The organism is Pseudomonas sp. GD03875 (assembly GCF_029840585.1).
Classification (GTDB): Bacteria; Pseudomonadota; Gammaproteobacteria; order Pseudomonadales; family Pseudomonadaceae; genus Aquipseudomonas; species Aquipseudomonas paralcaligenes.
The window spans coordinates 57,071-167,980 of the sequence record NZ_JAOCCV010000003.1 but is presented as its reverse complement, the minus strand read 5'-3'; the positions used below and the strand labels follow the sequence as shown (position 1 = coordinate 167,980).

The window sequence follows — 110,910 nt, the reverse complement described above, 5'->3', positions numbered from 1 at the left end:
CTGGGCAATGCCCGTAACGAGATGGACGCGGTGCTGTTCCGCACCGCCATGAGCCCCGGCATCCGCGAGCAGGGCGACGCCTTCCCGATGATCGCCACCAGCGAGGGCAAGATGATCGTCGGCCAGTTCGGCTCCTTCATCACCGGCTTCCTCGACAGCTACCAGGGCGAGATCGAGGAGGGCGACATCTTCCTCACCAACGACCCCTACCTGTGCAACGGCGCGGTCAGCCACCTGCCGGACTGGCTGGTGCTGATGCCGATCTTCAAGGACGGCCGGGTGATCAACTACGCGGCCATGTTCGGCCACATGTCCGACGTCGGCGGCAAGGTGCCGGGCAGCCTGCCGACCAACGCCACCTCGATCTGGGAGGAGGGCATCCGCATCCCGCCGGTCAAGCTGTACCGCCGTGGCGAGATGAACGCCGACATGCTCGACGTGATCCTGCACAACGTGCGCATGCCGCGCTGGAACCGCTCCGACCTCAACGCCATCGTCGCCGCCTGCCGCACCGCCGGGCGCCGCTGCGTGGAGCTGGCCGAGCGCTTCGGCGACGACGCCTTCTACAGCGCCCAGCAGGAAATGCTCGAACGCACCCACCGGGCCATGAAGGAAGTCATCGCCCGGGTGGTGCCGGAGCAGCGCCAGGTGTTCGAGGACTACATCTGCGACGACGGCGCCGGGCTCGGCCCCTACACCCTGCGCTGCGCCCTGTGGCGCGAGGGCGAAAAGGCCATCTTCGACTTCGAGGGCACCGACCCGCAGGCGCCGTCCTCGGTCAACTTCTACGTCAACGAGGAGATGTTCAAGATATTCTTCGGCGCCCTGACCATCAGCCTGTTCGACCCGGCCATCCTGCTCAACGACGGCTTCTACGACCTGGTCGAGGTGCGCATCCCGCAGGGCTCGATCCTCAAGCCGAACTTCCCCGCCGCGCTGTCGTGCCGTACCCACCTGCTCGGGCGCATCTTCGACATGATGGGCGGGCTGCTCGGCCAGGGCACGCCGCAGGCGATGAACGCCGCCGGCTTCTCCGACTCGCCGCACTTCATGTATTCGGGCTACGACGACAAGGGCGAGTGGTTCCAGCTGTTCCAGATCGGCTTCGGTGGCATCCCCGGTCGCCCGGTGGGCGACGGCCCGGACGGCCACTCCCTGTGGCCGGGCTTCACCAACGTGCCCAACGAATTCGTCGAGGCCTACTTCCCGCTGCGCATCGAGACCTACGAGACCCTGGCGGACTCCGGCGGCGCCGGCCTGCACCGGGGCGGCAACGGCCTGCGGGTGGCCTACCGGCTGCTGGCCGACGGCGAGATATCGATCCACGACGACCGCTGGCTGACCTACCCCTGGGGCGTCAACGGCGGCGCTCCGGGCGCGCGCAGCCGCAAGGAACTGGTGCGCGCCGACGGGAGCCGGCAGATGCTGCCGGCCAAGTGCGACAACGTGCGGGTCAAGGCCGGCGACCTGGTGCTGTTCGACACCTGGGGCGGCGGCGGCTGGGGCGACCCGCTGGCGCGCGACCCGGCGCTGGTGCTGCGCGACCTGCGCAAGGGTCTGGTGACGGTGGCGGGCGCGCTGCGCTACGGCGTGGTGATCGCCGCGGGCGCGGTGGATGAACGGGCCACGATCGAACTGCGCGCCAGCCTGGCCGACGAGCGCGGGGAGCTGCAGCTGTTCGACCGCGGCGGCACGCTGGACGAGCTGAAGGCGCGCTGCCTGGCGGAAACCGGCCTGCCGGCGCCGGCCACCCCTTCCTGGACCTGAGGTGCGCCATGGCCCTGGACTCACGCAGCCTGACCCCGGCGCGGCGCTATGCGCTGCTGCTGGTGGACCTCTCGGTCGGCTTCACCGACCCCACCGCCAGCCCGCTGGCGAGCCCCTGCGACGGCGTGGTGGAGGCCAACCGCCGCCTGCTGGAAGCGTTCCGCCGGCGTGGCTGGCCGGTGTTCTTCACCACCGTGGCCTACGACGATCCGGCCCAGGCGCGGGTGTTCCGCGCCAAGCTGCCGGTGCTCGACCTGCTGGCGGCGGGCTCGCCGCTGGTGCAGATCGACCCGCGCCTGGCGCCGCTGGCCGACGAGCCGGTACTGGTCAAGCACTGGGCCAGCGCCTTCTTCGCCACCGACCTGGCCGAGCGCATCCGCCAGGCCGGCGCCGACGGGGTGATGGTCACCGGCCTGACCACCAGCGGCTGCGTGCGGGCCTCGGCCGTGGACGCCCTGCAGCACGACTTCCGCGTGCTGCTGCCGGAGCAGGCCTGCGGTGACCGCGACGCCGAGGCGCACCGCGCCAGCCTGCGCGACCTGGACCTCAAGTACGCCGACGTGCGCCCGCTGGAGGAGTGTCTTGCGCTGCTGGGCTAGTGCGCTGCTGCTGGGCCTGGCGGGTTGCACCGGCGTGCCCGGCGGTGGCTCGGGGCCGGGCGCGGCGCCGTCGCAGCCCGCGGCCTGCGACGCCTACGTCGAGGCCTGGGTCGGCCACTTCCGCGCCAACGTGGCGCGCCTCGACGGCCAGGCCCGCGAGGCGCCGCTGGCCGCGCTGGAGCGGGCGCGGTTGGCGCTGGCGGAGCAGGGCATCGCCGAGGACAGCTGCCGACGGCCGTTCTGCATCATCCAGCCGCGCGCCGGCGGGCGCCTGGACAGCTACTGCGGCTACCGGGTGGCCGGCGGCGCCGACGGGGAACTCTATCGCTGGGTGCCGTGGACGCCCGCCCGCCGCTGAGGCGCGCGCCACGACAGCCGACAACCAATCGCCGAGGTGATCATGGGAGCACAGACGCTCTACGACAAACTCTGGGACCGGCACCGGGTCGAGGAGATGCCCGACGGCTCCACCCTGCTGTACATCGACCGCCACCTGCTGCACGAGGTGACCTCGCCGCAGGCCTTCTCCAACCTGCGCTTGGCCGGCCGCCAGCCCTGGCGGCGCGACACCAGCCTGGCGACGCCGGACCACAACGTGCCGACCCTGGGCCGCGAGCAGGGCATCGGCGGGGTCGCCGACCCCATCGCCCGCCAGCAGATCGCCACCCTGGAGAAGAACAGCCGCGAATTCGAGATACCGCTGTTCGCCCTGGACGACATGCGCCAGGGCATCGTCCACGTGGTCGGCCCGGAGCAGGGCCTGACCCTGCCGGGGCTGACCCTGGTCTGCGGCGACTCGCACACCGCCACCCACGGCGCCTTCGCCGCGCTGGCCCACGGCATCGGTAGCAGCGAGGTCGAGCACGTGCTGGCGACCCAGACCCTGCGCAGCCACAAGCTGAAGAACTTCCGCATCCGCGTCGACGGGCGGCTGGCGCCGGGCATCACCGCCAAGGACCTGGCCCTGTTCGTGATCGGCCGCATCGGCACCGCCGGCGGCAGCGGCCACGCCCTGGAATTCTGCGGCCCGGCGGTCGAGGCGCTGAGCATGGAAGGGCGCATGACCCTGTGCAACATGAGCATCGAGGCCGGCGCCCGGGTCGGCCTGGTGGCCTACGACCAGACCACCGAGGCCTACGTGCTCGGCCGGCCGATGGCGCCGACCGGCGAGGCCTGGCAGGCGGCGGTGCAGTACTGGCGCGCCAGCCTGCATTCCGACGCCGACGCCCGCTTCGAGCGGACCCTGGAACTGGACGCCGGCGAGGTCGGCCCGCAGGTCACCTGGGGCACCTCGCCGGAAATGGTGCTGCCCATCGAGGGCCGGGTGCCGACCCCGGACCAGGCCCGCGACGCCCTGCAGCGCCTGGACTGGGAGCGCGCCCGCGCCTACATGGGCCTGGAGCCCGGGCAGGCGCTGGCCGGCCTGGCGCTGGACCGCATCTTCATCGGCTCCTGCACCAACGCGCGGATCGAGGACCTGCGCGCCGCCGCCGAAGTGCTGCGCGGCCGCCAGGTGCACGACCGCATCCGCCAGGCGCTGGTGGTGCCGGGCTCCGGGCTGGTGCGGCTGCAGGCCGAGCGCGAGGGCCTGGACCGCATCTTCAAGGCCGCCGGCTTCGAGTGGCGAGCGCCGGGCTGCTCCATGTGCCTGGGCATGAACGCCGACCGGCTGAGCCCGGGCGAGCGCTGCGCGGCCACCTCCAACCGCAATTTCGAAGGCCGCCAGGGCAAGGGCGGGCGCACCCACCTGATGTCCCCGGCGATGGCCGCCGCCGCCGCGGTGGCCGGTGAACTGGTCGACTTCAGGAGCCTGTGAGCATGCAACCCTTGATCGAGCACGAGGGGATCGTCATTCCCCTCAACCGGGCCAACATCGACACCGACATGCTGTTGCCCAAGCAGTACCTCAAGAGCCTGGAGTCCCACGGTTTCGGCGGCTTCCTGTTCGACGACGAACGCTACCTGGACCCCGGCGAGATAGACACGCCGCCGGCCTCGCGGCGGGAGAACCCGGCCTTCATCCTCAACCGCGAGCCCTACCGCCACGGCAGCCTGGTGCTGGCCCAGGCCAACTTCGGCTGCGGCTCCAGCCGCGAGCACGCGGTGTGGGCGCTGCGCGACTTCGGCGTGAGGGTGGTCATCGCCCCCAGTTTCGGGGATATTTTCCGCAGCAACTGCTTCAACAACGGAATGCTGCCGCTGATCCTGCCGCAGGAAGACGTCGACCGGCTGTTCGCCATGAGCGAGGCCCGCGGCGAACTGCGGGCCAGGGTCGACGTGGCGCGTCGAACACTCGAAGCCGGTGACCGGCGCTGGGTGTTCGAACTGGAGGAGGGACGCCGCCAGAGGCTGCTCAAGGGGCTGGACGACATCGGGGAAACGCTGCGCCACGCCGAGCGCATTCGCGCCTACGAGGCCGAGAGACTGCGGCTGGAGCCCTGGGTGTTCCGCTCCTGAGAACCTGTTTACGATCTCCTGGCTGTCGGCCATACGGCGTTAAAAGTGGCCTCAAAATGCTCATTTACACGCGTAAACTGCGCTTTTTCGGCCACTTTTGCCTTGTCTGGCTCTAATCCAGAAGATCGTAAACAGGTTCTGAGCGCGAACTTGACAAGAACAATAAAGAGGTCAGGCCGTGGAATTCGCCAATGCGGAACTCAACCGGGTCAGGGTCTGCCTGATCGGCAACTCGAAGCTGAGCCAGCTGGTGCACAGTCTCATTCCCGAGTTCGAGGCGCACGCCAGCATCACCATCATCGACAACATCTTCAACGACGCGGTGCGCGCGGCGCGCGACCTGATCGAGCGGCAGGCGGTGGACGTGTGCATCAGCGCCGGCGCCAACGCCTTCTACCTGCAGGACACCCTGCCGATCCCGGTGCTGGCGCTGAAGGTGGAGCAGACCGACCTGATCCAGGCGGTGCTGACCGCGCGGCGCATCTCGTCGAAGATCCTGCTGCTGACCTACGAGCGCCAGGAGACCAACGTCGAGCTGCTCAGCCTTTTCGAGGGCATCGAGCTGTCGCACCGCACCTACAGCACCGCCGAGCACGCCAAGGAAATCTTCCACAACCTGCGCAACCAGGGTTTCGGCGTGGTGATCGGCTCCAGCTACGCCTGCGACCTGGCCGAGCACTGGGGTCTGGAGTCGGTGCTGCTGTATTCCCGCGAGTCGTGCCGCAACCTGATCCGCAAGGCCATCCGCCACGCCGGCGAGCACAAGCGCGAGCGCCAGCAGCGCGCCCTGGGCCAGTTCCTCCTGGAACAGTCGGCCAACCCCCAGGTGCTGACCAACCGCGACGGCGGCATCGTCGCCTGGAACGCCGGCGCCAGCCTGCTGATCCCCTCCATCGGCCGGCGCCGCCGGCTCGACGGCCTGCTCGACGCCAAGGTGCTGGAGTCCGACAACCTCAGCGCCGAGGGCCTGCTGGTCGGCGAGCGCCTGTGCAGCCTGAGCAAGCAGCCGTTCGAGGTCGACGGCGAGCGGGTCGGCTACCTCTACCACTTCGTGCCCAGCCCGGTGGCGCTCGACCAGGGCGACGAGCGCCGGCTGGTGTTCCAGTCCAGCCGCATGGCCGAGGTGCAGAACCAGTTGCTGGTCTACGGCGCCACCCCGGGCACCGTGCTGCTGCGCGGCGAGACTGGCACCGGCAAGGAGCTGGCGGCGCGCCAGGTGCACCAGGCCAGCGCCAACGCCGACGGCCCGTTCGTCGCCATCAACTGCGCGGCGATTCCCGCCGAGCTGTTCGAGTCCGAGCTGTTCGGCTACGCCGAGGGCGCCTTCACCAGCGCCAAGAGCGGCGGCCGCAGCGGCCTGCTGGAGAGCGCCAACAACGGCACCTTCTTCATGGACGAGATCAACTCGCTGCCCCTGCCGCAGCAGGCCAAGCTGCTGCGCGTGCTGCAGGAGCGCGAAGTCACCCCGGTCGGCTCGAAGCGCTCCATCTCGCTGAACATCAAGTTCGTCGCGGCGTGCAACGTCGACCTGATGGAAGAGGTGCGCGCGGGGCGCTTCCGCGAGGACCTGTACTACCGCCTGAGCACCTTCGCCGTGCACATCCCGCCGCTGCGCGAGCGCCCCGAGGACATTCCCGTGCTGGCCAGCTACCTGATGCGCCGCGAGTCCCAGCGCTACGGCATCGAGGTCGACCCGGAGATGCTGACCAAGGGCGTGGCCCCGCTGTTCCGCGGCTACCACTGGCCGGGCAACGTGCGCCAGCTGGAGAACCTGATCGAACGCCTGATCGTCTCGCGCAAGCTCTACGGCAGTGTCGAGGCGCTGCTGGAGGCGCTGCCGCGGGTGATGCCGGAACTCTTCGCGCCGCTCGGCGAGAGCGAGGAGGGCGGCCACCTGCACCAGATCGAGCAGGAAGAGATCGTCAAGGCGATGCAGCTGTTCGGTGGCAACAAGAGCAGCGCCGCCGAGTACCTGGGCATCAGCCAGACCACCCTGTGGCGGCGGCTCAAGCGCCTCAAGGGCGTCTAGCGCGTCTTCCGAATCACCTCCGCCACCGGCGGACCCGTCACGAGAGAGCCCCGTATGCCCGAGTACAACGCCCCCCTGCGCGACCTGCGCTTCGTCCTCCACGAGGTGTTCGACGCCCCGGCCCTCTGGGCGCGCCTGCCGGCCCTGGCCGCCACGGTGGACGCCGACACCGCCGACGCCATCCTCGAAGAGGCGGCCAAGGTCACCGGCGGCCTGATCGCCCCGCTCAACCGCAGCGGCGACGAGGAGGGCGTGCAGTGGCGCGACGGCGTCGTCAGCACCCCGGCGGGCTTCCGCGAGGCCTACGCCACCTACATCCAGGGCGGCTGGGTCGGCCTCTCCGGCAACCCGCAGTACGGCGGCATGGGCATGCCCAAGATGCTCGCCGTGGCCTTCGAGGAAATGCTCTACGCCGCCGGCTCCAGCTTCGCCCTGTATTCCGCGCTGAGTGCCGGCGCCTGCCTGACCATCGACGCCCACGCCAGCGAAGCACTGAAGACCACCTACCTGCCACCCATGTACGAGGGCCGCTGGGCCGGCTCCATGTGCCTGACCGAGGCCCACGCCGGCACCGACCTGGGCCTCATCCGCACCCGCGCCGAGCCGCAGGCCGACGGCAGCTACCGGATCACCGGCAGCAAGATCTTCATCACCGGCGGCGAGCAGGACCTGACCGAGAACATCGTCCACCTGGTGCTGGCCAAGCTGCCGGACGCCCCGGCCGGGCCGAAGGGCATCTCCCTGTTCCTGGTGCCGAAGGTGCTGGTCGCGGCCGACGGCTCGCTGGGCGCGCGCAACGCGGTGGGCTGCGGCTCCATCGAGCACAAGATGGGGATCAAGGCCTCGGCCACCTGCGTGATGAACTTCGATGGCGCCGAGGGCTACCTGATCGGCGAGGAGAACAGGGGCCTGGCGGCGATGTTCACCATGATGAACTACGAGCGCCTGTCCATCGGCATCCAGGGCATCGGCTGCGCCGAGGCCTCCTACCAGAATGCCGTGGCCTACGCCCGCGAGCGCATCCAGAGCCGCGCGCCGAGCGGCTCGCAGGCCAAGGACAAGGCGGCCGACCCGATCATCGTCCACCCGGACGTGCGGCGCATGCTGCTGACCATCAAGGCCCTGACCGAGGGCGGCCGCGCCTTCGCCTGCCACGTCGGCCGGCAGCTCGACCTGGCCAAGTTCGGCGACGACGCCGACGAGCGCGCCCTGGCCCAGGCCCAGGTGGCGTTGCTCACCCCGGTGGCCAAGGCGTTCTTCACCGACAACGGCCTGGAAGCCTGCGTCCACGGCCAGCAGGTGTTCGGCGGCCACGGCTACATCCGCGAGTGGGGCCAGGAGCAACTGGTGCGTGACGTGCGCATCGCGCAGATCTACGAAGGCACCAACGGCATCCAGGCCCTCGACCTGCTAGGGCGCAAGGTGGTCGCCGACGGTGGCGCCGCGCTGCGCGCCTTCTGCGCCGAGATGGACGCCTGGGCCGCCCGTGGCGGGCTGTACGCCGCCGAGCTGGAGGACGCCGTGCGGCGCCTGCGCGAGGTCAGCCTGTGGCTGCTGGAGCGGGCCAAGGGCGACCCCAACGAGGTCGGCGCGGCCTCGGTGGAGTACCTGCACCTGCTCGGCTACACCGCCTACGCCTGGCTGTGGGCGCGCATGGCCGACAGCGCCGCTGCACGGCGCAACGAGGACGAGACCTTCTACGGCGCCAAGCTGGCCAGCGCGGAGTTCTTCTTCCGCCGCCTGCTGCCGCGCACCCTGGGCCTGGAGGCTTGCATCCGCGCCGGTAGCGCGCCGCTGTTCGGGCACCTCGCCGAGCAGTTCTGAGGGCTCAGGGCGGGTCCTGCCGCAGGGCATCCGCCCAGCGGCCGGCGAAGCGGTACAGCGGGATGAACGCCACCAGCAGCTCGCGGCCGAGCGGCGTCAGCGCGTAGCCCTCGGCCTGCCGCTCGACGATGCCGCCGTCGCGCAGTTCGTTGATCCGGGCCTGCAGCACGGTGGGCGAGAGGTTGCCCGCCGCGCTGCGCAGCGCCCGGGAGTTCAGCGCGCCGTCGCGCAGCTCCCAGAGGATGCGCAGCGCCCACTTGCGCCCCAGCAGTTCGAGCAGCGCCATGATCGGGCGGCGCCCGTCCATCATCGGCGGGGCTTGCCGTTCGTCATCATTCATATCGATTCGCCTTGAGTTGCTACGGATTCAGTAGCAATCATTCATCCGCTACACAATCAATAGCGGAGGATACAGCATGTCCCGGATCACCCCCTTGCAGGAACCCTACCCGGCCGAAATCCGTGCCGCCTTCGACAGGATCATGGGCGCCGGCGTGCCGCCCCTGGTGCTGTTTTCCACCCTCGCCAGCAGCGAGCGCGCCTGGCGCAAGTTCGGTGCCGGCTCGTTGCTGGAGGGCGGCCCGCTGACGTTGCGCCAGCGCGAGCTGGTCGTCGACCGGGTCTGCGCCCGCAGCGGCTGCGAGTACGAATGGGGCGTGCACGTGCGGGTGTTCGCCCAGGCCGCCGGGCTCAGCCGCGACGAGGTGGCCGCCACCCTGGAGCAGCCGCTGCGCGCGGAGCGCTGGAGCGCCGAGGAGGCCGCGCTGCTGGCGGCGGTCGATGCGCTGCACGAGCGGGCGACCCTGAGCGAGGCGGAATTCGCCGACCTGCGCACACACTTCGACGAGGCCCAGGTGCTGGAAGTCCTGATGCTCGCCGGCTTCTACCGCACGGTCGCCTACCTCGCCAACGGCCTCGACCTGCCGCTGGAGGCCAGCGCCGCCCGCTTCAGCGACTATCGGGGCTGAGCTACCGGGCTTCCTGGGGCGTGCGCCCGCTCCACTCCTTGAAGGCGCGGGTGAAGGCGCTGTGCTCCGAGTAGCCCAGCAGCATGGCGATGTCGACGATCTGCAGGCGCGGGTCGCGCAGGTACGACTGGGCGAGTTCGTGGCGGACCAGGTTCAGTTCGCCGCGGAAGCTGGTGCCGGCCTCCTGCAGGCGGCGTTGCAGGGTGCGCGGCGAACAGCCCAGCTGCGCGCCGATGCGCTCGATGCCGGGCTCGCCCTCGCGCAGGGCGCGGGCGATGGCCTTGCGCAGCTGTTCCACCAGCGCGTGCTGCTGCGGCAGCTGGGCCAGCAGGCGGTCCGCGTGCTGTTCCAGCAAGGCGATCAGCGTCGGGTCGGGGCTCTTCATGGGCAGTTCGAGCAGTTGCGACGAGAAGCGCATCACCGCCTCGGGCCGGCCGAAGCGCACCGGGCAGCCGAAGAACGCCTCGTAGGGCGTGCTGTCGGCGGGGCCGACATGGTTGAAGTCGATCAGCAGCGGGTTGGCCGTGCCACGCACCAGGTCGCGGCAGAACTGCACCATCGCCACGGTGCCGGTCTCGCTCACCAGCGGGCCGGGCTGGTACTGGCTGACGTCCCAGGCCAGCTCGAACCAGCCCTCGCCGTCGCGGCGGGTCATGGGAACCACGTCGAACACCAGGCGCTGGTAGCGCTCGAAGCGTTGCAGCACGGCCGCCAGGCTCTCGCAGACCAGCAGCACCGAGCCGAACACGCCGTAGTGCCGGGCGCTGATGGTGCGGCCGAGGTGCAGGCCCAGCAGCGGGTCGTCGAGTGCCTGCGCCGCCGTCACCAGCAGGTGTTCCCAGTGCTCCACATCCATGCCGCCGATACCGCCTGGCGCGGGTTCGGGCCAGGGCTCGCCGAGCACCGACTCCGGCTCGTGGCCGAGCGCTTCCAGGTATTCGTAGAGCAGTTGCACGTAGGTCTCGGGCACCACGCGCCGGTGCAGTGGCTGGCTCATCGCGGCCTCGCTTGTTGTTTGGCGCAAAGTGTCAAGCGGAGCGTCGGGTAGCGTCAAGCCGTCGTGCCGGCGCTTGCCGAGAATGGCGCCACTTCAGCCACCCGACGGACGCCGCCCCATGAACGCCCTCGCCGATCTTCTGACCCCGACCACGCTCCGCTTCCCCTCCGCCGACGCGCATTGCGTGGCCGACTACTACCGCCCGCTGGGCGCCGGCCCCTTCCCGGTGGTGGTGATGGCGCACGGCCTCGGCGGCACGCGCAGGATGCGCCTGCCGGCCTTCGCCGAGCGCTTCGCCGCTGCTGGCTACGCCTGCCTGGTGTTCGACTACCGCCACTTCGGCGACAGCGGGGGCGAGCCACGCCAGCTGCTGGACGTCGGCCGCCAATTGCAGGACTGGAAGGCCGCCATCGCCCACGCTCGCGGCCTGGCCGACGTGGACCCGGCGCGGGTCGCGATCTGGGGCACCTCGTTCGGCGGCGGGCACGTGCTGGCCACCGCCGCCGAGGATGCGCGGGTGGCCGCCGTCATCTCCCAGTGCCCGTTCACCGACGGCCTGGCCTCCAGCCTCGCCACCGAACCCCTGGTGTCGCTCCGGCTCAGCGCGCTGGCCGTGGCCGACCGCATCGGCGCGCTGTTCGGCGCCAGGCCGATCCTGGTGCCGCTGGCCGGGCGCCCCGGGACGGTAGCGTTCATGACCTCGGCGGACAGCTGGGACGGCTACCACCGGCTGATGCCGCCGGGCGCGCCCAGCCGCGACGAGATCGCCGCGCGCTTCGCCCTGGACATCATCCGCTACTACCCTGGGCGCAAGACGCCGCGCATCCAGGCCCCGGTGCTGTTCTGCGTGTGCGACCCGGACAGCGTGGCGCCGGCGAAGCGGACCCTGGCCCACGCCCATCGCGCGCCGCGCCACGAGATCAAGCGCTACCCTCATGGCCACTTCGACATCTACGTGGGCGAGGCCTTCGAGCAGGTGGTGAACGACCAGCTCGACTTCCTCCAGCGCATGGTGCCGAGCATTGCAACCAAGAGAGCAGACGCATGACCTACGACCTCGAAGGCAAAGTGGTGCTGATCACCGGCGCGGCGGGTGGCATCGGTTCCGCCACCGCGCGGGAGCTGTACGTGCAGGGCGCCAGCCTGGTGCTGACCGACACCCGGCAGGAGACGGTGGACGAGCTGGCCCGGGAATTCGACGCCCGGCGCGTGCTGCCGCTGGCGCTCGACGTCACCGACGCCGAGGCGGCGAAGGCGGTGGTGCGCCAGGCGGTCGAGCGCTTCGGCCGCCTCGACGTGGCCTTCGCCAATGCCGGCATCGCCTGGGCCGGCGTGCCGGCGACCCTGCGCGTCTGCGACGAGGGGGAGTTCCGCCGCATCGTCGAGGTGGACCTGTTCGGCGTGTGGCACACCCTGCGCGCGGCACTGCCGGAGATCGTCCGCAACCGCGGCCAGGTGTTGGTCACGTCCTCGATCTACGCTTTCATGAACGGCATGGCCAACGCGCCCTACGCCGCGTCCAAGGCGGCGGTGGAGTCGCTGGCCCGGGCGCTGCGCGCCGAGCTGAGCACGACCGGGGCGAGTGCGAGCGTGCTCTACCCCGGCTGGACGGACACCGCCATCGCCAAGGTCGCCTTCGGCGGCAACCTGCTCGTGACCCGGATAAACGAGAGCGGGCTGCCGGCCTTCCTGCGCCGGCCGATTCCGCCCGCGCAGGTGGCACGCGCGGTGGTGCATGGCCTGCAAAGGCGCCGGCCGCGCATCGTCGTCCCCGCGCGCTGGGCGCCCATCTCTCTGCTGCGTGGCCTGCTGAATGTGCTGGTGGACTGGCGCCTGTCGCGCGATGAGCGCTTGCAGCGGCTGCTCCTGCAACTGGAGGACGAGGCCGCGCGCAGCCAGGCCCAGGATCGAGGCGATCCACCGGAGGTGCGCCCATGACGCGCTATGCGCTGGAAGGCCGCGTCATTGCCATCACCGGCGCCACCGGCGGCCTCGGCATCGCCGCCGCCCAGGCCCTGCGCATGCGGGGCTCGCGGCTGGTCCTGCTCGACCTCGACCGGGCGGTGCTGGACGCCCAGGCGGCCGCCCTGGGCGGGCCCGAGGTCGCCGCCGGCTGGGTGGTCGACGTGCGCTCGCTGGCGAGCCTGGAGTCCGTGCTGGACGAGGCCGCGCGCCACTTCGGCGGGATCGACGTGGTGATCGCCGGCGCCGGCATCGGCGCGCCGGAAACCCTGGAGAGCATGGACCCGGCCGGTTTCGAGCGGGTCATCGACATCAACCTCGGCGGCGTGTGGCGCACCTTCCGCGCGGCGCTACCCCACGTGAAGAAGCGCCGCGGCTACCTGCTGGCGATCTCGTCCATGGCGGCCTTCGTCCATTCGCCGCTGAACGCCCACTACACCGCCAGCAAGGCCGGGGTCTGGGCCCTGTGCAACAGCCTGCGCCTGGAGCTGAGGCATGACGGGGTGGACGTCGGCTCGCTCCACCCGACCTTCTTCCAGACCCCGATGATGGAAGCGGTGGTCGACGGCCCTTGCTCCACCCTGGTGTGGAACCGGCACCGGGGCCTCTGGCGCTTCGTCGCGCTGGACGAGGTGGTGGCGGCCCTGGTCGAGTGCATCGAGCGGCGTCGCGAGTTGGTGACGGTGCCGCGCCGCAACGGGCTGGTCGCCAAGGCGCCGGGCCTGCTGCGCCGGCTTATCGAGCTGATCGGCTTCGACGCCGGGCGGGTTGCGCAGGCGGTGAGGCTCGCCAACGGAGGCAAGGCCTCGTGACGGAGCGGGCTGCGCTTGGGCGCGGTCCGGGCGCAGGTTTGACGTGAGCTTCGACTTCAAGGCCTGTCGAGGTGTGGCATGAAGGTCGGAGAGCTGGCGAAGCTCAGTGGCCTGGCGCCCTCGCGCATCCGCTTCTACGAGGCCAGCGGGCTGCTCAAGTCGGTGACGCGCAGGGCCAACGGCTACCGGGAGTACGCCCCGGAGACGGTGTGGATCCTGGAGATCATCACCGGCGCCCAGAGCGCGGGGTTCTCGCTGGACGAGATCGCCACCTGCTGCCGCTGGGGCCGAACACCTCCTGGCGGCACGACGGGCTGCTGGAAGGGCTCAAACGCAAGGTCGGCGAGATCGAAGCGCTCCAACTGCGCCTGGCGCAGAACAAGGCGCAACTGCTCGTCGACATCGACAGCATCGAGAACAGGCCGGCGGGGCTGCAGTGCGTCGAGAGCACCCAGTGGGTGCTCAACCGCCTGCGCGAGGGGGACAGCGTGGCGCCGCCCGGTGAGCCCCGGCGTCTCCCTCCGCTCCGCGCAGGCACCGCTCCCCGGCCACCCTCACCTTCCTTCGCCAGGCCCTGCGTTCTCGTCTGCAGACCGAGCCGCTGGCGGGTTCAAATCCCGTTACCACCTTTAACCAGCCGGCTGGTGTTTACTAGCGTCTAGGCGTGCAGCCTCGCGCCAAGCAGCGAAATCAGAGAAGGAGTACGCTCGTTCGCTTCCATCAAGGATCAGCATCACTACTTTAGGATTTCCGCTTTTATCGCCACCATCAAAGCAAGCAGCATCACCATCGCCCAATTCTAAGGAAGAAAACGGGATGAGATTTCTGTCATCAGCTGTGGCTATGGAATACAAGAGACGCCCTACTGCGCTATCTGCGTCGATCAGAATCCAGGGATAAAGAGACGTAGCCTCTGCTGAGTCGATCCAACGAAGGAATTCAGATGGGTACTGAAACCCATCGGGTAGCAACGCTGGAGGATAGAGAAGGGATGCGTCCATACAAAACCTCAAATGGCTGTGGCTTGCGGCGAGAGAAAGTAGCTTCGCGAAGAGTGCCGCATAGCGCGGCAGATTAATGCGCCATCCTGCCAGGGACAATGCCAGCAAAGCCGGGCTATGCAGAACATTGCTCGCGTAACCGGACGGGTTCGGCGCGCTCGCGCGGGATGTGTGAGCGGGTGTGTACGGCCGCTTGACCTTAAAGCCGGGTTCAAACCTAGAGTCGCTGCCGGGCACGCCCGCCGCGGGCTGCCCATCGCATCCATCGAGAGGGCAGCGACATGCAGATGCGTTTCACCCAGGCCGAATTCGGGCCGCACGTGGTCGAGGTGCTGGAGGGCGGGTACTACGACCGGTTTCGGATGAACCCGGACCTCGACGAGGTGGCGCGGGACCCCGTCGCCGGTAACATCGATTTCTTCCGCAGGATTCCCAAGCAACTGATGGCGTCGCGGGTCGGGCCGACCTGGGCGCCGAACTTCTACTACCGCACCAGCAACGTCCAGCTGCTGTTCCTGGCGCCCCTGGACCGCTTGCGGGCGATCCTTCCGCTGCCGCTCGAACCCCTGCGGGCCCTGCCCGGCTACGGGCTGGTGGCGCTGACCTTTTTCTCCTACGCGCTGTGCGACAACGATCCCTACGACGAGGTCTCCGTGGCCATCGTCATCCGCCGTCCCGGCGCGCGCGGGGCCCATGCGCTGGAGCTGCTCGACTCCATGCGGCGGCGAAGCTTCTTCGGCCACGTGCTGGCGCTGCCGGTGACCAGCGAGATCGCCCGGGTGCGTGGCGTCGAGGGCTACCAGTTGCCCAAGTGGCGCACCGACATCGAGGTGAAGATCGGGACCGAGGTGAAGGCCAGCGTCGCCGCGCCCGACGGCATGCCGGACCTGAGCCTGAGCGTTGCCATGCCGACGCTGCAGGTCGTCCCGTCCCAATCGCATATGGGCTCGATCAATTCGGTCCACCTGCTGGACGGGCGCTGGCACCAGACCGCAGTGCAGATCAACACCCTCGCGTTCGCCCAGCGCCTGTTCCCGCGGGACGTCAGGCTGGCCCGCAACGGCGGCCCCCTGAGCCAGCTGCTCGACGGCCTGGGGGCGAAGCGGATTCTCCGCCTCGACGTGGTCAAGGACGCGCAGATGGTCCTCAACCTGCCCCGGCCGCTGAAGGCCTTCGATCGGTAGCGAGCCGCATCAACCGGAGATTCCACGATGATCACGAGAAACAGCCATTTCACCAGCGGGGGCGAGCGCTGCGCCGCCTCGCTCCATCTCCCCGAGCGGGGCGGCGGCCAGGGGCTGCCCGCCATCCTGATGCTGTACGGCTGGGGCGGGGCGCAGAATTCCTTCCTGGTGCCGTTCCGCAACCGTTTCGTGGAGCTGGGCTACGCGGTGATGACCTTCGACTTCCGCTCCTGGGGCGACAGCGCGGGAAGCCCGCGCCATGTGATCTCGGTGCCCGGGCGCCTGGCGGACGCCGAGGCCGCCCTGGCGCACCTGCGCGCCCAGCCGGAGATCGACCCCGGCTCGATCGTGCTCTGGGGTTCCTCGCTGGGCGGCGGCATGGCCTTCACCCTCGGCGAGCGCCACCCCGAGCTGAACGGCATCATCGCCCAGTTGCCCATGCTCGACGGCAAGACCGCCTCCAGGCGCACGCCGCTGCCGGCCCGGCTGCGCATCGCGCTCTACGCGCTGGTGGATTCGTTGCGGGGGGCGAAGCCGCTGTACCTGCCGATCGTGGCGCCGGCGGGCGGCTTCGGCACGATGACGCGCGACGACGCGGCGCGGGCCAAGGAGGAGGGCGCGCGGGCCTACGGCCCCGGCGCGCCCAACTACATCGCGGCGAGGTCGGCGCTGACCATGCTCGGCTACCGTCCCATCGAATCGCTGGCGCGGATCGCCACCCGCACGCTGGTGATCGGCGGGACGCGGGACACCATCGCGCCGTTCGACGAGCAGGCGGTGCGCGCCGCCGGCAACCCGCGCGTGGAGATCGAGACCCTCGATGCCAGCCATTTCGAGCCCTATCTGGAGCCCCACCTGAGCCGCAACCTGGCGCTCCAGGTCGCCTTCCTGGCGTCCCTGGGCAGCGGCGCGAAGGCGGCCTGAGCCCGGCCGCGCCTGCCGGCAAATCCCTGCAAGGAACGAGAGAAATGGAGCAATCCGTACTGATAGAGATCGGCCTGCCGATCGCCCTGGCCATCATCATGACCGGCATGGGCATGACCCTGGTGCCCTCGGACTTCCAGCGCGTGGTGGCCCGCCCCAAGGCGCTGATCTGGGGCGCACTGGCGGCGCTCCTGCTGCTGCCGGCGCTGAGCATCGTCCTGGCCATGGCGCTGCGCCTGCCGGCCGAGATGGCGGTCGGCCTGTTGATCATCGCCGCCTGCCCGATCGGCACCACGTCCAACCTGATCGCCTTCCTGGCGCGGGGCCGGCTGGCGCTGTCCATCGCCCTGACCGTGGTCGGCAGCCTGGCCACCATCGTCACCCTGCCGCTGTTCGCCAACTTCGCCCTGGAGCGCTTCGTCCACGCCGACGCCCGCGTCTACCTGCCGGTGCTGCGCACCGTCGCCATGCTGCTGGGTATTGTGCTGGTGCCGGTGCTGATCGGCATGCTGGTGCGGCACAAGGCCCCTGCGCTGGCCGCCCGGGCCGAGCGCGCGGTGAGCCTGTTCGGCGCGCTGGTGCTGCTGGCCCTGATCGTCGGCATCGGCATCTCGGTGGCCGACCAGTGGCTGAGGATTCTCGCCAGCGCCGGGCCGGCGGTGATCGCCCTGAGTGTGTGCGGCATCCTGCTCGGCTTCGTCGGCTCGCGCCTGCTCGGCATCGGCGCCGAGGAAACCATCACCGTGGTGGTGGGCATGAGCGTGCGCAACGCGGCCATCGGCATGCTGATCGCCATCGGCATGATGAACTCCCCGGAGATGGCCGTGCCGGCGGCGCTCTACGGCCTGCTCATGTACGCCTTCGGCTTCGCCCTGATCGGCTACGGCCGGATGACGATCCGCGCCGCCGCCTGATCGGGTGGCGCGCGATTCTGGCGCGAAATATCAAGTGCATGGTCGGGTAGGGTCAAGCCGCCCGGTCGCCGGTGGTCGAGAATGATGCCATCCCGGTGTGCAAAACCGGCCCGCGGGTGGCACGCTCGGCAAGCGGCCCCGCCACAGATCGGAGACAGCCATGAGCCTTCAGCACTACGACGTCCTCATCATCGGAGCGGGCATCTCCGGTATCGGCGCCGCCTACTACCTGCAGGACCAGCGGCCCGGCACCCGCTACGCGATCCTGGAGGCGCGGGGCGACCTGGGCGGGACCTGGGACCTGTTCCGCTATCCGGGCATCCGCTCCGACTCCGACTTCTTCACCTTCGGCTACGACTTCAAGCCCTGGACCAGCGACAACGCCCTGGCCGACGGCCCGGCGATCAAGGCGTACATCGCCGAGACCGCCCGCGAGAACGGCATCGACGCGCACATCCGTTACCACCACCGCGTGCTCCGGGTGGACTGGTCCTCCCGCGAGCGGCTGTGGAACGTGCAGGTGGAGCGCGCGGACACCGGGGAGCGCTCGCTGCTGCGCACCCGCTGGATCTTCTCCGGCACCGGCTACTACCGCTACGACGAGGGCTTCACCCCCCACTTCGAGGGGCGCGAGGACTTCGCCGGGCGCATCGTCCACCCCCAGCACTGGCCCGAGGACCTCGATTGGCGCGGGCAGAAGGTGGTGGTCATCGGCAGCGGCGCCACGGCGGTGACTCTGGTGCCGTCGATGGCGCCGGGCGCGGCGCACGTGACCATGCTGCAGCGCACGCCGACCTACATCCTGCCGATCCCCTCGCGCGACCCCATCGCCCGGCGCCTGCGCCCGCTGCTGGGCGACCGGGTCGCCCACGCCATCGCGCGCCGCTTCAACATCGCCAAGCAGAAGTGGTTCTTCACCTTCGCCCAGCGCTTCCCCAAACTGGCGAGGAAGCTGATCCGCAGCATCAACCGCAAGATGCTGCCCGAGGGCTACCCGGTCGACGTGCACTTCAACCCGCCCTACAACCCCTGGGACCAGCGCCTCTGCGCCGTGCCGGGCGGCGACCTCTACCGCGAGATTTCCGCGGGCCGCGCCTCGGTGGTCACGGACCGCATCGCGCGCTTCACCACGAGCGGCATCCAGCTGGAGTCGGGCGACCATCTGGACGCGGACCTGATCGTCACCGCCACCGGGCTCAACCTGCTGCCGTTCGGCGGCATCGAGCTGGCCATCGACGGGACGCTGATCGACGCCAGCGACACCGTCGCCTTCAAGGGCATGATGCTGAGCGGCATTCCCAACCTGGCGTTCGCCATCGGCTACACCGGTTCCTCGTGGACGCTGAAGGTCGGCCTGGTCTGCGAGCACTTCTGCCGCCTGCTGGCGCACATGGACGCCAACGGCCTGGAGGTCTGCACGCCGGTGGCCGACCCGGGCATGGAGACGCTGCCGCTGCTCAACTTCGGCGCTGGCTACGTGCAGCGCTCGCTCGGCAGCCTGCCGCGCCAGGGCGCGCGCTTCCCCTGGGCCATGTCGTGGAACTACTTCGCCGACGAGAAGATGTTCCGCCACGGCGAGGTGGCCGACCGCCACCTGCGCTTCGAGGGGCGCCCGGCGCCGCAGGCCGAGCCCGCCCCGGCGCGGGAGGTCTCCGCATGAGCGCGTTTCGCCAGCCGCCGGGCGAGGGCGACCCGCAGGACCGCTTCCTCGAAGCCGCCGACGGCCTGCGCCTGTGCTACCGGACCTACGGCAACGCCGGCGACCCGCCGGCCCTGCTGATCGCCGGGCTGGGCCTGCAACTGACCTCCTGGCCCGCCTCGTTCATCGACACCCTGGTGGACGCCGGCTACTACGTGATCGCCCCGGACAACCGCGACGCCGGGCGCTCGTCCACGGTGCGCCAGGCGCCGCCGGGCAAGCTCCGCCAGCTGCTCGGCTGGGCACCCCCCGGCAGCTACGGCCTGGAGGACATGGCCGACGACATGGCCCTACTGCTCGACCACCTGCAGGCCGACGATGCCCACCTCATCGGCATGTCCATGGGGGGCATGATCGCCCAGTGCATGGCCGCCCGTTACCCGGCCCGGGCCCGCTCCCTGACCTCGATCTTCTCGACCACCGGGGCGCGGCGGGTCGGCAGGCCGGCGTTCTCCACCCTGCTGCGGATGGCCCGGGCCGCGCCGCGCGACGAGACGGAGGCGGTGGCCGGCTTCGCCGCGATGATGCGCCACATCGGCGACCCCGGCGTGACCGGCATCGCCGCCGAATGGGAGCGCTACGCGCTGGAGGCCTGGCGGCGCAACGGCAACCGCGCCAACGCCGGCGGCATCGGGCGGCAGATCGGCGCGATCCTCAAGTCGGGCGACCGCAGCCACCAGCTGCGCCGCATCAGCGCCAGCACCCTGGTGCTGCACGGCGAGGTGGACCTGATGGTCGCGCCGAGCGGTGGCCGGGCAACGGCGGCGGCCATCCCCGGCGCCCGTCTGGTGTCGTTGCCGCGCCTGCGTCACCAGATCGACGAGGCCCGGGTGCCCGAACTCATGGGCCACATCGTGCCGCACCTGGCGCGCAGCGCGCGGCCCGCTAGCGCCGTGGTCGCCACGGCGAGGACATAGACGGAAACCACGGCGGCCGTTCCCGGCCGGCGCAATTCCCCCATAATCGACGCCTTGAACTCCCGGCGCGCGCGGCGCCGTGCAGCCAGCAAGAGCCGATCATGAGTCTTTCGTCCGATCTCGAATCACGCATCCACGGAACCCAGAAGATCAGCGCCGTCGTCGATACGCTGGCCGAGGACGGCATCGCCCCGGCCAGCGTGCTGGCCAACAGCGGCATCAGCGAGGACACGCTGCGCACGCTGTCGGCCCGCGTCTCCTTCGCCCAGATCGTGACCGTGTTCCGCAACGCCGTGCGCCTGGCGACCGATCCCGCCACCGCCGTGCGTGCCGGCGCCCGCATGCGCCTGACCGCCTACGGCATGTACGGCTACGGGCTGCTGAGCAGCCCGACGCACGCCGAGCGCATCGACTTCGCGCTCAAGTACAAGCGCGTCATGGGGCCGGTGGCGGCGCCCGTCGCCTACGTGCGCGGCGAGCGGGTGGCGATCTACACCTACGAGGTGTTCGTCACCGCCGACCCCCTCGACCCGCTCTACCGCTTCGCCCTTGAATTCGCCTACGCCGCGCACCTCACCGTGGGCCGCGACCTGTACGGCGACGGCTTCGGCTTCTCCCTGCTGGGCTTCGCCTGCCCGCCCCCCGCGCAGCCGTACGACGAGCTGCTCGGCTGCCCGGTGCGCTTCGACCAGCCCGGCAACGAACTGCACACCGCGCTGCACTGGCCGGACCTGCCCTCGGGCATGCCCGAACCCTCGACCCACGCCATGGTGTGCGAGATGTGCCAGCCGGTGCTGGCGCGCATGCCCTACCTGGACGGCCTCAGCTCCGTGGTGCGCAGCACCCTGGTCGAGCACATGCCCTGGCGCTTCCCCACCGTCGAGGCCATGGCCCGGCACCTCGACATGCACCCGCGCACGCTGCGCCGGCGGCTGGAGAGCGAGGGCACCGGCTACAAGGACATTCTGGTCAACGTGCGCCGGGGCCTGGCCATCGAGTACCTGCGCGAGACGCGCATGACCACCGAGGAGATCGCCACCCGCCTGGGCTACAGCGACGCCTCCAACTTCCGCCACGCCTTCCACCGCTGGACCGGCCAGAACCCGCAGGACTACCGCCGGCGCTGATACAGGTTCAGGCGGTGGTCCCGGCCGCCGTCCTCCGGTGCTGCGCCGCGGAGGCCATGATGATGGCCGCCAGCACGTACAGCGAGACGATGAAGAGCAGGCTGTAGCGGTTCTGCCCGGTGGACGTGAGTATCCAGGTGCTGATGGACGGGGCGACGGCCGGCCCGAGGTTGCCCAGCGAGCTGATCAGGGCGATGCCGCCGGCCGCCGTTTCCTTGGACAGGTATTCGCTGACGAAGGCGAAGAACAGCGGGGTGAGCGAGGCGATGCCGATCGAGCCGATGCAGTAGAGGACCATGGACCACACCAGGTCGTCGTTGGCGAAGGCCATGGACACGAAGCTCACGGCGATCAGCGCCACGCAGCACACGTAGTGCCAGCGCCGGTCGTTGAGCCGGTCCGAGCTGCGCCCGATCAGCACCATGCCGATGACGCCGACGATGCTCGGCAGGGCCTTGAGCAGGCCGACGTGGAACACGTCCTTGACCCCCCAGCTGGCGATCATCGACGGCGCCCAGAACAGCAGCGCATAGACCGCGCCGCTCATCAGGAAATACACGCTGGAGAGGACGTAGATCTTCGGGTCGCTCAGCAGGGTGCGCCACGCGCCGTGGCCGCCGGGCTTCGGCGGGATGCGGTCGCGCTGCAGGCGCTCGGCGAGGATGCGCTTCTCCTGCTCGGTCAGCCAGGAGGCCTTCTCCGGGCCGTCGCTCAGCAGCAGGTAGGCCAGCACGCCGATCAGCAGGCAGGGCGCGCCGTTGGCGATGAACATCCACTGCCAGCCGTGGTAGCCCATGACGCCCTGGCCGAACTTCATCAGCGCGCCGTTGAGCGGCCCGACCAGGATGCCGGCGATGGCGGTGGCGGTCATGAAGGTGGCGATCACCCGGCCGCGTCGCGCCGGCGGGTACCAGAAGGTGAAATAGAGGATCGCGCCGGGGAAGAAGCCGGCCTCGAACGCCCCCAGCAGGAAGCGCAGCACGTAGAACTGCCAGGGCGTGGTGACCCAGGCCATGGCCGTGGCGCAGGCGCCCCAGCACAGCATGATGCGCAGGATGGTCTTGCGCGCGCCGATCTTCTCCAGCATCAGGTTGCTGGGCACCTCGAACAGGAAGTAGCCGACGAAGAACAGCCCGGCGCCGAGGGCGAAGATGTGGTCGCTGAACTGCAGGTCGGTCTTCATCTGCAACTGGGCGAAGCCGACGTTGATGCGGTCGATGTAGGCGAAGCAGTAGGCGATCAGCAGCAGCGGCAGGATGCGCCAGTTGATCTTCGAGAACAGGGCCTTCTCGGCATCGCTCTCGAGGAGCGCCTCGCCCTTGCGCAGGGAAATCGCGGTCATTGGGTTCTCCTTGGATGGCGGGCGGGTATCAGTGGGCGGCGCCGAGGTAGGCGATGCCGGTCAGCGGCCCCTGGCCCTGGAAGATGATCCGGCTCGGGTAGGGCGGGTCCAGGTCGACCACCCGCAGGTGGCCGCCCAGGTCGCTGACGAAGGCGCGGCGGCCGGCGGGGTCGCGGGCCAGGCCGATGCCTTCGGTCAGGCCCGCGAGCAGAATCTGGTGGTCGACGGCCCGGCCGTCGCGGATGCGGGAGCGGTTCAGGGTGTTGCCGTGGGGCGGGGCGCCGCGGTCGGTCCAGTAGAGGGTGGCCTCGTCGCCGTCCCAGTCGAGGTCGATCGGCTCGGGCAGGCCGTCGAGCAGAACCTCGATGTCGTCGCGCGCGGCGGGATCGTCGGGCCGCACGTCCAGCGGCGCGCGCAGGATCATGCCCTCGCCGCCGTCGGGGCGGCCCTTCTGGGTCCAGTAGAGGAAGCCGCCCGCACCATCCACCGCGATGCCGACCGGGTGGCGGCGGCGGTCATGGCGGTCGGAGGCGCGGGTGCCGGTGAGTACGTGGACGGCCAGGTCCGAGCCGTCGGGGTGGCAGCTCATCACCCGCAGGCCTTCGCGGTCGCACCAGTAGAGCCGGTCGCGGCCGGGCTCGAAGGTGATCTGCTTGCCGGTGACGATCTCGCCGGGCGGCACGATCACTCGGCGCTCGCCGCCGTCGAGGCCGGCGCGCTCGATGTGGCCGTCGGCCTCCCAGAAATCCTCGCCGTCGCGCGCCACGCCCATGAAGGTGCAGAACAGGTGCTGGTTCGCCGGGTCGATCGCCACGCCGTCCGGCTTCGACGCCAGGCCGTCCACCAGGACCCGCAGGTCGCCGCCGTCGCTGGCGACGGAGAGGATGCGCGACTCACGGCCCAGGTTGAGCAGGATGATGCGGTCAGAGGGGGCGCTCACGGTCGGGCTCCTGTGCGCTGGCCGAGGAGGGCCGCGGAGCCGCCTTCTCGTTCACGGTATCTCCCGGCCGGCGCGCGCTGGCGCCGCGGAAGACCCGTTGCCTTTGTTGTTATTCGGTGGATGCCGATCTTGCGGGATCGATCCGCCGCAGCACAGGTTATTCGAGGCCAATAGCTGGTGAGTTCTGTCCCGCCCGCACCTGGCTAGACCGGCGCGGTGTCGCGCATGGAGTCCCTGGCGGCGAAGCCCGCCTGGAACGTCGCCAGCGCGGGGCAGGCGCTTCTCCAGTCCAGTTCGGCGAAGCGGAAGTCCAGGTAGCCCAGGGCGCAGGCCACGGCGATCTGCGCCACGTCCAGCGGGCCCTGCAACTGTCCGGCCTGCCGTTCCAGCTCCGCCAGGGCGCGGCGCACCTTGCCCAGCTGGCCTTCGGCCCAGTCGTCCCACTGCCGCTCGGCGGGACGCACGGCGCGCTCGTAACGCACCAGCAGCGCGGCTTCCATCAGGCCGTCGGCCAGCGCTGCCAGACGCAGGGTGCGCCAGCGCGCGGCGGGTTCGGCGGGGAACAGCCGGGAGCGGTCGTGCAGGCTGTCGAGGTATTCGCAGATCACCCGGCTGTCGTACAGTGCCTCACCGTCGTCGGTCAGCAGGACGGGCACCTTGCCGAGCGGGTTGAGCGCGTTGACCCGCTCGTTGAGGGTGATTGGCAGCACGGCGGTGTCGATCGCCTCGATGCGTGGCGCCAGGCCGGTCTCCAGGGCCAGTACCCGTACCTTGCGGGCGAAGGGGGAGGCCGCTGCGTGGATCAGTTGCATGATGAAGGTTTCCTCTGGCGGGTGGTTCGGGTTGTTCCGGGGGCGGTGCAGGCCTTAGGCTTCGCCGCAATTCGGTCGGATGGACGCACCATGGTCATAGACAGAAAGATCAATACCGCCTCCGTGCGCATGCAGTCGCTGGACCCGCTCGATCACTCCCTCGAACTGCTGCACTTCGGCTTCCGCGGGCTGACGGTGGCGGCGGACCGGTTCCTCGAGACCCAGGGGCTGTCCCGCGTGCACCACCGCATCCTCTACGTCATCGCCCGCGCCGACGAGATCAACGTCGGCGACCTGGCGGCCACTCTCGGCATCAGCAAGCAGGCGCTGCACCGCACCCTGACCCAGCTGTTCGAGCGCGAGCTGGTCTGCTACACCCGCCAGCCGGAGCGCCATCGCTTCAAGCTGCTGGCCCTCACCACGCAGGGCGAGGCGGTGGAGCGGGAGGCCTCCGAGCTGGAGCGCCGCACCCTGCGCGAGGCGTTCGCCTGCACTGACGCCCACGGGCGCGAGGCCTGGGAAGCGGTGATGCTGGCGCTGGCCGAGCGCCTCAACTGACGCGCTCACGTGATCCGCTCGCGCACCACGATGCACTTGGCCAGGGGCTGGACCAGCGCCTTGGTCGCCTCCTCGCAGCCCACCACGGTCGGGCTCACCAGCAGCGGGTCGCAATGGCCGCCGCCGACCAGCTCGAACACCTTGGGGATGTGCGGGCGCACGTTGCAGGCTCCCACCGACAGGGTGACGTCGCGCAGGTACATGCCGAACAGCGGAATCTTCGGGTCCTCGAAAATGATGCCGATGCACGAGCAGTGCCCGCCCGGGGCCAGGGCCAGCAGCCCACGGTGCAGCGCCTGCGGGTCGCGCGTGGCGGAGACCACCACGTCGTAGCCTTCGTCGAGTGCGCCGGCCTGCTCGACGTTGGCGCCGCTGCGCAGGGCCAGCTCGCGCCGGTAGTCGCTGTCGTCCAGGTAGTCGACGCTGGCCGCGCCGGCCGCGACCGCCATCTGCACGGCCAGCACGCCCAGGCTCTCGGTGCCGCCGACCACCAGCACGCGGGCCTCCTCGCGCGCGGCGATGGGGCGGCTGGCGGCCACCCAGGCGTCGGTCAGGTTGTCGCTGGCGCTGGCCACCGCCAGCGGATTGAGGCCGGGCGGCAGCGGCACCAGCATGGCGTCGGCGAACGGCACCAGGACCACCTCCGAGAACAGGCCGCCCCAGTGGCCACCGGCCGGCACGCCATAGGCGGCGTGGCGCGGCACCGCGGTGCAGGCGGTGGCCCTGCCCGCGAGACACTGGCGGCAGTTGCCGCAGGCGATCTTCCAGGGCACCGACACCAGGTCGCCGCGCCGTACGCCGGTGACCTCTTCGCCGACCTCCAGCACCTCGGCCACGCATTCGTGGCCGAGGGCGAACGGCGGCTTGAAGGGTGTGGCTCCGGCGATCAGCCGGCGGTCGAGATCGCAGGACGCGGAGGCGATCGGTCGCACCAGCGCGCTGCCGGGGCCGGCGAGCGCCGGCGCGGGTTTCTCCACCCAGGCCAGTTGCCCGGGACCACGTACGATGAGTTCCTGCATCGCGCTATCCCCTGACCGCGAAGGTGGTGGTGGCCCTGGCGTAGAGCTTGCCGGCGGCGTCCACCAGCTGGGCGTCGCAGATCGCCAGGCTGCGGGTGCGCTCCACCAGCCAGCCCTCGACCCGGTAGGTCTCGCCGGCGGTCAGCGGCCGCAGGTACTTCACGTTGAGGTCCACGGTGGAGTGGGCGGTGGTCGCCTCCAGCGTCGAGAACAGGGCCAGTGCCGCCGCGCCGTCCAGGCAGGTGGCGGCGAAGCCGCCGTGCACGGCGCCCGCGGGGTTGAGGTGGCGGCCGTCCGGGCGGGCCTCCAGGGTGATGCGCCCGGGCTCCACCGCCACGGCGGTCAGGCCCATGGTCTGGCCGATGGAAGGGGCGGGCAGGTCGCCCCGGATCAGCGCGCGCAGGGCCTGCAGCCCCGAAGTCTCGGTGTCAGTCATGCAGGCTCTCCTGCTGCGGGTCGAGGTCGGCCAGGGCCGGGTGGATCGCCACCAACTGCGCAGCGGTGTCGGGGTATTCGCGGAAGGCCGTGATCAAGCCGTCGCGCAGGGTGAACAGGTGGGCCCAGTGGTTGACGTACAGCCGGCCGGTGGACTTCACCCGGCAGCGGCCCACGCCCAGCGCCACGACCTGGCCCTGCTCGACATCCACCACCAGCGACCGCGCCTCGAAGGCGAGGAAGTCGAGGTGCTCGTCCAGCTGGCCGAGGAATTCGAGCACGCCCGCATGGCCATGATGCTCTCCGGCCCAGGGCATGAGGGTGGGCAGACCCGGCGCCTGCCAGAGGCAGCCGGCGGCGCAGAGCGGCAGGAGATCCTGCGAACGACGGGCGGCAAAGGCCGCATAGGCGGCCTCGACGATCCCGATCAGGGCTTGGCGATCTGACATATGACCTCGCAAGGTAGCGGTGGACGAAATGCGACTCCGGCTAGCCTATGCGGGGTTGGAATATCAAATCAACATTGTTGATCTGACAATGTGAAGGGCGTTTCCGTCATTCCAGGGATATGCAGGGGCAGGCCTCGTGGGCTCGGCGGCTGGATTGTCGAAGGGGCTGCATTCGATGCCTCGCACAGGATGCGGTGGTCGGTGGTGATCCTCTTCAACCGTGACCACGGCTCGACTCGGCCAGAATCTGATGGAGTCCCTGGCGGTAGGTCGTCACTTCGAACCGAGGGAAACGCCGCTTGAACTTCGCGGAGTCGAACAGGTTGTCGTGCTCGTACCGCGGCAGCAGTTCCCGCAGCTCGCGCACCTGTTTGGATACCAGGCCTGCAGCCGTCAAGGTCCATTTGCCAAGGACCTTGTAGGACGGCTCCCGGCCGAAGAGCTCGGAGGCCAGGGCCACGAACTGCCTGTAGGTCAGGCGGTCATCGTCGCAGGGGAGGTGCCAGGTTTGCCCGAACGTGTCCGGTGCATTCCCCAGATCCGCCAGCGCGCGACTCGCGTCGGGCGTCCAGATCAGCGTACGCCGGGTGTCGTCCCGAACCGGCACGCGCGGGGTTTCGCCAGCCTTGATCTTGTCGATGATCAAGGTGTTGGTGATGCTCTGCGTCTTGTCGGGACCATAGAACTCGGGTGCCCGGCCGATGACCACGGGGATATCGCCTCGGGCCATCTCCTGCAGCACCCTGGACGCCATCGCCGCGCGCACCTTGCCCTTGCGGCCGACCGGTTCGAACGGCGCATCCTCTGTCAGCACGCGGTCATCCTGCGGATACATATAGGTGTTGTCGAAATAGACGAACCTGGCATTGGCCGCGCGAGTCGCGTTGAGAGCGTTTTCCAGCATCAGCGGGAATTGGGTTTCCCATAGTTCCGTGTCCGGCGGCAGGCCGGCGGTGAAATAGACGATGCTGCTGCCCTTGACCGCATTGGCTGCCTGATCGGCGTCCAGCAGGTCTGCTGGCACGAGGGTGTCGGAGTCGTTCACCTTGCGGGGTGTGCGGCTGACGAGCCGCAGGTCCTTCGTGTAAGTGCGGCACAGCTCTCGCGCCAGTTCCACGGCGATCTGGCCGGTGGCTCCCAAGATGGTTTGCATGCTGACTCCTTGAAGTCGTACTTCACCTGTGTGCTGATCTTCAGAGTCTAGAAACCCATCAACAGACTATTTCAGTCTCCACGCCGAACGACACTCGCACCGGGCGCATCTGTGGCGACGGCGTCCCAGGGTGAGCTCGAACGATAGCGGCATAACCCTAACTATGAAGGACGCTTTAAGGTCAAGAGCGTTTCTGGACTCGCCGTCGGCTGCTTCGGTTCGTGAAAGCCGGACCGGTATGTCTCGAAGGGGCGACCGAGCCTCTGCCGCAGCGGACCAAATTGAGACCCATTCGTCGTTTACGGCAAGCCGAATTGTTGCGGCTGGTCCGTTCGGGTGAAATCCGCGCACTTGGATATGGCTCTAGCGGGATGCGACGGCCAGCTTTAGCTTGCAGGGAGGCGAGCGGATGAACAGAGTACTTAACGTCACTACGGTGTTCGGTGACGATGCGCTGCGCTTTTCGACCCTGAACGGCCACGAGGAAATCTCCCGGCTGTTCGACATGACGCTGGTCATGAAGAGCGAGCAGAAGGGCCTGGACCCCCAGGCCATCCTGGGCACCCCGGTGACGGTGGAGATCGAGCTGGCCGGCGGTGCGCGGCGCCACATCAACGGCCAGTGCGAGCAATTCGCCCTGGTCGGCAAGGAAGGCCGCCACTACCTCTACCAGGCCCGGCTCAAGCCCTGGCTGTGGTACGGCACGCGCCGCAGCGACTACCGCATCTTCCAGAACATGACCGCGCCGGACATGGTCAAGCAGGTGCTGGGCAACTACCCGTTCCCGACCCGCTTCATGCTCACCCGCAGCTACCGCGTGTGGGAATACTGCGTGCAGTACCGCGAGAGCGATACCCAGTTCGTGATGCGCATGCTGGAGAACGAGGGCATCTGGTTCTGGTTCGAGCACAGCTCCGGCGAGCACGTGATGGTCATCAGCGACGACATCGGGTTGTGCAAACCCTATCCCGGCTACGCCAGCATTCCCTACTTCGACCCGGACGTGACCTACCCGGACGAGGACCACATCGACACCTGGTCCTCCGGTGGCGCGGTCAAGCCGGGGCAGTACATGTCCCACGACTACAACTTCACCATGCCGCGCTCGGACCTGGCGGTGCGCCGCGACCAGTCGCCCGGGCATGCCCACGGCAGCTACGAGATCTTCGACTACCCCGGCGGCTACACCAACCTGGGCGAGGGCGAGGCCTACGCCCGGGTGCGGGTCGAGGAACTGCAGAGCGCGCACCTGCGCGGCCAGGCGACGGGGAGGGCACGGGGATTGGCGCCGGGCTACCTGTTCACCCTGGAGCGCCACCCCAGCGCGAGCCAGAACCGGGAATACCTGGTGGTGGCGGCGCACTACCAGTTCAGCGACAACGACTACGAGGCGGCCAGCGGATCGAGCAGCCATGTGCTGCGCATCCGGGTCGAGACGCACCCGTCGGACCAGCCGTTCCGCGCCCAGCGGCTGACGCCCCGGCCGCAGACCATGGGCCCGGACACGGCAACGGTGACGGGGCCGAAGGGCCAGGAGATCTACACCGACGAATACGGTCGGGTGAAAGTGTCGTTCCCGTGGAACCGCTACTGCAGCAAGGACGAGAACAGCTCCTGCTGGATACGCGTGTCGCACCCGTGGGCGGGGTCGAGCTTCGGCGGCATCCACCTGCCGCGGATCGGCCAGGAAGTGCTGGTCGACTACCTGAACGGCGACCCGGACCGTCCGGTGATCACCAGCCGGCTGTACAACGCCTTCCAGATGCCGCCGTGGCAACTGCCGGCCAATGCCACCCAGTCGGGCATCCTGACCCGGTCGAGCCTGGGCGGTGGCTACGAGAACGCCAACGCGCTGCGCTTCGAGGACCGCAAGGGCGAGGAACAGCTGTGGATCCATGCCGAGAAGAACCAGGACATCGAAGTCGAGAACGACGAGACGCACTGGGTGGGCAACGACCGCAGCAAGACCATCGACCGCGACGAGACCAGCCACATCAAGCGCGACCGGACGGAGACGGTGGACCGTGACGAGACGATCACGGTGCACGGCAACCGCAAGGAAGAAGTGGACGGCAACGAGACCATCGACATCCACCAGAACCGGACGGAGACGGTGGATGGCAACGAGAAGGTGACGATCCACAAGAATCGCACGAAGAAGGTGGACAAGAACGAGAGCGATCGTATCGGCAAGAACTGGTCGACGAGAGTTGGCAAGAACAAGACCGAGACCATCGGCATGACCTACCTGCAGAACGTCGGGCTGGGGCGGATGGAGAACGTCGGGCTGGGATACAGCCTGAACGTGGGCATGATGATGAACACCCTGGTCGGGATGAGCGAGAGCAGCCGGATCGGCAAGGACAAGAGCACCAGCGTCGGCAAGCAGTACAGCGTGAAAGTGGGGGGCGGCTCGTCCGGGATTGCCGGCATGGCGGCAATGCCCATGAACATCGTCGCCCCCTCATCGCCGGCAGCCGCTCAGGGCGGTTCCAGCCTCACCATGAATGGCGACAGCATCACCTTGCAGGTGGGGCCTTCCAAGGTGGTGATCACCGCCAAGGGCATCTTCGTCGATGGCCCGGAGCTTCACTTCAAGGCGGCCAAGACCTTCAATGCCGATGCGCCGGACGACATCCACCTCAACAGCGGAACGGCCAGCAGTGCGCCGGACATGGTCGAGGCGGAGAGCAGCCCGCTCGACAGCATCATGAAGCCCGGGAGCTGCTTCTGATGGTCGACAACCAGAGCGGTTTTCCGCACTTGTTGTTCGAGAAGAGAGGTTACCGCGGCAAGCCATTCGATGTGCTGGTGGTCCGTGGCACCTTCGATTTCTCCAGCAACGGCAATCCCATGCCCAGGGCGGCCAGGCAGGAACCGATCCAGTACGGCGACAGCTTGATCGGCCCGGCTGCGCACGACCCCATCCGGGCCTTGCTCAAGACCGACGGCGACCTGCTGCTGGGCAAGCCGGCAACCGACATCCACATGACCGGCCAGGCCTGTTGCGAGGAGGGGAAGACCCTGCGGGACTGGGTCATGGGCTTGCGGATCGGGCGGACCGAGAAATTCCTGCACCTGCTCGGGCCCCGGCGCTTCGAAAAAACACCGCTTGGCTGGCGGTCGAGCACCTCCGAACGCACCGACCGTGTTGCCCTCGACTACCGCCAGGCTTTCGGCGGCGTCTTCTCGGTCAAGGATGCGAATGACCGCTGGCAGCATCTCTACAAGCCGGACAATCCGGTCGGCTGTGGCTGGCTGCCCGATGATACGGACCTGGAACGCTTGGAAAAGACCGAGCGCCGAGCGATGGAGAAGCAGATCGGCCACATACGGTCCCTGCCCGCGCCTCAGATCGGGGATGCACAGAAACCCATTGCCAGCCCGTACAGCCGCCATCCGGTAGAGGGCACCGGCCCTATCGCACGCTGGTGGGAGCCCCGCCTGGCCTTGGCGGGCACCTTCGACGCCGACTGGCGGGCGCAGCAGCATCCCGCGATACCCGACGACTTCGACATGCGCTTCTACCAGAGCGCCCATCCCGACCTGATCTATCCCGGCTACCTCGAAGGCGACGAAGAACTCGCGCTTCTGGGCTGCCTGGCCGAAGGACGGACCCACATGCGCCTGCCGGCGCTCGGCATCCTGCTGGCCGTGGCCAAGCGCGAGGGGCCCACCACGCTGACCTGGCCGAGGCTGGACACCCTGGCGCTCGACCTCGATACACGCCGGGCCAGCCTGACCTGGCGCTTGCCGTTCGGACGGGACAACCCAGTCCGGCGCATCGGTATCGCGGCCATCGGCATGGATGCCTGGCGGCGCACGGTAGGGCAGGAGGCCCCACATGTCTGATTCATCCTCAACCGGTGGCTCGGGAGTCGTCGAGCTAGGACCTCTTTACATCACCGACTACGAGCTTCCTGAGGGAGAACCCACACCTTTGGCTCCGGTCGGTCCGGAAAAACACGTCGCCGAGGAAACCACGGAGTGGCTGGCCGTGTGCAGCTACCCCGACAGCTGCATGGTCGGCGACAAGGTGGTGCCGTTCGACAGCTGCGCCTTGCTCGACCAGCAAGTTCTGGCCTCACCGGATGTGAAGGCACGTGGCAACTGCGTATACCGCCAGGGCGATATGTTCAAGGGCGTGCTGGGCGATGCCGGCGCCCATGTGGTCAGCGAGACCTCCCTGGGGGACGGCCACGTGCTGATCCTCGAAGGACACAACAAGGTCAAGGTCAACAACATCCCGGTGGCCTGCCATGACGGCCCGTGCATGATCAACACCAATGCCATGGGCATGGGGGGCACGCCGGGCCGGCTACTCACCGAGATCAGCATTCCCGGCACATCGTCCGTACCGACGGGGCCGAGCAGCAGTGCGCGGCTGGAGCAGCTGAAAGGGCTGCAGGAGAAGTTGGGGCGCGGCCAGTTCGATCTCGACAAGCTGGACGAATACGTCCAGTTCGGTGAGCTGAACGACATCATCGATGGCATCCAGGGTACCGAGGGAACCTGGACGGACTACCTGGCCCAGGGTACGCGGGGCGTGCTCAAGTTCGGCACGGGCATCGGCGAAGGTGCCTACGAGCTGGTCAAGCTGGGCGGGAAACTGATACAGCGCAGTCCTCTGCAGAATTTCGTCGATGGCGCGGTCCTGGCGGAGAACATGCGCCTGGGCAATGTCACGGCAGGCAGCATCGGCAGCCAGGCGCTGGAAACGGGCAAGGCGATCATCGTGCCGCCGGAGGCCCAGGAGGCTTGGCAGAAAGGCGCCACGACCGAAGCCGCGGTGCATACCGTGCTCAATGTCGGCACATTGGTGGGCGGTCTGGCGAAGAGTGCCGGTGGTCTGTTTCGCAGAACGCCGAAGGTGGAGCCCATTCCCCCGAAGGTGCCGGAGCCGCCACCACCGGCTGCCATGCCAGAGCCTACTCCGCCGCCGCGCGTACCCGAACAGCCGTCGTCGTCCCAGGGTGTGAAGGTCAAGCAGGAAGCGCCAGCCAACAAGGCCAACGGCAAGTCCGATGGACCATGCCCTACCTGTATCCCTCTCCAGGTGGGACCGCCCGTTTACGTGCTGACAGGCGCCAAGGTGCTCAACGGCGCGAGCGATCTCGACTTCGTGCTTGAAGCACCTCTGCCTCTGGTCTGGCAGCGCTCCTACCTGTCCAGCAATGCTCATGTCGGTTGGTTGGGACAGGGATGGAGCCTGCCTATCGATTTTCGTCTGGAGGTTCAGGAAGAGCGTATCGACTTCGTCGACATGTACGGGCGCCGCACCCACTTTCCGACGCTGGCGGTGGGCGAGCACTTCTTCTCCAAATACGAACATTCCACCCTGCAACGCAACCAGCGCAACCAGTACGAAGTGGTTGAGCCGGATGGTTTGCGCCTGATCTTCGGCCTGGGTCCGCTCGATCGGGCCCGTCATGAGGTCGAGGAGGACGTACACGGAAACCTGCCGCCGCAGGCCCAGACCCTTTACCTGCTGGGGATGATCGACCCCAACCATAACCATCTGCGACTGCATTACAGCGACGATGGGCTGCCGCGACACATCGATACCAGCAGTGGCCGGCGCGTCGGCTTCATCTTCGACCGTACCCGCGTCGGGCCACGCCTGACCCATGTGGTGGAGCTGCTTGGCGAACCCGATGGAAGAGGCCACTACTCGCGCGAGCAGCAGCAGTGGCTGGTCGAGTATCGTTACAGCGCCGAAGGCGATCTGATCGAGGTCCGCGATGGTGACGGCCAGCTTGGTCGTACCTTCGCCTGGCGCAACCACATGATGGTCGAACACACGGAGCCGGGCGGCCTGGTCGCGAGATATCAGTGGGACCAGTTCGATCCCAAGGGCCGAGTATTGCGCAGCTCCACGGCACAGGGGCAGTCTTGGACCTTCGACTACGATGAAGTCGCCGGCTGTACCCGTGTCACCGACGCCAGCGGAAGAGAAGAGCGCTTCTTGTATGACAAGGACAAGAAGCTGATCGGCCTGGTCGACGCAGCGGGTGGCAAAACACATTACGAGCGTGATGCCTATGGCAACCTGATCGCGCTTATCGACCCGGCCGGCAGGGTCACCCGTCGCCAGTATGACGATCGCGGCAATCTGCTCGGCATAACCCAGCCCGACGGCGCACGCTACCAGCTGCGCTGGCATGAGCGCTGGCGCAAACCGGTGGCCGTCAGCGACCCCTTGGGGCGGACCACCCATTATCGTTACGACGAGCGCGGCAACCTGATCGCCGTTACCGAGCCCAACGGCGCGGTTACCGAATACCAGTTGGACGGGCGTGGCCTGCCTACGACCATCCTCGATGCGCGTGGCGGCCGCAAGCACCTGGAGCACGATGCGCAGGGGCGCCTGCTGGCCTACACCGACTGCTCCGGTAACCGCACCCAATACAGCTACGACGCCCAAGGCCGCCTGGCGAGCGTGACCGATGCTCTGGGCCACAACACCCAGTACGGCTACGCGCGCATTAACCGCCGCGACCGGCTGAACAGCATCCGCCACGCCGACGGTGCCATCGAACGCTTCGCCTACGACCCGCTGGGCCGCCTCATCGCCCACCATGACCCGCTGGGGCGGGTGACGCGCTATCAGCTGGATACCGAAGGCCGGCCGCTGCAGCGCATCGATGCCCTCGGCCACAGCCTCCGCTATGAATACGATGTGCATGGCCGGCTGGTCCGTCTGCACAACGAGAACAATGCGATCTACCGCTTCGCCTGGGATGCACTGGACCGACTGGTGGCCGAGCAGGGTTTCGACGGGCGACGCATCGACTATCGCTACGATGCCACCGGGCAACTGCTGGAAAGTGTCGATGGCGTGCCGGCGAGCAGTGCTCATCTCGGCAGAAGCACGGGGGCGCTGCTACGCACCCGCTACCAGCGGGACGCCATGGGCCGCCTGCTGGACAAGTTCAGCTACAAGCCGGGGACCGATGGCAAACCTCAGCTGGCTCACAGCCGCTACCACTACGATGCCGCCGGTCAACTGGTCCGTGCCCGCAATCGCCAGGCCCGGGTGGAGTTGTTCTACAACCAGGCCGGCCAACTGGCCCGCGAAGTGCTCTACAGCCGGGGCGGGCAACGCAGCGAGCTGAGCCACGCCTACGACCTGCTGGGCAACCGGGAAACCACCACGCTGCCCGATGGCCGCCAGCTCAACACCCTGACCTACGGCAGCGGTCACGTACACCAGATCAACCTCGACTTCGAGGTGATCTGCGACTTCGAGCGCGACGCCCTGCACCGCGAAACGGGCCGTACCCAGGGCGCCTTGTATACGCACTCCGAACTCGACCCGCTGGGGCGCCTGCTGCGCAGCCAGGCCAGCCTGCAGCGGCAGGCCACCAATCCCCAGGTTGGCCCAGGGCTCGATACAAGCGAGTCGAGCCAGGGCCAGCGCATCGCCCGCCGCTACCAGTACGACCTGGCCGGGCAACTGCTGGGCATTGACGACCGCCGCAACGGCTCGACCCGCTACGGCTACGACGCTCTGGGGCGCCTGCTCAGCGCCCAGGCGCCCCAGGTCAGCGAAGTGTTCGCCTTCGACCCGGCCCACAACCTGATGCAGCCCGAGGAGGCCCAGCGGCAAGAGACACGACTCAAGCAGACCACCTGGAGCGAGGAGGAGTGGTCGGCCTACGTGCAGGCCAACCTGGCCAACCCCGACTTCAACCCGCTGCTCACACCGGCAGAGGCCCAGGCTGACCCCAGCACCTGGGGCGAAAACAAACCCAACCGCCTGCGAGTGTGGGAAGAACATCGCTATGCCTACGACGCCTGGGGTAACTGCATCGAGAAGAAGTCCGGTCCGCATACCGAGCGACAGTTCCAGTGGGATGCCGAGCACCAGTTGAGCCGGGTCAGCGTTACCCGCCGACAGGAGCGCTTCACCCATACCGAGCATTGGGGCTACGACTACGATCCATTCGGACGACGCATCGCCAAATACCGACTCGATCCACACAACGAAAAGCGCAGCCGTCCCTGGCTGGACGACGAAACCACTCACTATGGATGGGACGGTAACCGTCTGTTGCTGGAGCGACAGGGCGACAAGCAGCAGCTTTACATCTATCAGCCGCGTAGTTTTGTTCCATTGGCGATGGTGCGTAGTGAGGGCGCGCAGACAAAAACTCAAGGATTGCCACCGGAATATCAAACCCTCAAAGAGCAATATCCCGAACAGTGGGATTCGACACTCGACAAGCTGCCGCGCAAGGTCGCGGCCACGATCCGGCAATTTGAGCATCCGAAAAATCTCAACAAGAGCCCGGTAGAAATCCTCTACTACCACACTGACCACCTCGGTACACCGAGGGAGTTGACGGACCGCGACGGCCACATCGTCTGGTCCGCAACCTACAAGGCGTGGGGCAACGCGGCGAAGATTGAACGATCTGGACGACTGATCACGGATGCCCGAGGGAATGTTCAGGTCCAGCGGCGGGAGGAACAGACCGAGCCCGTCGAGCAGAACCTGAGATTCCAAGGGCAGTATTACGATCAAGAAACAGAGCTGCACTGCAACCGGTTCAGGTATTACGACCCCGATTGTGGGCGATTTTTGAGCCAGGACCCGATTGGGTTGCTAGGTGGTTTAAATAACTATCAGTACGCACCCAATCCGGTAGTATGGATTGATCCGCTGGGCCTATGTAAATGCCCGGGGGATAGTACAGCAGGGGGAATAAAAATTGAGTCAGGTGCAGTGCCTGATTCAAATGAGATACGTGCAGGGCAGGGCTTGTCTGATATTGGTTATGATGTAACTCATCAGGCAACTGCATCAGCTAAAGGGGTTCAAGGGCAGCGCACTGCTGATTTATATGTTAATGGAATTGGGTCTGTTGATGTTTATACGCCACAGAACATTTCCCCTAACAGTATAGTTAGAGCTATAGAGAAGAAAGCGAATCAAGCTGGGGGAGTTCTAGTGCAGGCTGACCTTTCTAGTGTTGATATGTCCTCCGTTGCAGCTCGCATGTGGGGAAAAACTAATGCACAGAACATAAGAACCATATTCTTCCAAAAGCCTGATGGGTCGATTGTTCGCTTTGATCGACCATCTGGAGGTGGTTAATTATGCCAAAATACACCTGTGCATGCGGCTATGTTATGACCCTTTCTCAGGGGTGGTCGGATTATGAGCTAACTCTTATTCCTGAGTCAGTCATTGAGGTTGTTGGGGGAAGAATAGATAGCGAAGATAAGCTGTCGTCTGACCAGTTTTATGAAGCTGTCAATGAGGCGTCCATTACAGTCTATCGATGTCCGAAATGTAAAAGGCTACATTTGGAGGAAAGGCCTAACTTATTCACTATTTATGTTGTTGAGCAGGCGGTTTTATAGTTAGGTGAAATCTATACGGCTGATTACGAATATCCAGGGTAATGTCTAGGTTCAGCGGTGGGAGCAGCAGGCCGAGCCCGTCGAGCAGAGTCTGAGACTCCAAAGTATTACGGTCAGGAAACGGAGCTGTGCTACAACCGCTTCAGGTATTGCGATCCAGACTGTGGGCGATTCGTGAGTCAGGATCCGATTGGGTTGCTAGGTGGTTTAAATAACTATCAGTACGCGCCCAATCCGGTAGGATGGATTGATCCGCTAGGGCTATGTAGATGTCCAGGGGATGGGGCAAAAGGTGATGGTTTTGCCGGAGAACTCACTGGTATTACCCAGAGACAACTTGATAAGAAGTTCAAGCACGCTTCTAATTTTGGTGTCGTAACAACGAAGAAAACCCTGAAACGCTTGCTCAGTTTGAGTCGGCAATCAAGACCCATATGAGCTCTGCGTCTGCCGTGCAGCAAGGTACGTATGGTTTTGTAAAGGACTCGAAGGTTTTCTTTAATACGGCAACGAATAATGAGGTCGTTGTTGATGGTGCGGGGGATTTTGTTACAGGCTTCAAGCTTTCCCCAGGAACTCAGCAATATGAAAATTTTATCAAGAATGGTGTTCTACGATGAGTGTTCTTCTTTTGCGATTTGCAAAGTCATTTGCAGTGGGGCGGCTATCTGCTGTGGTGTTTTCTGAGGCATATATTGAGCTTTGGAAAATCGCGAGAGATAAAGGGCTTCTTTTTGCAGATGCGCCGGTATTGAGTGAGTGTTTGTCTAGCATATTCTGTGCGGCAGATATGTATTGTGGTGATGATGAGTTACGAGAAGAGTATGAATTCAATGATGAGCAGCTAAGGTCGGAGGTTTTTAGGGTTTTGCAAGTGGTAGAGTCTAATTAGATGGGGCAAAAGGAACTGGAGCTGGAACTGGAACTGTTGCTGAAGCGGCTATTCAAGTTCCTGGACGTGTTCAGTCACGCGTTAACTTGATAACCGGTGACAAGAGTACGGGTTGGGAGCACGTTGTAAGTCGTCACTTCAATCCAGAAGTAAATGCAAGCCAATTCACTATAGGGCAGGCTGAGCTTCGCACTTTGCTTCAAATATAAGGCATGGGGTAACACGGCGAAGATCGAGAGGCCCAGAAGGCTGATCACCGGTACTCAAGGCAACGTCCAGATCCAACGCTGGGAGGAGCAGGAAACTCCGGTCGAGCAGAATATAAGATTCCTGGGACAGTACTACGATCAGGAAACTGGGCTGCACTACAACCGGTTCAGGTATTACGATCCTGACTGCGGGCGGTTTGTGAGTCAGGATCCGATTGGGTTGCAAGGGGGGGCAATAACTATCGTTACGCGCCGAATCCGGTGGAGTGGGTTGACCCACTCGGGCTATGCACATGCCCAGTAGGTGGAGCTGTAGATCATGTAGATATTCTTTCTCCTGACTCTAAACAACATATATTGTATGGTGATAAGCCTGGAAGTGGCGGCCATATGCGGCCGGGACAGTCAGGAAAGACAGTTTTTCCCCAAGACTGGTCGGCAGATAAAGTAGTTCATGAGGTTGGCGATATTGCTGCGTCTCCTGGCACCAAATGGTACGCTCAAACGGGAACTGGTGGAATATATACAGTTAAGTGTGATCCAGCCAAATGGGTTGCTTATGAAGTTCGGGATGGAGTTCGTATCCGTGTTGTTTATCAGTCGGCTACAGGTAAGCTGATTACGGCGTTTCCCGATAATGCGCCTGCTTCACTATATAAGCCTATATGATAGAGATGCTTATATATTCTGATCGTGTTTTAAAATTTGGATTGCTCTTTCAGGGAAGGCTAGAGTCCATGCTGCTTCGGGGGGCGTTAGAGTATATTGATTGCAATGAGGAGAGTTTGGCTTTTGAGGTCCTGTGTGATCATATCTGCGAATATGATTTTCGCTATAAGTAATGATGAGTATGAAGAGGCAGTTCAATTGGCTTTGGATATGGGGTTTGATTTGCAATCAGGTCCATTCAAGCATCTAAAAAATCTGAGATCTTGAATAATCAGCTCTTCAGCGGTCAACGCAGCCAAGGGAGAGGTTTCTATGAAATATCCTTGTCCGTGTTGTGAGTATCTGACGTTTTATGAGGAACCATGTGGGAGTTTTGAAATCTGCCCAGTTTGTTGTTGGGAGGATGATAACGTGCAGAATGAAGATCCTAGCTGTAGTGGTGGCGCTAATGGCGTTAGCTTGAATGAGGGTAAAGAAAATTTTGCTAGGTACGGAGCGATTAAAAAGGAATTTTCTAATAGAGTTAGAAGGCCGTTGGCAAAAGAAATTCCATCATAAGTGAATTGTAGGGTTGTTGTCTCAGTACGGCAGTTTGAGTAGTTGAAAAGGCCCGGCAAAAGCTAGGTATAAATCTCTGTTATCACACTAACCAGTTGAGCAAATATGGTGGGGAGAATCTTCCATCTTCCAGAAATATTGGAATTTTAGATGGGGTGAGAAGTGTTATGAATGGCGCTTGGTTAGGGCCATTTTTGAAAGGGTATACTTTAGAGTATTCAGAATTTGCTAATGGTGATTTCGGTGATCTTGAAAGAATAGAGATAGAGGGGGAGTAAGCTAGGGGCAGTAGAGTTTTGATCTAAAGGCTGGATTGGTATTGATGTGTATGACTGTGTCCTTGATAACCAGATTATGAATGTGCTACTTTCTCCAGAAGAAGCAGAATCTGCCCATGACATTTGAGGATCTTGTTAGGGTTTTGACGAGAGATTAATTATGTGGGGGATTTTCAGATTATGTAGTTCAAGAGATAAAAATGCAAATCTGTTGAAAGCAGGGCGACAAGCAGCAGCTTTAAATCTATCAGTCGCATAGTTTTGTGCGGCTGGCGATGGTGCGGTGCGCTATGGTGCTGTTGAAGATGTGGTTAGAAGTTCTGAGTCTGCTGGTCCAGATCGCCTGCCGCCACGTAGGAGATGAATTTCATGGGTTGTATAGTGGAGGTTATTTCAGGTTATTTAAATTTGTCAGAGGCTTTGTTAAGGCGATTTCAGGTTTTGGCGGGTGAAACAAATCTGATGCAGGCATGGAGATGTGGACGACTTGCCAAGTCTGGAAGGCTTTTAGATGTTTATTACGAATTTCATGGGGGTGGTGCTTATATTAACGGGGAGGAGGGGGAGGTTGAAATTGATTTTTGCCCCGATGGTCAATTTGGTGGGTTTGATTCTTGGCGGCTATGGCAGTTTATAAGATCATCGAATAATCATGTCGGATTTGAGGATGAGACGGCGGTAAGGCTAGCTTTAGAAGAAAGTCTAGGGAAAGGTTTCTTGGTTAAGGTTCCCAATACGAATCTTTATAAGCTCTCTGGTGAGAGGGGGTATAGTGGGATACCTAGGTCAGCGTCATCCTCGGCAGAGGCACTTCATCATCTGGCGGGGTGAATTGATTTGCTAGGGTTATGCAAGTGTCCAGAAGGGAATATGGCAAAAACTGTCTGATGCCCTAGCTGGGTACGTCTGGCTTCCGCATCTTCATGAGCATACCCGTTGCAAGGATTTGCGCTGATCCCCGGCTGTTCGCCGGGCCTGCCCAAGAGTTACGGCGGGAAAAGGGTCAAGTCCCATTTCACGGCTCTGGCCATCCAGCTTGTGGCGAAAGGTCCAGCTCAGGTCTCCACTTTTCGATACCTGAAAATAGAGCCCGTGACCGTCATTGGTCTTTCCTTGAGGCGTCTTTAGCCTGCGACTCCACTGTCTTGCTCGTCAGCTTGCCCATAGCTTCTCCACCTGACCTGCACCGTGGAGCGGGATTTTGCTAGGCGGTCGTGGATGCTTGTGGATGGACGCCCTATTTATCTAGGTCTCGTGGACCTTTTGAGATTCCTTGGGAAATAAAAAAGGCCGACTTGTGGTCGGCCTTTCAGGGGGTGGTATTGGCTTACTTCTGGTAAGCCGCAACCGCCTTCAGAATGGCTTCGCGAGCGGCGTCGGCATTGCCCCAGCCCTCGACCTTGACCCACTTGCCCTTCTCCAGATCCTTGTAGTTCTCGAAGAAGTGCTTGATCTGCTCCAGCAGCAGCGCCGGCAGGTCGGTGTATTCCTGTACGTCTTTGTAGAGCACGCTCAGCTTGTCGTGCGGGACGGCGACCAGCTTGGCGTCGCCGCCGGCTTCGTCGGTCATGTTCAGCACGCCGACCGGGCGGCAGCGGATGACGGAGCCCGGGGCCACCGGGTAGGGGGTCACGACCAGCACGTCCAGGGGGTCGCCGTCGTCGGCCAGGGTATTCGGGATGAAGCCGTAGTTGGCCGGGTAGAACATCGGGGTGGCCATGAAGCGGTCGACGAACAGGCAGTCGGTGTCGTGATCGATTTCGTACTTGATCGGCGCGTGGTTGGCCGGGATCTCGATGGCGACGTAGATGTCGTTGGGTACGTCCTTGCCGGCCGGGACTTTGCTGTAGCTCATGGGCGACTCCCTGGGGGTGGTCCAAAAAAAGTGGGCGGATTATAGGCACATTCCGGTGGCGATACTACGCCCCCGTGTTCATCCATTGGTCGTGTCGCGGTAGTCCGGGTGGGTTTCCCGGAGCGTCTGCAGGCGGGCCAGCGGGTCCTGCCGGTAGAAGGCCGCGAGCTGGGCATACACGGCGGGGAAGGCGTCGGTCAGCAGGTCGGGGGCGGTGAAGAAGTATTCGCTGGTCACGGCGAAGAATTCGGCCGGGTTTTCCGCGGCATAGGGGTCGATGGCGGTTTCGGCGTGGGGGTTGGCGTCGAGCGCCGCGTTCATGCTGTCGTAGGCGCTCTGCATGGCCTCGGCCCAGGCCTGGATGCGCATGTCGCGGTGCAGCGGCGGCAGGCCGTTGGCGCCGCCGTTGAGCATGTCCAACTTGTGCGACAGTTCGTGGATCACCAGGTTGTAGGCCTCCCATCCACCGCCGGCCTGCACGCCGGGCCAGGCGAGGATCACCGGGCCCTGTTGCCAGGCCTCGCCGCTGCGCTCGTCGTCCCATTCGTGCTCGACGCCGCTGGCATCCCGATGGCGCTGCGGGCTGACGAAGTCGTCGGGGTACAGGATGATCTCGTGGAAGCCCTGATACCAGTCCAGGTCCGCCAGGTGCAGCAGGGGCAGTTCGGCCTGGGCGGCGAGGGCGAGGCGGTCGACTTCGTCCAGTTCGACGCCGGGCATGGCGGTCACGCGCTTGTGGTGGAGAAACAGCACGGCCCGCTGGAACAGGCGTTTTTCCTCGTCATCGCCCAGCCCGTCGAGGATCGGCAGGCGCTCCCGTACCTCCCGCCAGTGCAGGGTGGTGAACGGCGAACGGGAGAGAATGCGCTGGCGGCGCCAGGCACGGAACGACCACATGGAGTGTCTCGATGGGGCATGGCGGGCGGGGCCCGCCGTCGATCAGTCGCCCAGTTCCAGGATGTAGTTCTTGAACTTGGTGTCTTCGCGGAAGCCGATGGACTCGTAGACCTTCTGCGCCACCTCGTTGTCCACGCTGGTGGCCACGCGCATGCGCACGGCGTTGGTTTCCTTGGCCATCTGCTTGGCGGTCTGCAGCAGGCGGTCGGCGACCAGCATGCGGCGGGCGTCCTCGGCGACGAAGATGTCGTTGAGTATCCACACGCGCTTGAGCGACAGCGACGAATAGCTGGGGAAAAGCTGGCAGTAGCCGAGCAGCTTGTCCTCATCGTCGGCCAGCGCCAGGTAGATCACCGACTCCTTGCGCTTGAGGCGGGTCTCGAGGAATTTGCGTGAGGAGTCGGGAAATGGCAGCTCGCCATAGAACTCACGGTACTTGATGAACAGCGGGGTCAGCAGGTCCAGGTGTTCCAGGGTGGCTTGGACAATGCGCATGGCGGGCCTCGGCGTCTTGGGAGTGGGATGGCGATGCGGGTGTTGTGCCAGTGGGTCGGGTCGATGCTGCCGAAAGCGGATGGAAAGCGCAATCCAAGCAAGCGTTTGATTGTGTCCGAGGCCGTGGCGAACGCTTCTCGCGGCCTGCCCGGCGGCACGCCCTGTGCTACCCTGCGCCCAGTTCTGCCGGGGCTTCCCGGTTCTTTTCGAGGTCATCGATGCACATCCACATTCTCGGTATCTGCGGCACCTTCATGGGCTCCCTGGCGGTGCTGGCCAAGGAGCTGGGGCACCGGGTCACCGGTTCCGACGCCAGCGTCTACCCGCCCATGAGCACCCAGCTCGAAGCCCAGGGCATCGAGCTGATGCAGGGCTACCTGCCCGAGCACCTGCAGCCGGCCCCCGACCTGGTGGTGATCGGCAACGCCCTGTCGCGCGGCAATCCGGCGATCGAGCATGTGCTCAACCAGGGCCTGCCCTATGTCTCCGGCCCGCAGTGGCTGGCCGACCACGTGCTGCAGGGCCGCTGGGTGCTGGGCGTGGCCGGCACCCACGGCAAGACCACCACCACCAGTATGCTGGCCTGGGTGCTGGAGCACGCCGGCATGAGCCCGGGCTTTTTGATCGGCGGCGTGCCGCAGAATTTCGGCATCTCGGCGCGGCTGGGCGGCACGCCGTTCTTCGTGGTCGAGGCCGACGAGTACGACAGCGCCTTCTTCGACAAGCGCAGCAAGTTCGTCCACTACCGCCCGCGCACGGCGATCCTGAACAACCTGGAATTCGACCACGCCGACATCTTCCCGGACCTGGCCGCCATTGAGCGGCAGTTCCACCACCTGGTGCGTACCGTGCCGGGCGAGGGCCTGATCATCCACCCGCAGGCCGAAGAGGCCCTGGCCCGCGTGATCGAGATGGGCTGCTGGACCCCGGTACAGACCACCGGCGCGGGCGGCCAGTGGCAGGCGCGCCTGCTCAGCGAGGACGGCTCGCACTTCGAGGTGCTGTTCGACGGCAAGGTCGAGGGTACCGTGGCGTGGGAACTGACCGGCCAGCACAACGTGGCCAACGCCCTGGCCACCCTGGCCGCCGCCCGTCATGTCGGCGTGGTGCCGGAACTGGGCATCGTCGGCCTGTCGACCTTCAAGAGCGTCAAGCGGCGTATGGAGAAGGTCGCCGAGGTGAACGGCGTGACCGTCTACGACGACTTCGCTCACCACCCGACCGCCATCGCCACCACCCTGGACGGCCTGCGCAAGCGCGTCGGCGATGCGCCGGTGATCGCAGTGATCGAGCCGCGCTCCAACTCCATGAAGCTCGGCGCCCACCGCGACGGCCTGCCGGAGTCCGTGGCGCAGGCCGACCGGGTGTTCTGGTACGCGCCGCCGAACCTGGGCTGGGACCTGGCGGCCACCGTGGCCGGCTCCAGGGTGCCGACCCGGGTCTGCGAGTCGCTGGAGGCCATCATCGAAGGGGTGAAGGCCGTGGCCGTGCCCGGCACCCAGGTGGTGATCATGAGCAACGGCGGTTTCGGCGGCCTGCACGGCAAGCTGGCGCAAGCGTTGGCTGAATAGGAATTGACTCCCTCTCCCTTCGGGAGAGGGTTGGGGCGGCCCGCGTAGGGTGAGGGTGCAGTGGGCGGCTCGGAGTTGCCTGGAGGGCCCTCACCCCTGGCCCCTCTCCCAAGGGGAGAGGGGGAACAAACACTCCGAGGAATTTCCCATGAGCGGCCCTGAACGCGTCACCCTGGCCATGACCGGCGCCTCCGGCGCCCAGTACGGCCTGCGCCTGCTCGACTGCCTGGTGCAGGAGGACCGCGAGGTGCACTTCCTGATCTCCAAGGCGGCGCAACTGGTGATGGCCACCGAGACCGACGTGACCCTGCCCGCCAAGCCCCAGGCCATGCAGCAGTTCCTCAGCGAGTACACCGGCGCGGCGCCGGGGCAGATCCGCGTGTATGGCAAGGAGGACTGGATGGCGCCGCCGGCCTCCGGCTCCGGCGCGCCGAGCGCCATGGTGGTGGTGCCCTGCAGCACCGGTACCCTCTCGGCCATCGCCACCGGCGCCTGCAACAACCTGATCGAGCGCGCCGCCGACGTAGTGCTCAAGGAGCGCCGCCAGCTGATCCTGGTGCCTCGCGAGGCGCCGTACTCCAGCATCCACCTGGAGAACATGCTCAGGCTGTCCAACCTGGGCGTAACCATCCTGCCGGCGTCGCCCGGCTTCTATCACCAGCCGCAGACCCTGGACGACCTGATCGATTTCGTCGTGGCGCGCATCCTCAACTGCCTGGGCATTCCCCAGGACATGTTGCCGCGCTGGGGCGAGCATCACCTGATCAGCGGCGACGACTGAGCATGAAAGCTTCCTTATATGGCTGCCTGCTGGCCTGTGTGCTGCTGCCCGGCTGCGCCAGTGTGCGGACTTTGGATGCGGCCAAGCCCGGTGCGCCGATCATCTATTCCGGCACGCGCCTGGACTGGTACACGCTGCAAGGCGGCTGTTGCCCGGTGGACCGCTTCGGCGCCGAAGCGCCCCGTTTCGCCGCCCTCGACCTGCCGTTCGCCGCCTTGCTGGAGACCCTGTTGCTGCCGTTCTCCGTGGCCGCCGAGCTGGGTGTGGGCCTCGGCGTCAGCGGCGGCAACTGAATCAGGCGGCGCTCAGTCGAGCGCCTGGCAGACGTCTACCCACTCGCCGTCGACCAGTTCGGCCATCTGCCGTGGGCAGATGCGCACGGCGCTGTGCAGGGCGCCGGCGGCCGGCAGCACCTCGTCGAAGGCCTGCAGCGACAGGTCGCAGTAGACCGGCAGGTCGGTGGCCAGGCCGAAGGGGCAGACGCCGCCGACCGGGTGACTGGTCAGCGCCTCGACCGTCTGCGCATCGAGCATCTTGGCCTTGGCACCGAAGGCTTCCTTGAGTTTGCGGTTGTCCAGTCGCGCATCACCGCGGGCGACCACCAGCACGTTGCGTTCGCCGACGCGGAAGGCCAGGGTCTTGGCGATGCGCCCCGGCTCCACGCCGTGGGCCTCGGCGGCGAGGGCGACGGTGGCGGTGCTGGTCTCGAGTTCGATGATATCGATGTGGGGCGCCTTCTCGGCGAAGAAGCGGCGGACCGACTCCAGGCTCATGCGGGGTTTCCTTCCGGCAAAAGCACCATGCTTGTCGTTCGCACCGGGTCAGTCAACCCGCAGGCGGTCACTCGGCCCAGCCACGCCAGACCCAGGTCATCGGCCGTGGGCCCTGCAGGTAGCTGCTCTGCACTTCCCGGATGCGGAAGCCGCCGGCGGCGAGCAGGGCGGGGATGTCGCGGTTGAGGTGGCAGCCGCCGGCCAGCGGTTTCCACAGCGGTGTGATGCGGTCCTGCCAGAGGCGCACGCCGGCGTCCGGGGCGCGGCCGTGCTCGCTGAACAGGAACTTGCCGCCGGGCTTCAGCACCCGGCGCATTTCCTTCAGCGCGGCCAGCGGGTCGGGGATGGTGCACAGGGTGAAGGTGCAGACGATGCTGTCGAAGCTGGCCTCGGCGGCCTGAATCTGCCCCAGCTCCAGGGCGACCATCTCCAGCGGGATGCCGATGCCCTCGGCGCGCTGGAGGGCCAGGGGTTGCATCTGCGCGGCCGGGTCAACGCCGACGATGGCGCTGACCTTCTCCGCATCATAGAAGCCCAGGTTGAGGCCGGTACCGATGCCGATCTCCAGCACCCGGCCCTCAGCGAGCGGCACCACCTGGGAGCGGGTCTTCATCACCTGGCCCATACCGCAGGCGAAGTCGATCAGGCGCGGCAGTATCTTCTCGTCGTAGAACTTCATCAGCGGCCCAGCCGGCGCAGTTCGTCGGACTCCACCACCCGCACGCCCTCACCTTCCTCCAGGGCCAGGCGCCACAGCGCGCGGGCCAGCACGGCGGCCTCGATGCCGCGGTACTTGCCGGGAATCCAGCGCAGCAGCGGTGCCGCCAGGCGCTCGCCGAGGCGGAACTCGCGGCGTGGGCCGAGCAGCAGGGAGGGGCGGGCGATGGTCAGCTGCGGCCAGTCCATCGCCTTAAGCGCCGCTTCCGTCTCGCCCTTGACCCGGTTGTAGAACACCGACGAGCCCGGGTTGGCGCCCATCGCGCTGATCACCAGGAAGTGGCGCGCGCCCAGTTCGCGGGCGCGGCGGGCGAAGGCCAGTACCAGGTCGTGGTCCACCGAGCGGAAGGCCTCCTGGGAGCCGGCCTGCTTGATGGTGGTGCCCAGGCAGCAGAAGGCCGAGTCGATCGGGCCTTGGAGGCTCGGTAACAGCTCGGCTAGCGCGCCCACCGGGTTGTCCAGGTGCGGGTGCTCGGCCAGCGGAGCGCGGCTGGGCGCCAGCACGCGGCTGATCGTCGGCTCGCTGAGCAGGCGGTCGAGCAGGTGCTCGCCGGTGAGGCCGGTGGCGCCTGCAAGCAGGATGCGCTGTGGGGTCAGGTACATGCGTGGTCTCCGCTGATACGGCTCATCCTAGCAGGCTGTTGAAAAACTACCTGCGTTGCCATCGCTGCGTTAAAACAGGCCGGGACGCGGAGTCTCAAAATGCTCATTTACAGCTCGTAAATTGCGCTTTTTCGCCTGTTTTTGCCTTGCGCTGGCTGCCTCGCCTACGTTTTTCAACGGCCTGCTGGGCGAAGTGGTGGAAGTGGCGCGGCTCAAGGTGCCTTCGCCGCGGCCGTGAGCGCCTGTTGCGCCTGCTGCTGGCGCAGCCGCTTCCAGTGTTCGATGACTGGACGGGGCGCCCACAGCTGGGGCTCGGAGGCCTCGAATTCCTCGGCCTGCTCGCGCTCGGCGACCTTGGCCTTGGCCAGCTCGAAGGCACGCGTCAGGTCGTCGGTCTCGTTGAAGGCTTCGGCGAACAGGGCGCGGCCGAAGTAGGTGAAGTCGTTTTCCTCGGAGCAGCCGAAGGACACCCGGTCGGCGCGCGCGGCGGTCATCACCAGGGTCTTGTCGTCCTTCAGCGGCGGGATGAAGCCGCCGGAATAGCAGGCCGAGATCACCACCACCTTGTGCCGGTCCCCGAGCGGTTCGAGCAGGGCGGCCAGTTCCGCGGCCGGCAGGTCGGCCAGTTGCAGGCGCGGCTGGTCGATGCTCAGTGCGTGGTCGCGCGAGCCGTGGCTGGTCAGGTAGAGGAAGATCAGGTCTTCCGGGCCGCTGCGTTGGGCCAGTGCCTGCACGGCGCGGGTCAGGCTCTCGCGGGTGGCCAGCGGGCGGTCGGCCAGGTGGTCGCGGTGGTTGGTCAGGGTGACGTTGCCGCGCGCGCCGAAGCGTTCGCGCAGCAGCTTGCTGACGTAGTCCGCCTCGCGCAGGAACACGCTCTGCTTGCCGTCGCCGGCCAGGGTCAGGCTGTACAGCTCGACCGCCGGGGTGGAGGCGGGCAGGGCGTCCAGCGCCTGTTGCAGCAACTGGCCCTGTTGCAGGAGGCCGAGTTCGAGCGGATCGGGGCTCGCCGATCCATCCTCCTGGCGCAGCAGCCGGCCATCGTTCCAGGTGCCCTGCAGGCGGCTGCCGTCGAGCGCGACGAGGGTGCCTTCGCCGCCATACTCGCCGTTGACGAAGCGCCCCTCGTAGACGCTGCCGTCGGCCAGGCTCAGCCGGCCCTGGCCATGGAAGCGCCAGTAGCGGAACTCGCCTTCGTAGTGACGGCCGTCGGCGCCGCGGAATTCGCCCTTGCCGTTCAGCGCACCGTTCTCGAAGCGGCCGCTCCAGACTTCGCCGTCGCCGTTCTGGTAGCGGCCCTTGCCGTGGAACAGGTCGTTGCGGAAGTGGCCGGTGTAGCGCTTCTCGTCTTCGCCCTGGAAGCTGCCTTCCCCTTCCAGCAGGCCTTTCTTGAAGGTGCCGCTGTACTGGCCTTCCGAGGTGCTGCGCACGCCCTCGCCTTCCGCCTCGCCGCGCACGAAGCGCCCCTGGTGGCTGCCGTCCGGCCATTCCAGGGTGCCGAGGCCGTGGTAGCGGTCGTCGCGGAACTCGCCCCGGTAGCTCACGGCGCCCTGCTGCAGGTGGCCCTCGCCGTGCAGGCGGCCCTGCTTGAAACCGCCCTGGTAGCGGCTGCCGTCGCCGTAGACCAGTTCGCCCTGGCCCTCGAACAGGCCGAGGTGGAAGCCGCCCTTGTAGCTCTCGCCGCTGGCGCCGTGCCACTCGCCGGGGCCTTCGAACAGCCCGTCCTTGAAGCGGCCGGTGTAGTAGACGCCGTTGGCGTAGTCGAGGCGGCCCTCGCCCTGCAGCAGCCCGTCCACCACCTCGCCGCGGTAGCGGGCGCCGTCCGGCAGTACGGCGTCCGGCGGCAGCAGCGGTTCGCCGTCGCCACAGGCGGCGAGCAGCAGAGCGAGGGTGAGAGGGGCTAGGCGGCGGGGCATGGCGGACATCCTGGTCGGTTCATGCCGCGAGTATGCCAGCGCCGAATGCAAACGGGGCGCCCGAGCGCCCCGTTTCGTGCGGTGCGTGCCGCTTCAGACGAAGCAGAGCGATAGCGATTCGGCGATGTAGGCGGGCTTCTCCTCGCCTTCGATCTCCAGGGTGGCCTCGACCTTGAACAGCCACTGGCCGGGGCGCTTCTCGGTGATGTCGAGCACCTTGGCGGCCAGGCGCACGCGGGAATTCACCTTGACCGGCTGGATGAAGCGCACGCTGTCCAGGCCGTAGTTGACGGCCATCTTCAGGCCTTCCGGGGCGAGCATGAGCTTTTCCATCAGCACCGGGATCAGCGACAGGCTGAGGAAGCCGTGGGCGATGGTGGTGCCGAACGGGGTGCGCTTGGCCTTCTCCGGATCGACGTGGATGAACTGGTGGTCGCCGGTGCACTCGGCGAACTGGTTGATGCGCTGCTGATCGATGGTCAGCCATTCGGAACGTCCGAGTTCCTTGCCTACATAGTCTTGCAGCTGAGCGACGGGAACGAGCGGCATAGATCCTCCTTGAGGATGCGAGGTCAGTTGTTGTTTTTGGTAACCCAAGCTGGTGGCTAGGACAGCATGGCGCGGCGGGACGGGTCAAGCCGAAAGTCGCGGTTTATGGCGCGCCCTTCGTCGTGTCTATAATGGCCGCCTTTCCCTAGCCGGAGGCTCATGCATGCTGCTCCGCGGCCTGACCTGGCTGGTGCTGTTCCAGTTGCTCGGCACCGCCCTCAACGTCCTGTTGCTGCCCATGCTGCCGGGCCCGATCATCGGCATGCTGCTGCTGTTCGTGTTCCTGCTGGTGCGCGGCGAGGTCGGCGAGCCCATGTCCGAGGCCGCCGCGGGCCTGCTGCGCTACCTGCCGCTGCTGCTGGTGCCGCCTGCGGTGGGCATGATGGTCTACGCCGAGCAGATCGCCGCCGACTTCTGGGCCCTGGCCGGCGCACTGGGCCTGTCGCTGCTGATTTCCCTGCTGTTCGCCGGCTGGCTGATGCAGAAGCTGATCGACCGCCAGGCGCGGCGCGGGGAGCGGCCATGAGCGCGGACTGGCACGGCGCGCTGCAGGCGGTGCTGCACCACCCGCTGTTCGGCGTCGGCATCACCCTGGCCGTCTACCAGCTGGCGCTGGCCGCCTACGAGCGCACCCGCTGGGTGTTCCTGCAGCCGGTGCTGGTGTCCATGGCGGTGCTGATCGGCATCCTGCTGGTCGCCGGCCTGACCTACGAGGAATACCGCGAGAGCACCTTCCTGCTCAGCGTGCTGCTCGGCCCGACCACCGTGGCCCTGGCGGTGCCGCTGTTCCTCAACCTCAGGCGCATCCGCCAGCTGTTCTGGCCGACCCTGATCACCCTGCTGGTGGCGGGGGCGTTCGCCACCGTGCTGGGTGTGGCGCTGGCCTGGGCCTTCGGCGCCGAGCGCATGATGCTGATGACCATGGCGCCAAAGTCGGTGACCTCGCCCATCGCCATGCTGGTGGCCGAGCAGATCGGCGGCGTGGCGGCGCTGGCCGCGGTGTTCGTGCTGATCACCGGGGTGCTCGGCGCCATGTGCGGCCCCGAGCTGCTGCGCCGCATCGGCGTCCATCACCCGGCCGCCCAGGGCCTGGCGCTCGGCATCACCGCCCACGCGGTGGGCACCGCGCGGGCGCTGCAGGAGGGCGAGGAGAGCGGCGCCTTCGCCGCCCTGGCCATGAGCCTGATGGGCATGCTGACGGCGGTGGCGCTGCCCCTCGTCGTCGCGGCCGTGGCCTGAGGCGACTGTCATGGACTATCCGCTGTTCCCCCTCGACACGGTGCTGTTCCCCGGCTGCGTGCTCGACCTGCAGATCTTCGAGGCGCGCTACCTGGACATGGTCAGTGCCTGCATGCGTCGTGGCGAAGGCTTCGGCGTGGTCGCCATCCTCGAAGGAAGGGAGGTCGGCGAGGCGGCTTCGCGCTTCTCGGCGCTGGGCTGCGAGGCGGTGATCCGCGACTTCCAGCAGCGCTCCAATGGCCTGCTCGGCATCCGGGTCGAGGGCGTTCGGCGACTGCGGGTGGGCGCGGTGTCGGTGCGCCCGGACCAGCTGACCCTGGCCGAGGTGGACTGGCTGGAGGAGTGCGGGGACGCGCCGCTGCTGGCCGAGCACGCCGACCTGGCGGCCCTGCTCGGCGCCCTGGCCGAACATCCGATGGTGGCGGCGCTGGGCATGGGCGGCGTGGTCGGCGGCCAGCAGGCCCTGGCCAACCAGCTCGCCTACCTGCTGCCGTTCTCCACCGAGCAGAAGCTGCAGGTGCTGGCGGAAGACCAACCGTTGCAGAGCCTGCAACTGATCCAGACGTTCCTCGACCGCCTGCAGGGCGAGATGACCGCTTAGGAACAACTACCGTGGGAGCGGCCTTGGCCGCGAAGCCCTCTGTGGATCATCGCGGCCAATCGGCATGCCGCCCAGCCGCTCCCACAAGCTCCTCTACCCTAGTAACGATACAGCTGCATCGCCGTCGGCAACGCCCAGGCGCTCGCCCCGCCGAGCAGGGCAACCGTGGCCGGCAGCACCAGCCACCACACCCGCGCGCCCAGCGGCCGCATCGGCTCGCGCCGCTGCAGCCAGGCCAGGCACGCCGCGCACACGCTGCCGGCGAGCAGCGAGCCGGCGAGGATATCGGTCGGCCAGTGCACGCCGAGGTAGACCCGCGACGCGGCGATGCTCAGCGCCGGCAGGCTGGCCAGCAGCAGCCAGGTCAGGCGCGTGCGCGCCGAGGCGCCGCGCCCGGCCAGCACGCCCAAGGCCAGGAAGAAGGCGAAGGCCGCCGAGCTGTGGCCACTCGGCAGGCTGAAGGTGTCCAGCGGCTGCTGCAGCACCTCGGGGCGGGCGCGGGCGAACAGTTGCTTGAGGCCGGTGGTGGCCAGCGCGGTGAACAGCGTGCAGCTGGCCAGGAACAGCGCCGCATGGATGCGCCGCGAGATCAGCAGCAGCACGGTGACCAGCACACCGGCGGCCACCTGGGTGCGGAAGTCGCCGATGCCGGTGATCAGCATGGCCAGGCTGTCGACGTGGTCGCTGCGGTGTTCCTGGACCAGCGCGATCAGCCCCTGGTCCAGTGCGTCGAGGTGGGGGATGCCGATCAGCAGGGCGAGCAGCAGCAGGGCGCAGCTGGCGGCCGCCACCGGCACGGTCCAGCGTTGTTCGCGCAGGCTGCTGAAGATCAGCACCACCAGCATCAGGCCGACCCCGCCGCCGATGATGCCCGCCGCGCTCCAGAAGCCTTCCGGCAGCGGCAGGCGGATCGCCGCGCCGGTCGCCCAGCCCGGCAGGATGTAGGCCACCGCCCAGCCGGCGGCCGCCAGCAGGCTGACCAGGGCGAAGCGGATGAGCGGCATGTCGAGCATGCCCGCCACCATCGGCAGCATGGGCCGCAGTGGGCCGATGTAGCGCCCCACCAGCAGGCTGACCACGCCGTAGCGCTGGAAGTAGGTCTCCGCGCCGCTCAGCCACTCGGGGTGGTCGCGCAGCACCGGCAGGCCGCGTATGCCCTGGTGGAAGCGGCGGCCGAGGCCATAGGAGATCGCGTCGCCGAGCAGGCCGCCGGCGTAGGCCAGCAACAGGGTCTCGCTCAGGCCCAGGGCGCCGCTGCCGGCCAGCACACCCAGGGTGAACAGCAGCACGGTGCCGGGAATCAGGATGCCGGCCACGGCCAGGCATTCGAGGCAGGCGGCCAGGAAGATGGCGAGGCCCAGCCATTCCGGGTTGGCTTCCAGCCAGTGCGACAGGGTCGCGAACCATTCGCTCATGGTTACAGCTCCTCGGGCTTCAGCAGAACGTAGTCGCGACCTTCGACCTGTCCTCGGCGCAATGGGTTGCGTGTGCAGTGCCGGGCATAGGCGGCGTCGACGAAGCGGTAGGGCAGATGCTCGTCGCGCCCGGCCGGAATGCCCAGGCGGGTGGTCTGGATGATCTGCACCGGGCGCTGGCCGACGTCCTCGACGAACAGTCGCTGCGGGTCGAAGCGCTGCGCGTCCCACTCCGGCACTTTCAGGCCGAGTGACTTGCACAGCAGGGTCTGGCCGGCGCACAGGCGCTCGGGGTGGCGGTGGTCGCCGGCGGCGGAAGGGTTGTTGGCCTGCATGCGCTGCAGGGCGTCCTCGGCGCAGCGCTCGTCGAGCCAGGGCAGGGCGGATTTGATCAGCACCGCGTTGCCCGGGCCGTGGGCGCTGAAGTTCAGCGAGTCGCCGCCGCGGGCGTAGTACATGTAGATGTGGCCGCCGTCCATGAACAGCGCGCGGCGCTTCTCGGTGTAGCCGAGCGAGGCGTGGCTGCCCTTCTCGGCCAGGTAGTAGGCCTCGGTCTCGATGATCCGCGCGGCCAGCCAGTGGCCGCGATGGCGGTGGCGGATGACCTTGCCCAGCAGCGCGCGGGCGAGCAGCTGGGCGTCGCGGTCGAAGAAGCTGTCGGGCAGCGCGGCGGCTGCGGGCCAGGGCAGGGCGGTCATCGCGGTTCCGGAGCGGGAAATCGCGCGATCTTAGCAATGAGCGGCGGTGCCGGCAGTGAATCTTGTTCCGCGATGTTGCATGGACGCACCCTCCGTCCACGGCAATCGGCTGTTGCAGCGGCTGCCCATCCCATACCTCGTCATCCCCGCGCAGGCGGGGACCCAAGGGCTGCCCATGGATTCCCGCCTGCGCGGGAACGACGGGATTCCTACCTGCGCTTGTCCGGCAGGACCTTCGCCCGATTGCCCGGACCATCCGCCCGGCAGTGCTGGGCGAGGCAGGGCATGCCCGCTATAATCAGCCACTTTTTCCAACTGCCAGACCTCCGCCGACCATGACCGAGTCCGTGCTCGACTACATGACCCGCCTGGGCCGCGCCGCGCGCGATGCCTCGCGGGTGCTCGCCCGTGCCAGCACCGCGCAGAAGAACAGCGCCCTGCAGGCCGCCGCCAACGCCCTCGACGCCGCCCGCGCCGAGCTTGCTGCCGCCAACGAGCAGGACCTGGCCGCCGCCCGCGCCAGCGGCCTGGAGCCGGCCATGGTCGACCGCCTGGCGCTGACGCCGAAGGTGATCGACAGCATGATCGAGGGCCTGCGCCAGGTCGCCACCCTGCCGGACCCGATCGGCGAGATCCGCGACATGCGCTACCTGCCCTCGGGCATCCAGGTCGGCCGGATGCGCGTGCCGCTGGGCGTGATCGGCATCATCTACGAGTCGCGGCCCAACGTGACCATCGATGCCGCCAGCCTGTGCCTGAAGTCCGGCAACGCCACCATCCTGCGCGGCGGCTCCGAGGCTATCCATTCCAACCAGGCTATCGCCCGCTGCATCCAGCTCGGCCTGGCCGAAGCCGGCCTGCCGGCCAGCGCCGTGCAGGTGGTGGAGACCACCGACCGCGCCGCCGTCGGCGCCCTGATCACCATGCCTGAGTTCGTCGACGTGATCGTGCCGCGCGGCGGCAAGGGCCTGATCGAGCGCATCAGCCGCGACGCCAAGGTGCCGGTGATCAAGCACCTGGACGGCGTCTGCCACGTCTATATCGACAGCGCCGCCGACCTCGACAAGGCCATCCGCGTCGCCGACAACGCCAAGACCCAGCGCTACTCGCCGTGCAACACCATGGAGACCCTGCTGGTCCACGCCGGCATCGCTGAGCGCGTGCTGCCGCCGCTGGCCGCCATCTACCGCGACAAGGGCGTGGAGCTGCGCGGCGACGCCGCGACCCGTGCGCTGCTCGGTGGCGACGTGCTGGAGGCGACCGAGGACGACTGGCGCGCCGAGTACAACGCGCCGATCCTGGCGATCCGCATCGTCGATTCGCTGGACGCGGCCATCGAGCACATCAACCGCTACGGCTCGCAGCACACCGACGCGATCATCACCGAGAACTTCAGCGATGCGCGGCGCTTCCTCACCGAGGTGGACTCCGCCTCGGTGATGGTCAACGCCTCGACCCGTTTCGCCGACGGCTTCGAGTACGGCCTGGGCGCGGAGATCGGCATCTCCACCGACAAGCTGCACGCCCGCGGCCCGGTCGGCCTGGAAGGCCTGACCAGCGAGAAGTACGTGGTGTTCGGCGACGGGCATATTCGTACCTGATGGGGCGCACCTGATGGCGCGTCGCCTCGGAATCCTGGGTGGCACCTTCAACCCGGTGCATATCGCCCACCTGCGCGGCGCGCTGGAAGTGGCCGAGCACATGGCGCTGGACGAGCTGCGGCTGATCCCCAGCGCCCGCCCGCCGCACCGCGAGGCACCCCAGGCCACGGCCGAGCAGCGCCTGGCCATGGTCGAGCTGGCGGTGGCCGGCGAGCCGGTGCTGCGGGTCGACGACCGCGAGCTGCGGCGCGACAAGCCGTCGTTCACCTACGACACCCTGGAGTCGGTGCGCGGCGAGTTGGCGGCGGACGACCAGCTGTTCCTCCTGCTGGGCTGGGATGCCTTCTGCGGGCTGCCGACCTGGCATCGCTGGCAGGAGCTGCTGAACCACTGCCACATCCTCGTGCTGCAGCGGCCGGATGCCGACAGCGAGCCGCCCGAGGCCCTGCGCGACCTGCTCGCCGCGCGCAGCGTGACCGACCCGCACAGCCTCTCGGGGCCGGGCGGACAGATCAGTTTCATCTGGCAGACGTCGCTCGCGGTGTCCGCCACCCTGATTCGCCAGTTGCTGGCGCAGGGGCGTTCGGTGCGTTTTCTGGTGCCCGACGCCGTGCTGGCCTATATCCATACGCACGATCTGTACCGTGCGAAAACCGATTCATGAGGTAACGATGCAAAACGAAGAACTGGTCAAGGTCGCCGTCGCGGCCCTGGAAGACCTGAAAGGTCAGGACATCACCACCATCGATGTGCGCGGCAAGACCAGCGTCACCGATTTCATGGTGATCGCCAGCGGCACCTCCAGCCGTCACGTCAAGTCGATGGCCAACGAAGTGCTGGACAAGGTCAAGGAGCAGGGCGTGCGCCCGATCGGCAACGAGGGTCTGGACGGTGGCGAGTGGGCCCTGCTCGACCTGGGCGACGTGGTGGTCCACGTGATGCAGGTCGCTACCCGCCAGTTCTACGACCTGGAGCGCCTGTGGCAGGGCGCCGAGCAGAGCCGCGCGCAGCACCAGGACCCGGCCGAGTAGTGCGTATCAGGCTGATCGCCGTCGGCTCGCGCATGCCGCGCTGGGTGGAGGAGGGCTGGCAGGAGTACGTCAAGCGCCTGCCGTCCGAGCTGCCGCTGGAGCTGGTGGAGATTCCGCTGACCACCCGGGGCAAGAACGCCGACGTCGCCCGCCTGATCCGCCAGGAAGGCGAGGCCATGCTGGGCAAGGTCCAGCCCGGCGAACGCATCGTCACCCTGGAGGTCACAGGCAAGCCCTGGAGCACCGAGCAACTGGCCGTCGAGCTGGACCGCTGGCGCCTGGACGCGCGCACCGTCAACCTGATGGTCGGCGGCCCCGAGGGGCTGGCGCCCGAGGTGTGTGCGCGCAGCGAGCAGCGCTGGTCGCTGTCGCCGCTGACCCTGCCGCACCCGCTGGTGCGCATCCTGGTCGGCGAGCAGATCTACCGTGCCTGGACCGTGTTGTCCGGGCATCCGTACCACAAATAAGCAGTCGCCATGCCGCAACCGATCCGCCTGAAGGACCACGAGAAGGACGCCCGCCTGGTGCGTCGTCGCGTCGTCGTCGGCGGCATCACCGTGCTGTTGCTGACCTGCGTGCTGATCGCCCGCATGTACTACCTGCAGGTGATCCAGTACGAGCACCACTCGACCCTGGCCGAGAACAACCGCATCCACGTGCAGCCGATCCCGCCGACCCGCGGCCTGATCTTCGACCGCAACGGAGTGATCATCGCCGACAACCGGCCCAGCTTCAGCCTGACCGTGACCCGCGAGCGCGCCGGCGACTGGCACCAGGTGCTGGACGTGATCGTCGAGGTGCTGCAGCTCACGCCCGACGACCGCGCCCTGTTCGAGAAGCGCATGCGCCAGGGACGGCGGCCGTTCGAGCCGGTGCCGGTGCTGTTCGAGCTGACCGAGGAGCAGATCGCCCGCATCGCGGTGAACCAGTTCCGCCTGCCCGGCGTGGACGTCAGCGCCCAGCTGGTGCGCCACTACCCGCAGAAGGGTCACTTCGCCCACTCGGTCGGCTACGTCGGGCGCATCAATGAGAAGGAACTCAAGGAACTCGACTCGGCCGACTACGCCGGTACCCACCACATCGGCAAGACCGGCGTCGAGCGCTTCTACGAAGACCTGCTGCACGGCGAGGTGGGCTACGAGGAAGTCGAGACCAATGCCCGGGGCCGTGTGCTGCGAGTGCTCAAGCGCACCGATCCGGCGCCCGGCATGGACCTGACCCTGACCCTCGACGTGAATCTGCAGGAGGCCGCCGAGGACGCGCTGGGCGGACGCCGCGGCGCCGTGGTGGCCATCGAGCCGGCCACCGGCGACGTGCTGGCCATGGTCAGCCAGCCCAGTTTCGACCCCAACCCCTTCGTCACCGGCATCGGCTTCCAGGCCTATGCCGACCTGCGCGACTCCATCGACCGGCCGCTGTACAACCGGGTGCTGCGCGGCCTGTACCCGCCGGGCTCGACCATCAAGCCGATGGTGGCGGTAGCCGGCCTGGACGCCGGCGTCGTCACCCCGCAGACCCGGGTCTACGACCCCGGTTTCTATCAACTGCCCGGCAACACCCACAAGTACCGCAACTGGAACCGCTCGGGCGACGGCTCGGTGAACCTGGAGTTCGCCATCATGCGGTCCAACGACACCTACTTCTACGACCTCGCCCACAAGATGGGCGTGGACCGCATGCACGAATACATGACGCGCTTCGGCCTCGGCCAGCGCGTGTCGCTGGACATGTTCGAGGAAGCCTCCGGGCTGATGCCGTCGCGCGAGTGGAAGCGGGCCCGCTACCGCCAGGCCTGGTACCCGGGCGAGACGCTGATCCTCGGCATCGGCCAGGGCTACATGCAGACCACGCCGCTGCAGCTGGCCCAGGCGGTGACCCTGATGGCGACCCGCGGCAAGTGGATACGCCCGCACCTGCTCAAGCAGGCCGACGGCATGTCCCCCCATGAGCTGATGGAGCAGGACCTGATGCCCCACGTGGCGACTCCGCCGGACATCCAGCTGCGCGACCCGAAGTTCTGGGACTACGGGCGCAACGGCATGGAAATGGTGATGCACGGTCCGCGCGGCACCGCGGCCAAGGTCGGCGCCACCTCGGTGTACCGCATCGCCGGCAAGAGCGGCACGGCCCAGGTGGTCGCCATCAAGCAGGGTGAGAAGTACGACCGCAGCAAGATCGCCGAGCGCCACCGCGACCACGCTCTGTTCGTCGCCTTCGCGCCGGCGGAGGATCCGAAGATCGCGGTGGCGGTGATGGTGGAGAACGGCGAGTCCGGCTCCGGTGTCGCGGCGCCGGTGGTCAAGCAGGTGATGGACGCCTGGCTGCTGGGCGAGGACGGCCAGCTCAAACCCGAGTTCCGCCCGCCGGCGCCCGCCGCCGCCCAGGAGGCCAGCGTACAGCGATGAAACGCCAGGATTTCGACCGCAACATCTCCGACCAGGACGTGTTCAAGCGCCGCGCCAGCCTGCTGCAGCGCCTGCACATCGACGGCTGGCTGCTGCTGATCCTGTTGGTGCTGTGCGCCGGCAGCCTGTTCGTCCTCTATTCGGCCAGCGGCAAGAACTGGGACCTGGTGATCAAGCAGGGCACCTCGTTCGGCATCGGCCTGGTGGCCGCCATCGTCATCGCCCAGTTCGAGCCGCGCTTCATGGCGCGCTGGGTGCCGCTGGCCTACCTGGCCGGCGTCGGCCTGCTCACGGCGGTGGAGGTGATGGGCCACACGGCCATGGGCGCCACCCGCTGGATCAACATCCCGGGGGTGATCCGCTTCCAGCCCTCGGAATTCATGAAGATCATCATGCCGGCGACCATCGCCTGGTACCTGGCCCGGCACAACCTGCCGCCCAAGCTCAAGCACATCGCCATCAGCCTGGTGCTGATCCTGATCCCCTTCGTGCTGATCCTGAAGCAGCCGGACTTGGGCACCGGCCTGCTGATCCTCGCCTCGGGCGCCTTCGTGCTGTTCATGGCCGGCCTGCAGTGGCGCTGGATCATCGGCGCGGCGGCGGCGGTGGCGCCCATCGCGGTGGGCATGTGGTTCTTCGTCCTGCGCGAGTACCAGAAGCAGCGGGTGCTGACCTTCCTCGACCCGGAAAGCGACCCGCTGGGCACCGGCTGGAACATCATCCAGTCCAAGGCGGCCATCGGTTCCGGCGGCGTGTTCGGCAAGGGCTGGCTGCTCGGCACCCAGTCGCACCTGGATTTTTTGCCGGAAAGCCACACGGACTTTATCATTGCCGTGCTGAGCGAGGAGTTCGGCATGGTCGGAGTGTGTATCCTGCTGCTGGTCTACCTGCTGCTGATCGCCCGCGGACTGGTGATCACGGCCCAGGCGCAGACGCTGTTCGGCAAGTTGCTGGCCGGCAGCATGACCATGACGTTCTTCGTCTACGTATTCGTTAACATCGGCATGGTGAGCGGTCTGTTGCCGGTGGTGGGGGTGCCCCTGCCCTTTATTAGCTACGGCGGAACCCATCTGGTGACGCTGTTGTCCGGGTTTGGGGTTTTGATGGCGATCCAGACGCACCGCAAGTGGATCGCCCAGTCATGACAAGAGTGCAGAATTTGAATCAAGCAATGCGTAGCTGGGGAGTCGCCGCGATGGTGATGCTCGGCCTGGCCGGCCAGGTCCAAGCCGCCGGGGAATACCAGGGCTCGCCCAGGGTCGCCGAGTTCATCGGCGAGATGACCCGCGACTATGGCTTCGCTGGCGAGCAGCTGACCGCGCTGTTCGACCAGGTGGAGCGCAAGCAGGCGATCCTCGATGCCATCTCCCGCCCGGCCGAGAAGGTCAAGCCGTGGAAGGAATACCGGCCGATCTTCATCACCGAAGCGCGCATCAGCAAGGGCGTGGACTTCTGGAACAAGCACGCCGAGGCTCTGGCCCGGGCCGAGCAGGAGTACGGGGTGCCGGCCGAGGTGATCGTCTCGATCATCGGCGTGGAGACCTTCTACGGCGGCAACACCGGTAGCTGGCGGGTGCTCGATGCGCTCTCCACCCTGTGCTTCGACTATCCGCCGCGCGCCGAATTCTTCTGCCAGCAGCTGCGCGAGTTCCTCATCCTGACCCGCGAGCAGCAGGTCGACCCGCTGACCCTGAAAGGCTCCTACGCCGGGGCCATGGGGCTGCCGCAGTTCATGCCGAGCAGCTTCCGCGCCTACGCCGTGGACTTCGACGGCGATGGCCACATCGACATCTGGGCCAATCCGGTCGATGCCATCGGCAGCGTCGCCAGCTACTTCAAGCGCCACGGCTGGGTCAGCGGCGGACCGGTGGTCAGCCGCGCCCAGGTCAAGGGCGAGCAGGCCGACAGCGGCCTGACCCAGGGCCTCGACCCGGTGAAGAACGTCGGCGAGCTGCGTGCCCTGGGCTGGGTCAGCGCCGACGTGCTGCGCGACGACATCCCGGTCACTGCCTTCCGCTTCGACGGCGCCGAGGGCCAGGAGTACTGGATGGGCCTGCCCAACTTCTACGTGATCACCCGTTACAACCGCAGCGCCATGTACGCCATGGCCGTCCACCAACTGTCCGGCGAGCTGGTCGCCAAGCGGGGTCGTCCTTGAAGTCCGTCCTGCGCATCCTGACCGCCACGGGCCTCGGCCTGGCGCTGGTCAGCTGCTCCAACAACCGTGCCCCGCAACCCGTTGAGCCGGGCTCCCAGCCGATTTCCGGCCCCTCCGCCTACAACCGTCCGCACCGTGATGGCGCGCCCTGGTGGGATGTCGACGTGTCGCGCATCCCCGACGCGGTGCCGATGCCGCACTACGGCAACTACAAGGCCAACCCCTACACGGTGCTGGGCAAGACCTACTACCCGATCCAGGACGGGCGCCGCTACGCGGCCACCGGCACCGCCTCCTGGTACGGCACCAAGTTCCACGGCCAGGCCACCGCCAACGGCGAAGCCTACGACCTGTACGGCATGACCGCCGCGCACAAGACCCTGCCGCTGCCGAGCTACGTGCGGGTGACCAACCTGGACAACGGCCAGAGCGTGATCCTGCGGGTCAACGACCGCGGCCCGTTCTATTCCGATCGCATCATCGACCTGTCCTTCGCCGCGGCGAAGAAGCTCGGCTATGCCGAGAGCGGCACCGCGCGGGTCAAGGTAGAGGGCATCGACCCGCACGAATGGTGGGCGGCCCAGGGGCGCCCGGTGCCGATGGTGCTGGCCCAGCCGAAGATGGCTGCCCAGCCCGCGCCGGCGGCCCCGGTGGCGGTTGCCCAGGCCCAGCCGATCGAGCAGTACACGCCGCCGCCCGCGCAGCACGCGGCCGCCGTGCTGCCGGTGCAGATCGACGTAAAAAAAAACGCTTCGCCCGCAGCGTCTGGCCTGTATCTCCAAGTGGGCGCCTTCGCCAATCCGGACGCTGCGGAACTACTCAAGGCCAAGTTGAGCCAAACGGTGCCTGCCAAGGTGTTTATCAGCTCGGTGGTACGCAACCAGCAGATCTTGCACCGGGTGCGCATGGGGCCGGTCGAAACCCAGGCTGAGGCCCAGCAACTGCAGGACAGCGTGCGTCTGGCCAACCTCGGCGACCCGGCCCTGGTCAAGCCGGACTAGCAACTTCGTCCGTCGCCCCCGTGGCGGCGGTGAATGCAGGCGGATTCCGGTCCGCCTGTGCCATTGTTGAACAGCTATTCAGAGAGACGGATGAACATCTCCCGCTTTGCCCAACGCCTTGCCCTGCTTGCCACCCTGCTGATCGCCCCGCTCGCCGCCTCCGCCGACTCGGCGATTCCCTCGCCGCCGCAGCTGGCCGCCAAGTCCTACGTGCTGATGGACGCCGCCAGCGGCAAGGTGCTGGTGGAGAACAACGGCGACCAGCGCCTGCCGCCGGCCAGCCTGACCAAACTGATGACTGCCTACATCGCCACCCTGGAAATCCGCAAGGGCAAGATCGGTGAGCAGGACCTGGTCACCGTCAGCGAGCACGCCTGGCGCACCGGTGGCGCCGCGTCCGGCGGCTCCACCATGTTCCTGCCGCTGAACAGCCAGGTGACGGTGGACGACCTGCTGCACGGGATCATCATCCAGTCCGGCAACGACGCCAGCATCGCCATCGCCGAGTACATCGCCGGTAGCGAGGACGCCTTCGCCGACATGATGAACGCCGCCGCCGAGCGACTGGGCATGAAGAACTCCCACTTCATGAACGCCACCGGCCTGCCGCATCCGGAGCACTACTCCAGCGCCCACGACATGGCCATCCTGGCGCGCGCCATCATCCATGAGGACCAGGCCCACTACGCGATCTACTCGCAGAAGGAATTCCTCTGGAACAACATCAAGCAGGGCAACCGCAACCTGCTGCTGTGGCGCGACAGCACCGTCGACGGCCTGAAGACCGGCCACACCCAGGAAGCCGGCTACTGCCTAGTGGCGTCCGCCGTGCGCGACGGCGCCCGGATGATCACCTCGGTGTTCGGCACCGACAGCGAGAAGGTCCGCGCCGCCGAGACCCAGAAGCTGCTGACCTACGGCTTCCGTTTCTTCGAGACCCAGACCTTCTACAAGAAGGGCCAGGAAGTCGCCCAGGCCCAGGTGTGGAAGGGCACCACCCGCCAGGTCAAGGCCGGCCTGGCCGAGGACCTCAGCCTGACCCTGCCCAAGGGCCAGGCCAAGCAGCTCAAGGCCACCATGGCGCTGGAGCCGCAGCTGGAAGCGCCGCTCAAGCCGGGCGATGTGGTCGGCAAGGTTGAGGTCAAGCTGGGCGAGGAGCTGGTGCATACCGCCAACCTGATCGCCCTGGAGCCGGTGGAGGAGGGTGGCTTCTTCCGCCGCCTGTGGGATAGCATCCGCCTGTTCTTCTACGGACTGTTCAACTAAAGAGTCGCCTGGCGGCCTTGAAACACCGCCGTTTGGGTCCCAGATCAGGGATCTGAATCGACAGACTCACAAGGACGCCCCGGAATCGGGGCGTTCGCATTTCACGGGTGGCAAACCCGGAGCGACCGCGATGACAGATACCGAAGTACAAGCCCCGAAAATCGAATTCCCCTGCGAGCGCTACCCGATCAAGGTGATCGGCGAGGCCGGCGAAGACTTCGCCGACCTGGTGGCCGAAGTGATCCGGCGCCACGCGCCGGGCTTCGACGTCGACACCCTGGTGGTGCGCGACAGCCGCAATGGCCGCTTCCTCTCCGTGCAGGTGCTGATCACCGCCACCGGCATCGAGCAGCTGCAGGCGATCCACGGCGATCTGAAAGCCACCGGCCGCGTGCACATGGTGCTCTAGTGGCGGAGCTCGTGGTGCGGCACCTGGGCTTGGTGGAATACCTGCCGACCCTGGAAGCCATGCGCAGCTTCACCGCCGAGCGCGACGAGCGGACGGCCGACGAAATCTGGCTGCTGCAGCATCCCCGGGTCTTCACCCAGGGCCAGGCCGGCAAGCCGGAGCACCTGCTGGCGCCCGGCGACATACCGGTGGTCCAGGTCGAGCGCGGTGGCCAGGTCACCTACCATGGCCCCGGCCAGCTGGTGGCCTACCTGATGCTCGATCTGCGCCGCCAGAAGCTGGGAGTACGGGAGCTGGTCACCGCCATGGAGCGGGCACTGGTCGACGTGCTGGCCAGCTATGGCGTCGAGGCGGCGCCGAAGGCCGATGCCCCGGGAGTGTACGTCGGCGGCGACAAGATCGCCTCGCTGGGCCTGCGGGTGCGCAATGGCTGCTCGTTCCACGGCCTGGCGCTGAACGTCGACATGGATATGTCGCCGTTCCAGCGTATCAACCCGTGCGGTTATGCCGGCCTGAAGATGGTCCAGCTCAGGGAGCTGCTCGAAACCCCGCCCTCGCTCAGCGAGGTGGCACAGCGCCTGGAGAGCGCCTTGCGCGAGCGCCTGGGTTACGCCTGAAAGCCTTTCGAAGTATCACCACGCTAACAAGCCCGTCATACCGGCGAAGGCCGGTATCCAGCCGCCCGCTCCGAGTCGCCTGACGGTTTTCTGGGCCCCGGCCTGCGCCGGGGTGACGGGTTTGAGAGTAAGGGCTTAAGCCAGGCAAGACGCGCCGCCAGAGAGCGGCGCGTCAGTGCAGGTTGAGCGCCGGAATCAGGCTGCTGTCCTGCTGCTGGCCGGGCACCGGGGCGGGGGCGGCCAGGCCCAGGTTGTTCTTCTCGAACACCCGGTCGGCACGGTAGCTGGAGCGCACCAGCGGGCCGGCGGCGACCTCCATGAAGCCTTTTTCCAGGCCGATGTCGCGGAAGCGGTTGAATTCCTCGGGGCTGACCCAGCGCTTGACCGGCAGGTGGTTGCGGGTGGGCTGCAGGTACTGGCCGAGGGTGAGGATGTCCACGCCGATGGCGCGCAGGTCGTCCATGGTCTGCAGGATTTCCTCGTCGGTCTCGCCCAGGCCCAGCATCAGGCTGGTCTTGGTGATGACCGAGGGGCGATGGCGCTTGGCGTGCTCCAGCACCTTGAGGGTCTTCTCGTAGCCGGCGCGGGGGTCGCGTACCACGTGGGTCAGGCGCTTGACCGTCTCGACGTTCTGGGCGAAGACCTCCAGGCCGGAATCCACCACGCGGGCGATGGCCTCGTGGTCGCCGTCGAAGTCCGGCGTCAGGGCTTCCACTACCACCTGCGGCGTGTTGGCTTTGATCGCCTGGACGCAGGCAGCGTAGTGAGCGGCGCCGCCATCGGGCAGATCGTCGCGGTCCACCGAGGTCAGCACGATGTAGCGCAGGGCCATCAGCTCCACCGACTTGGCGGTGTTCTGCGGCTCTTCCAGGTCCAGCCAGCCGTTCGGGTTGCCGGTGTCGACCGCGCAGAAGCGGCAGGCGCGGGTGCAGACCGAGCCCATCAGCATGATGGTGGCGGTGCCGTTGGACCAGCATTCGCCCATGTTCGGGCAGTGGGATTCCTGGCAGACGGTGCTGAGGCGATGCTCGCCGACATTGCGCTTGACCGCATCGAAGCGGCTGCCGCTCGGCGCCTTGACCCGCAACCAGCTCGGCTTGGGCTCGACGATCTGGGGTTCGGCAGAAGCGCGGCGCTTCTGGCCATCCTTGATCGCGGTGATTCCCTGGGAATTGCGGAATTTTTCGCCGCTGGATACGGGCTTGGGCGAGGCGGTATCGGACATCGAACTCTCGGCTCCGGTAGGGGCTTCGGTGGTGGGGCTTGTGGCCGGGGTGAAGTCTACCATGGGATGGGCCTCCAGAGGCTGCCGGCAGGGGCGCGAGCTTCGCCTGTACGACCAGCCGCCAGGCCCGTGTGCCGGGGCTTTTCGTTGCTCCGCCGCCTCAGGTCTTGAGCTGGCTGGCGAACTGGCCGATGGCCTGGACCACCTGCTGTGCGCCATCCTGGATCTCGACGATCACCGCGCCAGCTTCGTTGGCGAGCTGCAGGCCCTGCTCGGCCTGCTGGCGGCTGCTGGCCATGCTCGACACGGCGGCCTGGGCCAGGGCCTGGTTCTTCTGCACCACGTCGACGATCTCCTCGGTCGCCTGGCTGGTGCGCCCGGCCAGCTGACGCACCTCGTCGGCCACCACCGCGAAGCCGCGGCCCTGGTCGCCGGCCCGGGCCGCCTCGATGGCGGCGTTGAGGGCCAGCAGGTTGGTCTGGTCGGCGATGCCGCGGATGGTCTGCATGATGGTGCTGATCAGCAGCGACTGGCGATCCAGCGCCTCGATGCCTTCGGCCGCCTCCTGCACCTTCTCGGCGATCTGGCGCATCACCTCCACCGTCTGCTGCACCACTGCGGCGCCCTTGCTGGCGCTCTCGTCGGTATGCCGGGAGATGCCGTAGGCGATGTTGGCCGCTTCGGCCACGGCCTGTTCCTGGTTGATCTGGTCGGTGATGACGGTGGCGAACTTGACCACCTTGTACAGGCGGTCGTGGGCGTCCAGCACCGGGTTGTAGGAGGCTTCCAGCCACACGGGGCGGCCGTGGCTGTCGACGCGCTTGAAGCGCCCGGCGACGTACTCGCCGCGGTTCAGCCGCGCCCAGAACTCGCGGTAGTCCTGGGAGCTGGATTCCTCCGGCTCGCAGAACATGCGGTGGTGCTTGCCGCGGATCTGCTCCAGGCGGTAGCCCATGCCATCGAGGAAGCGCTGGTTGGCGGTCAGCACTTCGCCGCCCAGGTTGAACTCGATGACCGCCGTGGAGCGCAGCAGCGCGTTGATCAGGCCCTCCCGCTCCTTCGCCGTCTCGATGGTGTCGGTCAGGTCGTTGGCACATAGGGTGAAGTACTGGAGCTGGCCCTTGCCGTCGTTGACCGGCTGCCAGATGGCTCGCAGCCAGGCCTCGCGCCCGTCGCCGCGGAGCAGGCGGAAGGCGCCGCTCCAGTGCTCGCGGTTGCGCAGGGCCGCCTGCAGGACGGGATGGTTGGGATGGCTGTGGAAGGTGGGCGGGATCAGCGTGTCGAGGGATTGGCCGACCAGTTGCTCGCGTCGATAATGCAGCGCCTGCAGGATATTGTCGTTGGCGTAGCGCACGCGTCCGCCCGGGTCCAGCTCCAGCACCAGCATTTCGCTGTACAGGGAGTCCTTGATCTGCCGGGTACTGGCGAGCTCGTCGCGCAGCTTGGCCAGCTCCTCTTTCAGACGCTGATTGAACATCGGTGATTCCCTTTGGGTTGAGGGGTACCACTGCTTCGGCTGGATTCAGCCATCCTTGAGCGTGCTCGTCGCTTGCAGATTAGCAGCCCGTCCGATAAACCATCTGGCTTTGCGAGCCCCGTATGAACCGTCTCGACCTGACCCTGGAATTGCCGGCCGACTATCGGCCCCACGACCTGCTGAACTTTCATCGCCGCGATGCCCAGGGCCTGGCCGAGCGGGTGACGGACGCCGGCCTGGACAAGGGCATTCTCTGGCAGGGCATCCCGGCCCGCCTTGCCCTGCGCTTCGCGGACGGCGAGGCGAGGGCGAGCCTGGAGGTGGATGGCGACGTGGCGTTAGAACCGCTGGCGCTGCGTACCCTGGCCGAGCACATGCTCGGCCTGACCCAGCCGGTGCAGGCGTTCGAGGTCGAGCATGGGGCGCACCCGCTGCTGGGCGCGTTGATCGCCGCGAACCGGGGGCTGCGCGTGCCGCAGTCGGCCTCGCCGTTCGAGGCCCTGAGCTGGGCCATCAGCGGCCAGCAGATCAGTCTGGCGGTGGCCATCTCTCTGCGTCGCAAGCTGATCCAGCTGGCCGGCCGGCGCCATTCCAGCGGGTTGTTCTGCTACCCGGACGCGGCGGCGGTGGCGGCGCTGGACGAGGATGACCTGGGCCAGGCCGGCTTCTCCCGGGCCAAGAGCGGGACGCTGCTGCTGCTCGCCCGCGAGGTGGTGGAAGGGCGGTTGCCCCTGGACGAATGGCTGCAGGACGAGCCGGCCGAGGCCATCGGCCAGCGGCTGCTGGCGCTCAAGGGCATCGGCCCGTGGACGGTGGACTACGCTCTGCTGCGCGGCTTCGCCCGGCTGGACGGCTCGCTGCACGGCGATGCGGCGGTGCGGCGCCAGCTGCAGCGCCTGCTGGGGGCGGAGGAGAAGCTCAACCAGCCGTTCGTACGCGACTGGCTGCTGCCCTTCGCGCCCTGGCGGGCGCTGGTGGCGGCCCATCTCTGGGCCATGCCGTAAGTTCTCGGAAGTCGCAAAGGCCCGCGAGTCGGGCCTCTCTCCAACAGCGCCCGGCCTACGTGCAGCAGCCTTTGCTCAGCGCAGCCGTTGCAGCAGCGCCGGGGTCGGGTAGCCGTCGGCCGGCAGGCCCAGGCTCTGCTGGAAGGCGCGCACGGCGCGGCGGGTGTTGGCGCCGATGATGCCGTCGGCCGCGCCGAGCTCGTAGCCCTTGGCGGCCAGGCTTTCCTGCAGTTCGATGCGCTCGCTGCGGCCCAGCGGGCGCTCGTCCTTCGGCCAGGTGGCCTGCAGCGGCGCGGCACCGTTCAGGCGCTGGCCGAGCAGGCCCACGGCCAGGGCGTAGGACGACGAGTTGTTGTACTTGAGGATGGCGCCGAAGTTGCGGAACACCAGGAAGGCCGGGCCGCGGTGGCCGGCCGGCAGCAGCAGGTAGCCGGTGTCGTCCGGGGCGACGCTGGGTGGCGTGCCCTTCACACCGAGCGCTTGCCACTGGGCGTAGGTCTTGCGGATCTCGGTGTCGGCCAGGGCGTAGTCGAAGCCGCTGGGCAACGCCACCGGGATGCCCCAGGCCTGGCCCTTCTGCCAGCCGGAGGCCTGCAGGTAATGGGCGGCCGAGGCCAGGGCGTCGGCGCTGGAGTTCCAGATGTCGCGGCGGCCGTCGCCGTCGAAGTCCACGGCATGGGTCAGGTAGGTGGTGGGGATGAACTGGGTCTGGCCCATGGCCCCGGCCCAGGAGCCGCGCAGGCCGGTGCTGGTGATGTCACCGCTCTGCAGGATCTGCAGGGCGGCCAGCAACTGGTCCTCGGCGAACTGCGGGCGGCGCCCTTCGTAGGCTAGGGTGGCCAGGGAGCGGATCACCGACTGTTCGCCCATGAACTGGCCGAAGCTGCTCTCCATGCCCCAGATGGCGACCAGCGTCTCGCGATCGACGCCGTAGCGCTCCTCGATGGCGTCCAGCGTGGCGGCATGTTGGGCCAGCAGAGCCTGGCCCTTGCGCACCCGCACCGGCGAGATGGCGCCGTCCAGGTACTCCCACACCGGCCGGCTGAATTCCGGCTGGGCACGGTCGGCGGTGACCACGCTCATGTCCGGCGTCACGCCGGCGAAGACCTGGTCGAACAGGTTTTCCGGAATGCCGCTGGCGAGGGCCTTGAGGCGGAAGCGGTCGCGCCAGTCGTCGAAGCTCAGGGCGGGGGCCGGTTCGGCTTCTTCCTTGGCCACGGGCGCACTCGGCTCGGCCTGCTGCGGCTGCGCGACGAGCTTGGCGGAGGTCAGCTGGGGGGCGGGATTCGGGGTCTCGGCGCAGGCGCCCAGGAAGATCGCGGCGCCGGCGAGCAGGCAGCTCAGGCGGCCATTGGCGGAAAGCTGGAACATCGAGGCCTCTCGGTCTTGCCAATCAGACCGCGACCTTACCATGCCGGGCGGTTTTCAGAACCCCGTCGGCGTCTCGTGGGTGGATCAGGCCGCGGATTTCACCAGGCCCAGAAAGCAGGAAGCCTCCCAGTGGGAGGCTTCGCGGCGGTAGCTGCCTTTGCCTTTCTTCGGCTGTTCCTGGCGGCTGCGGAACAGCGGTTGGGCGACGATGGACTTGGCCTTGTTCGGCTGCTTGGGGGCTTTCTTGCTCATCGGATGATCCTCACCTGACCCGCGACGCTGCGGGCGGCGCGGACTATGCGCCGCTGTACGAAAAATGTCCAGTGGGCGGAAGGGGAGAGACGCGGTGCGCGCGGCGCACCCTACGGCGGCACGTATTACGTGGGGATCATTCGCTCAGCGCCAGGCGCTGGCCGGCCATCAGCAGGGCCAGGCGCGCCAGGCTGCTCCAGGGATCGCCGGGGGCCTGGCCCTTGACCTGGGCGTCGATGCGCTGGGCGTCGATCAGCAGCTGGTTCCAGCGCGCCGCGGTGTGGCGCTGCAGCGCCTTGCCGACCAGCGGGCGGCGCTTGTCCCAGATCGGCGGGCGGGCCGCGGCGAAGGCCTTCTCCAGCGGTACGCCCTGGCTGAATTGCAGGGCCAGGCCGGCCAGCTGGCGCAACTCGCGGGACAGCATGACGACGATGAACAGCGGTTCCACGCCTTCACCGCGCAAGCCTTCGAGGATTCGCAGGGCGTGGCTGGCCTCGCCGTTCAGCACGGCGTCTACCAGGCCGAACACGTCGTAGCGGGCGCTGTCGGCCACCGCCGCCTGCACGGTACCGGCGTCGATCTGGTTGCCCTCGGCCAGCAGCTTGAGCTTCTCGATTTCCTGGGCGGCGGCCAGCAGGTTGCCTTCCACCCGCGCGGCGATCAGTTCCACCGCTTCCTGGGTGGCCGCCAGGCCGGCCTGGGACAGGCGCTGGCGAACCCAGTTGGGCAACTGGGCGACTTCGACCGGCCAGATTTGCACGAACTGGCTGTGCGGCCCGTCGATCAGGGCCTTGGCCCACTTGGTCTTCTGCGTCGCGCCGTCGAGCTTGGGCAGGCTGATCAGCAGCACCGTGTCTTCCGGCGGGCGTCCCAGGTATTCGAGGATGGCGGCGGTGCCCTTGTCGCCGGGCTTGCCGTTGGCGATGCGCAGCTCGATCAGGCGCTTCTCGGCGAACAGCGACAGGCTGGCGCCGGCCTCGTAGAGCAGGCCCCAGTCGAAGCTGGCCTCGGCGTGGAACACCTGGCGCTCGCCGAAGCCCTGCTGGCGGGTGGCGGCGCGGATGGCGTCCTCGGCTTCCTGGCACAGCAGCGGCTCGTCGCCGCTGACCACGTAGACCGGGGCGAGGCCGCCCTGCAGGTGTTTGCCGAGTTGTGCGCCGTTCAGTTTCATCGGAAGCGCTCGTGAAAAGGGCCGGTCGCCCGGCCCTTCTCGTCCTACTGGCTGATCGGCAGCTGGATCGGCGACTGCAGCGGCGCCGACTCCTGCTGGGCGCGGCGCGCGGCGGCAGCGGCTTCCGCCTCGGCGGCGGCGCGGGTCTCGGCTTCCTGCTGCAGCTGCTCGAGCTGGGCCGGGGTCAGTTGCTGCAGGCGCAGGGACAGCTGCTGGATCAGTTCGCGGCGCATTTCCTGGCGCAGTTGGCCGGACTCCTGGCTGGAGCCGATCAGGTTGTTCTCGTCGTGCACGTAGACGCTCTGCACGGCCAGCCAGTCCTTGAACAGCAGCAGGTTCTTCTCGCCACGCACTTCGTAGTCCAGGCGGGTGGTCAGCTGGTATTCGGCGCTGCGCGCGTTGCTGGTGAAGCTGGCGGTGCGCTGGGTTTCCTGCTCGTTGGCCAGGTACAGGCGGTAGGGGGCGCCGTTGTGGACCTTCACGCCGCTGTTCTCGAGGTACTGTTTCAGCTGCTTGGCGGTTTCGCCGTAGGCGTTGCGCGCCTGCAGGTCGATTTCCCCGAGGGCGAACTCGCCGCCGCCGGTACCGCGCAACTGGAAGCCGCAGGCGCTGAGCAGGACGGTGAGGCCGATGACCAGCATGTTCCGTTTCATCATTGTGTTTCCCCTTGAGAAACCGGCGCCGCAGCGCCGGGCTGAATCAGTTGGCGACCGTTTCAATTGGCGACGATGTTGACCAGCTTGCCCGGCACGACGATGACCTTGCGGATGGTCACGCCCTCGGTGAAGCGCAGCACGTTCTCGTTGGCGCGGGCGGCGGCCTCGACTTCCTCGCGGCTGGCGCTGGCCGGCACTTCGATCTGGCCGCGCAGCTTGCCGTTGACCTGGATGACCAGGGTCAGGCTGTCCTGCACCAGGGCCGACTCGTCCAGGACCGGCCAGGCGGCGTCGATGACGGCGCCGGTCTTGCCCAGCCGTTGCCACAGCTCGTGGCAGATGTGCGGGGTGATCGGCGCCAGCAGCAGGGCCACGGTCTCCAGGCCTTCCTGCAGCAGGGCGCGATCCTGTTCGCTGGCGGTCGGGGCCTTCTCCAGCACGTTCATCAGGGTCATCACCTGGGCGATGGCGGTGTTGAACTTGTGGTGCTGGCCCACATCGTTGCTGGCCTGCTTGATGGCCAGGTGGATGGCGCGGCGCACGGCCTTCTGCTCGTCGTTCAGCGAGGCAATATCCAGCGCGCCCGGCAGGCCTGCGCTGACGTGGCTGTGGGCCAGGCGCCAGACGCGGCGCAGGAAGCGGTTGGCGCCTTCGACGCCGGCATCCGACCACTCGCAGCTCATGTCGGGCGGCGAGGCGAACATCATGAACAGGCGGCAGGTGTCGGCGCCGTACTGGTCGATCATGTCCTGCGGGTCGACGCCGTTGTTCTTCGACTTGGACATCTTCTCGGTGCCGCCGATTTCCACCGGCAGGCCGTCGGCCTTGAGCTTGGCGCCGATGACCTTGGCCTTGGCGTCACGCTCGACTTCGACGTCGGCCGGGTTGAACCAGTCCTTGCCGCCGTTTTCCAGGATGCGGTAGTAGGTCTCGGCGACCACCATGCCCTGGGTCAGCAGGTTCTTGAACGGCTCGTTGGAGCTGACCAGGCCCTCGTCGCGCATCAGCTTGTGGAAGAAGCGCGCGTAGAGCAGGTGGAGGATGGCGTGCTCGATGCCGCCGATGTACTGGTCCACCGGCAGCCAGTGGTTGGCGGCCTGCGGGTCTACCATGCCGCCTTCGTAGTTCGGGCTGGCGTAGCGCGCGAAGTACCAGGAGGACTCCACGAAGGTGTCCATGGTGTCGGTTTCGCGCTTGGCCGCGGCGCCGCATTTCGGGCAGGTGCAGGTGTAGAACTCGGGCATCCTGGCCAGCGGCGAGCCGGCGCCGTCCGGCACCACGTCTTCCGGCAGCACCACCGGCAACTGGTCTTCCGGCACCGGCACGTCGCCGCAGCTCGGGCAGTGGATGATCGGGATCGGGCAGCCCCAGTAGCGCTGGCGGCTGATGCCCCAGTCGCGCAGGCGGAACTGGGTCTTGCGCGCGCCGTGGCCGCTGGCTTCCAGGTCGGCGACGATGGCGTCGAAGGCGGCGGTGAAGTCCTTGCCGTCGTACTTGCCGGAGTTGAGGGTGGTCAGGCCCTCCTTGTCGCCGTACCAGGCCTGCCATTCGGCGCTGGAGTATTCCTTGTCCGCGGCGGCGTACACCTGCTTGATCGGCAGGCCGTACTTGCTGGCGAACTCGAAGTCGCGCTCGTCATGGGCCGGCACGGCCATCACGGCGCCTTCGCCGTAGCCCCACAGCACGTAGTTGGCGACGAACACCGGCAGCTTGTCGCCGGTCAGCGGATGGACGACGAACTGGCCGGTGGCCACGCCCTTCTTCTCCATGGTCGCCATGTCGGCCTCGGCCACGGAGCCGGCCTTGCATTCGGCGATGAAGGCCTGCAGCTCGGCGTTGTTCTCGGCGGCGCGCTGGGCCAGCGGGTGCTCGGCGGCCACCGCCACGTAGGTGGCGCCCATCAGGGTGTCGGGGCGGGTCGAGTAGACCTTCAGGCGGCCCTCGATGCCGATGCTGGCGACGTCGTAGTCGAACTCGATGTCGGCGCCGAAGCTCTTGCCGATCCAGTTGCGCTGCATGGTCTTGACCTGCTCGGGCCAGCCATCCAGCTCGTCGAGGCTGCTCAGCAGCTCTTCCGCGTAGGCGGTGATGCGGAAGTAGTACATCGGGATTTCGCGTTTCTCGACCAGCGCGCCGGAGCGCCAGCCGCGGCCGTCGATGACCTGCTCGTTGGCGAGCACGGTCTGGTCGACCGGGTCCCAGTTCACGGTGCCGTTCTTGCGGTAGATCACGCCCTTCTCGAACAGGCGGGTGAACAGCCACTGTTCCCAGCGGTAGTAGTCCGGCTTGCAGGTGGTGACTTCGCGGGTCCAGTCGATGGCCAGGCCCAGCGATTTCAGCTGGGCCTTCATGTAGGCGATGTTCTCGTAGGTCCACTTGGCCGGGGCGACGTTGTTCTTCATCGCCGCGTTCTCGGCCGGCATGCCGAAGGCGTCCCAGCCCATCGGTTGCAGCACGTTCCTGCCCTGCATGCGCTGGTAGCGCGCGATCACGTCGCCGATGGTGTAGTTGCGCACGTGGCCCATGTGCAGCTTGCCGCTCGGGTAGGGGAACATGGACAGGCAGTAGAAGGTGTCCTTGCCCGGCTGTTCGGTCACGACAAAGGATTTCTGCGCGTCCCACTGGGCTTGGGCGGCGGCTTCGATTTCACGGGGCGAATACTGTTCGTGCATGGGCTTTCGGCGCTGAAAATGAGGGCTTGCGAGAAACGCCGTAGCATACATGACCCCCCCTGATTCAGGGAAACCCTGATTGTGCCGCGCCGCCGTTTGTCGCGGCGCCCGGCCTGCGGAGCGACCGGCGCTAAGCTTGCCAGAGAGAGGCGCGCAGGTAGCGCCCGGTCGAGGTGGTGGATGGCAGAGTCGCGGGGTGCGGATGTCGGGGGCGGGCTCTACGAGCGGCTGCTGCAGCGCCTGGCGCTGGCCCTGGAGGAAGCGGACACCGCGACTCGCCTGCACGAGACGCCGCCGGACGAGCTGGAGCTGCGCGGCCTGACCCCGGCGGAGCTGGAACTGATCCGCGCCTACCTGGACCGCGACCTCAACTGGCTGCGCGGCTGGCACGCCGCCGCCGAGGAACTGGCGGTGATCGAGCAGTTGCCGGCGAACGCCGCGAAGCCGGTCGCCAGGCTGCCCAAGCGCGTGCTGGGCAAGCCGTTGCCGCGCGGCAAGCCGGTGCTGAAGAAACGCCAGCAGCTGTGCTGCGCCCTGTGCGGGGCGGCGGCCCAGATCCAGAGCGGCGAGGGCGTGCTGCCCTGTAGCGCCTGCGGCTCCAGGCTGTTCCGGGCGGGTCAACCTCGGTAGTCTCCATGGCCACTGGAGGTGTCCATGGAACTGCGCTTCATCCTCAAGCAACTGATTCTTCCGCCTGGCGGCCTGCTGCTGCTGATCCTGCTGTCCTGGCTGCTGTGGGCCTGGCTGGGGCGGCCGCGCCTGGCGACGCTGTGCCTGGCCGGCGGCCTGGGCGGGCTGTGGCTGCTCAGCCTGCCGGTGGTGGTGGAGTGGTCGGCCCGGCTGATCGAGCGCGAGCCGGCGCTGGCCGAGGCCGAATGGGCGCAGCTGGGGCAGCGAGCCGAGGCCATCGTGGTACTCGGCTCGGGACGCGAGGAAGCCGACCCGGCCTGGGGCGGCGACCAGCCCAGCGTCACCGCCATCGAGCGCCTGCGCTACGCGGCGCGCCTGCACCGCGCCTCGCAGTTGCCGATCCTGATCAGCGGCGGCCTGCACTACGGCCAGCCGCCCAGCGAGGCGGCGATGATGGCCGAGGTGCTGCAGCGCGATTTCGGCGTGCCGACCCGCTGGCAGGAGGCGCGCAGCCGAACCACCTGGGAGAACGCGCAATTCAGCGCGGAGATGCTCAAGGCGCAAGGTGTGAGTCGCGTGGTGCTGGTGACCCAGGCGGCGCACATGCCGCGTTCGCGCTGGTGCTTCGAGCGCGCCGGGCTGGAGGTGGTGGCGGCGCCGCTGGGCTTCCTCGGCGTGCCCAACGAGCGCCCGCTGAGCGGCTGGCTGCCGGAGGGCAAGGCGCTGTGGCAGAACACCCGGCTGCTCAACGAGGCGATCGGGATGCGGGTCTATCCGCTGCTCTACCGCTGAGAGTCGGCGTGGTAGGAGCTAGCTCTGCTCGCGAACGCCTTGGCGGCTGCCGATGTTCGCGAGCGGGCTCGCTCCTACGTAGGGTGCGCCGCGCGCACCGGCGCACATCACCTTTTGCGACGAACCCACAAGGCCCAACCCAGCAGCCCGACGCACAGCACCACCAGCGGCCAGGCGCGCCAGCGCAGGTAGGGCGTCAGCCCCTGCATCGGCTGCACGTCGCCATACAGGACGGCCTGCTGGAACTGCGGGATCTGCGCCGTGATGCGGCCCTGCGGGTCGATCAGCGCGGTGACCCCGTTGTTGGTGGCGCGGATCATCCAGCGGCCCGATTCCAGGGCGCGCATCTGCGCCATCTGCAGGTGCTGCAGGGGACCGATGGAGGTGCCGAACCAGGTGTCGTTGCTCACCGTCAGCAGCAGGTCGCTGCGCGCGGCCAGGTCGGCGGCGAATTCCGGGTAGACCACCTCGTAGCAGATGAACGGTGCGATGCGCAGGCCCTTGGCTTGCAGCGGCGGCTGGTCGGCCGGGCCGCGGGCGAAGTCGGACATGGGCAGGTCGAAGAAGGCGATCAGGCCGCGCAGCATGTCCTGCAGCGGCACGTATTCGCCGAACGGCACCAGGCGCTGTTTCAGGTAGGTGCCTTCGCCCCAGCCGGTGACGGTGATCGCGTTGTAGTAGCGCTTCTCGCCGCGCTCGTTGGCCTGCCGCACCGGCACGCCGGTGATCAGCGCGGCGTCGCGGTCGGCGGCGACCCGGCCCATCACGCTCAGGTAGCCCTCGGCGAATTCCTTGAGCACCGGCACGGCGGTTTCCGGCCAGACGATCAGGTCGGCCGGCCGGCTGCTCAGGGTCATGTCGCGGTACAGGGCCAGCTGGGCGTCCAGCTGCGCCGGGTCCCACTTGAGGTTCTGCTCCACGTTGCCCTGCAGCGCGGCGACCTTCAGTGGTTCGCCACTGGCTGCGGTCCAGGCGTGGCCGGAGAGGCCGAGGCCGGCGAGCCACGGCGCCAGCAGCAGGGCCACGCCGGCGGCGAGCCGCACCTTGTCGTGGCGCAGGCGCGCCAGGTTGACCAGCAGCGCCGCGCTCAGTGCCAGCACCAGGGACAGCAGCCAGACCCCGCCAATGGGCGCCAGGCCGGCCAGCGGGCCTTGCAACTGGCTGTAGCCGACGTAGAGCCAGGGGAAGCCGGTGAGGAACCAGCCGCGGAACGCTTCCTGGACCAGCCACAGGGCGGCGAAGGCCAGGGCGTCTGCGATCGGCAAGTCGTCGCGGCGCAGCCAGCGGACCCAGAGCCAGCCGGTCAGGGCGAACAGCAGGGCGAGTCCGGCGCAGAAGCCGAAGGTCAGCAGGCCGGCCAGGGCCGGTGAGGCGGCGCCGTAGTCGTGGATGCTGACGTAGACCCAACTGGTGCCGCTGAGGAACAGGCCGAGCCCGTAGAGCCAGCCGCGCAGCAGGGCCTGGCGCGGCGACAGCCCGCGCATGCCGAGGTAGAACAGGGCGATGGCGACGATGGCCAGCGGCCAGATGTCGAGGGGAGCCAGGGCCAGGGTGGTGCAGGCGCCGCCGGCGATGGCCAGCAGGTTGCCCGGCCAGCCGGGTTGAGTGATCCAGCGCATCGTGCGTCCTTGATCGGGAAATCAGGCGGGCAAGGGTACTGGAAGGGCGGGAGGGCCGGAAGCGGGAGGCTGCGTGGGAGCGGCCGGGCGGCATCCGGTTGGCCGCGAATCTTCGCGGGTCCCCTGTGGGAGCGGACTTGTCCGCGAAGCCTTTATGGCCCCATTCGCGGCCAAGGCCGCTCCCACAGAGGGGCCGCTCCCACAGGAGGGGGCGCCCCGCGCCCTCTAGCGCTCCAGCGGGGTCAGGCGCAGCAGGTGCACCCGGCGGCTGTCGGCGTTGAGCACGCGGAAGCGGAATTCGCCGATCTCAGTCACCTCGTTGCGCTTGGGCAGGTGGCCGAAGGCGTTCATCACTAGGCCGCCGACGGTGTCGAACTCGCTGTCGGGGAACTCGCTGTCGAAGGCCTCGTTGAAGGCGTCGATCGGGGTCAGGGCCTTGACCAGGAAGTCGCCGGACGGCAGTGGCTTGATGTAGCTGTCCTCCTCGACGTCATGCTCGTCCTCGATGTCGCCGACGATCTGCTCCAGCACGTCCTCGATGGTCACCAGGCCGGCCACGCCGCCGTATTCGTCGATGACCACGGCCATGTGGTTGTGGTTGGCGCGGAACTCGCGCAGCAGCACGTTGAGGCGCTTGGACTCCGGTACGAAGGTGGCTGGGCGCAGCAGGTCCTTGATGTTGAACGGCTTGTCCCGGTCCAGGATCAGCGGCAGCAGGTCCTTGGCCAGGAGGATGCCGATCACCTCGTCGAGGCTCTCGCCGATCACCGGGTAGCGCGAGTGGGCGGAGTCGACGATGGCGGGCAGGAACTCGGCCGGCGTGTTGCAGGCCTTGATGCTGACCATCTGCGAGCGCGGCACCATGATGTCGCGCACCTGCAGGTCGGCGACCTGGATGGCGCCTTCGACGATGGTCAGGGCCTCGCTGTCGAGCAGCTTGTTCTGGTGGGCTTCGCGCAGGACTTCCAGCAGTTCCTGGCGGTTTCTCGGCTCATGAGCAAAAGCCTGGGTCAGCTTGTTGAACCATGACTTCTGCTCGTTGCTTGATCGGTCTTCGCTCATGATGAGTCTCGGTATCTTCCTATTCTTGTTCGGCGTACGGGTCGGGATGACCCAGTTCGGCCAGCAATTCCCGTTCCAGCGCCTCCATCTCCTCGGCTTCCCCGTCTTCGAGGTGGTCGTAGCCGAGGAGGTGCAGGCAGCCGTGGATGACCAGGTGGGCCCAGTGGGCCTCGGCGGTCTTGCCCTGTTCGCGGGCTTCGCGCTCGACCACCGGCACGCAGATCACCAGGTCGCCGAGCAGCGGGATGTCGAGGATGCCTTCCGGCACTTCGGCGGGGAAGGACAGCACGTTGGTGGCGTAGTCCTTGTGCCGCCAGGTGTGGTTCAGCTCGCGGCCTTCCAGTTCGTCGACCAGGCGGATGGTCAGCTCGGAGTCGGCCGTGCGCTGGCGCAGCGCCAGCTCGCACCAGCGGCGCAGCTGCGCTTCGCTGGGCAGGTCGGTGGCGCTGGAGGTGTTCTGCAGGTCCAGTTCAAGCATCGCGCGGGTTGTCCCTGGCCGGCTGGCGCTCCTCGAAGCGCTCGTAGGCCTCGACGATGCGCTGCACCAGCGGGTGGCGCACCACGTCCTTGGGCTTGAAGTGGGTGAAGCTGATGCCCGGTACGTCCTTCAGCACTTCCATCACGTGGCTGAGGCCGGACTTGGTGCCGCGCGGCAGGTCGACCTGGGTGATGTCGCCGGTGATCACGGCGGTGGAGCCGAAACCGATACGGGTGAGGAACATCTTCATCTGCTCGAGGGTGGTGTTCTGACTCTCGTCGAGGATGATGAAGCTGTTGTTAAGGGTGCGCCCGCGCATGTAGGCCAGCGGGGCGATCTCGATCACCTGCTTCTCGATCAGCTTGGCCACCGTCTCGAAGCCGAGCATCTCGTACAGGGCGTCGTACAGCGGGCGCAGATAGGGGTCGATCTTCTGCGCCAGGTCGCCGGGCAGGAAGCCGAGCTTCTCGCCCGCTTCGACCGCCGGACGCACCAGCAGGATGCGTCGCACCTGCTCGCGCTCCAGGGCGTCCACCGCGCAGGCCACCGCCAGGTAGGTCTTGCCGGTGCCGGCCGGGCCGATGCCGAAGTTGATGTCGTTGTCGAGGATCGACTTGACGTAGCGCTGCTGGTTGGCGCCGCGCGGCTTGATCACGCCCTTCTTGGTGCGCAGGGCCACGCCGGCGTCGGCCTTGCCGCTGTCCAGCGCCTCCAGACCGGACTCCTGCAGGTACAGGTGGACCATCTCCGGCGACAGCTCGGCACTCTTGGTCTCGCGGTACAGGCGGCGCAGCAGGTTCTCGGCGGACTGGGTGTGCTTGCTCGGGCCGACCAGTTCGAACTGGTTGCCACGGTTGCGGATCTCGATGGACAGGCGTTGCTCGATCAGGCGCAGGTGCTCGTCGAATTGCCTGCAGAGATTGGCGAAGCGGTGAGCTTCGAAGGGTTCGAGGATGAAGCGATGCGGTTCTATGGGTGCGTTCAATGTGGTCTGTTGGCCGCCATTCGGCTGGGGGTGGTTGGCGAAGGATAACCCCACGCGCTCCGGGGTGAAAGTTCGGGCGGCGGGGTTGGCATTGGCCATTGGTCGATCAGTTGAGCTGGATCAGGCTGCCGCGCAGGGAGTGGGGCAGGGCGCCGTCGATGTGCACGTCGACGAACTGGCCGATCAGCGCCGGGTTGTCCGAGCGGAAGTTGACGATGCGGTTGTTCTCGGTACGGCCCTGGAGCATGCCCGGGTCCTTCTTCGAATAGTCGCTGACCAGGATGCGCTGGATGCTGCCGGTCATCTTGTGGCTGATCTCGTAGCCCTGCTGGTGGATGCGGCTCTGCAATATCTGCAGGCGCCGCTTCTTCACTTCGTCCGGGGTGTCGTCCACCAGGTCGGCGGCCGGGGTGCCGGGGCGCGAGCTGTAGATGAAGGAGAAGGAGAAGTCGAAGCCGACGTCCTCGATCAGCTTCATGGTCTGCTCGAAGTCCTTCTCGGTCTCGCCGGGGAAACCGACGATGAAGTCCGAGCTGATGCAGATGTCCGGCACCGCGGCCTTCAGCCGGCGGATGCGCGACTTGTATTCCAGCGCGGTGTGGTTGCGCTTCATCGCCGCCAGCACGCGGTCCGAGCCGGACTGCACGGGCAGGTGGAGGAATTTGACCAGCTGCGGGATGTCGGCGTGGGCCTGGATGATGGCGTCGGAGAATTCCAGCGGGTGGCTGGTGGTGTAGCGGATGCGCTCGATGCCGTCGATGGTCGCCACCGCGTAGAGCAGGTCGGCGAAGTCGCTGCCGTCGTGGCGGTAGCCGTTGACGTTCTGGCCGAGCAGGGTGACTTCCTTGACGCCCTTCTCCGCGAGCTGGGTGATTTCCAGCAGCACGTCGCCCAGCGGGCGGCTGACTTCCTCGCCGCGGGTGTAGGGCACTACGCAGAAGGTGCAGTACTTGCTGCAGCCTTCCATCACCGAGACGAAGGCGCTGGGGCCGTCGACGCGTGGCTCGGGCAGGCGGTCGAACTTCTCGATCTCGGGGAAGCTGATGTCGACCTGGGCCTTCTTGGTGCTGCGCGCGGCGTCGATCATCTCCGGCAGGCGGTGCAGGGTCTGCGGGCCGAACACCACGTCGACGTAGGGCGCGCGGTCGCGGATGGCGGCGCCCTCCTGACTGGCCACGCAGCCACCGACGCCGATCACCAGGTTCGGATTCTCCAGCTTCAGCTCGCGCCACATGCCCAGTTTGGAGAACACCTTTTCCTGGGCTTTTTCGCGGATCGAGCAGGTGTTGAGCAGGATCACGTCGGCTTCCGCCGGGTTTTCCGTGACTTCAAGGGCCTGGTGTTCGCCCAGCAGGTCGACCATGCGCGAGCTGTCGTACTCGTTCATCTGGCAACCGTGGGTCTCGATATAAAGCTTCTTGGCCATCAGCGTGCATCGGGTGGTTCGAATGGACCGCGCATTATAGGGGGCGACCGACGAGCTTCCTAGCGTTGCCTGTCCGCACGCTGGTAAGATTCGCGCCCCCCGATTTCCAGCGGTCCTCTATCCTCCTTCTATGAGCAAGCGCGAACCCATCTACAAGGTGATCTTCCTGAACCAGGGCCAGGTGTACGAGATGTACGCCAAGCAGATCTACCAGAGCGACCTGTGGGGCTTCCTGGAGGTGGAGGAGTTCGTCTTCGGCGAGCGCACCCAGGTGGTGGTCGACCCCAGCGAGGAGAAGCTCAAGGCCCAGTTCGAGGGCGTGGTGCGCAGCTTCGTGCCGATGCACTCCATCGTGCGCATCGACGAGGTGGAACGCCTGGGTACGCCGAAGATCAGCGAGGCCAAGGGCGGCGGCAACGTGATGCCGTTCCCCATGCCGATCCCCGAGAAGTAGCGCACGCCGCCGCGCGGACTGGCCTCAGTTGGGCGCGAAGGCCGGCACCTGCGGGCTGATGCCGGTGCCCGGCGAGCCGGGTGTTGGGTTGAAGCCCGAGGGGTCTCTGTTGTCGAGGTTCTGCAGCTCCAGCAGGTAGCTGCGGAAGATCTGCCCCAGCACCTGGCTGGCGGCCTGCAGTTCTTCCCTGCCCATGCGCTCGGCCACCTGGTCGGCGCTGTCCATGGCCTCGTCGGAGCCGTTCACCGCCGCCATCTTCAGCACGATGTAGGCCTGCACGTTGTTGGCCTGCACGCCCTCGCCACGGAAGAACATGGTGCCCAGGCGCAGCTGGGCCTGGGCGTTGCCCTGCAGCGAGGACTGCTCGAACCAGTGCATGGCCTGGGGCAGGTCGCGCGGCACACGCTGGCCTTCGTAATAGAGTTCGCCGAGTTCGTACTGGGCCTGGGCATCGCCCTGGCGGGCGACTTCCTGGCAGGCTTCCACGGCCTGGGGCAGGTCTTCGGGGGCGGTGTTCAGCGAGCAGGGGCCCATGGCCGGCACCAGCAGCGAGTTGTCGCCCGCCTGGGCCAGCAGTGGGGAAACGAGCAGCAGGCAGCCCATGAAGAGCTTGCGGCCGGTGCATGTCATGAATCGGAACGCCTCGCGGAACGGTCGGGCCTCGTGCCCTGCCGGCGAAACGCGCCGGCCGTCACATTATGTATAAGCCGGAGCGTCGTTACAAAGCCTTTGCCGGATTCGGCCGCCGCCTCAGGCGAGCCTGGCGAAGGCCCGCTCCGCGGCGGCGAAGGTGATTTCCAGTTCCCGGTCGCCGTGGGCGATGGAGGTGAAGCCGGCCTCGAAGGCGCTCGGCGCCAGGTACACGCCGCCTTCCAGCATCAGGTGGAAGAACCGCTTGAAGCGCTCGGCATCGCTGCCCATCACGTCGGCGAAGGTGATGATGTCGTCGGCGCCGCTGAAGTACAGGCCGAACATGGCGCCGGCCTGGGTGGCGACGAAGGGCACGCCGGCGGCATCGGCGCGCTCCTGCAGGCCGGCCAGCATGCGGCTGGTGAAGTCGGTCAGCTCGGCATGGAAGCCTGGGCGGCTGATCAGCTTGAGGGTGGTCAGGCCGGCCGCCATCGCCAGCGGGTTGCCCGACAGGGTGCCGGCCTGGTAGACCGGGCCGAGCGGGGCGACGCATTCCATGATCGCGCGCTTGCCGCCGAAGCAGCCGACCGGCATGCCGCCACCGACGATCTTGCCGAAGGTCGACAGGTCCGGGGTGACGCCGTAGTGGGCCTGGGCGCCGCCGAGGGCGACGCGGAAACCGGTCATCACCTCGTCGAAGATCAGCACCACGCCGTGCTTGTCGCACTGCTCGCGCAGACCCTGGAGGAAACCGGGCGCCGGCGGCACGCAGTTCATGTTGCCGGCCACCGGCTCGACGATGATGCAGGCGACGGTCTTGCCGACCTCGGCCAGGGTCTGCTCGACGGCGGCCAGGTCGTTGTAGGGCAGGGTCAGGGTGTGCTTGGCGAAGTCCGCCGGCACCCCGGCCGAGCTGGGCACGCCCTGGGTCAGCAGGCCGGAGCCGGCCTTGACCAGCAGGCTGTCGGAGTGGCCGTGGTAGCAGCCCTCGAACTTGATGATGGCGTCGCGCCCGGTATAGCCGCGGGCCAGGCGGATGGCGCTCATGGTCGCCTCGGTGCCGGAACTGACCATGCGCACCAGCTCCATGGACGGCACGATGGAGCAGACCAGATCGGCCATTTCCACTTCCAGCGCGGTCGGCGCGCCGTAGGACAGGCCGTGCTCCAGCTGCTTGCGCACCGCGTCGAGCACCTCGGGGTGGCCGTGGCCGAGGATCATCGGGCCCCAGGAGCCGACGTAGTCGACGTAGCGCTTGTCGTCCTCGTCGATCACGTAGGCGCCTTCGGCGTGCTTGAAGAACAGCGGCGTGCCACCGACGCTGCGGAAGGCGCGCACCGGCGAGTTGACGCCGCCGGGGATGTGTTTCTGGGCGTTGGCGAACAGGGTTTCCGAACGGGACATGGCAGGTCTCTCTCGAATCAGCAATAGCGAATCAGGATGCGAACAGCGCGCCGAAGGCGCGGGCGCGGGCCTCCACCTCGGCGGCGGAGGGCGCGGAGAACAGGGCGTGGATCACCGCCAGCAGGTCGGCGCCACGGCGGATCAGGTCGGCGCCGTTGTCCAGGCTGACACCACCGATGGCGGTGATCGGCAGGGCGAAGCGGGCGCGGGCCTGTTCCAGCAGCTCGGGGGTGGCGCTCGGCGCGCCGGGCTTGGTCTGCGACGTGAAGAAGCGGCCGAAGGCGATGTAGCTGGCGCCCTCGGAGACCGCCGTCGTGGCCAGCTGCAGGCTGGCGTGACAGGTGCCGCCGATGACTGCGCGCGGGCCGAGCAGGGCGCGGGCGGCGGCCAGGGAGCCGTCCTCCTGGCCCAGGTGCAGGCCGACGCCGAGGCGGGCGGCCAGCTCGGCGTCGTCGTTGATGATCAGGTCGGCGCCGTGACGTGCGCACAGCTCGGCCAGGGCCTCGGCCTCGCGCAGGCGGCGGGCGGCGTCGCCGGATTTGTCGCGGTACTGCAGCAGGCGCGCGCCACCTTTCAGTGCCGCTTCCACGTAGGGCAGCAGCCGGCCGTCCGCCAGCAGCTGGCTGTCGGTGATGGCGTAGAGACCGCGCAATGGCCGGCTCACGAACGGCGCCTCACTGGCAGAAGTCCAGTGGCAGGCGGCGCGGCACGAACTGGCCGCGCCCCGGCTGCTCGGCGTCGCGCAGGGTGCGCCAGGTGTAGTCGAGGGCCGAGCGCACGGCGCTGACCGTTTCCTCGCCCAGGGCCAGGCGGCCGGCGAGGGTGCTGGCCAGGGTGCAGCCGGAGCCGTGGTAGCTGCCCGGCAGGCGGGCGCAGGTGAAGGTGTGGCGTTCGCCGCCGCGCACGTAGAGGCGGTTGTGCACTTCGGCCTCTTCGCCGTGGCCGCCGGTGATCAGCAGGTTCCGGCAATAGGGGGAGAGCTTTTCGGCGCACTCGTCCGCGGTGCCCTCGGGCAGCTCGGCGAGGATGCGCGCCTCCGGCAGGTTCGGCGTGGCCGCCGCGGCGATCGGCAGCAGGCGCTCGCGCATGGCGTAGCCGACGTCGTCCTTGCCCAGCGAGCCGCCGCCGCCGGCGCGCAGCACCGGGTCGCAGACCAGCGGCACGCCGGGCAGCGACTGCATGATCTCGACCACGGTGTCGACCATCTCCACCGAGCCGAGCATGCCCAGCTTGACGGCGGCCACCGGCAGGTCGGCGATGATGGCGCGGGCCTGGGCCAGCACCCAGTCGCGGTCGAGCACGCGGAAGTCGGAGACGTTGACGGTGTCCTGCACGGTCAGCGCGGTGACCGCCGGAGCGGCGTGGCAACCCTGGGCGAGCAGGGCTTCGATGTCCGCCTGCAGGCCGGCACCACCGGAAGGGTCGTGGCCGGAGAGGCAGAGGACGACGGGGCGGGAGTTGTGTCTGTTCATGGCCGGCGAGCTTACCACCTGGCGGCGAGGTGGCCCAATCGGCGGGGCGCGACATCTTGCTCCGGGGCGGCGGATTTTTCCCCGGGGCCCTGTGATAGAGTGCCGCCCATACCAATTAGAAGGGTTACGCGCGCCGCGCCAAGAGTCTGCTCACGATCAGCTGCGTGTCGGCTGAGTGGCGTTGAAAACGGCTTCGGAATGCTCGTTTACACCACGTAAACGCTGCTTCCCCAGCCATTTCGCCACCCGCTCGCAAGATCGTGAACAGGCTCCCGGGAGAAGAGGGCTCCGGGCGGCCACGCGAGACCCATGCGGGGCTGCATGCGTGTCTGCATTTTTCTCATCCTGTTCGCCTGGACCTGGCTGGCGCATGCCGTCTCGTTCGACGAGCGCACCCGCTACCTGGCGCTGGGCTCGGACATGCAGGTGTTCGAGGACGTGCGCGGCGACGCGAGCATCGAAGAGGTCGGCTCGGCCGCCCTGGACGCCGGCTTCCGCGACAATCCGGGGCCGGTGCTCAACGCCGGCTACTCGCGCTCGGTGTTCTGGCTGCGGGTCGACCTGACCTACGCGCCGACCGCTGCCTCCGGTCCCAAGGCATGGCTGCTGGAGCTGGCCTATCCGCCGCTCGATCATCTCGAGGTCTACCTGCCCGACGGTGCCGGCGGCTACCGGTTGATCGCGCGCACCGGCGATGCGCAGCCCTTCTCCAGCCGGCAGATCAAGCAGAACAACTACCTGTTCAACCTCGAACTGACGCCCGGGCAGACCCAGCGCGTGTACCTGCGCGCACAGAGCCAGGGCTCGATGCAGCTGCCGCTGGGGCTGTGGTCGCCGGACGCCTTCATCGAGGCGCAACCGGCGCGGATCTACACCCTCGGCATCATCTACGGCGTGCTGCTGGCGATGCTGATCTACAACCTGTTCATCTTCCTCGCCGTCCGCGACACCAGCTACCTCTACTACATCCTCTACATCGCCTCGTTCGGCCTGTACCAGGTGTCGGTCAACGGCGCCGGCGTGCAGTACTTCTGGCCCGACAACCCCTGGTGGGCCAACGCGGTCACGCCTTTCCTGATCGGCGCGGCGGCGCTGTTCGGCTGCCAGTTCGCCCGCAGCTTCCTGCAGACCCGGGCGCACAGCCCGTGGGTCGACCGCCTACTGCGTCTGCTGATGGCGGTCGGCGTGCTGGTGATGGTGCTGGCGCTGACCAGCAGCTACGCCGTCGCCCTGCGCCTGGCCACCTCGCTGGCGCTGGCCTTCACCGTGGTGATCTTCAGCGCCGGCGTGCTGGCCTGGCTGCGCGGCATGCGCGTGGCGCGCTACTTCATCATCGCCTGGACGGCCTTCCTCGCCGGCGGGGTGATCAACACCCTGATGGTGCTGGGCTTCCTGCCCTATACCTTCTTCACCATGTACGCCAGCCAGTTCGGTTCGGCGCTGGAGGTGGGGCTGCTGTCCCTGGCCCTGGCGGACCGCATCAACGCGATGAAGGAGGAGCGCACGCGCATCCTCCAGGAGGCCGGGCGCGAACTGGAGTCGCTCAACCGCGAACTGGCCGACAGCAACCGGGTCAAGGACGAGTTCCTCGCCACCGTCACCCACGAGCTGCGCACGCCGATGAACGGCGTGATCGGCTCGCTGGAGCTGATGCAGACGGTGCGGCTCGACGTGGAGCTGGAGCAGTACCAGCGCACCGCCTCCAGTTCGGCGCGCGACATGATGCACATGGTCGACGACATCCTCGCCCTCACCGAGCTGCAGGCCGGCAAGCTCCACCTGCGGCGGGAGCCGTTCAGCCTGCGCGGCCTGGTCGACGGCCTGCGCGTGCAGTACGCCGGCAGGGCGGAGGAGCGGGGGCTGGCCTTCGTGGTCGAGGTGGACGACAACCTGCCTGACACCCTGGAAGGCGATTCGGCCAGACTGAGCCAGGCCGTGGGCTACCTGCTGGACAACGCCATCAAGTTCACCCACCAGGGCCAGGTCGCCCTGCGCATCGGCGCGGCCGGGCCGCTGGCCGACAACGTGCCGCTGCGCATCGAGGTGCGCGACACCGGCATCGGTTTCGTCGCCTCGGACGAGGCCGGCCTGTACCAGCGCTTCCACCAGCTGGACGGCTCCACCACCCGGCAGTACGGCGGGCTGGGCATCGGCCTGGCGATCTGCCGCCAGCTGGTCGACCTGCTCGGCGGCGACCTCCGGCACCAGTCGCAGCCGGGGCAGGGCAGTGTCTTCACCATCGCCGTTCCGCTCGACCTGCCAGCCCAGCGCCTGCCGGACATCGTGGCTGCCTCCCGGCGCGCCGCCGGCCCGCCGCAGCGCCGGCCCGAGCAATGCACCGTACTGGTGGTCGAGGACAATGCGATCAACCAGCTGGTGACCCGCGGCATGCTGCTCAAGCTCGGCTACCGGGTGCGCACCGCCGACAACGGCGCCGAGGCCCTCGGCGTGGTGCGTGGCGAGCCGGTCGACGCGGTGCTGCTGGACTGCCAGATGCCGGTGATGGACGGCTTCGCCACCTGCCGCGCGCTGCGCAACCTGCCCGGCTGCGGCGAGATTCCGGTGCTGGCCATCACCGCCCACAGCCACAGCGGCGATCACGAGCGCTGCCTGGCGGCCGGCATGAGCGATTACCTGGTCAAGCCGGTGAAGTTCCTCGAACTCCAGGCCCTGCTGCACGACTGGGTGCTGTGCCGGGCGCCTTGAACCGCTAGCTACAATGATCCGGCCATGATTTGGCCGAATCGTCGTTTTCATCAAGAAGTGAATCGTGATTCACTGAGCTGAATTCATGAACATGGATTCAGCTCATGGCCTATCGCACCACCACCGCCCGCCTCGATCGTGCCCAGGAGCTGCGCGAACGCATCCTCGTCTGCGCCCATGCCCGGGTCGCCGAGGGCGGCTTCGCCAGCCTCACCATGCAGGCCCTGGCCGAGGACGCGGGCATCGCCACCGGCAGCCTGTACCGCCACTTCAGCGGCAAGGGCGAGCTGGCGGCGGAAGTCTTCAGCAACGCCTGCCGCGTCGAGGTCGACGTGCTCGCCGAAATCCTCCGCGGCCCCGGCAGCGCGTCCAGACGCCTGGCCGCGGGCCTGGAGCAGTTCGCCGCCCGCGCCTGGCACAGCCGGCGCCTGGCCTTCGCGCTGATCGCCGAGCCGGTGGAGCCGGAAGTCGACGAGCAGCGCCTGCTGTTCCGCGAATCCTACGCCGAGCTGTTCGTCGACCTGCTGGAGGAGGGCGTGCGCACCGGCGAATTCCGCGTCACCCAAGTGAATCTGGTGGCCGCCTGCCTGGTGGGCGCCATCGCCGAGGCCCTGGTCGGCCCGCTGTCCCCACCGGCCCGCGCGGCCCGCGACGCCGGCCTGCCGTCGGCGGACCTGGCCACCGTCAGCCAAGCCCTGATCACCTTCTGCCTGCGCGCCGTCGGCGCCCCGGAGTCCTGAGCATGTCCCTGCAGTCACTCGCCGAAACCCACGAAGTGTTCAACCAGGTGCCGTCGCTGGACGGCGCCAACCTGTACCGCACCGACCTGCCGCTGCAGGAGTGGATTCGCCGCTACGGCGGCGGCTGGGCGGAGGACCGCCTGGACACCTACGGCGCCCTGGCCGGCGGCCCGCTGATGCAGGCCGGCTTCCTGGCCAACGAGCACAAGCCGGAGTTCAAGAGCCACGACCGCTACGGCAACCGCATCGACCTGGTGGAATTCCACCCGGCCTACCACGAGCTGATGCGCACCGCCGTCGAGCATGGCCTGCCGTCGCTGCCCTGGGTGGACCCGCGCGCAGGTGCCCACGTCGCCCGCGCCGGCCTCACCTACCTGCACAGCCAGGCCGAGGCTGCCAGCGGCTGCCCGCTGACCATGACCTTCGCCGCCGTGCCGGCGCTCAGGCTGCAGCCGAATGTCGCCGAGCAGTGGCTGCCGAAGGTCCTCGCCACCCAGTACGACCCGCGCAACGTGCCGATGGAGCAGAAGGCCGGCGTCACCATCGGCATGGCGATGACCGAGAAGCAGGGCGGCACCGACGTGCGCGCCAACACCACCCGCGCCTACCCTGTGGGCGTCGGCGGCCCAGGCGAGGCCTACGAGCTGGTCGGCCACAAGTGGTTCTGCTCGGCGCCCATGTGCGACGCCTTCCTGACCTTGGCTTACACCGACAAGGGCCTGTCCTGCTTCCTGCTGCCGCGCCACCGCCCGGACGGCACGCGCAATCAGTTCTACGTGCAGCGTCTGAAGAACAAGCTGGGCAACTGGGCCAACGCCTCCAGCGAGGTGGAATACCGCGGCGCCTTCGCCTGGATGCTCGGCGAAGAGGGCAGGGGCGTGCCGACCATCATCGAGATGGTGTCCATGACCCGCTTCGACTGCATGGTCGGCTCCAGCAGCCTGATGCGCCAGGCGCTGACCCAGGCCGCGCACCACTGCGCCCACCGCAAGGTCGGCGGCAAGCTGCTGGCCGACCAGCCGCTGATGCAGAACGTGCTGGCCGACCTGGCCCTGGAGAGCGAGGCCGCGCTGGCCCTGTGCATGCGCATGGGGCGCGCCCTCGACCACCAGCACGACGAGCAGGAGGACAAGTTCGCCCGCCTGGTCACCGCCATCGGCAAGTACTGGATCTGCAAGCGCGCGCCGGAGATGGTCTACGAGGCCAGCGAATGCATGGGCGGCGCCGGCTACGTCGAGGAGACCATCATGCCGCGCTTGTACCGCGAGGCGCCGGTCAACTCGATCTGGGAAGGCTCGGGCAACGTGCAGTGCCTGGACGTGCTGCGCGCCCTGTCCAAGGAGCCGGGCGTGCTCGACGCGCTGTTCGTCGAGCTGGGCGATGGCCACGGCGACGCGCGTCTGAAGGCGCACATCCAGCAGCTCAAGAACGACTTCGCCGACACCGCCGACATCCAGTTCCGCGCCCGCCAGCTCACCGAGGACGTGGCCGTGGCCCTGCAGGCCAAGCTGCTGCTGGAGGCCGGCAACAGCGTGGTGAGCGATGCCTTTATCGCCAGCCGCCTGGCCGGTCGCGGCCGTGTGTACGGCACCTTGCCACGCGGCGCGGACGTCGAGGCGCTGGTGGCCCGCAGCACCCCGCACCTGGCCTGAGAACCTGCTTGCGATTGCTGCGCGTCGGAAATCTGCGTTGAAAGTGGCTGCGGAATGCTCATTGACCCTCCGCTTCCTTAGCCACTTTCGCCTTGTTTTCCTCTAGCTCGCAAGATCGTAAGCAGGCTCTAACCGCCCGTTACTAGAACAAGAAAAGGACACCGCCATGCAGGCCCATCCACGCTACCGCGAGCTGGTCGAACACGGCTTCGCCGCCGCCAACTTCATCCAGGACCTGGGCATCCGCCTGGCCGACTGCGGCCCCGGCTGGGTCGAGGCGGAACTGGACATCCTGTCCCGCCACCTGCAGCAGAACGGCTTCATCCACGCCGGCGTGCAGACCACCCTGGCCGACCACGCCGCCGGAGCCGCGGCCGCCACCCTGGTGGCCGACGGCCAGACGGTGCTGACCCTGGAGTTCAAGGTCAACCTGCTGCGCCCGGCGCGCAGCGAACGCCTGCTGTGCCGCGCCGAAGTGCTCAAGGCCGGCCGCCAGGCCACCGTGGTCGAGGCCGAGGTGTTCGGCTACGAGAACGGCGAGCGCCGGCTCTACAGCAAGGCTTCCGTGACCATGGCCGTGGTGGCGATGCCCGCCTGATTCGAATCTCCTGACGGCGGCGCCAGCCTCCCTGGCGCTGCCGCTCTCCCCGGGAAACGTCCCGGCAACCCGATCACCCTCCCGATCGCGGACCGTTTATCGCTTCGAGCCCTACTCTCCCGGCCCTTTGTGACGCCGGCCGCAATCGCGGCATAAAGCGGCGAACCTTCTCCCGGACATGACCTTCAGTATAGGGCGTACCAGTCAGGCGCTTGTTTGAATGCCCATGCCTCCCGCCGGAGCAGGCGTTTGCGCGAGCCCCGTCCGTAGCGGCCATCGCCCAGCGTGGCCAGTCGTAGCCCTGGAACATGGCCATGGCGCCATGCAGGGAGGGAGAGTCCATGTCTGTGATCCAGGTGCCGTCGTTTCCCGTGCTCGACAACCGCGAGCACTACCAACGCTTCGTCAGGCCGCTCACCGGACGCCTGCTCGGCTGCCTGCGCCTGGACGTGGAGTACGTCTTCGGCGAGGGCGATACCCTCGAATACTGCGACGACCACGGCGAGCGGGTCCGTGTCTACGACTTCCTCGGTGGCTACGGCGCGCTGATGTTCGGCCACAACCACCCGCAACTGGTGGAGACCGCCATCGACCTGCTGCGCGCCGGCCGGCCGTTCGCCGTCCAGGCCAGCCTGCGCGGGCATACCGCGCAGCTGGGGCGCAAGCTCAACGACATGCTGTCCGCGCGCCTGGGCCGCGAGTTCATCAGCACCCTGGCCAACAGCGGCACCGAGGCGGTGGAGGCCGCGCTCAAGCATGCCCAGCTGGCTCATCGCAACCGCAAGCAACGGCTGCTCGACGCCGGCGAAGCGCGCCTGCTAAAGCTGCGCAATCACCGCGCGCCGGATCGCCTGCCGCTGGCCAGCGAGTCGGCGCGTCTGCTGAGGGAACTGCTGGGGGAACGGGTCGAGACCTTCGCCGAGGCGGTCGCCGCCGTTCGCCGGCTCAACCGCGAGCGCTTCCTCGAGGCCCGTGCCTATTACTGCTGCCTGCACAAGTCCTACCACGGTAAGACCGCCGGCGCGGTGAACCTGACCGAGAACGAGATGTACCGCTCGGCCTTCGTCTCCCTCGGCCCGCAGGTGATCTTCGTCGACCGCGACGACCCTGCGGATTTCCAGCAGCAGACCCTGGCGCGCACCCTGCGCTACTACAGCGTCGGGCTCGACGCGCAGCAGCGCGCGGTGGTCGAGACCCACGAGGTATGCAACGTCGCCGCGCTGTTCGTCGAACCCATCCAGGGCGAGGGCGGCATCCACGTGCTCGGCGCCGATTACCTGCGCCAGCTGCGGCGAACCTGCGACGAGCAGGGCATCCACCTGGTCTTCGACGAGATCCAGAGCGGCATGGGTCGTACCGGACGCTTCCTCGCCTCCGAGGCCAGCGCCGTGGGCGCCGACTACTACCTGTTGTCGAAGAGCCTCGGTGGCGGCCTGGCGAAGATCGCCAGCGTCAGCATCGCCCGCGACTGCTTCGAGGAAGAGTTCAGCCTGATCCACACCTCGACCTTCGCCGAGGACGACTTCAGCTCGGCCATCGCCCTGCGCTGCCTGCGGCTGCTGGACGAGGACCCGGGCATCATGCGCGCCTGCACCGAGGTCGGTGGCGAGATCAAGGCCGCGCTGCTCGCGCTCAAGCAGCGCTTTCCCGAGGTGGTGCAGGACGTGCGCGGCGAGGGCCTGATGCTGGCGCTCGAATTCGCCGACCAGCGCCAGGCCGAGTCGCCCGGCCTGCGCACCCTGGCCGGCAGCGACATCATCGGCTTCGTCTATGCCGGCTACCTGCTGCACGAGCACCGCATCCGCGTGGCGCCGCTGCTGTCAAACAACAACGTGCTGCGCTTCGAGCCGGCTGCTTGCGTCAGCCCCGAGGCTCGGCAACGGCTGTACGCCGCCCTCGAACGGCTGTGCCTGATCCTGCGCCACGGCAACTTCTACGAACTGGTGAAGTACATCGCCGGCCTCGCCACGCCGCAGGCCCACGGCGAGGTGCGGGACTACCGCGGCCGCTACTTCACCACCCCGGAAGAGGGCGTGGAGCGCCGCATCGGCTTCCTCATGCACTTCGTCGATGCCGGCAACATGCACCTGTTCGACCACAGCTGCGAGCGCTTCAGCCTGGCCCAGGTCGAGGCGCTGCTGGAGCGCTGCTACCCGTACCTCAAGCCGTTCTACATGCGCGCCCACACGCTCTACTCGAAGACCGGCAAGAAGGTCCGCCTGCAATCCATCGGCGTGCCCATCACCTCGGCGCTGATCCAGAAGCACATGCAGGAACGCGACCTGCAGACCCTGGTGGAGCTGACCGAGGCGGCCATCGACAAGGCCGTCGAGGAGGGCTGCGAGATCGTCGGCTTCGGCGGCTTCACCTCGATCATCATGCAGAACTGCAAGGCGGTGCGGCATGACGGCCTGGCCGTCACCACCGGCAACTCGCTGACCATCGGCATGGGCTACGAGGCGCTGCTGAAGACCGCCGCCGAGACCGGCATAGACCTGCAGTCGGCCTGCTTCGCCGCCGTCGGCGCCAACGGCAACATCGGCGCGGTGTACAGCGAACTGATGGCGGAGAAGGTTCCGCGCCTGATCCTGATCGGCCGTCCGGGGCGCGAGCGCGCGCTGGAGGCGCTGGCGGCGAAGATCTACGCCGGGGCCTTCCAGGCCCTGCGCGACCACCTGGCCAGCCATGGCGACTCCACCGACGGCCTGGCGCAGACGCATGCCCTGGCCGCGCGCATCGCCGGCAGCCGTACCGCGCGCCAGCTGCTCGAAGCGGCGCCTGCGGACGACGAACAGCTGGGCCGCGACCTGCACCTCGGCCTGCAGCGGGAATGCGGCGAGCACAGCCCCATCCGCATCTCCACCGACCCGGCCGACATGCGCCAGGCCAACCTGATCCTCGGCGCCAGCAGCCAGGCCGGCACGCTGATCTTCCCCGAGCACCTGAGCGACGGCCCGGTGATCATCTGCGATGTGGCCCTGCCCGCCGACACCGACCCGTCGGTGCGCGAGCGGCGCCCCGACGTGACCGTGATCAAGGGCGGGCTGGTCCGCGTGCCGCCGGTCCCCGCCCAGGTGGCGCGGGACAACGCCCACACTGGAGCGCGCGACTTCCTGCTGGAGGGCCTGCCGCTGCCGCCGGACCACGTGTTCGCCTGCATGGCCGAGACCATCCTGATGGGGCTCACCGGCATGACCAGCGACTACAGCAAGGGCGACGTGCGCAAGGAACGGGTGGTCGAGATGCTGGAACTGGCCAGGCTGCATGGCTTCGAGCTGGGCGACCTGAAGATGAGCCGCAGCTACTAGCGGCAGGGGCCGGCACGTTCACGCGCGCCGCCCGGAAAACCGAATGAGGAGGTCTGAGATGACGACGACGGACCCGCTGAGCGGCCCGCGACAGCGCATACGCCAGGACGATGCAGAAGCGGGCGCGCGGCGCTCCAGCACCGCGAGCCGGTTGCGCCTGGAGGGCGGCTGGCTGTTCCGCCACTCGGCGATGGACGGGGTGCTGGTGCTGCTGACCCTGCTCAACTGCACGGCGATCGTCGCCACCGCCCTCTACTTCACCGTACTGGGCCCCTGGGCGCTGACCGGCCTGGGGTTGTTCTTCGTGCTGATGATCTGCACCAACTACCAGTGCATCGCCCACAACTTCATCCATAACCCGTTCTTTCGCGCCGAGCCGCTGAACCGGCTGTTCTCGGTGCTCAACTCGCTGGCCCTGGGCATGCCGCAGACGCTCTACCGCGCCCACCACCTCAACCATCACCAGTTCAACAACGACTACCGCGGGGAAGACGGCGAGACCGGCGACTTCTCCTCGCTGTACCGCTATTCGGGCGAGCCCCGGGAGGCGGAGAGCCTTTGGCGCTACTCCCTGCTCGGCCCGCTGCGCACCGACTTCGGCCGGCTCTACGCCATGGCCCGGCAGAAGAAGCTGGCCTGGCTGGTCTGGTGCGAGGCCGTGGCGCTGCTGGCCTTCTACGCCGGCCTGGCGTGGCTGGACTGGCGCTTCTTCCTGTTCTACTTCGTGCCGGTGTCCTACCTCGGCCAGGTCGTGGCCCTTGCGGAAAACTACCTGGAACACCACGGCGCCACGCCCGGCGACCGCAAGACCGACTCGGTGAGCTGCTACGGCCGCCTCTACAACCTGCTGTGGTTCAACAACGGCTTCCACCAGGAGCACCACTACCGTCCGTTCGTGCACTGGAGGCTGGTGCCGCGCCTGCGCCAGGAAATGCTGCCGGAAAGCCAGCGCCGGGTCGTCCGCGGCACCCACCTGAGCAACCTGTTCAACCACTGAAACGTCCCGGGGGAATCTCATGACCAGCGAAACCAACGACAGCCCCGCGCGTATCCGCGCCCGGCGTTTCGACGTGGATTACGGCGCCAGCCCGCCGTCGCGGCACTGGGCGGGCGAGCCGTTCCTGACCCACTGGCTGAACGCCTACACCATCACCATTCCGGATGGCGAGAACTTCATCGTGCAGACCATCCGCAAATTCATCGACCAGCTGCAGAGCCCGCAGGTCAGCCGCGACGCCCTGGGGCTGATCGGCCAGGAAATCTCCCACGCCCGTGGCCACAACCAGTTCCTGGAGGCCCTGCGCGCCCAGGGTTTCAGACTCGACACCTACCTGGGCTTCACCCGCTTCATCTCGTTCAAGATCCTCCAGCCCACCTCCACGCCCCTGCAGCAGCTGGCGTTCGTCGTGGGGATCGAGCGGGTCAACGAGCTGTTCGCCGAAATCACCCTGTCCAGCGGCAAGCTGGCCGCCGTGGAGCCGCCTGTGCGGGCGCTCTACGAGTGGCATTTCGCCGAGGAGATCGAGCACAAGTCGGTGGCCTTCGACGTCTACCAGGCGGTGTCCGGCAACCGCTTCTGGCTCGGCTACGGGGTGATCTTCTGCTACCTGGTGAACATGGCGTACCTGTTCCTCGGCTGCGCCACCTTCCTGCGCCAGGACCGCCAGCTGTTCAAGTGGCGCACCTGGAAGGCGGCGTTCCGCTATTTCTTCGTCGAGGAGAAGTTCCTGCCGCGCATGACGCGCGGCTGCTTCCAGGCGATCCGGCGCGGTTTCCATCCCTCGCACAGCGACAACCGGCAACTGGCCGAGCATGTGCTGCGCCGGCGGGTGATCGACGCCCAGGTGGGCCAGCCATGAGCGTGCTGCAGGGCCTGCAGGCCGCTGCCGACAGCCGCGAGGCGCTGCTCGTGCCCTATCTGCGCCAGCACGGGCGCGGCTGCATGGCCTACTCCACCCTGCAGCCGGGGCTGCAGTACTTCATCCACGAGCGGCTCGGCTACCTGGCCTATCTGCGGCTGCGTCACCCGCTGTTCGCGCCCCGGGGGCTGCACGTGGTCCTGGGCGACCCCATCGCCGCGGTCGCCGATCATGAGGCCCTGCTCGACGCCTACCTGCAGAGCCCCGGTGCGGCGGCCACCGTGTTCCTGGAGATCGGCGAGGGCTTCGCCGCCATCCTCAGCCGCCGTGGCTTCCCGGTGAACGAGATGGGCGTGGAATGGGAGATCGACCTGGCCGGCTTCGACAGCGAGCTGCGCGGCCCGGCCTACAGCCACCTGCGCCGCTGGCGCAACAAAGCGCGCAAGGAGGGCGTGGAGGTGGTCGAGGGGCGCATCTCGCAGCTCGATCGCGACGAGCTGATGGCGCTGAACCGGGAGTGGCTGGGGCGCAAGGGCGGGCACGAGTTCATCGGCCTGAACCGGCCGCTGACGCTGGAGGACGAGGATGACGTGCGCTACTTCTGGGCCACCCGCGAGGGCCGCCTGCTGAGCCTGGCGATCTTTGACCCGATGTACCGCGACGGCGAGGTCATCGGCTATCTGCACAACCTGTCGCGGATCGTCGGCGACGCCCCCCACGGCACCAACGACCTGATCGTACTGGAGGCGCTCGGACGCTTCCAGGCCGAGGGGCGCGAGCTGCTGTCCCTGGGCCTGTCGCCCTTCGCCCTGCTGGACGACGGTCGCTATCTGCACAAAGCGTACCTGAGCGGGCTGTTCCGCTTCATGTTCCGCCATTGCCCGTTCATCTACCCGTTCGAGGGCAACTTCTTCCACAAGGACAAGTACCGCGGCCGGCATTTCAAGGTCTATCTCGCGTCCATCCCCGGCCTCAGCCTGTATCGCGTCCTGGGCGTGTTCAAGGCGCTGCAGGTGTTCTGACCCAGCCAACTCACGACAGCCGCGGAGGACAGCCCATGGCGATATCCACCCAGCATCCCGAGCTACGCGGGCAGTTGCTCGCCCTGCGTGAGAAGTACGCGCAACCCCGCCCCTGGCGCTCCACCTGGCAACTGGTGGCCACCCTGCTGCCGCACTTCGGCCTGAACTGGCTGATCTACCTGAACTGGGAAGGGCCGCTGTGGATCACCCTGGCGCTGCTGGTGCTCAACAGCCTGTTCCTCAACCGCCTGGTGGTGGTGTTCCACGACCTGCTGCACGGCTCGCTCTATCGCTCGCGCCGCCTCGGCAACCTGCTCGGCCGTCTGATCAGCCCGCTGATCTTCATGCCCGCGGCGCACTGGCAGTACGAGCACAACTTCCACCACGCCAGCGCCAACGACCTCAGCCGCCGTGGCTACGGCGACATGCCGCTGCTCACCGTGCGCGAATACCGGGCGCTCGGGCCCTGGGCCCGGTTGCGCTACCGGGTGCTGCGCCACCCGCTGTTCCTGTTCGGCCCCCATGCGCTGTACAAGCTGATGATCTTCCCGCGCAGGGTCGCCAACCCCGCCTGGCCGCAGCGGGTCAAGCGCTCCGTCCACCTGACCAACCTGGCGCTGCTGGTGATCGGCCTGGCGCTCTGGGCGCTCGGCCTGGAGCGGCTGATCTGGATTCAACTGCTGAGCTACGCCATCAGCACGCCGACCACGGTGCTGCTGTTCTACATCAACCACCACTTCGAGGAGGCGCACTGGTCTCCGCCGGAACAGTGGGACTTCGTCGAGGCGGCGCTGAAGGGCACCTCGGTGCTGATCTACCCGCCCGGCATGAGCTGGTTCGCCTGCGGCATCGGCCTGCACTGCATGCATCATCTGGTGCCGCGGATACCCAACTACAACCTGGAAGCCTGCTGGAAGGAGAGTCCGCTGTTCGCCGAAGCCACGGTGGTTCCATTGTTCTGGCGGGGCCTGGCGAGCACGCGCCTGCGCCTGTGGGACGAGCGGACGCAACGCTATGTCGGCAGCGAGGGCTATCGCCTGGCGGAGCGCGGGGAAGCGGCGGCCTGAGGCGGCGCGAATCACCGCCGCTGCCAGATCATCCTGCCCGTATTGCTCTCGGTGACCAGATAGGGCGCGCTGAAGTGGTAGCGGGCGGCGGGCTGGTAGCCGGCCGCACCGTTCAGTTGCACCAGCAGCAGGCCGTCGTTGCTGCGCCAGCGGCCGCTGTACTGCAGTTCGCCGGGGCGGTCGTAGCTCCATTCGCTGCCGCCGGCCACGGCGCGGCGCCATTGTTCGATGCTGCCGTCGGCGCGGATGCGCAGGGTGGTGACCGTGGTCATCGAGGCGAATTCGAGGCCCTCGCTGTTGATCATCTGTTCGTAGACCCAGGTGCCCACCAGGGCCGGGTCCTGGCCGGGAGCGGCCGGTGGGGGAGGCGGCCCGACCCGCTGGAACAGGGCTTCGCGCACCAGGGTTGCGCCGTTCTGCGGATTGCGCGCGGCCAGGCTGGCGGCGAGCATGCCGTCGGCGTAGTTGGCATTCATGTTGGCCAGGGGCTGGCCGGAGGCCGGGTCGCTGATCTGCGCCTGCAGGGCCTGGCCGTCGACGCGGCCGGTGAGCCTGAACCCGAGGCTCCCGTTCTCGATGTACTCGCCCTCGACCCGCTCGCCCTGGCTGCGCAGGATCAGTTCGGCCGGCTGGCCGTCGAGGGTGGCCCGGTAGTGGCCGTCGAGTTCGCCGGCCAGGGCGTCGCCGGCGAGCAGCGCCAGCAGGAGCGGCAGGGCATGGCGCATGGCGGTTTCCTCGGCGGGGGTGTGAGCTAAGCCTAGATCGGCCGCCGCGCTTGCGTCTTCGGCTGGCAGGCGCGGGGGGATCGGCGCAAGATAGAGCGCGTCATTCGCCAGGAAGCCGTTTCGTGACTGCCATGCCTCATTCCGATTTCGTCGTCGCCAGCACCGCCGAGGAGGCTGTCGACCGTCTCGCCGACCTGCACCGCCAGGCCACCGGCGCGCTGAGCCTGGCGCTCAGGCAATACCTCAAGGAGCGCGTGCTGCCCGGCGAGACGGAGCGCTCGCTGTTCCGCTACCCGGAGCTGCGCCTGACCTACCACTGGCAGGGCGAGGTGCCGAGCACCGTGCGCGCCTATGCCAAGGTCCAGGTGCCGGGCACCTACCGCGGCACCGTGACCCAGCCGGAGGCCTTCCGCGGCTACCTGCTGGACCAGCTGCGGCCGCTGATGGAGGACTTCTCGGTGACCGTCGAGGTCGGCCTCAGCCAGCAGAACATCCCCTATCCCTACGTGGTCGACCAGGGCGACGAGCTGTCCGGCTCGGGGGTGACCGCCGCCGAGCTGGCGCGGGTGTTCCCCAGCACCGACCTGTCCGCCGCCACCGATTCGGTGGCCGACGGCCTGTACGGCTGGGGTGACAGCAGCGACCTGCCGCTGGCGCTGTTCGACGCGGCGCGCACCGACTTCTCGCTCAAGCGCATCCAGCACTACACCGGCAGCGACTGGCGCCACGTGCAGCCGTGGATCCTGCTGACCAACTACCACCGCTACGTCGACCAGTTCATCCGCCACGGCCTGGAGCAGTTGCGCGAGAACCCGCGCTTCGTGCGCATGGTGCTGCCGGGCAACGTGATCATCGAGCGCGGCACCTCCGAGGAGGACGCCCAGGCGGTGGCCGACGCGGTGGTCTGGCACCGCTACCAGATGCCGGCCTACCACCTGATCGCCAGCGACGGACACGGCATCACCCTGGTGAACATCGGCGTCGGCCCGTCCAACGCGAAGAACATCACCGACCACCTGGCCGTGCTGCGCCCCCACTGCTGGCTGATGATCGGCCACTGCGGCGGCCTGCGGCAGTCGCAGACCATCGGTGACTACGTGCTGGCCCACGCCTACATGCGCAGGGACGGAATACTGGACCGGGTGCTGCCGCCGCACATCCCGATTCCCGCCCTGGCGGAGGTGCAGCAGGCATTGCAGGAGGCGGCCGCCACCGTCACCGGCGACAAGGGCGAGACGCTCAAGCGGCGCCTGCGCACCGGCACCGTGCTGACCTACGACGACCGCAACTGGGAGCTGCACTGGGCCCACGAGCGGCCGCTGATCAACCTGGCCCGGGCCGTGGCGGTGGACATGGAGAGCGGCACCATCGCCGCCCAGGGCTACCGCCTGCGGGTACCCTACGGCACCCTGCTGTGCGTGTCGGACAAGCCGCTGCACAGCGAGATCAAGCTGCCCGGCTCGGCCACCGGCTTCTACCAGCGGGCGGTCAGCCAGCACCTGTCGATCGGCATCGCCGCCCTCGACCTGCTGCGCTGCCAGCTCGACTCGCTGCACTCGCGCAAGCTGCGCAGCTTCGACGAACCGCCGTTCCGCTGAGCAGGTTTTGCGCGGGTTGCACCCGCCCTACTTCGCGTAGGGCGGGTGAAACCCGCGTGGGTCAGGCCCCTGCGCGCAAACGCAGGTGCAGCAGGGGGAAGGGCTTGTCGGCGCCGTCCAGCGGCGAGCGGCCGATCTGCTCGAAGCCCTGGGCGAGGTAGAAGGCCACGGCGCCGGGGTTCTGCTCGTTGACATCGACCAGGCGCGTGCCGTGGTGCGCGATGGCGTCGCGCAGCAGCGCCTTGCCGAAGCCCCTGCCATGGCAGTCCGGGTGGACGAAGAGCATCTCCAGGCGGTCCTCGGCGGTGCCGGAGAAGCCCTGCACGGTGCCGTCGCCGTCGCGCAGGCAGGTCAGCCGGACCAGGTCGAAGTACTGTTCGCGCAGCATGCGCTTGTAGAACTGCAGGTCCTCTTCCGGCAGGAAGTGGTGGGTGGCGCGCACCGCCGCTTCCCACACCTCAACGAGGCGTGGGCGGTCGGCGCGGCGGGCGGGTTCGATGCGAGGGTTCATCGTGGCCTCATGCCCAGGGCGCATGGCGGTGGTCACTGGCTGGCGTCCAGCACCACGCGGTAGCGCGCCTTGCCGGCGCGCAGGTGGTCCAGTGCGGCGTTCACCTCGCTCATGGGGAAGTGCTCGACCTGCGGCAGGATCTGGTGGCGGGCGCAGAATTCGAGCAGGGTCGCCATGCTCGCCGGCGAGCCCACCGGGGAGCCCGACAGGCTCTTCTGTTGCGGGATCAGGCTGAACACGTGGGTCGGAATGGCGCTCGGCACGATGCCGACGAAGTGCAGCCGGCCCTTGCCGCGCAGGGTGGCGAGCAGGGCGTTCCAGTCCAGGTCGGCGCTGGCGGTGACCAGCAGGAAGTCGAGGCTGCCGGCGATGGCCTTGAGCGCGTCCCGGTCGGTGGAGGCCACCACCTTGTGCGCGCCGAGGCGCTTGGCCTCGTCCTGTTTGCTCAGCGACGAGGTGAAGGCGGTGACCTCGCAGCCCCACGCATTGAGGAAGCGCAGCGCCAGGTGGCCGAGGCCGCCGATGCCGACCACGCCGACCCGGTCGGTGGGCTTCACGTCGAATTCCAGTAGCGGCGAGAACACCGTGGAGCCGGCGCAGAACAGCGGGCCGACCAGCGCCGGGTCGAGCCCTTCCGGCAGCGGGATGGCCCAGGCCCAGTGCGCGCGCAGGCGGTCGGCGAAGCCGCCGTGGCTGCCGACGATGGTCGGTTTCACCGTGCGGCACAGGTTGTGCGAGCCTTCCATGCAGGAGCTGCAGTGCATGCAGCTGCCCTTGTACCAGCCGATGCCGACCCGCTGGCCGAGCCTGAGGCCGCGCGCCTGCTCGCCGACCCGGACGACGGTGCCGACCACCTCGTGGCCGGGGATGAAGGGATAGCGGGCGTTGCCCCACTCGTTGTCGATCATCGACTGGTCGGAGTGGCAGATGCCGCAGTACTCCACGGCCACCTCCACGTCCTCGGCGCCCAGCGGGCCCGGGTCGTAGCTGTGGCGTTGCAGCGGTGCGCCCGGCGCGGTGGCGGCCCAGCCGGTGAAGGTGGCGAGTTCGTTGCTCATGAGGTTCCCGATGCGCTGGTGAGATGGATGCAGAGTAGCCGGCCGGAGCGCCGAGCGGGGCATCATCAGCGCAGGTGATGATGCTCGGTTAAACTGGCGGCCCGATCAGCCCGCCGGATTTCGCATGTCGCGCCCACCCCGTTCCCCCGCTCCCCGCCGTCCCGCGCCGCGCCGGGTGGCCAAGGCGCCGCCGGCCGAGCCGCGGCTGATCCTGCTGAACAAACCGTTCGACGTGCTCACCCAGTTCCAGGATGAGCAGGGCCGCGCCACCCTCAAGGACTTCGTCGACGTGCCCGGCGTCTACCCGGCCGGGCGCCTCGACCGCGACAGCGAGGGCCTGCTGTTGCTGACCAACGATGGCCGCCTGCAGGCGCGCATCGCCGATCCGAAGCACAAGCTGGCCAAGACCTACTGGGTGCAGGTGGAGGGCGAGCCGGACGAGGCCCAGCTGCGCCAGTTGCGCGACGGCGTGCAGCTCAACGACGGCCCGACCCTGCCGGCCGAGGCGCGGTTGCTGGAAGAACCGCAACTGTGGGAGCGCGATCCGCCTGTGCGCTTTCGCAAGAGCGTGCCGACCGCCTGGCTGGAACTGGTGATCCGCGAGGGGCGCAACCGCCAGGTGCGGCGCATGACGGCCGCGGTCGGGCTGCCGACGCTCAGGCTGGTGCGGGTGCGCATCGGCCCCTGGGGCCTGGACGGCCTGCAGCCCGGCCAATGGCGGGAAGTGCAGGCCCGGCTGGACTGATCAGTAGTACGACTTGATCACGTTGATGCCCTTCTGCAGCACGTCGCGCCAGGCGGCGCGGATTTCCTCGCCGTATTCGCCGTCGTGCTCGGCGATGGTGCGCAGCAGCGCTTCCTGCCACAGGTCGTAGAGTTCCGGGCGGATGTCCAGGCGTCCCCGCGAGTGGCTCTCGCCGAGCGCGCGCAGCTTGGTGTCGGGCATGCCGCGGGCGTACATCACCAGGTTGAGGATGCCCTGGCGCAGCAGGGTCTTCTGCGCCGTCATGTCGGTGCTGGCGAACTTGTCGCGCACCTGCGGCGAACTGGCGAGGAAGTGCCGGTAGAAGTCGTCGAAGAAGGCGGGGCTGACGCAGCAGCGCCCATAGCTCTGCATGACCAGATTGGTGAGGTTCATTTTTTCTCTGGGGGAAGGCACGTAGGACGGGGCGATTGTAGTGACTTTGCAGTCCCGTTGTAACCTGACCCGTGTCTCAGGATTTCAATCCCGACCTCAGCCGTGGATGCCGCGCGCCATCTCGATGATGTAGGTGATCACGGGCTTGGCCAGGAAGGCGAACAGGCACAGGCCGAGACCGAGGAACAGGATGGCGGTGCCGAGGCGGCCGGCCTTGGACTTCTTGGCCAGGTCCCAGATGATGAAGAACATGAACACGATCAGGCCGCCGACCAGGACGTACATCATCAGGGCTTCGAACTGTTCGGTTTCCATGGCGACCTCGCGAGGGGCTGCTGCGTTGCGGGGGCGCGATTATACGCGCTGGACGACGCAGGTCGACCGCCACTGCGGCAATCAGCCGCGCAGGTGCTCCAGGGGCAGCTCGGTGCTGGCGAGTACCTGGTCCAGCACGAAGCTGGAGCGGACGCTGGTCACGCCCTCGATGCGGGTCAGCTGGCCGAGCAGGAATTTCTGGTAGTGGTCCATGTCCGGCACCACCACCTTGAGCTGGTAGTCGGCGTCCATCCCGGTCACCAGGCTGCATTCCAGCACCTCGGGGCACTGGCGGATCACCGACTGGAAGTGCTCGAAGCGCTCGGGGGTGTGGCGGTCCATGCCGATCAGGACGAAGGCGGTCAGCGACAGGCCGAGCTTCTTGCGGTCCAGCAGGGCCACCTGGCGGGCGATGTAGCCGTCGTCCTCCAGCTGCTTGACCCGCCGCGAGCAGGGCGAGGGCGACAGGCCGATGCGTTCGGCCAGCTCCTGGTTGGAGATGCGCGCGTCGCGCTGCAGCTCGGCGAGAATGCGCAGGTCGTAGCGGTCCAGCTTGTTCATTGATCGGCTTCTTCGTTGATGGATTGCGCTGATCAATCTACCAGTGAACGGAAATTGCGCAAATAACCTATCGATCAGCAATATTCGCAATCCTGTGCCGCCTGCCGCCCGTTAAGCTTTCCCTCAGTTTCATGGCCCGGACGTTATGTCCATCCGCAACGCCCAATCAGGTGTCGCGGCGCCGGCGGTCCTACCGGATCGTGCAGGCTCCCGGGTCCGCACCGCCCAACCAGGCGGGCGAAGAAGGCGGCGACACGATTGCCAGCGTCGGACAAGAAAAAGGGGAGGCTTCGGCCTCCCCTTTTTCTTTGGCTATGTCCCAGGCTCTGTACGAAAAGTGCCTGCGCTCGGTGATGCTTCGTTAAAAACGGGTTCGGAATGCTCATTTACAGCTCGTAAACTCGCATGCGAGCCCAGTCCGCTTCCTCACCCGTTTTTGTGGGGGCGCCTAGCCCTCGCCTGACCTTCGCTCGACGACTTTTCGTACAGACCCTATTGGATGGTGTAGGGCCCTGGCTCCTTCTGGATTCCCGCCTGCGCGGGAATGACGGCTCCGGAAGAAACGCCACCCCTACCTCGTCATCCCCGCGCAGGCGGGGATCCAGGTGCAGGCAGCTGCAGCGTTCAGATAGCGTGGCTAGACCGCGCAACGCACAGGGTGAGTCAGCCGCTTGCCGGCGTAGTCCTCCGGCGGTGCCCCGGTCGATTGCGCTGGTGGGTCACCCAACGGGCTTCCTATTGATATTGCAGGCAGGCCGTTTCCGCAGGGCGGCTGTGGTGTCTACAACACGCAACGGGGACATGGCCTTTTTCCTTGCCGTTGCGGCAAGATCGGCCCATGCACTTCGACGACGAGACTCGGCGCCGCGCCGGCCTGCTGCTGTGGGCCTTCGCCCTCGCGGGCGCCTGCTGGATGGCGCTGCGGGCCGGCGAGCGGCCGCCACCGCCGCAGACCCGCGAGGCCCGGGTGGAGGCCGCGTTCGTCGCCCTGGGGCAAGCCCCGCGGCAGGCGCCGCTGGTGCTGCTGGGCGATTCGATCACCGCTGGCCACGGCTGGAGTGCCGGCGAAGGTTGCCGGCCGCCGTTGAACCTGGCGGTGTCGGGCGCGCGCAGCGACGACCTGCTGCGCCACCTGCCGCTGGCGGAAGCCGCCGGCGCCGATCAGGCGCTGCTGATGATCGGCATCAACGACCTGCGCCACGGCGTGCCGCCCGCCACGCTGCTGACCAACTACCGTGCCATCCTGGCCGGCCTGGAGCGGGCCGGGGTGGCGCCGGTGCTGCAGTCGACCCTGCGGGTCACGCCGCTGCACGCGGACCACCAGGCCATCAACCGGCAGGTGGACGAACTCAACCGCCACCTGCGCGAACTGGCGCAGCAGCACGGCTGGCGCTACCTGGACGTGCAGGCCGCGATCGGGCCGCGCGGCTATCGCGGCGACGGTCTGCACCTGACCGCCGAGGGCTACGGCGCCTGGCAGCGCCTGATCGGGCCGCTCATGCGCCGCCACCTGTGCCCCTCAGACGAGCCCGGCCAGGCGCAGCAGCCACCAGGCGAGGATCAGCATCTGCGCCAGCAGGCCGGCGAAGCGTAGCCAGACGAACAGTGCGCCGGTGCTGATCAGGTGCATCAGCGACTGGAACAGGCGCGCGCCCAGCAGCACCGGGGCCAGCGGATCGGTGATCGCCGTCTGCCCGGCGTGCATCGCATAGAGCAGCACGCCGAGCTGCAGCGGCAGGTTCTCCAGGCTGTTGGCGTGGGCCCGCACCAGGCGCTGGGCGAAGCCGCCGGGGGTGTTGCTGCCGTCGGGGGCGAAGGCGTTCACCCGCATGCGCCCGCTCAGCACCAGCAGGCCGCGCTGGTTGATGATCAGGAACAGCAACAGCAGGGTCCAGGCGATCAGGCCGAACAGGGCGATGGCAGAGGCGGAGAGGTTCATGGCGCGTCCTTGTTGTTGTGGTGGGGCGCCAGTCTAGATTTTCTAGAGTAAATGCTCTAGTTTTTTGCCTGCGCGCTTTTGTCACGCGGCTGTCGCGGGGCCACCGGGGTACGTCCCGGGCCGGTGCCTGCAAGGGGCGGACGCCTTTTCGTGGCCCGCCGGTCCGCCTGTGACCGGTTGTCGCAACCTATGGGAAGCGGGGGCCCCGGGTGGCAGTCTTGAGCGGCCGAACATTTTGCATACCTGCCCAAGGAGAAAGTCGATGTTGCGTAAATTCGTAGTCGCTTCCGCAATCGCTCTGGCCAGCCTGCCGGCGTTTGCCGCCGAGTGCGCCGTGGAAGTCAACTCCACCGACCAGATGACCTTCGAGACCAAGTCGATCGACGTCAGCAAGAGCTGCAAGACCTTCACCGTCACCCTCAAGCACACCGGCACCATGCCCAAGCAGGTGATGGGCCACAACTGGGTGCTGAGCAAGACCGCCGATGCTCAGGCCATCGCTACCGATGGCATCGCCGCCGGCGTCGACAACGACTACATCAAGGCCGGCGACGAGCGCGTGATCGCCCACACCAAGCTCATCGGCGGCGGCGAGACCGCGACCGTCAGCTTCGATGTCGCCAAGCTGGAAGCCGGCACCCCCTACGAGTTCTTCTGCTCTTTCCCCGGCCACATCGGCCTGATGAAGGGCGAACTCAAGCTGGTCGACTGATACGCCCTCCGGCCCGGCGCTCGCCGGGCCTTCCCCGTGGCTTCGTGGTCCCGTCGTAGGGTGCGCCGTGCGCACCGACCCCCGGGGCAAGTGGTGCGCGCGGCGCACCCTACAAGCAAGTCCATGTGGCCGATTCCAGGCCCGTTCATTCGATGTCGTCAGGTCACCGGGTCCGCATGGACCAGCACCTCGGTACGCGGGAATTCGGCGCGGATCGCCTTCGCCACCTCCACGCAGCGCTGGTGCGCCTCGCGCAGCGACAGCTCGCCGGGCAGCTCCAGGTGCAGCTGGACGAACCAGCGGGTGCCGGACACCCGGGTGCGCAGGTCGTGCACGCCGAGTACGCCCGGCACGGCGCGGGTCAGCGCCTGCATGCGCTCGACGATGTCCGGCGTCAGCTCCTCGTCCATCAGCACGGCCACCGCCTCGCGCACGATGCCGATGGCGCTCCACAGGATATAGGCGGCGATGCCCAGGCCGAACACCGCGTCCAGCTGCTGCCAGCCGAACGCGGCCAGCACCAGTGCGAGCAGGATGCCGCCGTTGAGCAGCAGGTCGGAGCGGTAGTGCAGCGAATCCGCGCGGATCGCCGTGGAGCCGGTCACCCGCACCACGTGGCGCTGGAACAGCAGCAGGGCGACGGTCAGTACCAGCGACAGCAGCATCACCGCGATGCCCAGCGCCGGGGCGCCGAGCGGTTCGGGATGGTGCAGCCGGTCCCAGGCCTGCAGCGCCACCAGCACGGCGCTGGCGCCGACGAACATGGCCTGGGCCAGGCCGGCCAGCGCTTCCGCCTTGCCGTGGCCGTAGCGGTGGTCGTCGTCCGCGGGACGCAGGGAATAGTGGACGGCGATCAGGTTGAGCAGCGAGGCTGCGCCGTCCAGCAGCGAGTCGGTGAGGCCGGCCAGCAGGCTGACCGAGCCGCTCAGCCACCAGGCCACGGCCTTGGCGCCGGCTAGCAGCAGGGCCGTGGCCAGCGCCGCCGCGGTGGCCTGGCGCAGCAGGCGGGCATGCCGCGGCGAGACGGTCATGGCCATTCGCGGGCCGGCAGGCGCACGGCGGCGCGGGACATCAGGCCTGCGGGCGCAGACCGTAGGCGGCCAGCTGCTCGACGCCGCCGCTGTGTTGGATCAGGCGCGGATCGTCCAGCGGCAGGTCGCGGCCGAGTTCGCGGTGGAGGATGGCCTTGAGCTTGTGGGTGTCGACCTTGCCGTCCTCGCCGATGGCCTCGCGGAGCTTCTCCGGGGCTACCGAATACTGGTCGTTGGGCAGGTAGATGGCGCCAGTGGCGAAGTCGATGCCGAAGGCGATCAGGCCGGGGATGACGTAGAACAGGATGCCGACGGCGTTCAGGCCGGCCACCAGCGGGTCGACACGGCCTTCGATCTGTCCGCGGCGGTCGGGGAAGAACAGGGTGCCGCAGGCGGCCACCTGGGTCAGCAGGGTCGCGGCGAGGACGCCGCCAATGATGCGGGAAGGCTTGTGCATGGGCACCTCCAGGAAATGATGCGGCACTATATCAAGGCCGTCATTGCAGTTGGATGCCTGACGCGGCGTTCCGTTTGCCTCGCGTGAGTTGGCGGCCCGGCGTTCCGTATAATCCGCCGCCGAATCCGGAGAAACCATGACCCGCCTGCCCATCGACGAAGCCCTGCCGGCGCTGCGCGCCGCCCTGGCCGAACGCCACGAAGCCGTGCTGAAGGCGCCGCCCGGCGCCGGCAAGACCACCCGCGTGCCGCTGGCTCTGCTCGACGAGCCGTGGCTGGCCGGGCAGCGCATCCTCATGCTCGAACCGCGCCGGCTGGCCGCCCGCGCCGCCGCCGAGCGCCTGGCCAGCGAGCTGGGCGAGAAGGTCGGCGAGACCGTCGGCTACCGTATCCGCCTGGACAGCAAGGTCGGCCCGGACACCCGCATCGAGGTGGTGACCGAGGGCATCCTCGCCCGCCGCCTGCAGGACGACCCGGCACTGGAGGGCGTCGGCCTGGTGATCTTCGACGAATTCCACGAGCGCAGCCTGGACGCCGACCTGGCGCTGGCCCTGACTCTCAACGGCCGCGAGCTGCTGCGCGACGAGCCGCCGCTCAAGGTGCTGCTGATGTCCGCCACCCTGGAGGGCGAGCGCCTGTCCGCACTGCTGGGCGACGCGCCGGTGGTGTCCAGCCAGGGCCGCATGCACCCGGTGGAGACGCGCTGGGGCGCGCCCTGGCAGCCGGGCGAGCGGATCGAGCTGCGGGTGGTGCAGACCGTGCTGCAGGCCCTGGCCGACGAGCCCGGCAGCCTGCTGGTGTTCCTCCCCGGCCAGGCGGAGATCCGCCGGGTCCACGAGCAGCTGGAGGAGAGCCTGGGCGGCCGCCCGGACATCCTGCTCTGCCCGCTGCACGGCGAGCTGGAGCTGAGCGCCCAGCGCGCCGCCATCGAACCGGCGCCGAGCGGCCGGCGCAAGGTGGTGCTGGCCACCAACATCGCCGAGACCAGCCTGACCATCGACGGCGTGCGCGTGGTGGTGGATGCCGGCCTGGCGCGGGTACCGCGTTTCGATCCGGCCAGCGGCATGACCCGCCTGGACACCCAGCGCATCTCCCGCGCCTCGGCCACCCAGCGTGCCGGCCGCGCCGGGCGCCTGGAGCCCGGCGTGTGCTACCGCCTGTGGTCGCAGAGCCAGCACGACCAGTTGGCGGCCTACGGTACGGCGGAAATCCTCCAGGCCGACCTGGCCGGCCTGGCCCTGCAGCTGGCGCGCTGGGGCGTGCGCCCCGGCGAGCTGGCCTGGCTGGATGAGCCGCCGGCCGCCGCCTTCGCCCAGGGCCGCGACCTGCTCGCGCGCCTCGGCGCGCTGGACGAGCGGGGCGCGCTGAGCACCCACGGCCAGGCCATGGCCGAGCTGCCGGCGCACCCGCGCATCGCCCACCTGCTGCTGCGCGGTCAGGCCCTGGGGCTCGGCGCGCTGGCGGCCGACCTGGCGGCCCTGCTCGGCGAGCGCGACATCCTGCGCGGCGGCGGCGCCGACCTGCACAGCCGCATGGCGCTGCTCAGCGGCCAGCGCGGCCAGCGCGGCGCGCGGGGCGGCGTGCAGCGCGCCCGCCAGCTGGCCCGGCAGTTCCGCGGCTACCTGCGTGGCAAGGCGAGCGAGGCGGTGGCCGACCCGGAACACCCGCGCTGGCTCGGCGCGCTGCTGGCCTTCGCCTACCCGGACCGGGTCGCCCGCCAGCGCGGCAAGGGCGGTGGCGACTATCGCCTGGCCAACGGCCGGGCCGCGCTGTTCGCCGAGCCGGACGCGCTGATGAAGCACGAATGGCTGGTGATCGCCGACCTCGGCAGCCGCCAGGGCCAGCGCGACGAGCGCATCTACCTGGCCGCAGACCTCGACCCGGCGCTGTTCGACGCGGTGCTGGCCGAGCAGGTGGCGCTGCGCGAGGAGCTGGAGTGGGACGAGCGCGAGGGCGTGCTGCGTGCCGAACGCCAGCGCCGGGTCGGCGAGCTGGTGCTGAGCCGCGAGCCGCTGGCAGACCTCGACGAGGGCGCCCGTGGCCGCGCCCTGCTCGGCCTGGTGCGGCGCAAGGGCCTGGAGCTGCTGACGTGGACGCCCGAGCTGCGCCAGTGGCAGGCGCGGGTGGCGCTGCTGCGCCGCCTGGACCTGGAGCGGCAGGGCGACAGCGAATGGCCGGACCTGAGCGACACCGCCCTGCTGGCCTCGCTGGAGGACTGGCTGTTGCCGTACCTGGGCAAGGTCAGCCGGCTCAGCCACTTCGCCAGTCTCGACCTGCCGGGCATCCTCGCCGGCCGGCTGCCCTGGCCGCTGCCCCAGCGCCTGGACGAGCTGGCACCCAGGCACCTGCAGGTGCCGTCCGGCTCGCGCATCGCCATCGACTACGCGGAGCACCCGCCGGTGCTGGCGGTGCGCCTGCAGGAACTGTTCGGCCTGGCCGAGACGCCGCGCATCGCCGGCGGGCGGCAGGGCGTGCTGCTGCACCTGCTGTCGCCAGCGCGGCGGCCGGTGCAGGTGACCCAGGACCTGGCCAGCTTCTGGGCCAACACCTACGCGGAGGTGAAGAAGGACCTCAAGGGCCGCTATCCCAAGCACTACTGGCCGGACGACCCGCTGGTCGCCGAGCCGACCGCCAGGGCCAAGCCCCGCCGCTGAGCGGCGGGCGCCCGGCTCAAT

The 110,910-nt window shown here is 67.6% G+C and carries 106 protein-coding genes and 3 pseudogenes (2 of these 109 only partly in view); 63 read left to right on the top strand and 46 right to left on the bottom strand.

Going from position 1 to position 110,910, the window contains the following annotated elements; all coding sequences use genetic code 11:
• The 7 genes from N5D30_RS03755 to N5D30_RS03725 all read left to right on the top strand — a co-directional run.
• On the top strand, positions 1–1,767 hold the 3' portion of the coding sequence (locus N5D30_RS03755; protein ID WP_279907724.1) for a hydantoinase B/oxoprolinase family protein. Its footprint begins 87 nt before the window's first position; the window shows 1,767 of its 1,854 coding nt (coding positions 88–1,854); its start codon lies beyond the left edge, outside the window; the stop codon is at positions 1,765–1,767.
• A gap of 8 nt (positions 1,768–1,775) precedes the next feature.
• On the top strand, positions 1,776–2,366 hold the full coding sequence (locus N5D30_RS03750; RefSeq protein WP_279907723.1) for an isochorismatase family protein: 591 nt from the start codon (positions 1,776–1,778) through the stop codon (positions 2,364–2,366).
• Positions 2,350–2,724 carry an isopropylmalate isomerase gene (locus tag N5D30_RS03745; protein WP_279907722.1) on the top strand — a complete coding sequence of 125 codons (375 nt, stop codon included), beginning with the start codon at positions 2,350–2,352 and terminating at the stop codon, positions 2,722–2,724. The genes N5D30_RS03750 and N5D30_RS03745 overlap by 17 nt, the downstream gene beginning before the upstream one ends.
• Before the next feature lie 42 nt (positions 2,725–2,766).
• Complete coding sequence (gene leuC, locus N5D30_RS03740) at positions 2,767–4,182, top strand: 3-isopropylmalate dehydratase large subunit (protein ID WP_279907721.1); 1,416 nt, start codon at positions 2,767–2,769, stop codon at positions 4,180–4,182.
• Between the two features lie 2 nt (positions 4,183–4,184).
• Complete coding sequence (gene leuD / locus N5D30_RS03735; RefSeq protein ID WP_279907720.1) at positions 4,185–4,823, top strand: 3-isopropylmalate dehydratase small subunit; 639 nt, start codon at positions 4,185–4,187, stop codon at positions 4,821–4,823.
• A 178-nt stretch (positions 4,824–5,001) separates the two neighbouring features.
• Positions 5,002–6,852 carry a sigma 54-interacting transcriptional regulator gene (locus tag N5D30_RS03730; protein WP_279907719.1) on the top strand — a complete coding sequence of 617 codons (1,851 nt, stop codon included), beginning with the start codon at positions 5,002–5,004 and terminating at the stop codon, positions 6,850–6,852.
• Positions 6,853–6,906: 54 nt separating this feature from the next.
• Positions 6,907–8,676, top strand: a complete 1,770-nt coding sequence (locus N5D30_RS03725; protein WP_279907718.1) for an acyl-CoA dehydrogenase C-terminal domain-containing protein — start codon at positions 6,907–6,909, stop codon at positions 8,674–8,676.
• Between the two features lie 4 nt (positions 8,677–8,680).
• On the opposite strand, the gene N5D30_RS03720 is transcribed toward N5D30_RS03725, so the two are convergent.
• The gene (locus N5D30_RS03720; protein ID WP_279907717.1) at positions 8,681–9,016 is read right to left on the bottom strand and encodes a helix-turn-helix domain-containing protein; all 336 of its coding nucleotides are present in this window, start codon (positions 9,014–9,016) and stop codon (positions 8,681–8,683) included.
• Positions 9,017–9,092: 76 nt separating this feature from the next.
• On the opposite strand from N5D30_RS03720, the gene N5D30_RS03715 reads away from it, so the two are divergent.
• Entirely contained in the window at positions 9,093–9,644 is a 552-nt protein-coding gene (locus N5D30_RS03715) for a carboxymuconolactone decarboxylase family protein (protein WP_279907715.1), read from the top strand.
• 1 nt (position 9,645) lies between these two features.
• On the opposite strand, the gene N5D30_RS03710 is transcribed toward N5D30_RS03715, so the two are convergent.
• Complete coding sequence (locus N5D30_RS03710) at positions 9,646–10,641, bottom strand: AraC family transcriptional regulator ligand-binding domain-containing protein (RefSeq protein ID WP_279907714.1); 996 nt, start codon at positions 10,639–10,641, stop codon at positions 9,646–9,648.
• 118 nt (positions 10,642–10,759) lie between these two features.
• Between N5D30_RS03710 and N5D30_RS03705 the strand changes: the two genes are divergently transcribed.
• The 10 genes and pseudogenes from N5D30_RS03705 (at position 10,760) to N5D30_RS03660 (ending at position 21,181) form a co-directional block, all read left to right on the top strand.
• A complete protein-coding gene (locus N5D30_RS03705; RefSeq protein ID WP_279907712.1) occupies positions 10,760–11,689 on the top strand; it encodes an alpha/beta fold hydrolase in 930 nt (309 codons plus the stop codon).
• Complete coding sequence (locus N5D30_RS03700; protein ID WP_279907711.1) at positions 11,686–12,579, top strand: SDR family NAD(P)-dependent oxidoreductase; 894 nt, start codon at positions 11,686–11,688, stop codon at positions 12,577–12,579. The genes N5D30_RS03705 and N5D30_RS03700 overlap by 4 nt, the downstream gene beginning before the upstream one ends.
• Positions 12,576–13,415 carry an SDR family NAD(P)-dependent oxidoreductase gene (locus tag N5D30_RS03695; RefSeq protein WP_279907710.1) on the top strand — a complete coding sequence of 280 codons (840 nt, stop codon included), beginning with the start codon at positions 12,576–12,578 and terminating at the stop codon, positions 13,413–13,415. Before N5D30_RS03700 ends, N5D30_RS03695 begins: the two co-directional genes overlap by 4 nt.
• Positions 13,416–13,493: 78 nt before the next feature.
• A pseudogene (locus N5D30_RS03690) lies at positions 13,494–13,894 on the top strand (MerR family transcriptional regulator); the annotation flags it as partial.
• 803 nt (positions 13,895–14,697) lie between these two features.
• Positions 14,698–15,600 (top strand): acetoacetate decarboxylase, encoded by a 903-nt coding sequence (locus tag N5D30_RS03685; RefSeq protein WP_279907708.1) that lies wholly within the window; start codon positions 14,698–14,700, stop codon positions 15,598–15,600.
• A 27-nt stretch (positions 15,601–15,627) separates the two neighbouring features.
• Complete coding sequence (locus N5D30_RS03680; protein ID WP_279907707.1) at positions 15,628–16,524, top strand: alpha/beta fold hydrolase; 897 nt, start codon at positions 15,628–15,630, stop codon at positions 16,522–16,524.
• A 44-nt stretch (positions 16,525–16,568) separates the two neighbouring features.
• A complete protein-coding gene (locus N5D30_RS03675) occupies positions 16,569–17,438 on the top strand; it encodes a bile acid:sodium symporter (RefSeq protein ID WP_279907705.1) in 870 nt (289 codons plus the stop codon).
• Positions 17,439–17,598: 160 nt separating this feature from the next.
• On the top strand, positions 17,599–19,098 hold the full coding sequence (locus tag N5D30_RS03670) for an NAD(P)/FAD-dependent oxidoreductase (protein WP_279907704.1): 1,500 nt from the start codon (positions 17,599–17,601) through the stop codon (positions 19,096–19,098).
• Positions 19,095–20,054 carry an alpha/beta fold hydrolase gene (locus tag N5D30_RS03665; RefSeq protein WP_279907703.1) on the top strand — a complete coding sequence of 320 codons (960 nt, stop codon included), beginning with the start codon at positions 19,095–19,097 and terminating at the stop codon, positions 20,052–20,054. Before N5D30_RS03670 ends, N5D30_RS03665 begins: the two co-directional genes overlap by 4 nt.
• Before the next feature lie 101 nt (positions 20,055–20,155).
• Positions 20,156–21,181, top strand: coding sequence for an AraC family transcriptional regulator (locus N5D30_RS03660; RefSeq protein ID WP_279907702.1), 1,026 nt, complete (start codon positions 20,156–20,158; stop codon positions 21,179–21,181).
• Positions 21,182–21,188: 7 nt separating this feature from the next.
• On the opposite strand, the gene N5D30_RS03655 is transcribed toward N5D30_RS03660, so the two are convergent.
• From N5D30_RS03655 to N5D30_RS03645, 3 genes are all read right to left on the bottom strand, one after another.
• Positions 21,189–22,523, bottom strand: a complete 1,335-nt coding sequence (locus N5D30_RS03655; RefSeq protein ID WP_279907701.1) for an MFS transporter — start codon at positions 22,521–22,523, stop codon at positions 21,189–21,191.
• Between the two features lie 28 nt (positions 22,524–22,551).
• Complete coding sequence (locus N5D30_RS03650; protein WP_279907700.1) at positions 22,552–23,463, bottom strand: hypothetical protein; 912 nt, start codon at positions 23,461–23,463, stop codon at positions 22,552–22,554.
• Positions 23,464–23,666: 203 nt separating this feature from the next.
• Positions 23,667–24,275 carry a glutathione S-transferase N-terminal domain-containing protein gene (locus N5D30_RS03645; protein WP_279907699.1) on the bottom strand — a complete coding sequence of 203 codons (609 nt, stop codon included), beginning with the start codon at positions 24,273–24,275 and terminating at the stop codon, positions 23,667–23,669.
• Positions 24,276–24,365: 90 nt separating this feature from the next.
• Between N5D30_RS03645 and N5D30_RS03640 the strand changes: the two genes are divergently transcribed.
• Positions 24,366–24,833, top strand: a complete 468-nt coding sequence (locus N5D30_RS03640) for a MarR family transcriptional regulator (RefSeq protein WP_279907698.1) — start codon at positions 24,366–24,368, stop codon at positions 24,831–24,833.
• A gap of 5 nt (positions 24,834–24,838) precedes the next feature.
• Here N5D30_RS03640 and N5D30_RS03635 read toward each other — a convergent pair whose 3' ends face one another.
• The 4 genes from N5D30_RS03635 to N5D30_RS03620 form a co-directional block, all read right to left on the bottom strand.
• Positions 24,839–25,852 carry an alcohol dehydrogenase catalytic domain-containing protein gene (locus N5D30_RS03635; protein ID WP_279907697.1) on the bottom strand — a complete coding sequence of 338 codons (1,014 nt, stop codon included), beginning with the start codon at positions 25,850–25,852 and terminating at the stop codon, positions 24,839–24,841.
• A gap of 4 nt (positions 25,853–25,856) precedes the next feature.
• Positions 25,857–26,288, bottom strand: a complete 432-nt coding sequence (locus N5D30_RS03630) for a PaaI family thioesterase (RefSeq protein WP_279907695.1) — start codon at positions 26,286–26,288, stop codon at positions 25,857–25,859.
• Entirely contained in the window at positions 26,281–26,736 is a 456-nt protein-coding gene (locus N5D30_RS03625; protein WP_279907693.1) for a nuclear transport factor 2 family protein, read from the bottom strand. The genes N5D30_RS03630 and N5D30_RS03625 overlap by 8 nt, the downstream gene beginning before the upstream one ends.
• 214 nt (positions 26,737–26,950) lie before the next feature.
• Positions 26,951–27,889: an NAD-dependent epimerase/dehydratase family protein gene (locus tag N5D30_RS03620; protein ID WP_279907692.1), complete on the bottom strand. Its 939-nt coding sequence runs from the start codon at positions 27,887–27,889 to the stop codon at positions 26,951–26,953.
• A 409-nt stretch (positions 27,890–28,298) separates the two neighbouring features.
• On the opposite strand from N5D30_RS03620, the gene tssI reads away from it, so the two are divergent.
• From tssI to N5D30_RS03575, 9 genes are all read left to right on the top strand, one after another.
• Positions 28,299–30,623: a type VI secretion system tip protein TssI/VgrG gene (gene tssI, locus N5D30_RS03615; protein WP_279907691.1), complete on the top strand. Its 2,325-nt coding sequence runs from the start codon at positions 28,299–28,301 to the stop codon at positions 30,621–30,623.
• Entirely contained in the window at positions 30,623–31,741 is a 1,119-nt protein-coding gene (locus N5D30_RS03610) for a DUF2169 domain-containing protein (RefSeq protein WP_279907689.1), read from the top strand. Before tssI ends, N5D30_RS03610 begins: the two co-directional genes overlap by 1 nt.
• Positions 31,734–36,989: an RHS repeat-associated core domain-containing protein gene (locus tag N5D30_RS03605; RefSeq protein WP_279907688.1), complete on the top strand. Its 5,256-nt coding sequence runs from the start codon at positions 31,734–31,736 to the stop codon at positions 36,987–36,989. Before N5D30_RS03610 ends, N5D30_RS03605 begins: the two co-directional genes overlap by 8 nt.
• Before the next feature lie 326 nt (positions 36,990–37,315).
• Positions 37,316–37,696: an RHS repeat-associated core domain-containing protein gene (locus N5D30_RS03600; protein ID WP_279907687.1), complete on the top strand. Its 381-nt coding sequence runs from the start codon at positions 37,316–37,318 to the stop codon at positions 37,694–37,696.
• Positions 37,693–37,878: a colicin D domain-containing protein gene (locus N5D30_RS03595; RefSeq protein ID WP_279907686.1), complete on the top strand. Its 186-nt coding sequence runs from the start codon at positions 37,693–37,695 to the stop codon at positions 37,876–37,878. Before N5D30_RS03600 ends, N5D30_RS03595 begins: the two co-directional genes overlap by 4 nt.
• Positions 37,875–38,150: a colicin immunity domain-containing protein gene (locus N5D30_RS03590; RefSeq protein WP_279907685.1), complete on the top strand. Its 276-nt coding sequence runs from the start codon at positions 37,875–37,877 to the stop codon at positions 38,148–38,150. The genes N5D30_RS03595 and N5D30_RS03590 overlap by 4 nt, the downstream gene beginning before the upstream one ends.
• Before the next feature lie 180 nt (positions 38,151–38,330).
• Positions 38,331–38,663: an RHS repeat-associated core domain-containing protein gene (locus tag N5D30_RS03585; RefSeq protein WP_347881216.1), complete on the top strand. Its 333-nt coding sequence runs from the start codon at positions 38,331–38,333 to the stop codon at positions 38,661–38,663.
• A 677-nt stretch (positions 38,664–39,340) separates the two neighbouring features.
• Entirely contained in the window at positions 39,341–39,586 is a 246-nt protein-coding gene (locus N5D30_RS03580; protein ID WP_279907684.1) for a CPCC family cysteine-rich protein, read from the top strand.
• 647 nt (positions 39,587–40,233) lie between these two features.
• Positions 40,234–40,695 carry a hypothetical protein gene (locus tag N5D30_RS03575; protein ID WP_279907683.1) on the top strand — a complete coding sequence of 154 codons (462 nt, stop codon included), beginning with the start codon at positions 40,234–40,236 and terminating at the stop codon, positions 40,693–40,695.
• Positions 40,696–40,785: 90 nt separating this feature from the next.
• On the opposite strand, the pseudogene N5D30_RS26105 reads toward N5D30_RS03575, so the two are convergent.
• The 4 genes and pseudogenes from N5D30_RS26105 to N5D30_RS03555 all read right to left on the bottom strand — a co-directional run.
• Positions 40,786–40,929, bottom strand: a pseudogene (locus N5D30_RS26105) (Arm DNA-binding domain-containing protein); the annotation flags it as partial.
• Between the two features lie 262 nt (positions 40,930–41,191).
• Positions 41,192–41,719, bottom strand: coding sequence for an inorganic diphosphatase (ppa, locus tag N5D30_RS03565; protein ID WP_220811867.1), 528 nt, complete (start codon positions 41,717–41,719; stop codon positions 41,192–41,194).
• A gap of 78 nt (positions 41,720–41,797) precedes the next feature.
• Complete coding sequence (locus N5D30_RS03560) at positions 41,798–42,616, bottom strand: zinc-dependent peptidase (RefSeq protein WP_279907682.1); 819 nt, start codon at positions 42,614–42,616, stop codon at positions 41,798–41,800.
• A gap of 42 nt (positions 42,617–42,658) precedes the next feature.
• Positions 42,659–43,111 carry a GNAT family N-acetyltransferase gene (locus N5D30_RS03555; protein ID WP_220811871.1) on the bottom strand — a complete coding sequence of 151 codons (453 nt, stop codon included), beginning with the start codon at positions 43,109–43,111 and terminating at the stop codon, positions 42,659–42,661.
• Positions 43,112–43,329: 218 nt separating this feature from the next.
• Between N5D30_RS03555 and mpl the strand changes: the two genes are divergently transcribed.
• The 3 genes from mpl to N5D30_RS03540 all read left to right on the top strand — a co-directional run bounded on the left by mpl (position 43,330) and on the right by N5D30_RS03540 (position 45,756).
• Positions 43,330–44,682 (top strand): UDP-N-acetylmuramate:L-alanyl-gamma-D-glutamyl-meso-diaminopimelate ligase, encoded by a 1,353-nt coding sequence (gene mpl, locus N5D30_RS03550; protein ID WP_279907681.1) that lies wholly within the window; start codon positions 43,330–43,332, stop codon positions 44,680–44,682.
• 148 nt (positions 44,683–44,830) lie between these two features.
• Positions 44,831–45,463 (top strand): flavin prenyltransferase UbiX, encoded by a 633-nt coding sequence (ubiX, locus tag N5D30_RS03545; RefSeq protein ID WP_220811875.1) that lies wholly within the window; start codon positions 44,831–44,833, stop codon positions 45,461–45,463.
• A 2-nt stretch (positions 45,464–45,465) separates the two neighbouring features.
• The gene (locus N5D30_RS03540; protein WP_279907680.1) at positions 45,466–45,756 is read left to right on the top strand and encodes a YceK/YidQ family lipoprotein; all 291 of its coding nucleotides are present in this window, start codon (positions 45,466–45,468) and stop codon (positions 45,754–45,756) included.
• Between the two features lie 12 nt (positions 45,757–45,768).
• Here the strand turns inward: N5D30_RS03540 and N5D30_RS03535 are convergent, their stop codons facing one another.
• From N5D30_RS03535 to N5D30_RS03515, 5 genes are all read right to left on the bottom strand, one after another.
• Positions 45,769–46,236 (bottom strand): YbaK/EbsC family protein, encoded by a 468-nt coding sequence (locus tag N5D30_RS03535; protein WP_279902796.1) that lies wholly within the window; start codon positions 46,234–46,236, stop codon positions 45,769–45,771.
• 67 nt (positions 46,237–46,303) lie between these two features.
• On the bottom strand, positions 46,304–46,915 hold the full coding sequence (locus N5D30_RS03530) for a class I SAM-dependent methyltransferase (RefSeq protein WP_279907679.1): 612 nt from the start codon (positions 46,913–46,915) through the stop codon (positions 46,304–46,306).
• Positions 46,915–47,556, bottom strand: coding sequence for an oxidoreductase (locus tag N5D30_RS03525; RefSeq protein ID WP_279907678.1), 642 nt, complete (start codon positions 47,554–47,556; stop codon positions 46,915–46,917). The genes N5D30_RS03530 and N5D30_RS03525 overlap by 1 nt, the downstream gene beginning before the upstream one ends.
• A 212-nt stretch (positions 47,557–47,768) precedes the next feature.
• Entirely contained in the window at positions 47,769–49,478 is a 1,710-nt protein-coding gene (locus N5D30_RS03520; protein WP_279907677.1) for a C13 family peptidase, read from the bottom strand.
• 84 nt (positions 49,479–49,562) lie between these two features.
• Positions 49,563–50,018 carry a MaoC family dehydratase gene (locus tag N5D30_RS03515; protein WP_220811886.1) on the bottom strand — a complete coding sequence of 152 codons (456 nt, stop codon included), beginning with the start codon at positions 50,016–50,018 and terminating at the stop codon, positions 49,563–49,565.
• Between the two features lie 163 nt (positions 50,019–50,181).
• Between N5D30_RS03515 and N5D30_RS03510 the strand changes: the two genes are divergently transcribed.
• Genes N5D30_RS03510 through N5D30_RS03500 form a run of 3 tightly spaced genes read left to right on the top strand, consistent with a single transcriptional unit; the run spans position 50,182 to position 51,858 of the window.
• A complete protein-coding gene (locus N5D30_RS03510) occupies positions 50,182–50,544 on the top strand; it encodes a CidA/LrgA family protein (RefSeq protein ID WP_220811888.1) in 363 nt (120 codons plus the stop codon).
• Positions 50,541–51,257, top strand: a complete 717-nt coding sequence (locus tag N5D30_RS03505; protein ID WP_279907676.1) for an LrgB family protein — start codon at positions 50,541–50,543, stop codon at positions 51,255–51,257. The genes N5D30_RS03510 and N5D30_RS03505 overlap by 4 nt, the downstream gene beginning before the upstream one ends.
• Before the next feature lie 10 nt (positions 51,258–51,267).
• A complete protein-coding gene (locus tag N5D30_RS03500; RefSeq protein WP_279907675.1) occupies positions 51,268–51,858 on the top strand; it encodes an LON peptidase substrate-binding domain-containing protein in 591 nt (196 codons plus the stop codon).
• 98 nt (positions 51,859–51,956) lie between these two features.
• Here the strand turns inward: N5D30_RS03500 and N5D30_RS03495 are convergent, their stop codons facing one another.
• Positions 51,957–53,273 (bottom strand): bifunctional DedA family/phosphatase PAP2 family protein, encoded by a 1,317-nt coding sequence (locus N5D30_RS03495; protein WP_279907674.1) that lies wholly within the window; start codon positions 53,271–53,273, stop codon positions 51,957–51,959.
• Between the two features lie 2 nt (positions 53,274–53,275).
• Positions 53,276–53,971 carry a DNA-3-methyladenine glycosylase gene (locus N5D30_RS03490; RefSeq protein ID WP_279907673.1) on the bottom strand — a complete coding sequence of 232 codons (696 nt, stop codon included), beginning with the start codon at positions 53,969–53,971 and terminating at the stop codon, positions 53,276–53,278.
• A gap of 335 nt (positions 53,972–54,306) precedes the next feature.
• Between N5D30_RS03490 and N5D30_RS03485 the strand changes: the two genes are divergently transcribed.
• The 11 genes and pseudogenes from N5D30_RS03485 to lipB all read left to right on the top strand — a co-directional run bounded on the left by N5D30_RS03485 (position 54,307) and on the right by lipB (position 64,459).
• Positions 54,307–55,572 (top strand): glutamate-5-semialdehyde dehydrogenase, encoded by a 1,266-nt coding sequence (locus N5D30_RS03485; protein ID WP_279907672.1) that lies wholly within the window; start codon positions 54,307–54,309, stop codon positions 55,570–55,572.
• A gap of 13 nt (positions 55,573–55,585) precedes the next feature.
• Positions 55,586–56,236, top strand: a complete 651-nt coding sequence (nadD, locus tag N5D30_RS03480; RefSeq protein ID WP_279907671.1) for a nicotinate-nucleotide adenylyltransferase — start codon at positions 55,586–55,588, stop codon at positions 56,234–56,236.
• Positions 56,237–56,243: 7 nt separating this feature from the next.
• On the top strand, positions 56,244–56,603 hold the full coding sequence (rsfS, locus tag N5D30_RS03475; RefSeq protein ID WP_192321419.1) for a ribosome silencing factor: 360 nt from the start codon (positions 56,244–56,246) through the stop codon (positions 56,601–56,603).
• A complete protein-coding gene (gene rlmH, locus N5D30_RS03470; protein WP_279902782.1) occupies positions 56,603–57,070 on the top strand; it encodes a 23S rRNA (pseudouridine(1915)-N(3))-methyltransferase RlmH in 468 nt (155 codons plus the stop codon). Before rsfS ends, rlmH begins: the two co-directional genes overlap by 1 nt.
• Positions 57,071–57,079: 9 nt before the next feature.
• Positions 57,080–59,008: a penicillin-binding protein 2 gene (gene mrdA / locus N5D30_RS03465; protein WP_279907670.1), complete on the top strand. Its 1,929-nt coding sequence runs from the start codon at positions 57,080–57,082 to the stop codon at positions 59,006–59,008.
• Positions 59,005–60,153, top strand: a complete 1,149-nt coding sequence (rodA, locus tag N5D30_RS03460) for a rod shape-determining protein RodA (protein ID WP_220811906.1) — start codon at positions 59,005–59,007, stop codon at positions 60,151–60,153. Before mrdA ends, rodA begins: the two co-directional genes overlap by 4 nt.
• Positions 60,154–60,239: 86 nt before the next feature.
• Positions 60,240–61,166: pseudogene (gene mltB / locus N5D30_RS03455) on the top strand (lytic murein transglycosylase B); the annotation flags it as partial.
• Entirely contained in the window at positions 61,163–62,167 is a 1,005-nt protein-coding gene (locus N5D30_RS03450) for a septal ring lytic transglycosylase RlpA family protein (RefSeq protein WP_279907668.1), read from the top strand. The pseudogene mltB and the gene N5D30_RS03450, both read left to right, overlap by 4 nt.
• A 90-nt stretch (positions 62,168–62,257) precedes the next feature.
• A complete protein-coding gene (locus tag N5D30_RS03445) occupies positions 62,258–63,433 on the top strand; it encodes a D-alanyl-D-alanine carboxypeptidase family protein (RefSeq protein WP_220811912.1) in 1,176 nt (391 codons plus the stop codon).
• 130 nt (positions 63,434–63,563) lie between these two features.
• Positions 63,564–63,842: a DUF493 domain-containing protein gene (locus tag N5D30_RS03440; protein ID WP_279907667.1), complete on the top strand. Its 279-nt coding sequence runs from the start codon at positions 63,564–63,566 to the stop codon at positions 63,840–63,842.
• Complete coding sequence (gene lipB, locus N5D30_RS03435; RefSeq protein WP_279907666.1) at positions 63,842–64,459, top strand: lipoyl(octanoyl) transferase LipB; 618 nt, start codon at positions 63,842–63,844, stop codon at positions 64,457–64,459. The genes N5D30_RS03440 and lipB overlap by 1 nt, the downstream gene beginning before the upstream one ends.
• A gap of 172 nt (positions 64,460–64,631) precedes the next feature.
• Here lipB and lipA read toward each other — a convergent pair whose 3' ends face one another.
• Positions 64,632–65,684, bottom strand: coding sequence for a lipoyl synthase (gene lipA / locus N5D30_RS03430; RefSeq protein WP_279907665.1), 1,053 nt, complete (start codon positions 65,682–65,684; stop codon positions 64,632–64,634).
• 160 nt (positions 65,685–65,844) lie between these two features.
• Positions 65,845–67,161, bottom strand: a complete 1,317-nt coding sequence (locus tag N5D30_RS03425) for a PAS domain-containing methyl-accepting chemotaxis protein (RefSeq protein WP_279907664.1) — start codon at positions 67,159–67,161, stop codon at positions 65,845–65,847.
• A gap of 122 nt (positions 67,162–67,283) precedes the next feature.
• On the opposite strand from N5D30_RS03425, the gene N5D30_RS03420 reads away from it, so the two are divergent.
• The gene (locus N5D30_RS03420; protein ID WP_279907663.1) at positions 67,284–68,165 is read left to right on the top strand and encodes a 3-methyladenine DNA glycosylase 2; all 882 of its coding nucleotides are present in this window, start codon (positions 67,284–67,286) and stop codon (positions 68,163–68,165) included.
• Positions 68,166–68,240: 75 nt separating this feature from the next.
• Here the strand turns inward: N5D30_RS03420 and N5D30_RS03415 are convergent, their stop codons facing one another.
• The 5 genes from N5D30_RS03415 to leuS form a co-directional block, all read right to left on the bottom strand.
• Entirely contained in the window at positions 68,241–69,536 is a 1,296-nt protein-coding gene (locus tag N5D30_RS03415; RefSeq protein ID WP_279907662.1) for a lytic murein transglycosylase, read from the bottom strand.
• 84 nt (positions 69,537–69,620) lie between these two features.
• On the bottom strand, positions 69,621–69,788 hold the full coding sequence (gene arfA, locus N5D30_RS03410) for an alternative ribosome rescue factor ArfA (protein WP_279907661.1): 168 nt from the start codon (positions 69,786–69,788) through the stop codon (positions 69,621–69,623).
• A gap of 136 nt (positions 69,789–69,924) precedes the next feature.
• Complete coding sequence (gene holA / locus N5D30_RS03405; RefSeq protein WP_279907660.1) at positions 69,925–70,959, bottom strand: DNA polymerase III subunit delta; 1,035 nt, start codon at positions 70,957–70,959, stop codon at positions 69,925–69,927.
• Between the two features lie 44 nt (positions 70,960–71,003).
• Complete coding sequence (lptE, locus tag N5D30_RS03400) at positions 71,004–71,615, bottom strand: LPS assembly lipoprotein LptE (RefSeq protein WP_279907659.1); 612 nt, start codon at positions 71,613–71,615, stop codon at positions 71,004–71,006.
• 59 nt (positions 71,616–71,674) lie between these two features.
• A complete protein-coding gene (leuS, locus tag N5D30_RS03395; protein WP_279907658.1) occupies positions 71,675–74,287 on the bottom strand; it encodes a leucine--tRNA ligase in 2,613 nt (870 codons plus the stop codon).
• A 180-nt stretch (positions 74,288–74,467) separates the two neighbouring features.
• Between leuS and N5D30_RS03390 the strand changes: the two genes are divergently transcribed.
• Both N5D30_RS03390 and N5D30_RS03385 read left to right on the top strand, forming a co-directional pair.
• Entirely contained in the window at positions 74,468–74,917 is a 450-nt protein-coding gene (locus N5D30_RS03390; protein WP_279907657.1) for a hypothetical protein, read from the top strand.
• A 24-nt stretch (positions 74,918–74,941) separates the two neighbouring features.
• The gene (locus tag N5D30_RS03385) at positions 74,942–75,709 is read left to right on the top strand and encodes a YdcF family protein (RefSeq protein ID WP_220811935.1); all 768 of its coding nucleotides are present in this window, start codon (positions 74,942–74,944) and stop codon (positions 75,707–75,709) included.
• A gap of 107 nt (positions 75,710–75,816) precedes the next feature.
• Here the strand turns inward: N5D30_RS03385 and lnt are convergent, their stop codons facing one another.
• The 5 genes from lnt to miaB all read right to left on the bottom strand — a co-directional run bounded on the left by lnt (position 75,817) and on the right by miaB (position 81,279).
• Positions 75,817–77,328 carry an apolipoprotein N-acyltransferase gene (gene lnt / locus N5D30_RS03380; RefSeq protein ID WP_279907656.1) on the bottom strand — a complete coding sequence of 504 codons (1,512 nt, stop codon included), beginning with the start codon at positions 77,326–77,328 and terminating at the stop codon, positions 75,817–75,819.
• A gap of 225 nt (positions 77,329–77,553) precedes the next feature.
• Positions 77,554–78,390: an HlyC/CorC family transporter gene (locus tag N5D30_RS03375; RefSeq protein ID WP_220811938.1), complete on the bottom strand. Its 837-nt coding sequence runs from the start codon at positions 78,388–78,390 to the stop codon at positions 77,554–77,556.
• A 19-nt stretch (positions 78,391–78,409) separates the two neighbouring features.
• Entirely contained in the window at positions 78,410–78,868 is a 459-nt protein-coding gene (gene ybeY, locus N5D30_RS03370; protein WP_279907655.1) for an rRNA maturation RNase YbeY, read from the bottom strand.
• Positions 78,861–79,853: a PhoH family protein gene (locus N5D30_RS03365; RefSeq protein ID WP_279907653.1), complete on the bottom strand. Its 993-nt coding sequence runs from the start codon at positions 79,851–79,853 to the stop codon at positions 78,861–78,863. The genes ybeY and N5D30_RS03365 overlap by 8 nt, the downstream gene beginning before the upstream one ends.
• A gap of 106 nt (positions 79,854–79,959) precedes the next feature.
• Positions 79,960–81,279, bottom strand: coding sequence for a tRNA (N6-isopentenyl adenosine(37)-C2)-methylthiotransferase MiaB (gene miaB / locus N5D30_RS03360; RefSeq protein ID WP_279902769.1), 1,320 nt, complete (start codon positions 81,277–81,279; stop codon positions 79,960–79,962).
• Positions 81,280–81,409: 130 nt separating this feature from the next.
• Between miaB and N5D30_RS03355 the strand changes: the two genes are divergently transcribed.
• The gene (locus N5D30_RS03355; RefSeq protein WP_279907652.1) at positions 81,410–81,733 is read left to right on the top strand and encodes a DUF1820 family protein; all 324 of its coding nucleotides are present in this window, start codon (positions 81,410–81,412) and stop codon (positions 81,731–81,733) included.
• A 24-nt stretch (positions 81,734–81,757) separates the two neighbouring features.
• Here the strand turns inward: N5D30_RS03355 and N5D30_RS03350 are convergent, their stop codons facing one another.
• From N5D30_RS03350 to N5D30_RS03335, 4 genes are all read right to left on the bottom strand, one after another.
• Positions 81,758–82,363, bottom strand: a complete 606-nt coding sequence (locus tag N5D30_RS03350) for a tetratricopeptide repeat protein (protein WP_220811954.1) — start codon at positions 82,361–82,363, stop codon at positions 81,758–81,760.
• A gap of 120 nt (positions 82,364–82,483) precedes the next feature.
• Complete coding sequence (hemL, locus tag N5D30_RS03345; protein ID WP_279907651.1) at positions 82,484–83,767, bottom strand: glutamate-1-semialdehyde 2,1-aminomutase; 1,284 nt, start codon at positions 83,765–83,767, stop codon at positions 82,484–82,486.
• 31 nt (positions 83,768–83,798) lie between these two features.
• On the bottom strand, positions 83,799–84,419 hold the full coding sequence (gene thiE / locus N5D30_RS03340) for a thiamine phosphate synthase (RefSeq protein ID WP_279907826.1): 621 nt from the start codon (positions 84,417–84,419) through the stop codon (positions 83,799–83,801).
• Positions 84,420–84,441: 22 nt separating this feature from the next.
• Positions 84,442–85,239 carry a hydroxymethylpyrimidine/phosphomethylpyrimidine kinase gene (locus tag N5D30_RS03335; protein ID WP_279907650.1) on the bottom strand — a complete coding sequence of 266 codons (798 nt, stop codon included), beginning with the start codon at positions 85,237–85,239 and terminating at the stop codon, positions 84,442–84,444.
• Between the two features lie 321 nt (positions 85,240–85,560).
• Here N5D30_RS03335 and N5D30_RS03330 point away from each other — a divergent pair, with 321 nt between their 5' ends.
• The 9 genes from N5D30_RS03330 to N5D30_RS03290 all read left to right on the top strand — a co-directional run bounded on the left by N5D30_RS03330 (position 85,561) and on the right by N5D30_RS03290 (position 98,191).
• A complete protein-coding gene (locus N5D30_RS03330) occupies positions 85,561–87,945 on the top strand; it encodes a hybrid sensor histidine kinase/response regulator (protein ID WP_279907649.1) in 2,385 nt (794 codons plus the stop codon).
• 104 nt (positions 87,946–88,049) lie between these two features.
• Positions 88,050–88,685: a TetR/AcrR family transcriptional regulator gene (locus tag N5D30_RS03325; protein ID WP_220811961.1), complete on the top strand. Its 636-nt coding sequence runs from the start codon at positions 88,050–88,052 to the stop codon at positions 88,683–88,685.
• Between the two features lie 2 nt (positions 88,686–88,687).
• On the top strand, positions 88,688–90,337 hold the full coding sequence (locus tag N5D30_RS03320) for an acyl-CoA dehydrogenase family protein (protein ID WP_279907648.1): 1,650 nt from the start codon (positions 88,688–88,690) through the stop codon (positions 90,335–90,337).
• 166 nt (positions 90,338–90,503) lie between these two features.
• A complete protein-coding gene (locus N5D30_RS03315) occupies positions 90,504–90,935 on the top strand; it encodes a PaaI family thioesterase (RefSeq protein ID WP_279907647.1) in 432 nt (143 codons plus the stop codon).
• Between the two features lie 341 nt (positions 90,936–91,276).
• Entirely contained in the window at positions 91,277–94,243 is a 2,967-nt protein-coding gene (locus tag N5D30_RS03310; RefSeq protein ID WP_279907646.1) for an aminotransferase class III-fold pyridoxal phosphate-dependent enzyme, read from the top strand.
• 58 nt (positions 94,244–94,301) lie between these two features.
• Entirely contained in the window at positions 94,302–95,240 is a 939-nt protein-coding gene (locus N5D30_RS03305; RefSeq protein ID WP_279907645.1) for a fatty acid desaturase, read from the top strand.
• A 19-nt stretch (positions 95,241–95,259) separates the two neighbouring features.
• The gene (locus N5D30_RS03300; RefSeq protein ID WP_279907644.1) at positions 95,260–96,102 is read left to right on the top strand and encodes a metal-dependent hydrolase; all 843 of its coding nucleotides are present in this window, start codon (positions 95,260–95,262) and stop codon (positions 96,100–96,102) included.
• Positions 96,099–97,124 (top strand): DUF2156 domain-containing protein, encoded by a 1,026-nt coding sequence (locus N5D30_RS03295; RefSeq protein ID WP_279907643.1) that lies wholly within the window; start codon positions 96,099–96,101, stop codon positions 97,122–97,124. Before N5D30_RS03300 ends, N5D30_RS03295 begins: the two co-directional genes overlap by 4 nt.
• A 35-nt stretch (positions 97,125–97,159) precedes the next feature.
• Positions 97,160–98,191, top strand: coding sequence for a fatty acid desaturase (locus N5D30_RS03290; protein WP_279907642.1), 1,032 nt, complete (start codon positions 97,160–97,162; stop codon positions 98,189–98,191).
• Between the two features lie 11 nt (positions 98,192–98,202).
• Here N5D30_RS03290 and N5D30_RS03285 read toward each other — a convergent pair whose 3' ends face one another.
• On the bottom strand, positions 98,203–98,916 hold the full coding sequence (locus N5D30_RS03285; RefSeq protein ID WP_279907641.1) for a hypothetical protein: 714 nt from the start codon (positions 98,914–98,916) through the stop codon (positions 98,203–98,205).
• A gap of 131 nt (positions 98,917–99,047) precedes the next feature.
• On the opposite strand from N5D30_RS03285, the gene amn reads away from it, so the two are divergent.
• A complete protein-coding gene (amn, locus tag N5D30_RS03280; protein WP_279907825.1) occupies positions 99,048–100,514 on the top strand; it encodes an AMP nucleosidase in 1,467 nt (488 codons plus the stop codon).
• Positions 100,515–100,575: 61 nt separating this feature from the next.
• On the opposite strand, the gene N5D30_RS03275 is transcribed toward amn, so the two are convergent.
• Entirely contained in the window at positions 100,576–101,025 is a 450-nt protein-coding gene (locus N5D30_RS03275) for a GNAT family N-acetyltransferase (protein WP_279907640.1), read from the bottom strand.
• A gap of 32 nt (positions 101,026–101,057) precedes the next feature.
• Complete coding sequence (locus tag N5D30_RS03270; protein ID WP_279907639.1) at positions 101,058–102,083, bottom strand: NAD(P)-dependent alcohol dehydrogenase; 1,026 nt, start codon at positions 102,081–102,083, stop codon at positions 101,058–101,060.
• 175 nt (positions 102,084–102,258) lie between these two features.
• Here N5D30_RS03270 and N5D30_RS03265 point away from each other — a divergent pair, with 175 nt between their 5' ends.
• Positions 102,259–102,828, top strand: a complete 570-nt coding sequence (locus N5D30_RS03265) for a pseudouridine synthase (protein ID WP_279907824.1) — start codon at positions 102,259–102,261, stop codon at positions 102,826–102,828.
• Here the strand turns inward: N5D30_RS03265 and N5D30_RS03260 are convergent, their stop codons facing one another.
• The 3 genes from N5D30_RS03260 to N5D30_RS03250 all read right to left on the bottom strand — a co-directional run bounded on the left by N5D30_RS03260 (position 102,829) and on the right by N5D30_RS03250 (position 104,097).
• Positions 102,829–103,221 (bottom strand): globin, encoded by a 393-nt coding sequence (locus tag N5D30_RS03260; RefSeq protein ID WP_220811986.1) that lies wholly within the window; start codon positions 103,219–103,221, stop codon positions 102,829–102,831.
• 96 nt (positions 103,222–103,317) lie between these two features.
• Positions 103,318–103,536, bottom strand: coding sequence for a DUF2788 domain-containing protein (locus N5D30_RS03255; protein WP_220811987.1), 219 nt, complete (start codon positions 103,534–103,536; stop codon positions 103,318–103,320).
• An 81-nt stretch (positions 103,537–103,617) separates the two neighbouring features.
• Positions 103,618–104,097, bottom strand: a complete 480-nt coding sequence (locus tag N5D30_RS03250; RefSeq protein ID WP_220811989.1) for an Lrp/AsnC family transcriptional regulator — start codon at positions 104,095–104,097, stop codon at positions 103,618–103,620.
• Positions 104,098–104,935: 838 nt separating this feature from the next.
• On the opposite strand from N5D30_RS03250, the gene N5D30_RS03245 reads away from it, so the two are divergent.
• Positions 104,936–105,691 carry a GDSL-type esterase/lipase family protein gene (locus tag N5D30_RS03245; protein WP_279907638.1) on the top strand — a complete coding sequence of 252 codons (756 nt, stop codon included), beginning with the start codon at positions 104,936–104,938 and terminating at the stop codon, positions 105,689–105,691.
• Here the strand turns inward: N5D30_RS03245 and N5D30_RS03240 are convergent.
• Entirely contained in the window at positions 105,617–106,036 is a 420-nt protein-coding gene (locus N5D30_RS03240) for an MAPEG family protein (RefSeq protein WP_279907637.1), read from the bottom strand. The genes N5D30_RS03245 and N5D30_RS03240 overlap by 75 nt on opposite strands.
• A 262-nt stretch (positions 106,037–106,298) precedes the next feature.
• On the opposite strand from N5D30_RS03240, the gene azu reads away from it, so the two are divergent.
• Positions 106,299–106,748 carry an azurin gene (azu, locus tag N5D30_RS03235; RefSeq protein WP_220811995.1) on the top strand — a complete coding sequence of 150 codons (450 nt, stop codon included), beginning with the start codon at positions 106,299–106,301 and terminating at the stop codon, positions 106,746–106,748.
• Positions 106,749–106,906: 158 nt separating this feature from the next.
• Here azu and N5D30_RS03230 read toward each other — a convergent pair whose 3' ends face one another.
• Both N5D30_RS03230 and N5D30_RS03225 read right to left on the bottom strand, forming a co-directional pair.
• Positions 106,907–107,779, bottom strand: a complete 873-nt coding sequence (locus tag N5D30_RS03230) for a cation diffusion facilitator family transporter (RefSeq protein WP_279907636.1) — start codon at positions 107,777–107,779, stop codon at positions 106,907–106,909.
• A 40-nt stretch (positions 107,780–107,819) separates the two neighbouring features.
• Complete coding sequence (locus tag N5D30_RS03225; RefSeq protein WP_279907635.1) at positions 107,820–108,236, bottom strand: polyribonucleotide nucleotidyltransferase; 417 nt, start codon at positions 108,234–108,236, stop codon at positions 107,820–107,822.
• Between the two features lie 136 nt (positions 108,237–108,372).
• Between N5D30_RS03225 and hrpB the strand changes: the two genes are divergently transcribed.
• A complete protein-coding gene (hrpB, locus tag N5D30_RS03220; protein ID WP_279907634.1) occupies positions 108,373–110,889 on the top strand; it encodes an ATP-dependent helicase HrpB in 2,517 nt (838 codons plus the stop codon).
• A gap of 16 nt (positions 110,890–110,905) precedes the next feature.
• Here the strand turns inward: hrpB and N5D30_RS03215 are convergent, their stop codons facing one another.
• Positions 110,906–110,910 carry the 3' portion of a transporter substrate-binding domain-containing protein gene (locus tag N5D30_RS03215; protein WP_279902740.1) on the bottom strand. Its footprint extends 736 nt past the window's final position, so 5 of the gene's 741 nt are visible here — the last part of the coding sequence; the start codon falls outside the window, past its right edge; the stop codon is at positions 110,906–110,908.

Coding starts and splice junctions, on each gene's coding strand:
- N5D30_RS03750 (WP_279907723.1), top strand. CDS start 1,776: ATGGCCCTGGACTCACGCAGCCTGACCCCGGCGCGGCGCTATGCGCTG.
- leuC (WP_279907721.1), top strand. CDS start 2,767: ATGGGAGCACAGACGCTCTACGACAAACTCTGGGACCGGCACCGGGTC.
- leuD (WP_279907720.1), top strand. CDS start 4,185: ATGCAACCCTTGATCGAGCACGAGGGGATCGTCATTCCCCTCAACCGG.
- N5D30_RS03725 (WP_279907718.1), top strand. CDS start 6,907: ATGCCCGAGTACAACGCCCCCCTGCGCGACCTGCGCTTCGTCCTCCAC.
- N5D30_RS03720 (WP_279907717.1), bottom strand. CDS start 9,016: ATGAATGATGACGAACGGCAAGCCCCGCCGATGATGGACGGGCGCCGC.
- N5D30_RS03715 (WP_279907715.1), top strand. CDS start 9,093: ATGTCCCGGATCACCCCCTTGCAGGAACCCTACCCGGCCGAAATCCGT.
- N5D30_RS03710 (WP_279907714.1), bottom strand. CDS start 10,641: ATGAGCCAGCCACTGCACCGGCGCGTGGTGCCCGAGACCTACGTGCAA.
- N5D30_RS03705 (WP_279907712.1), top strand. CDS start 10,760: ATGAACGCCCTCGCCGATCTTCTGACCCCGACCACGCTCCGCTTCCCC.
- N5D30_RS03700 (WP_279907711.1), top strand. CDS start 11,686: ATGACCTACGACCTCGAAGGCAAAGTGGTGCTGATCACCGGCGCGGCG.
- N5D30_RS03695 (WP_279907710.1), top strand. CDS start 12,576: ATGACGCGCTATGCGCTGGAAGGCCGCGTCATTGCCATCACCGGCGCC.
- N5D30_RS03685 (WP_279907708.1), top strand. CDS start 14,698: ATGCAGATGCGTTTCACCCAGGCCGAATTCGGGCCGCACGTGGTCGAG.
- N5D30_RS03680 (WP_279907707.1), top strand. CDS start 15,628: ATGATCACGAGAAACAGCCATTTCACCAGCGGGGGCGAGCGCTGCGCC.
- N5D30_RS03675 (WP_279907705.1), top strand. CDS start 16,569: ATGGAGCAATCCGTACTGATAGAGATCGGCCTGCCGATCGCCCTGGCC.
- N5D30_RS03670 (WP_279907704.1), top strand. CDS start 17,599: ATGAGCCTTCAGCACTACGACGTCCTCATCATCGGAGCGGGCATCTCC.
- N5D30_RS03665 (WP_279907703.1), top strand. CDS start 19,095: ATGAGCGCGTTTCGCCAGCCGCCGGGCGAGGGCGACCCGCAGGACCGC.
- N5D30_RS03660 (WP_279907702.1), top strand. CDS start 20,156: ATGAGTCTTTCGTCCGATCTCGAATCACGCATCCACGGAACCCAGAAG.
- N5D30_RS03655 (WP_279907701.1), bottom strand. CDS start 22,523: ATGACCGCGATTTCCCTGCGCAAGGGCGAGGCGCTCCTCGAGAGCGAT.
- N5D30_RS03645 (WP_279907699.1), bottom strand. CDS start 24,275: ATGCAACTGATCCACGCAGCGGCCTCCCCCTTCGCCCGCAAGGTACGG.
- N5D30_RS03640 (WP_279907698.1), top strand. CDS start 24,366: ATGGTCATAGACAGAAAGATCAATACCGCCTCCGTGCGCATGCAGTCG.
- N5D30_RS03635 (WP_279907697.1), bottom strand. CDS start 25,852: ATGCAGGAACTCATCGTACGTGGTCCCGGGCAACTGGCCTGGGTGGAG.
- N5D30_RS03630 (WP_279907695.1), bottom strand. CDS start 26,288: ATGACTGACACCGAGACTTCGGGGCTGCAGGCCCTGCGCGCGCTGATC.
- N5D30_RS03625 (WP_279907693.1), bottom strand. CDS start 26,736: ATGTCAGATCGCCAAGCCCTGATCGGGATCGTCGAGGCCGCCTATGCG.
- N5D30_RS03620 (WP_279907692.1), bottom strand. CDS start 27,889: ATGCAAACCATCTTGGGAGCCACCGGCCAGATCGCCGTGGAACTGGCG.
- tssI (WP_279907691.1), top strand. CDS start 28,299: ATGAACAGAGTACTTAACGTCACTACGGTGTTCGGTGACGATGCGCTG.
- N5D30_RS03610 (WP_279907689.1), top strand. CDS start 30,623: ATGGTCGACAACCAGAGCGGTTTTCCGCACTTGTTGTTCGAGAAGAGA.
- N5D30_RS03605 (WP_279907688.1), top strand. CDS start 31,734: ATGTCTGATTCATCCTCAACCGGTGGCTCGGGAGTCGTCGAGCTAGGA.
- N5D30_RS03595 (WP_279907686.1), top strand. CDS start 37,693: ATGAGCTCTGCGTCTGCCGTGCAGCAAGGTACGTATGGTTTTGTAAAG.
- N5D30_RS03590 (WP_279907685.1), top strand. CDS start 37,875: ATGAGTGTTCTTCTTTTGCGATTTGCAAAGTCATTTGCAGTGGGGCGG.
- N5D30_RS03580 (WP_279907684.1), top strand. CDS start 39,341: ATGAAATATCCTTGTCCGTGTTGTGAGTATCTGACGTTTTATGAGGAA.
- N5D30_RS03575 (WP_279907683.1), top strand. CDS start 40,234: ATGGGTTGTATAGTGGAGGTTATTTCAGGTTATTTAAATTTGTCAGAG.
- ppa (WP_220811867.1), bottom strand. CDS start 41,719: ATGAGCTACAGCAAAGTCCCGGCCGGCAAGGACGTACCCAACGACATC.
- N5D30_RS03560 (WP_279907682.1), bottom strand. CDS start 42,616: ATGTGGTCGTTCCGTGCCTGGCGCCGCCAGCGCATTCTCTCCCGTTCG.
- N5D30_RS03555 (WP_220811871.1), bottom strand. CDS start 43,111: ATGCGCATTGTCCAAGCCACCCTGGAACACCTGGACCTGCTGACCCCG.
- mpl (WP_279907681.1), top strand. CDS start 43,330: ATGCACATCCACATTCTCGGTATCTGCGGCACCTTCATGGGCTCCCTG.
- ubiX (WP_220811875.1), top strand. CDS start 44,831: ATGAGCGGCCCTGAACGCGTCACCCTGGCCATGACCGGCGCCTCCGGC.
- N5D30_RS03540 (WP_279907680.1), top strand. CDS start 45,466: ATGAAAGCTTCCTTATATGGCTGCCTGCTGGCCTGTGTGCTGCTGCCC.
- N5D30_RS03535 (WP_279902796.1), bottom strand. CDS start 46,236: ATGAGCCTGGAGTCGGTCCGCCGCTTCTTCGCCGAGAAGGCGCCCCAC.
- N5D30_RS03530 (WP_279907679.1), bottom strand. CDS start 46,915: ATGAAGTTCTACGACGAGAAGATACTGCCGCGCCTGATCGACTTCGCC.
- N5D30_RS03525 (WP_279907678.1), bottom strand. CDS start 47,556: ATGTACCTGACCCCACAGCGCATCCTGCTTGCAGGCGCCACCGGCCTC.
- N5D30_RS03520 (WP_279907677.1), bottom strand. CDS start 49,478: ATGTCCGCCATGCCCCGCCGCCTAGCCCCTCTCACCCTCGCTCTGCTG.
- N5D30_RS03515 (WP_220811886.1), bottom strand. CDS start 50,018: ATGCCGCTCGTTCCCGTCGCTCAGCTGCAAGACTATGTAGGCAAGGAA.
- N5D30_RS03510 (WP_220811888.1), top strand. CDS start 50,182: ATGCTGCTCCGCGGCCTGACCTGGCTGGTGCTGTTCCAGTTGCTCGGC.
- N5D30_RS03505 (WP_279907676.1), top strand. CDS start 50,541: ATGAGCGCGGACTGGCACGGCGCGCTGCAGGCGGTGCTGCACCACCCG.
- N5D30_RS03500 (WP_279907675.1), top strand. CDS start 51,268: ATGGACTATCCGCTGTTCCCCCTCGACACGGTGCTGTTCCCCGGCTGC.
- N5D30_RS03495 (WP_279907674.1), bottom strand. CDS start 53,273: ATGAGCGAATGGTTCGCGACCCTGTCGCACTGGCTGGAAGCCAACCCG.
- N5D30_RS03490 (WP_279907673.1), bottom strand. CDS start 53,971: ATGACCGCCCTGCCCTGGCCCGCAGCCGCCGCGCTGCCCGACAGCTTC.
- N5D30_RS03485 (WP_279907672.1), top strand. CDS start 54,307: ATGACCGAGTCCGTGCTCGACTACATGACCCGCCTGGGCCGCGCCGCG.
- nadD (WP_279907671.1), top strand. CDS start 55,586: ATGGCGCGTCGCCTCGGAATCCTGGGTGGCACCTTCAACCCGGTGCAT.
- rsfS (WP_192321419.1), top strand. CDS start 56,244: ATGCAAAACGAAGAACTGGTCAAGGTCGCCGTCGCGGCCCTGGAAGAC.
- mrdA (WP_279907670.1), top strand. CDS start 57,080: ATGCCGCAACCGATCCGCCTGAAGGACCACGAGAAGGACGCCCGCCTG.
- rodA (WP_220811906.1), top strand. CDS start 59,005: ATGAAACGCCAGGATTTCGACCGCAACATCTCCGACCAGGACGTGTTC.
- N5D30_RS03445 (WP_220811912.1), top strand. CDS start 62,258: ATGAACATCTCCCGCTTTGCCCAACGCCTTGCCCTGCTTGCCACCCTG.
- N5D30_RS03440 (WP_279907667.1), top strand. CDS start 63,564: ATGACAGATACCGAAGTACAAGCCCCGAAAATCGAATTCCCCTGCGAG.
- lipA (WP_279907665.1), bottom strand. CDS start 65,684: ATGTCCGATACCGCCTCGCCCAAGCCCGTATCCAGCGGCGAAAAATTC.
- N5D30_RS03425 (WP_279907664.1), bottom strand. CDS start 67,161: ATGTTCAATCAGCGTCTGAAAGAGGAGCTGGCCAAGCTGCGCGACGAG.
- N5D30_RS03420 (WP_279907663.1), top strand. CDS start 67,284: ATGAACCGTCTCGACCTGACCCTGGAATTGCCGGCCGACTATCGGCCC.
- N5D30_RS03415 (WP_279907662.1), bottom strand. CDS start 69,536: ATGTTCCAGCTTTCCGCCAATGGCCGCCTGAGCTGCCTGCTCGCCGGC.
- arfA (WP_279907661.1), bottom strand. CDS start 69,788: ATGAGCAAGAAAGCCCCCAAGCAGCCGAACAAGGCCAAGTCCATCGTC.
- holA (WP_279907660.1), bottom strand. CDS start 70,959: ATGAAACTGAACGGCGCACAACTCGGCAAACACCTGCAGGGCGGCCTC.
- lptE (WP_279907659.1), bottom strand. CDS start 71,615: ATGATGAAACGGAACATGCTGGTCATCGGCCTCACCGTCCTGCTCAGC.
- leuS (WP_279907658.1), bottom strand. CDS start 74,287: ATGCACGAACAGTATTCGCCCCGTGAAATCGAAGCCGCCGCCCAAGCC.
- N5D30_RS03390 (WP_279907657.1), top strand. CDS start 74,468: ATGGCAGAGTCGCGGGGTGCGGATGTCGGGGGCGGGCTCTACGAGCGG.
- N5D30_RS03385 (WP_220811935.1), top strand. CDS start 74,942: ATGGAACTGCGCTTCATCCTCAAGCAACTGATTCTTCCGCCTGGCGGC.
- lnt (WP_279907656.1), bottom strand. CDS start 77,328: ATGCGCTGGATCACTCAACCCGGCTGGCCGGGCAACCTGCTGGCCATC.
- N5D30_RS03375 (WP_220811938.1), bottom strand. CDS start 78,390: ATGAGCGAAGACCGATCAAGCAACGAGCAGAAGTCATGGTTCAACAAG.
- ybeY (WP_279907655.1), bottom strand. CDS start 78,868: ATGCTTGAACTGGACCTGCAGAACACCTCCAGCGCCACCGACCTGCCC.
- miaB (WP_279902769.1), bottom strand. CDS start 81,279: ATGGCCAAGAAGCTTTATATCGAGACCCACGGTTGCCAGATGAACGAG.
- N5D30_RS03355 (WP_279907652.1), top strand. CDS start 81,410: ATGAGCAAGCGCGAACCCATCTACAAGGTGATCTTCCTGAACCAGGGC.
- N5D30_RS03350 (WP_220811954.1), bottom strand. CDS start 82,363: ATGACATGCACCGGCCGCAAGCTCTTCATGGGCTGCCTGCTGCTCGTT.
- hemL (WP_279907651.1), bottom strand. CDS start 83,767: ATGTCCCGTTCGGAAACCCTGTTCGCCAACGCCCAGAAACACATCCCC.
- N5D30_RS03335 (WP_279907650.1), bottom strand. CDS start 85,239: ATGAACAGACACAACTCCCGCCCCGTCGTCCTCTGCCTCTCCGGCCAC.
- N5D30_RS03330 (WP_279907649.1), top strand. CDS start 85,561: ATGCGTGTCTGCATTTTTCTCATCCTGTTCGCCTGGACCTGGCTGGCG.
- N5D30_RS03325 (WP_220811961.1), top strand. CDS start 88,050: ATGGCCTATCGCACCACCACCGCCCGCCTCGATCGTGCCCAGGAGCTG.
- N5D30_RS03320 (WP_279907648.1), top strand. CDS start 88,688: ATGTCCCTGCAGTCACTCGCCGAAACCCACGAAGTGTTCAACCAGGTG.
- N5D30_RS03315 (WP_279907647.1), top strand. CDS start 90,504: ATGCAGGCCCATCCACGCTACCGCGAGCTGGTCGAACACGGCTTCGCC.
- N5D30_RS03310 (WP_279907646.1), top strand. CDS start 91,277: ATGTCTGTGATCCAGGTGCCGTCGTTTCCCGTGCTCGACAACCGCGAG.
- N5D30_RS03305 (WP_279907645.1), top strand. CDS start 94,302: ATGACGACGACGGACCCGCTGAGCGGCCCGCGACAGCGCATACGCCAG.
- N5D30_RS03300 (WP_279907644.1), top strand. CDS start 95,260: ATGACCAGCGAAACCAACGACAGCCCCGCGCGTATCCGCGCCCGGCGT.
- N5D30_RS03295 (WP_279907643.1), top strand. CDS start 96,099: ATGAGCGTGCTGCAGGGCCTGCAGGCCGCTGCCGACAGCCGCGAGGCG.
- N5D30_RS03290 (WP_279907642.1), top strand. CDS start 97,160: ATGGCGATATCCACCCAGCATCCCGAGCTACGCGGGCAGTTGCTCGCC.
- N5D30_RS03285 (WP_279907641.1), bottom strand. CDS start 98,916: ATGCGCCATGCCCTGCCGCTCCTGCTGGCGCTGCTCGCCGGCGACGCC.
- amn (WP_279907825.1), top strand. CDS start 99,048: ATGCCTCATTCCGATTTCGTCGTCGCCAGCACCGCCGAGGAGGCTGTC.
- N5D30_RS03275 (WP_279907640.1), bottom strand. CDS start 101,025: ATGAACCCTCGCATCGAACCCGCCCGCCGCGCCGACCGCCCACGCCTC.
- N5D30_RS03270 (WP_279907639.1), bottom strand. CDS start 102,083: ATGAGCAACGAACTCGCCACCTTCACCGGCTGGGCCGCCACCGCGCCG.
- N5D30_RS03260 (WP_220811986.1), bottom strand. CDS start 103,221: ATGAACCTCACCAATCTGGTCATGCAGAGCTATGGGCGCTGCTGCGTC.
- N5D30_RS03255 (WP_220811987.1), bottom strand. CDS start 103,536: ATGGAAACCGAACAGTTCGAAGCCCTGATGATGTACGTCCTGGTCGGC.
- N5D30_RS03250 (WP_220811989.1), bottom strand. CDS start 104,097: ATGAACAAGCTGGACCGCTACGACCTGCGCATTCTCGCCGAGCTGCAG.
- N5D30_RS03245 (WP_279907638.1), top strand. CDS start 104,936: ATGCACTTCGACGACGAGACTCGGCGCCGCGCCGGCCTGCTGCTGTGG.
- N5D30_RS03240 (WP_279907637.1), bottom strand. CDS start 106,036: ATGAACCTCTCCGCCTCTGCCATCGCCCTGTTCGGCCTGATCGCCTGG.
- azu (WP_220811995.1), top strand. CDS start 106,299: ATGTTGCGTAAATTCGTAGTCGCTTCCGCAATCGCTCTGGCCAGCCTG.
- N5D30_RS03230 (WP_279907636.1), bottom strand. CDS start 107,779: ATGACCGTCTCGCCGCGGCATGCCCGCCTGCTGCGCCAGGCCACCGCG.
- N5D30_RS03225 (WP_279907635.1), bottom strand. CDS start 108,236: ATGCACAAGCCTTCCCGCATCATTGGCGGCGTCCTCGCCGCGACCCTG.
- hrpB (WP_279907634.1), top strand. CDS start 108,373: ATGACCCGCCTGCCCATCGACGAAGCCCTGCCGGCGCTGCGCGCCGCC.